The organism is Corynebacterium sp. AOP36-E1-14, from assembly GCF_052377495.1.
GTDB lineage: Bacteria > Actinomycetota > Actinomycetes > Mycobacteriales > Mycobacteriaceae > Corynebacterium.
In genome coordinates, this window is the sequence record NZ_JBQSWV010000001.1 from 170,920 (window position 1) to 268,663 (window position 97,744).

The following is a 97,744-nucleotide window of genomic DNA, read 5'->3' on the forward strand; positions in this document are numbered from 1 at the left end:
GCCCCGGGGCGTTCATCCGGTCCGCCGGCGCCCCGACCAGCGCCGGGAGCGGGGCGGGGAGTTCCCCGTCCCACCGTCCGGTCGTCGTCGCGGTGACCTCCTCGGGGTCCTGCTCCCCGTACGGGACCGTCAGCACCCGCCCGCCGACGGCGCGTCCTCCACGGTGCACCGGACGCAGCACCCCGCGGGTGCCGATCAGCGCCTGGGCGCGCGCGGCGGCGGCGCGGGCCGCGCGGATGCCCACGTCCGGGCCACCCCACAACGCCTCGGCGACGTCGCCGGCGGGCAGGCACTCCACCGGCACCAGGTCGATCGCGGCGATGCCGCCGACCCCGTCCGGGGAGTCCGGCATCTGCGCACGCACACGGGTGAGCCACCCGTCGAGCTGCCAGCGCACCCGCTGGGCCGTGTCGTCCTCCGCCAGGGGCTCCCGGCAACGCCACACGCGCTCCACCGTCACCGGGCCGTCGTAACCGGCGGGCGGATCCAGGTGCGCTCGCACCGCCAGACGCAGACACACCTGCCCCGACTCCGCCAGACGGGCGTGCAGACGCACCGCCGCCTGCCGGGCGAGGAAAGCCGCCGTACCCGTGTCCGACACCGGCTCGTCCGGCTCGACCCGCACCTCCAGCGGGACCACGGTGCGCTCCGGGGACACCGGACGCTCCGGCTCGCCCGAGGCGATACGGTGCCAGCGCACCCCCTCGTCGCCGAACCGTCCGGCCACGTCCGACACGGGCAACGCCGTGAAGTCCGCGAGCGTGCGCACACCCAGCTGGGACAGCACCGCGACCATCGCCTGCGGCGTGCCCAACGACGCCTCCGCCACCAGCACCCGCAACGGCAGGCCCGCCAGGTAGGACGCCGACCCGCCGGACGCCACGCTGCGCCCCTCCCTCGCCGCCCACACCGCAGTGACCACGTCGTCGGCGACGCCGGCCAGGCAGTCCGCGCCCGCACGCGCCGCCGCGTCCACCAGCAGCTCCACCGCCGTCGACTCGTCCCCGTAGTACTTCACCAGCGAGGACGCCGAGAACGCCAGCAACCCGGGACGCAGGGTCTCCACACTGGCGGCCACGGACTCCAGCGCCACGAGCACCTCCTCGTGCGCCTCCGCCTCCGCGGCGTCCTCCACCTCACCGACCTGCAACGACGGGCACGTGCCCAGCGCATGACGCTCCTTCATGCCCTGCTGCACCCCCGCCCGACGCGCCGCCGCGTTCGCCGCGTGGATGCGGTGGTTGTCCACCACCGCCGCCGGGGCGAGCAGGTCCCAGCCACGCCGCAGCGCCGCGGTGTACACCGGCCAGTCCGGGAACCACAGGACGACGACCCGACGCGCGCTCACAACGCACGCTCCCGCGGGGCGTCCTGCAGGGCGGGAGCTGCCGTGGCAGCTGTGCCCACCGTGCCGACTGTGCCGCTGAACGTCCGCGGCGGCTGCCCCTGACCCCACGCCTGACCAGCCACCGACACACCGCGCACCCGGCCGGAGCCCACGCCCAGCCCGGTGACGCCCTCCGTACGCCACGACAGGTGCAGACGCGCACCCGGCCAGGAACGCACACCCGAGCACACCAGCAGCGCACAACTGCTGCGGCGCAGCCGGGCCTCCACCGGACGTGCCGCCGACGGCGACACCGCCGCCGGGGCCGCGTAGACCACCAGGTCCAGACCCTCGACCAGGGTCCCGAGCACCGCCGAGGCGTGCGGTACGGGGTCCGGCACCAGCACCAGGCGCTCCAGGTCCCCGCCGGCGGCCTCCACCGCCGCCACCGCCAGCCGCGGGTAGCCGACGACCGCCGCACACCCACCGGACGCGGTCAGCGTGGCCAGCACGTCCACCAGGGCGGCGGGGCAGTCGTCCGCCGCGGTGACCGCACCCTGCGGCAGGCCTCCGGCGCCCAGCGAACCGGCCAACCAGTCCGGGACGGTGACGTGGGGCGAGCCGGCAGGAGCGGCAGGTTCGGCAGGTTCGACGACTACCTTCGTGTCGCCGCCGCTGATGGTCGCGATCCGGCTGCGCAGGTCGGCGACGATGCTCCCCCGGTCCCGTTCCTCCACCGCCCTCACCTCCTCATCCACGACCCTGTTCACGACACCGGAACCCAGACTAGGCGCTGGCCAGGACATGATCGCCCGGGCGCGTTCGGCAATTAGAACATCCGTTCTATCCCGTGCCAGCCTATTCGGCCGGCGGGTGACGGTCAAACCCCCTCGTCCGGCTAGCATGGACAGCCATGGCACGCAGCGAGACACCCTCCGGCACCGACCACGTCGACCCCACACCCGTCACCCCACGCGCACTACGCGCGGGCGTCGCAGCCCTCATCGGCGCCGGGGTGGGCGCACTGGCCACGCCGCTGCCCACCGGGGTCCGGGTCGTCCTGATGCTGGTCTTCCTCGCCGCCGGCCTACTCTGCCTGTTCAGCCACCCCTACCGCCACGACGTGCGCGCCGCCGTCGAGGCCCGCGGCGACCGCTACACCACCCGCATCAAGCAGGTCGTCCCCCTCTTCCCCATCTGGCTGGCCCTGATGCTGGTGCCCGGCTTCCAGTTCAACAACTGGGCCATCGCCGTGATCGCCTGGGCCATCGCCGGGGTGTACACCTGGCAGGTCGTCCCCCGCATCGACGGCACCCGTGAGCTCGAGGACCTCGCTAACGCTACCGACGCTGCCAGAGGAAACAACTGACCCCCTCCCCGTAGAACGGGGAGGGGGTCAGGCCGCGGGGAGTGGACTCACTCCCACTCGATGGTTCCCGGCGGCTTGCTGGTCACGTCCAGCACCACACGGTTGACCTCGGCGACCTCGTTGGTGATCCGCGTCGAGATCCGCTCCAGGGTCTCGTAGGGCACCCGGGTCCAGTCCGCCGTCATGGCGTCCTCACTGGTCACCGGGCGCAGGACGACCGGGTGGCCGTAGGTACGGCCGTCGCCCTGCACACCCACCGAACGCACGTCGGCGAGCAGCACGACCGGGCACTGCCAGATCGTGTTGTCCAACCCGGCGGCGGTCAGCTCGGCACGCGCGATGGCGTCCGCGGCACGCAGGGTCTCCAGACGGTCCTCGGTGACCTCACCGATGATGCGGATACCCAGGCCCGGCCCGGGGAACGGCTGGCGTCCCACGATGACCTCCGGCAGGCCGAGCTCGCGGCCCACCGCACGGACCTCGTCCTTGAACAGCAGACGCAGCGGCTCGACGAGGGTGAACTCCACGTCGTCCGGCAGACCGCCGACGTTGTGGTGGCTCTTGATGTTCGCCGTGCCCGAACCACCGCCGGACTCCACGACGTCCGGGTACAGGGTGCCCTGGACCAGGAAGTCCACCGAGGAGCCCTCCGGGGCGTCCTCGAGCACACCGGTGACCGCACGCTCGAAGGAACGGATGAACTCCGCGCCGATCGCCTTGCGCTTGGCCTCCGGGTCGGTGAGCCCGGACAGCTTGTCCAGGAACGCCGCCCGCTCGTCGAGGGTGACCAGCTTCGCGCCGGTCGCCGCGACGAAGTCGTGCTCGACCTGCTCACGCTCGCCGGCACGCAGCAGCCCGTGGTCGACGAAGACACAGGTCAACCGGTCGCCGATGGCCTCCTGCACGATCGCGGCGGCCACGGCGGAGTCCACGCCGCCGGACAGCCCGCAGATCGCACGACCTTCGGGGCCGACCTGCTCGCGCACGGCGGCGACGAGCTGCTCGGCGATGTTGCCCGCCGTCCAGGTGGGTTCCAGACCGGCGACGTCGTACAGGAAGCGGGTCAGCACCTCCTGGCCGTGCGGGGAGTGCTGGACCTCCGGGTGGTACTGGACGCCCGCCATGCGCTTGTCCAGGCACTCGAACGCGGCGACCGGTGCGCCGTCGGAGTGCGCGGTGACGGTGAAGCCCGCCGGGGCCTCGCTCACCGCGTCGCCGTGGCTCATCCACGCCTGGTGGCTGGACTCGAAACCGTTGTGCAAGGAACCGCCGTCGACCGAGATCTCGGTACGGCCGTACTCACGGTCACCGGTGTGCGCGACCGTGCCGCCGAGGGCGTGGGTCATCGCCTGGAAGCCGTAGCAGATGCCGAGGACCGGAACACCCAGCTCCAGCAGTCCCTTCTGCAGGGCGGGGGCGCCGTCGGCGTAGACGGAGGACGGGCCGCCGGAGAGGATCAGCGCCGCCGGGTTCTTCGCGGCGACCTCCTCGGCGGACATGGAGTGCGGGACGACCTCGGAGTACAGCCGCGCCTCACGCACGCGGCGTGCGATGAGTTGCGCGTACTGCGCGCCGAAGTCGACGACGAGGACGGGACGGGGACTGTCGGCAGATGCGCCGGACTGCTGCTGATGTGTCACGACGCCAACTCTACCGAACGTCCCACCAGCCGATACCGCCGGTCACCCTGCAGGCCGTGCCGGGAGAGTTCATTCGCCGTTCACCTCCCGAATTCGCCAACCAGGGTGAACCCCATACACTCGACGGCAGTACCCCACGACACGTAGTCGACCAGGAAACGGAGCCCCACGTGCCGGCAGAGGTCACCGACCACCCGTCCGTCGTCCGCGACACCACGGACGACACCACGAACGACACCACAGTTGCAGGTGTGAACCCCGCACCCGCACCGGTGCGCAGTCCCTTCACCCGCCTCGGACTCCACGGGAAACCCCTGGCCTGGGCCAACTGGATCGGGGTGGCGCTGGGCATCTACCTGCTGATCACCGCGGTCTCCGTGGTCGGCGACGGGTTCAAGGCAGCGACCGGCGGCCAGGCGGAGGAGCTCTTCGCCTTCGCGTCCAACCCGCTGGTCGCCCTGATGATCGGGCTGCTGGCCACCGCGCTGATCCAGTCGTCCACCACGGTCACCGCCATCATCGTCGGACTCTGCGCCGGTGGACTGCCCATGGCCACCGCCATCCCCATGCTCATCGGGGCGAACGTGGGGACCACGATCACCAGCACCCTGGTCAGCCTGGGCATGGTCCGCGACCGCGAGTCCTTCCGCCGCGCCTTCGCCGCCGCGTCCATCCACGACTGCTACAACCTGCTCGCCGTGGTGATCTTCCTCCCCCTCGAACTCGCCTTCGGCATCCTCGAGAAGTCCTCCGGCTGGCTCTCCCACCAGATGGCCGGCAGTGACGGTGGCATCCTGGCCACCGTCTTCGGCGGTCTCGGCGACGCCGTGACCGGCGTGACCGAGCCCCTGGGCGACGCGATCGTCGCGGCGTCCGGCGTCCTGCCCGGCCCGTGGGACGGCATTCTGCTCATCCTGGTCGGCATCGCGCTGATCCTCGGGGTGATCAGCGTGATCGGGACGCTGCTCAAGGTCGTCATGGTCGGACGCGCCGAGAAGGTGCTGCACACCGCCATCGGACGCGGTCCGGTCTCCGGCATCGCCTCCGGCACACTGATCACCGTGATGGTCCAGTCCTCCTCGACCACGACCTCCCTGATCGTCCCCCTCGCCGGGTCCGGCACCTTCTCCCTGCGGCAGGTCTACCCGTTCACCCTCGGTGCCAACGTGGGCACCACGCTGACCGCCCTCATCGCCGCCTTCGCCTTCAGCGGCCCCGAGGCCGAACTCGCCCTGCAGGCCGCGCTCGTGCACGTGCTCTACAACGTCTTCGCCCTGCTGGTGATCTACGGACTGCCCTTCCTGCGGTGGATCCCGCTGGCCGGGGCTACCACGCTGGCGCGCCTCGGTGCGCGCAACAAGCTCTACGTGGCCGGCTGGGTCATCGGCATGTTCCTGGTGCTGCCGGCCACGCTGATCCTGCTCACCGTGCTGCTCTAGAACACCAAAAACCCCGCGCGGTCGTCGGTCCGAGAAATCCGGACCACCAACCGCGCGGGGTTTTGAGGGAGGGCGTGCGTCAGCGCACGGCCAGCGGCACCTTCTGGAAGCTCTTCAGGTCGGTGTAGCCGCACTTGGCCATGGAACGGCGCAGCCCGCCGACCAGGTTCTCCTCACCGTAGGGGTTGTCCGTGGGACCGAACAGCAGCTTCTCCAGCGGCAGGGTCTCGCGGGCGCCGAAGGCACCGAACACGCCCTCGGCCTCGCCACGCGGCAGGCTCGGGTGCGCGGCGACGGACGGCCAGAAGTGGCCGCGTCCGCCGGAGTTGTCCGCCATCGCCAGGGGCGCACCCAGGGAGACGGCGTCCGCACCGCAGGCGATGGCCTTGGCGATGTCGCCGGAGTACTCCATGTGGGAGTCGGCGATGACGTGCACGTAGCGTCCACCGGTCTCGTCCAGGTAGTCCAGACGGGCGGCCGCGGCGTCCGCCACGGCGGAGGCCATGGGCACGTCGATGCCCAGGGCCTGGCTGTTCGTGGTGGTGCCGGAGCCCACGATCACGCCGGCGGCACCGGTACGCATCAGGTGCATGGCGGTGGTGTAGTCCACCACGCCACCGGCGATGACGGGCACGTCGATCGAACCGATGAACTCCTTGAGGTTCAGCGGCTCACCGTTGGAGTACACGTGCTCGGCGGAGACCAGGGTGCCCTGGATGACCAGCAGGTCGATACCGGCCTTGATCAGGTCCGGGGCGAAGTCGCGGGCGTTCTGCGGGGAGACGCGCACACCGAAGGTCACACCGGACTCGCGCACCTCGGCCAGTCGCTCGGCCAGCAGCCCGCGGTCCAGCGGCGCGGCGTGCAGTTCCTGCAGCACGCGCTGGGCGGCGTTGTCCGAGGCCGGCAGGCCCAGCGGGTCGGAGTCGCCGGCGGCGGCACGGACCTTCTCCAGGGCACCGTCGAGGTCGCGATGGCGTCCCCACAGGCCCTCGGCGTTGATGACGGGCAGACCGCCGAGGCGGCCGAACTCCACGGCGAACTCCGGGGTCACCACGGCGTCCGAGGGGTGCGCCATGAACGGGATGTCGAAACGGTAGGCGTCGATGCGCCACGTGGTGTCCACGTCGTGCGAGGAGCGCGTGCGGCGCGAGGGCACGATGTTGATCTGGTCGAATCCCACGACCCGGCGGGCCGTGCGGCCCATCCCGATGTTCACCTGTTCCTGCATGGCTGAGACCGTTTCCTAACGCTGGTAGTAGTTCGGGGCTTCGACGGTCATCTGGATGTCGTGCGGGTGCGACTCGCGCAGGCCCGCGCCGGTGATCCGGACGAAGTGGGCGTCGTTGAGCTCGGCGACGTTGCGCGAGCCGGTGTAGCCCATCGCGGCGCGCAGGCCACCGACCATCTGGTAGATGATGGAGTCCACGTTGCCGCGGAAGGGGATGCGCCCCTCGATGCCCTCCGGCACCAGCTTCTCCTCGCTGGTGACGTCCGCCTGGAAGTAGCGATCCTTGGAGTAGGAGCGCTGCTCGCCGTGCAGGCCACGGCCCTTCATCGCCCCGAGGGAGCCCATGCCGCGGTACATCTTGTACTGCTTTCCGTTGATCACGGTGATCTCACCGGGGGCCTCGCTGGTGCCCGCGAGCAGGGAGCCCAGCATCACGGAGGACGCACCGGCGGCCAGCGCCTTGGCGATGTCGCCGGAGTACTGCATGCCGCCGTCGGCGATGATCGGCACGCCGGCCTTGCGGGCGGGCACGGCCGCCTCGAGGATGGCGGTGATCTGCGGGGCGCCCACGCCGGCGACGACGCGGGTGGTGCAGATCGAGCCCGGGCCGATGCCGACCTTGAGGGCGTCCGCCCCCGCCTCGATCATGGCCTCGGCCGCGCTGCGGGTGGCGAGGTTGCCGCCGATGACGTCGACGCGGTCGCCGAACTCCTTCTTCACCCGCGAGACCATCTCCAGCACGCCGGTGTTGTGGGCGTGGGCGGTGTCGACGACCAGGGCGTCCACCCCGGCGTCGACCAGGGCGCCGGCCCGACGCCAGGAGTCCTCACCGGTGCCGATCGACGCGCCGGCGAGGAGACGGCCCGACGCGTCCTTCGCGGCGTTGGGGAACTTCTCGCGCTTGGCGAAGTCCTTCACCGTGATCAGCCCGGTGAGCACACCCTCGCCGTCGACGATGGGCAGCTTCTCCACCTTGTTCTCGCGCAGCAGGCGCAGGGCGGCGTCCGCCGAGACACCCTTCTCCGCGACGACGAGCGGCATGGGGGTCATGACGTCGGCGACCTTGGCGGAGAAGTCCTCCTCGAAACGCATGTCACGGTTGGTGCAGATGCCGACCAGGTGTCCGGTGGCGTCCACCACGGGCAGCCCGGAGATCCGGTAGCGGGCGCACATGTCGTCGACCTCGCCGATGGTCATCTCCGGCGAGCAGGTCACCGGGTCGGTGACCATGCCGGCCTCGCTGCGCTTCACGATCTCGACCTGCTCGGCCTGGTCCTCGATGGACAGGTTGCGGTGCAGCACACCCATACCGCCCTGGCGGGCCATGCCGATGGCCATGCGGGCCTCGGTGACGGTGTCCATCGCCGCGGAAATCACCGGGACGTTGAGGGTGATGTTGCGGGTCAGCTGCGTGGTCGTCGCCACGTCGGAGGGGATGATGTCGGACGCCGCGGGGAGAAGCAGGACGTCGTCGAAGGTCAGACCGACCAGCTCCACCTTCCTCGGGTCGTCGCCACCAGTGGTCACAAGCTGGGCATCGGTCATGCCGGTCAGGCCTCCTGCATCCTTCATTCCACGTCACTGTCGTCGGGTTGTACCAGACAGGATAGCCTGTCTGCCCCCATGGTCCGCCATCCGCACCCGGTGTGCGACCGGTCCCCTGGCATGGTTCCCCTCACCGCCGGCAACAGGTACGATCATGTGCGTGGACTTCGACGATTCCCTGATGCCCCCGGACCCGTTCGCCGGCGACCCGGAGGACCCGGCCGCCCTGTTCGACGAGGAGCTGGACGAACCCCTCTCCGACGAGGAGCGTGGGGCGCTGCGTGAGGATCTGGCGAATGTCCGTCGTTTCCGTGAGCTGCTGGAACCCCGCGGCATCCTGGGTGTGACCATGACCTGTGACGACTGCCAGGAGTTGCACTACTACGACTGGCCGATCCTGGTGTCGAACCTGTCGACGATGCTGAACGACGGCCCCGTGCCCGTGCACGAGCCCGGTGCGGACCCCGACCCCGACTTCTACGTCCCCTGGGACTACTGCGCCGGTTACGCCGACGCCGCCGACTGGCTGAGCCGCGGCCCGCGCACCTTCCGCCGCTGGGGCCGCTGAGTCCGAGCCGCCCGACCTATTCGGTCGGTTCGGTCTCCGCGTCGTCACGCTGCGCCTTGGGCGCGGTCGTCGGCGTCGTCGAACTGCTCGACGTGCTCGACCTGGTGGTGCCGGACGGTTTCACCGGGGACGCGGCACGTCCCTGCGGTTCGGCGAGGAGCATTGCCCCGCCGTCGGCGGGTGCCTCCGTCTGGACGTCGGACGCCTCGGCGTCGCCGCCGTCACCGTCCTGAGCGCCGTCACCGGTGGTGTCGGTCTGGTCGCCGGACTGCGCCTCGTCACTGCTGCCCGGATCGGCGAGGACCATGCCGCCGGAGTCCGCGTCACCGCCGTTGCCGGCCTCGCCGCCCTCGCTCTCGGCCGGGGCGGAACTCCCGGCACCCTCGGAGTCGTCCGTGGCGCCCTGCCCGTCACGAGGGGAACCGTCACGGTCGGGGGCCTCGGAGGCCGCACCCTGACCGCCGGTGGAACCGTCACCGGAACCGGCGGACTCGGCGACGACGGAATCCGAGCCACCGGAGTTGCCGGTGGTCAACGCGCCCACGGTGAACCCGCCGACGACGAGGGCCGCGGCGACACCGCTGCCCACCACCAGCGAGGTCAGGGAGATCCCGCCCAGGGCGGCCACTCCCCCGGCACGACGCATCGCGCGGCGACGGCGACGACCCGCCAGGGAGGTCACCGGCGCGGAGTCGACGTCGGCGACGACCGGGGCGGCGGGGATGTCACGGTCGGTCTCGGCACGGGCGTCGGCGAGCAGACGCAGGAGCGGGTCGGCACCGGTACCACCCTCCGGTTCCCGGCCCGCCGCCAGGGCGTCCAGCATCCGGTCGGTGGCGCGCACGGCGTCGGCGTCGGCACCCTCGGTACCGTCGCCGTCGAAACCCCGTGGGTCCCACCTGTGCTCGTCCATCATTCCGTCCTCGAATTCTCACGGGACTCCAGGGTCTCCCGCATCTTGGCCAGCGCCCGGAACTGGGCGACCCGGACAGCACCGGCGGTGGAGCCGACGATCTCTGCGGTCTCCTCGGCGGAGTACCCGCCGAAGACCCTGAGAGTCACGATATGCCGTGCCTTCTCACTGAGCGTATCGAGCAGTTGTGCGACTTCGTTACAGGAACTCACATCCAACGCCACGGTTTCCGGCGTACTCGTCACGACCTCCTGGTCCGGCACCTCATCGGTGGGAACCGCGAGGTCACGGGACTGTGAACGCCGTGCATCGACGATCTTGTTCGCCGCGATCCGGTAGACGAAGGCCATGAACGGCTTGCCCTGGTCCTCGTAACCGGGTATGGCACGCGCCACGGCCAGACAGATCTCCTGCGCCAGGTCCTCCGGGGTGGGGTACTTCGTGGACGGCACACGGGCACGGCAGTAGCGCACGACCGGCGGGTGGATGAGGTCGATGATGCGCTGGAGCGCCCGCCCGTCCCCCTCCACTGCGGAGGGGACGAGCCGGGGCAGGGCCTCGTCGATGTCGTCAGTCGCTGTCATAGTCCTCGGGAAAACACGGTCGCGGCAGGGTGCTGGTCGTCACGGGAACTGTCCCTGCCTGTGGGCTGAAATTACCACAGCAAACCATCCACCCGGGACTCACCCGGGAGGATACCTCTGCAGAGGGCGCCGCAGAGGGTGTCACAGCGGGGGCCGAAAATGTCACATGCCGAACAGCTCGCGGACACCTGTTGTTCACATCGACGGGACAGGGTGGGAGTCACTGGAGAACACCCCAGACGATCCACCCTCACGATGTACAGGAGAAGAACCCATGCCGCAGACGAGCGACCTCCCGGGCCCCGCGACCACCTTCTGGGACTGGCAACTGCACGGTTCCTGCCGTGGGGCCGAGTCCGCCGTCTTCTTCCACCCCGACGGGGAGCGCGGACGTGCGCGCTCGCTGCGTGAGCACCGCGCCAAGGCGATCTGCAACGAGTGCCCGGTACTGGCCCAGTGCAAGGAGCACGCCCTGAACGTGGGCGAGGTCTACGGGATCTGGGGCGGCATGGGCGAGTCGGAACGGGCAGCCGCGCAGAACGGGCGTCCCCGCCGCGTGAAACGCACGCCGCGCCGCCTGGCGTCCTGACGCACGGGAAGACCCCCGCCTCCCCACGGTCCTCGGGACCGTCGGGGTGGCGGGGGTCCTGCGTGCCCCCGAGGGGCACACACCGACCTTAGTGGTGATGGTGTCCGTGGCCGGCGGCGGCAGCGGCCGCCACGGCGGGCTTGTCGACGACGGCGGTCTCGGTGGTCAGCACCATGCGTGCCACCGAGGTCGCGTTGACGACGGCGGAGTGGGTGACCTTGACCGGGTCGATGATCCCCTGCTCCAGCAGGTTGCCGTAGACACCGGTGGCGGCGTTGTAGCCCTCACCGTTGGCACGCTCGGCGATCTTGGAGACCACGACGGCCCCGTCGAGGCCGGCGTTGTCGGCGATCCAGTACGCCGGACGGCGCAGTGCGCGGGCCAGGGCCTTCACGCCCACGGCCTTGTCGCCCTCGAACTCGGCGGCGAACTCGTCGAGCTCGGCGGCGATCTGCACCAGGACGGAACCGCCACCGGCGATCACGCCCTCCTGCGCGGCGGCACGGGCGGCGTTGATGGCGTCCTCGACGCGCAGCTTGCGCTCGTTGACCTCGGTCTCGGTGGCGCCACCGGCACGGATGACGGCGACACCCCCGGACAGCTTCGCCAGACGCTCCTCGAGCTTCTCCCGGTCCCAGGTGGAGTCGGTGCGCTCGATGTCGGAACGGATCTGGTTGCGGCGGGTGTCGAGGTCCTCGGCGGTGCCGGCACCGTCGACGATGACCGTCTCGTCCTTGGTGACCGTGATGCGGCGGGCGGTGCCCAGCTGCTCCAGGGTCGTCTCGGAGAGGTTCTGGCCGACCTCCTTGTCCACCACGGTGGCGCCGGTGACGACGGCGAGGTCGTCCATGAACGCCTTGCGGCGGTCACCGAAGTACGGGGACTTCACGGCCACGGCCTTGATGGACTTGCGGATGGAGTTGACGACGAGCATCTGCAGCGGCTCGCCGTCGACGTCCTCGGCCACGATGAACAGTTCCTTGCCGGCCTTCGCGATCTGCTCCAGCAGGGGCAGGAAGTCGGGCAGGGAGCTGATCTTGTCGCGCACCAGCAGGATCGCCGGGTTCTCCAGGACGGCCTGGGCCGACTCCTCCTCGGTGACGAAGTACGGCGAGAGGTAGCCCTTGTCGAAGGAGACGCCCTCGGTGACCACGAGCTCGTCGACCAGGGACTGGGACTCCTCGACGGTCAGGACGCCGTCCTTGCCGACCTTCTCCATGGCCTCGGCGACCTTGGCGCCGATGCCCTCGTCACGCGAGGAGACGGTGGCCACGTTGGCGATGGCGGCGGAGTCGGCGACCGGCTCCGCGCGCTGCTGCAGCGCCTCGATGACCTTCTCCGCGGCGACGGCGATGCCCTCGTTGACGGCGATGGGGTTGCCACCGGCGGCGACGATGCGCATGCCTTCGTTGATCAGCGCCTGGGCGAGCAGGGTGGCGGTGGTGGTGCCGTCACCGGCGATGTCGTTGGTCTTCACGGCCACCGACTTCACCAGCTGCGCACCGAGGTTCTCGAAGGGGTCCTCGAGGTCGATGTCGCGGGCGATGGTGACACCGTCGTTGGTCACGGTCGGACCGCCGAAGGCCTTGTCCAGGACCACGTTACGGCCCTTGGGGCCGAGGGTGACGCGAACCGAGTCCGCCAGCGTGTCCACACCGCGCTGGAGGCCCTTGCGGGCCTCCTCGTCGAATGCGATGAGTTTAGCCATGCGTCACCGACCTACTTCGCGGAGTCGACGACGGCGAGGATGTCGCGCTGGTTGAGCAGCAGGAACTCTTCCCCGTCGTACTTGAGCTCGGTGCCGCCGTAGCGGGAAAACACGACCGTGTCGCCCTCGGCGACGTCCATCGGGACGCGGGCGTCGTCGTTCCAACGGCCCGGGCCGACGGCCACGACGGTGGCCTCCTGCGGCTTCTCCTTGGCGGAGTCCGGGATGACCAGACCGGATGCGGTCGTGGTCTCGGCCTCGACGATCTGGACGAGGACGCGGTCCTCGAGCGGCTTGATGTTGACGTTAGCCACGTTGAATACCTCCGTGTTTGCGTACATGCAGTGATCCGAATTGTCTTGTCTTCCGGTTGGTATATCCTGCACAGCCGTCGTCGCGGGTGAACAACTGTGTGTCACACAACCACTTGGCACTCTACCCTGCCAAGTGCTAGCCCTCAACAAGGGAGGGTGCCAGAACGGGAACCTCCACGTCCATCGACGGGTCGGTCGCCGCGTCCAGCGAACTGGCCGGGGCACCCGCCTCGATCAGGCGGGCGGCGAGCGCGGCGATCATCACGCCGTTGTCCGTGCACAGCGAGATCTCCGGCACGACCATGCGCACCCCGGCCGCCGCACACCGCTCTTCCGCCAGCGCACGCAGCCGACGGTTCGCCGACACTCCGCCGCCGAGCAGCATCACGTCCGCCCCGGTGTCCACGCACGCGCGCACCGCCTTGGCGGTCAGCACGTCCACCACCGCCTCCTGGAAGGACGCGCACACGTCCTCCACCGGCACACTGCGTCCCTCCTTGTCCGCCTTCTCCACGAAGCGGGCGACGGACGTCTTGAGCCCGGAGAAGGAGAAGTCGTAGGCGGCGTCGCCCGGGCGGCTCATACCGCGCGGGAAGGCGATCGCCGTGGGGTCGCCCTGGGCGGCCAGCCGGTCGATCACCGGGCCGCCCGGGTAACCGAGACCGAGCAGGCGGGCGACCTTGTCGTAGGCCTCGCCGGCGGCGTCGTCCAGGGTGGAGCCGAGCTCCTTCATCGGACGTCCCACGCCGTTGACCTGCAGGATCTGCGTGTGCCCGCCGCTGACCAGCAGCGCGACGGCGGTACTGAGGTCGCCGGCGACGGTGCCGTCGGTGCCTTCAGTGTCGTCGCCGGTGTCGAGCGTGCCCACGGCCACGTGCCCGCCGAGGTGGTTGACCCCGTAGAAGGGCACGCCCCAGGCCGCCGCGTAGGCCTTCGCCGCCGCCGCGCCCACCAGCAGCGCACCGGCGAGCCCCGGGCCCACCGTCGCCGCCACGGCGTCCGGACGCCGCCGACGTCCCGCCGTCGCGGCGCGCAGGTCGTCCAGCGCCGCGGCCATCGTCGGGCCCATGGCCTCCAGGTGCGCGCGCGAGGCGATCTCCGGCACCACCCCGCCGAAACGGGCGTGCTGGTCCATCGATGACGCCACGCGGTTCGCCACCTGCCGCACCCGGCCGTCGGCGTGCAGCTCCACCACGCCGACACCGGTCTCGTCGCAGGAACTCTCCACACCCATGACCAGCATCGGGGCGTCCTGCTTCCCCCGGGAACGTTCCGAGAGCGCCGGACGGCACATCGTGTAGGCGTCCGCGCCGGAGGGCCGGTAGTAGTTGCGGCGCGTGCCGGTGACCTCGAAACCGTAGCTGCGGTACAGCCCGATCGCCGAGGTGTTGTCCGTCCTGACCTCCAGGTACACCGGGCCGTCGTCGCGGTCGGCCAGCTCCATCAGCGGGTCCATGAGCAGACGCGACCAGCCGCGGCCCTGCACCGACGCCTCCAGGCCGATGGTGTGGATCTCGAACTCCGGGTCGTCCGCCGGACCGTTCTTCGCCAGGCCGGCGTAGCCCACCAGCCGCTCGTCCGCGCCACCCTGGCCGGTGACGACGCCGAGGTAGACGGTGTTCGGCGCGCCGATCTCCGAGGCGAAGCCGGCCTCCGGCCACGGCGAGTCACCGACGAAGAGCTCCGCCTCGATCTCCGCGCACCGCCCCGCCGCGCCGACGACCAACGGCCCCACGGTCGGTTCGGGGACGTCCTCCTCCCCCACCGCACTGAAGTCCAGCGCCGCGGAGACCCGGACCGGCTTCGGCTCCGCGGCGTCCGGACGTCGCAGGTAGAGCGCACGCAACGGCGTGCCGGGGTGCAGCAGCCCCTGGGGCCCGCCCAGCACCCGCACCGCGGCGGTGACCAGGCCGACCGGCGTCGGCCGGGCGTCCGCGTCGGTCACCGTCCACCCCGGGACCTCGCCGGCACGCTGCGCGACCTCGCGGGACGCCAGGACCTCCGCCTGCGGGCAGGACGCCACGACGTCGTCCGGCGCGGCGACGACCGGGCCGTCCAGCACCTGCCCGGACGCGCGGTCCACGAGCGTCCGGTACCACTCGCGACGACGGGCGTCGCTGAGCACGAGCAGCAGTGACGAGCCGGCTGCGTCGGTGGTGGCGGCAGTGGCGAGGTGCCCGGACACACCGTGCACGGGGACGCCCAGCGCGTCGCCGAAGGCGGCGCCGGCGGCCATGCCCACGCGCAGACCGGTGAACGGACCCGGCCCCACGCCGACGACGACGGCGGCCAGGTCGTCCGGCGTGAGGTCGGCGTCCCCCAGCGCGGTGAGGATGTTCGGGGTCAGCACCTCCATGTGGCCCCGCGGGTTGAGCTCGGTGTGCTCCGCGAGCAGTCGGGGCGGGGCCGACGCGTCATCCGGACAGTCCACCACCCCGGCGACGACGAAGGACGTGGAGGTGTCGACCGCGAGAACATACATGCTCAGGAATCTTAGCCCCCCGGCCCCAGGCATAGGCGAAGCCCCGTCACACTCTCCAATTGCGACGGGGCCTCTGGATACACCCCTCACGGTGATCCGTCACCCATTCTGGCACCAGATGCTGCTTCGTGCCAATCAATCTGGCTAATGGGGGATCTTATCGGGGGGATTCAGAATTGCTACCTCTGTGACCAGCGCCAACGTAGGATCCTCGGAGGTTCGGTCGTATCGCCGGCAATGTCGCCGATGTCGTCGACCTCCCCCCGGTCGATCTCCACGTCGATCCACCGCGTCGGAGCCAGGGACTCCACGACCCCGCGGCCCCACTCGGCCACCAGGACCCGGTCCTCCAGGTCCGCGTCGATGTCGAGGGACTCCAGGGCGTCGAGGACCACGTCCGGCGAGGGCGTGGTGCCGTCGTGCGCCTGCTCGCCGAGCAGCCGGTAGGCGTCCATGTGCAGCAGGCCCGGGCGCGCGGAGTCCGGACCCGGCCGGTGCTCGCGGATGATCGTGAACGTCGGCGACTGCACCCGGCCCCTGACCTCCAGCCCGGCGGCGATGCCCTGCGTCACGGTCGTCTTTCCGGCACCCAGGGCACCGGTCAGCACCACCACGTCGCCGGCGCGCAGGGTGCGCCCCAGCTGACGACCCAGGTCACGCATCTGCTCGGCGGAGGTTACCTCCACCGAGCCCTCCTCGGCGTCTGCGGGGTCGAAGACGCCGCGCACCGGCAGCGTGCGACGCGACAGGCGTCCACGCGGCATCGTGAGCACCTCGTAGGCGATGGTGTCGGCGGCCCCGGCGATCTCCTCGACGGAGCGTCCGCCCTGACCGAAGACCACCGCCCAGTCGCCGGGACGTACCGCGGCGCCGGGGCCGTCCTCGTGCGCAGGACCGAGGTCGACCACGACCTGGTCCATGCACACCCGCCCGATCTGCGGGTACCAGGTGCCGTCGACGGTCACGCCGAATCGTCCCGACAGGCTACGCGGCAGCCCGTCGGCGTAACCCATCGCCACTACGGCGGTGCGGGTGTCGCGCGGGGCACGCCACAGGTGCCCGTAACTCACGCCCTCCCCTTCCGGGACGACGCGGGTGGTGACCACCCGGGCGCGCACCGTCATCGCCTCGCGCAGCTCCACCGGGCCAGACTCCCCCACCGGGATCACCGTCGGGTCGACCGCGTAGACGCCGTAGACGCTCACGCCCGGGCGCACCATCTCGTGGCGCAGGTCGGGACGCGTCAACGTCGCCGGGGTGTTGGCGAGGTGGTTCACCGGAACGTCCAGCCCCGCCGCCCGGCAGGCCTGCACGGCGTCGGTGAACCGTGCCGCCTGCAGGTCGGTGACCGGGGAGGACGGGTCGTCGGCGACGGCCAGGTGCGACAGCACGCCGCTGACGGTGAGCACGCCCTCGTCGACCGCGTCCACCGCGATCCGCACGGCCTCGTCCCACCGGGCGGCCTCGATACCCGAACGCGAGAGGCCGGTGTCCGCCATCAGGCCGACCGACAGGGGGGACGCCCCGCCGGCGACGGCCGTACGCGAGGCGTCCACCGCGGCGAGGAGGTGCTCCACGGAGGGAACGCCCAGGGTGACGTCGGCCGCGCAGGCCGCGGCCACGTGCCCGAGCGCGACGTCCGGCAGCCACATCCACGCCGTGACCGGGGCGTGGATCCCGGCGTCGCGCAGCGCCACCGCCTCGCCGAGCGTGGCGACGCCCAGCGCCGCCGCCCCGGCGTCCACCGCGGTGCGGGCGACGTCCACCATGCCGTGGTTGTAGCCGTCGGCCTTGACGATCGCCATCACCCCGGCGGGCGCGGCGACCCGCACCAGGGTGCGCACGTTGTGGTCGACGGCGTCCAGGTCGACGACGAGCTCGGCCAGCGGATACGGGTCGGTGCCGGGTAGTTCGCTCATCAGCGCAGGTACCGGTCCTACTCCACCGTCACGGACTTGGCGAGGTTACGCGGCTTGTCGATGTCGGTGTTGCCGCACTGGCGGGCGATCTCCGCAGACAGGAACTGCAGGGGAATTGTCGACAGCAGCGGCTGCAGCAGCGTGGGGCACTGCGGGATCTCGAGCAGGTCGTTGGCGAACGGGCGCACGGCCTCGTCGCCCTCCTCGGCGATCACGATGGTCCGGGCACCGCGGGCGCGGATCTCCTGGATGTTCGTCACGATCTTGGAGTGCAGGATCTCCCGGCCCTGCGGCGACGGCACGACCACGACCACCGGCAGGTCGTCCTCGATCAGGGCGATCGGGCCGTGCTTGAGCTCGCCGGCGGGGAACCCCTCGGCGTGGATGTACGCCAGCTCCTTGAGCTTGAGGGCACCCTCCAGCGCCACCGGGTAACCCACGTGGCGGCCCAGGAAGAGCATCGTGGGGATCGGGCCGAGCTCCGCGGCCAGGTCCAGGACCTTGTCCTTGAGTTCCAGGACCTGCTCGATCTTGCCCGGGATCTCCTCGAGCTGCTGGTAGATCGCCTCGATCTCGTCGGAGAACTTCGTGCCGCGGGCCTGGGCCAGTGCGAGGCCCACGATGTAGTTCGCCGCGACCTGCGCCAGGAAGGCCTTCGTGGACGCCACGCCGATCTCCGGGCCGGCGTGGGTGTAGAGCACCGCGTCCGCCTCGCGCGGGATCTGCGAACCGTTGGTGTTGCACACCGCCAGGACGCGTGCGCCCTGCTTCTTGGCGTGCCGGACGGCCTCCAGGGTGTCCGCGGTCTCGCCGGACTGGGAGACGGCCACGACCAGCGTCTGCCGGTCGAGCACCGGGTCGCGGTAGCGGAACTCGCTGGCGACCTCGATCTCCACGGGCAGGCGCACCCAGTGCTCGATGGCGTACTTCGCCAGCAGGCCGGAGTGGTACGCCGAACCGCAGGCCACCACGAAGACCTTCTCGATCTGACGGAGGTCGTCGTCCGACAGGCGCTGCTCGTCGAGCACCACCCGGCCGTCGTCGAAGTGGCCGGCGAGGGTGTCGCGCACGGCGGCGGGCTGGTCGAAGATCTCCTTCATCATGAAGGAGTCGAAACCACCCTTCTCCGCGGCGGCGAGGTCCCAGTCGATGGTGAACGGGCGGCCCTCGGTGGGCGTGCCGTCGAAGTCCATGACGCGGTAGTCGTGGTCGGTGATGACCACGGCGCTGTCGTCGTCGAGCTCCACTGCCTCACGGGTGTGGGCGATGAAACCGGCGACGTCGGAGCCCAGGAACATGCCGTCCTCCCCCACGCCCACGATCAGCGGGGTGGAGTGGCGGCCGGCGACGATCTTGCCCGGCTCCTCGGCGTGGGCGAACAGGACGGTGAACGCGCCCTCCAGGCGGCGCAGCACCGCCAGCGCGGACGCCTCCAGGTCACCGGCCGTCGGGCCGGCGGCGTAGGCCAGGGCGAGCAGGTGGGCGGCGACCTCGGAGTCGGTCTCACTGGTCATCTCGATGCCCGCGGCCTCGACCTCGGCACGCAGCGGTGCGAAGTTCTCGATGATGCCGTTGTGGACGATCACGGCCTTGCCGTCGAAGGAGACGTGCGGGTGGGCGTTGACGTCGTTCGGACGCCCGTGCGTGGCCCAACGGGTGTGGCCGATGCAGGCCTTGCCGGTGAACCGCTCGCGGCCGGTCTCGGCGATGCGCTGCTGCAGGTTCGCCAACTTGCCGGCCTTCTTCTCGACCTCGATGTCGCCGTCCGAGACGACGGCGATTCCGGCGGAGTCGTACCCGCGGTACTCCATCCTGGCCAGCGCCTCGAGACCGATGTCGAGCGCCTTTGCGGAGCTACGGGCGCTTCCGATGTATCCAACGATGCCACACATACTGGACAACAATACTGGTCGCCCCGGACACCCGTGAAGCGCATCCCCGTTGTCCACCCCTCCGGGTCGGTTGAGCGCGGTTGTTCCCGACCCTCGCCCCGCGTCGTGGAGCTATCAACTAGGCTGAGTGACGTGGCAGACAACGCGAAGAACCTGGTCCCCCGGTTGGAGAAGCGGGGCCCGCACAGGGTCCTGGTCGGCGAACTCGACTTCGCCGGCATTCCCGGCCGTATCTACACGCCTGCCGAGGGCAAGGCGATCGCCGGTGTGGCCTTCGGCCACGACTGGCGCGTCGGCGTGGACGCCTATCACGGCACCCTGCGCCACCTGGCCAGCTGGGGCATTGCCGTGGCCGCCCCGGACACCGAGCGCGGCCTGTTGCCGAACCACCGGGGCTTCGCCTCGGACCTGGAGTCCTGCCTGCAGATCCTCTCGGGTGTGCGCCTGGGTGTCGGCAACATCACCGTGGACCCGAGCAAGCTCTTCTTCGCCGGGCACGGCATGGGCGCCGGCGCGGCGATCCTCGCGGCCACCGGCCGGGCGGCCGCGGAGCCGGCGAAGAAGCGCTACCGCGACCGTCCGACGGTCGCCGGTGTCATCGCCGTGCACCCGTCGGACACCGCGCCGAGCTGCTACCAGGCGGCCCGGCACGTCCAGGCCCCCGGTCTGGTGCTGGCACCGGGACGCACCCTGGGCATCGAGGCCGGCGAGCCGGAGCGCGTCGCCGCCCTCTGGGGTGGCGAGGCGGTGTTCCGTCGCATCGACAAGGCGTCGTCCACCGGCTTCCACGAGAAGGTCATCCGCAAGTTCCTCACCACGAACAGTGGGCTGGAGCTGGCGGCGCAGGACTTCATCCGCGCCCTGATGACCGGCTTCGTGCTCGCCGAGGACGACAAGCACTACGCCGCCTTCCGCGACCCCGAGGCCGAGATCAAGAAGTCGCAGGTGATGAGCCGCGGTGAGCTCTTCGAGAGCCTCCCGGAGTTCGCCGACCCGATCGACGCGGTGAACAAGGCCCTGCACGCCTGAGCGCCGCCACCCCGGGTCAGTCGAAGATCCCCGGGCTCCGCCGCGGGGGACGCCCGGCGGCGTCCTGCCGCCGCACCACATCGTTGTTGTCGGTGGTCGCGGTGGCGGTGTCCTCGAGTAGTTCACTGAGGTCGCCGAGCTCGCCGAGCAGCTCCGTGGCCTCGTCCATCTGACGTTGGAACCGCCCGGTGGCCTCACCGACCTCCCTGACGTAGCCCTCCAACGCCGCCTCTATCGGGTTCTTGTTCACCACTGCTCACTCCTCTGCACCGATGGTGCGTCCTGACCGACCTCGCCGGGCTGTTCGGCGGACTTCTCACCGGTGGTCCACAGGTCAGGCACCCAGCCGTCGTCCCCGGACGACGGCTCCGGGGTCTCCACCGCCGCGGTACCGACCGGCGGAGTCTCCACCGGCGCCGCATCCGTGGCGGGTGCCTCCGCCGGGGTGGCCGCGGTCTCCGTCCCGGGGAGGTAGGAGCTCTTGTCGAACCCCTTCTCCGGGTCCACGGTGGACGGCTCCGGCTCGTCACACGGCTCGGGTTCCGGTTCCGGCTCGCACGGCTCGGGTTCCGGTTCGCACGGCTCCGGCACAGGTTCAGGTTCCGGCTCCGGTTCGCACGGCTCCGGCGGACAGAGGTTCACGTCGATGTCGATCAACGACCCGGAGTTCTCCACCGAGAGATTCGCCGCGCCCTCGACGACCGTCTCCACAATCCCCTCGACCGCACCCTTGATCCACCCGCTGACCTGGCCACCGACCTGGCCGGAGATGTCCGGCAGCATCGGCGCGGCGACCGAGGACCCCACGAGCCCCGACAACGACGCCGTCGAAGTTGCGGCCGAGGCGGCGGCGACGGCCGGGGACGCCGGCGGACACGGCTCCGGGGTCGGCAGCGCCCCGCCGCCTGCCCCGGCACCGACGGTGGCGACCTCGGTCGGGACCGGTGCGACATCGCAGTCCGGCGCCGCGGTCACCGGGGCAGGCTCCGTGGCCAAGGGAACCCGGCAGTTGCCCTCCTCGGCGGCCGGGGCGCACTCGGCGATGGTGAGGTCCATGCACTCGCCCATACGGGAGTTCCTGCCCTCCAACATCGCCCCCACCCCGTCGCGGGCACCACACAGCAGCTGCGCCGCCATCTGGAGCAGCGCCCGCGACGCCACCTGGTCAGTGGCACGCAACGCCAGCCCGGCGGCACAGAGCTCCTCGGCCGTCGCGACCGCCCCGTCCACACAGGTCTCCACCTCGTCGGCGCACAGGGACTGGATGGACTCCAGCACACGGTCGCAGGTGGCCACCGCGTCGTCTGCCTGGTCCACGTTCCCGTCGTGTTCGTCGGCCTCGTCGCCGCCCCAGCCCAACTTGTCCGCCAGGACCCCGCCGGCGATTCCCGTGATCAGGTCCTTGCCGGTCTCCAGGACTTCGGCGAAGAAACCGCCCTTCCCCTTCTTGCCGCTGCCGCCGTCCTTACCGTCCTTACCGTCGCCGCCGCCGCCGTCACCGTCGCCGCCGACCATGCCGATGACGAAGTCCGCCGCCGTCATGATGCCGGTGATGATCCACGGGAGAGCCGCCGGTGCCAGCCTGGTCGCCTGCTGACCGGAGGCGTCGAGCTTCGCCACCGACGCGGCGATGCGGGCCTGGTCCGCCTGCACCGCGCTCACCGCAGCTCCCCCGCACTGAACCCGCGCCGCGAGTCCCCCTCGGTGGTCGACACCGCCGAGACCGTCCCCGCGGCGGTCTCCAGTCCACGCCGCAGCCGGTCGATGTGCGCCAGACGTACCCGGTGGGCCTTCTCCCGCAGTTCCACCAGGTGCGCCGCCCGGTCCGCCAGCCCCTGACCGTAGCTGGCCGCCGTCCTGCGCGGTGCGGCGGCGGCGACCTCCGCCTTCCTGGAACCCACGGCGACCAGCGCCTCCGCCAACTCCGACTGCGCCGCGCCGTCGTCCACCCCGAGCCTGCCGATATCCGGTGCCACAGAAACCCCCTTCGTCCTCCCGCCACCGTCGGCGCACCGACGGCACGGGTCATCGATCATCCACTTGTCTACAACGTGACAAGAGAGACTCCCCGCCGGCCGGAAAGGTTCCCCGCCCCCTGAGGCACCGAACTACCGGGCCACCGAACTACCGGGACGCCGCGACGCCGCGCAGCAGCATCGACAACCCGAAGGAGAACTCCTCACGCAGGTCGGCGTCGAGGTGGGCGGCGACCCGGGCGGTGGCCGGGAAGCGTGCGTCGGGCGCCGCGCCGGACACAGAGCCGGACTCAGGGCCGGACTCTGAGCCGGACTCCCCCTGTGCCTCCGGCGGGGCGAAGGAGAGCTGGAGGGCGAAACCCACCGTGTAGTGCGCGACGGTGGTGTACGTCCTCGCCGCCACGGACGGGTCGAACCCCGCCTCCAGCAGCCGGGCCACGAACCGTTCCCGCAGCAGTGCGGAGTTCGGCCCGTGGGGAACGTCCGCGGCCAGCAGCGGGACGACACCGGGGTGGCCGGCGAGCGCGGTGAAGATCGCGTCCGCGCCCGCCGCCGAGGCTGCCTGCCAGTCGGCATCCTCAGGAGCGTCCCGCACCTGCGCCACGGCCTCCCCCAGGACGTGGTCGACGATCAGCGCGTCCAGCCCGGGGCGGCCGCCGAGGCGCCGGTAGAGCGTCGCCGTACTCGAACCGAGCCGGGAGGCGACGGTGCGGATGCTGTACTCCGGGCCGTCGGCGTCGTCGAGCAGTTCCAGGCCCGCGGCGACGATGCGGCCCGTCGGCACGGGCGGTCGTCCACGTCCGCCGGCGGGGGCCTCCACCTTCGCCCACCACCTGGGACTTCCCGGCGTCGGCGATGCGTCGGCGTCCATGTGCCCAACCTCCTCTTGACAGGATGCCGCAATACCGACAACACTGTGTTCATTATGACCGATCTCATCCTCATCGTAGGGGCCGGCCCCGTCGGCTCCGCACTCGCGCTCGACCTGACCCGCCGCGGCGTCCCCGTCCACATCGTCGACCGCGCCGACGGCCCCTTCCACGGCTCCCGCGCCAAAGGCGTCCAGCCACGCACCCTGGAGGTCCTCGAGGACCTCGGCGTGCTGGACGCCCTGCTCGCCGGCGCCTCCGCCTACCCCCGGCTCGGCATCCACCTCGGACCACTGACCATCCCGCGCACCATGATCGCCCACCAGCCCGTGACCGAGGACGTCCCGTACCCGGACACCGTGCTCTCACCCCAGTTCCACACCGACCGCGTCCTGCACGACGCCCTGCGCGCCGCGGGGGTCACCGTCGACTACGGCCGCCGCGTGGTCGGCGTCGAGCAGCACGACGACGGCGTGACCACCACCTTCGCCGACGGCGGCACCGTGCACAGCGCCTACGTGGTCGGCGCCGACGGCGGGTCCAGCACGGTGCGCAGGCAGGCCGGCATCGGCTTCACCGGCGACACCGACGAGGACGACCGCATGATCATCGCCGACGTCACGATCCCCGGCCTGCGGCGCAACCGCTGGCACGTGTGGCCCGGCCGCTCCGGACGCTTCCTCGGCGCCTGCCCGCTACCGGACGGCGAGCTCTTCCAGGTCATGCTCCGCCTGCCCGCCGCAACCCCCGTTTCGAACGACCCCGACGCCTTGCAGGCGACGGTGCGCGAGGCACTGGCGGCGAAGAAGCTCACCGTCGGCGAGTTCTCCTGGGTCTCGCTGTTCCGCCCGAACATCCGTCTCGCCGAGCACTACCGCGCCGGACGCATCCTGCTCGCCGGCGACGCCGCCCACTGCCACACCCCCGCCGGCGGCCAGGGCCTCAACACCGGCGTGCAGGACGCCTACAACCTCGCCTGGAAACTCGACGAGGTCCTCCACGGTGCCCCGGCATCCCTGCTCGACACCTACGAGGAGGAGCGCCGGCCGGTCGCCGCCCGCGTGCTCAAGATCTCCACGGACCGCTACGACAGCTTCGAGAAGGACGCCCGGGCCGCGACGACCCGTGGCGACGAGGAACGCCAGCTCAAGCTCACCTACCGTGGCTCATCGCTGTGCCCCGAGGGCCCTGACGCCGCCACGGCCGGCGTCCTGCGCGCCGGCGACCGCCTCCCCGACGCTCGTGACGCCCACGGCAGACGGGTCTTCGACCTCACCGCCGGCCCCGGGTTCAGCGTCCTCGCCGTCGGGGTGGACGCGGAGACGCTGGAGCGCCACCGACAGGACGGCTGGCCCGCCGTCCACGAGGTGCCGGCCGGCACCTACGGTGCCCAGTCTCCGACCCTGCTGCTGGTGCGCCCGGACGGCTACATCGGTTACATCGGCACCGCCGACTCCCCCGCCGGCATCGACGACGCGCTACGCCGCATGCGGCGTCCCACCCCCTGACGGCGACGCCCGCGCCTACCCCTCGGCGACGACGACGCCGGCGAGGCGTCCTGCGACGCGTTTGGCCTCGGCGGACGTCGGGGCCTCGACCATCACGCGGTACACCTGCTCGGTGCCGCTGGGGCGCAGCAGCACCCGGCCGGTGTCGCCCAGCTCCGCCTCGGCCTCGGCGATCGCCTCACGCACGACCTCGGAGGTGTGGATGCGCTCCTTCTCCTCCACCGGGACGTTGACCAGGGTCTGGGGCAGCACCGTCATCACGTCCGCCAGCTCGCGCAGCGACTGGCCGGTGTCCGCCATGCGCGCCATGATGCGCAGGCCGGTGAGCGTCCCGTCGCCGGTGGTCGCGTGCGAGGGGATCACGATGTGGCCGGACTGCTCACCACCCAGCGAGAAGTCGTTGGCGTTGAGGTCGGCCAGCACGTAGCGGTCGCCGACCTTGGTACGCCGCAAGGTGATGCCGTGCTCCTTCATCGCCAGGGTCAGGCCCAGGTTCGACATCACCGTGGCCACCAGCGTGTTCCTGCGCAGCTCACCGGACTCCTTCATCGCCACCGCCAGGATCGCCATGATCTGGTCGCCGTCGATGACGTTGCCCTGCGAGTCCACCGCCAGGCAGCGGTCGGCGTCCCCGTCGTGCGAGAGGCCCAGGTCCGCCTGGTGCTCCAGCACAGCCTTCTGGATGACCTCGATGTGGGTCGAACCGCAGTTGTCGTTGATGTTGAAGGAGTTCGGCGAGTTGTGGATCGCCACGACCTCGGCACCGGCGGCCTCGTAGGCCATCGGCGCGGCGAGACTCGCGGCACCGTTGGCGCAGTCCACGACCACGCGGATGCCGTCCAGTGCGCGCGGGGCGGCGTCCTGCAGGTGGAAGAGGTAGCGCTCCAGCGCGTCACCGGACTCCTCGATGACCCGGCCGATCGCCGCGCCGGTGGGGCCGGACTCCTCGAGCTCCAGCGTGGCGCCCTCGATCTCGTCCTCCACCGCGTCGTCGAGCTTGCGCCCGCCGCCGGCGAAGAACTTGATGCCGTTGTCGGGCATCGGGTTGTGCGACGCCGAGATCACCACACCCATGTCCGCGCCGTAGTCGTCGGTGAGGAACGCCACCGCCGGCGTGGGCAGCACGCCCACGTCCAGCACGTCCACCCCCTGCGACGCCATGCCCGCCGACAACGCCGCCGACAGCATCTCGCCGGAGACCCGCGGATCCCGTCCGATCACCGCGGTGGGACGCCGCTGCGACGTCTGCCCGGTCGTCGTCAGCACCCGCGCCGCGGCCGCGCCCAACCGCAGTGCCAGTGGTGCCGTCAGAGACCTGTTGGCGAGGCCCCGAACCCCGTCCGTACCGAAAAGTCTGCTCATGGGGTGCCAGTCTAGACGCTGGCACCGCCACATCCCCTACCGACAGGCGACGCCGCCCCACCCCACACGGTGTGTGGGACGGGGCGGCGTCGGATCATGCAGCGGGACGCTGCACGAGGATCGAGCGAAGACTCCGGGGAATCAGCGCTTCGAGTACTGCGGTGCGCGACGGGCCTTGTGCAGACCGGCCTTCTTGCGCTCCACGGCACGGGCGTCACGGGTGAGGAAGCCGGCCTTCTTGAGCTCGGCCCGCTCCTCCGGGTTGTACTTGTTCAGCGCGCGGGAGATGGCGAGACGCATCGCACCGGCCTGACCGGACGGGCCACCGCCCTTGAGGTTGACCTGGAAGTCGAACTGGTTCTCGCGCTCGAGCAGGACGAGCGGAGCCTTGATCAGCTGCTGGTGCAGCTTGTTCGGGAAGTAGTCCTCCAGGGTGCGACCGTTGCAGGTGAACTGGCCGGAGCCCTGCACCATGCGGATACGGACGACGGCCTCCTTGCGGCGACCGACGGTCTGGATCGGGCCGTCGAAGACGGTGGGGGCGACGACGTCGTCGCCCTCGTCCTCGGAGACCTCGGAGATGGAGTCACCGATGCTGGCGACGAACTCCTCGTTGACGGCGTCAGTGGCGGCGAAGACCTCTTCGTCCACGGACTCGGCCTCGTAGTTCTCGTTGTCGGTCACTGTTCCACCTTCTTGATCTCGTAGGACTCGGGCTGCTGAGCCGCGAAGGGGTGCTCGGCGCCGGCGAAGACGCGGAGCTTCTTGGCGGACTCGCGGTTGAGCCGGTTGTGCGGCATCATGCCGACGATGGCGTCAGCGATGACGCGCTCCGGGTGCAGCTCCATGGAGCGACCCAGGGACATGGTCTTGAGGCCGCCCGGGTAACCGGAGTGACGGTAACGGAACTCGCGGTCCCGCTTGTTGGACGAGATGTGAACCTTGTCCGCGTTGATGATGATGACGTTGTCACCACAGTCGACGTTGGGTGCGTAGATTGCCTTGCCCTTGCCGCGCAGCAGGGAAGCTGCGTGGGTGGCGAGACGACCCAGGACCACGTCTTCGGCGTCGATGACGTACCACTTACGGGTCAGGTCACCGCTCTTCGGGTGGAAAGTAGTCATTTACGACTCCTTGGTCTTCATGGAACTGCCAGCCGGGAGACCCCTCGCCCCGGGCCTTACCCGGGAAGGGTGGTGCCCGCAGCGGCCGGTGGGGACCTGCGGGCCGACCACCGGTGTGCCGTGAAAACGCAGCACGGGTGGTCGCAACCCGACTGAGGTTACCGGACGGGCGCGGCACATCCAAAAGGGACCGCAAACATGAGGCCACCACCGTCACGGGTGTGACGGTGGCGGCCGGGTACCGGGGTTGTGCCGGAAGCCTACGGGGTCAGGCCCAGCTGTTGGCGGCGCTGTTGTTGATCTGGCTCATCCTGGAACCGGCGTTGTCCACCGCGCGGGCGATGGTCTGCAGCACCTGGTTGAGCTCCTCCGCCGCGGCGTCCCACCGCTTCTGCGCAGCCTGATATGCCGTGGCGGACTCTCCCTCCCACTCGGCGACCATGGGGACGATGTCGCCCTTGAGCTGGTCGAGCATGCCGTTGATGTTGCGGTTGGTGGCGTGGATGTCGGCGGACGTCTGGGCGATGCTTGCGAAGTCGTACTGGATCACGGTCCTGCTCCTTGGCGTGTGTGGTGCGTGGTGGATGGTGGCTGGGACGTCAGCGGAAGGCGACGATGTTGTCGTCCTCGACCTGCTGGAAGGCCCGCGCATTGCCGCGGATGTTCTCCGAGATGCCGTCCAGCGACAGCCGCAGCTCCCGGGCGGAGTCGTTCCACCGGGCCATGAGCTGCATGAAGGCGGCCTGCGCCTCGCCCTTCCACACCCCCGCGACACCGTCGACCGTGCCCTGCAGGCGCGTGAGCTCCGCCTGCACCTGACCGTTGACGGTGTCGACCTTGCCTGCCGTGGACTGCATGACCTCGGTGGTCGTTCTGAAACTCATTGGGTCCCTCCCCTTTGTGTCGAGTGCTCTGATCGGTGCCCTCCTGCAGCCCTTGCACGGGCCGCACGGAAGGGACGTCACCGTAGAGAGACTCACCTGGCGCCCGAAAGGTTCCCCTGTCCCCGACCCCCGTCGCGACGCCGCGCGGGACCTACTCCAGCAGCGTGCGGTAGGCCGTCGAGATGTGCTCGGCCACCAGCTCCCCGGCCCCGTCCACGTCTCCGGCCTCGACCGCGGCGAGGATGCCCTTGTGCTGGGTCCGCAGCGTGCCCGCCACGGTCTCCCAGTCGCCCTGCCCGCGGAAGCCACGCAGGATCGGTGCGCGCAGCGACTCGCGGATCGCCTGGGTCATGTCGGCGAAGAGCCGGTTGCCCGCCCCGTGGGCGAGGGCGACGTGGAAGCGGGTGTCGGCGTCGTTGAACTCCTCGCGGCTCACCCCGGGCCGGTCCATCTCCGCCACGGCGGCGCGCATGCCCGCCAGGGCGTCCTCGTCCTGCTCGGCGGCGGAGAGCCGCGCGCTCTCGACCTCCAGGATCGTGCGGGTCTGGACCACCTCCTCGAGACCGAAGTTGGACAGCGCCACGTGCAGGCGCAGGAAGCGTGACAGCGCCTCGGACGGCATCGCGGCGATGAACGTCCCGGCCTTGTGCCCGGAGCCCACGTTCGACTCCAGCACCCCCTGCCCCTCCAGGACCCGGATGGCCTCGCGCACGGCGGCCCTGCTGACCTGCAGTTGTTCGGACAGGGTGCGTTCAGCAGGAAGCAGGTCGCCGACGTGCAGGGTGCCGGAGAGAATCTCGTTCTCGATGGCGTCGACGACCATCTGGTGGGTCCTGATGCGAGGGACCGGTGCCCAGGCGGGTTCGTCAGTCATGACCATTTTTTACCACGCCACACCAACCCGGGGGGCGTGAAGGAAGAAGTCTTGACTCCAAAACTGGATGTGCCCTAGGCTGTGGTCGGACCACTGATGTGGTCTGAGTCACCGGACCGTAGGGTGGCGCCACCGTCACACCCCAGACACACTTCGAGGACCCCATGAGCTCCACGTACCTACCCGACCTCGCGCCGGTCGCGGACAACCTCTTCCTCTCGTCACTCGTGGCCCTACTGCCACTGGCGACCGTCTTCGTCACCCTCGGCGTGCTGCGCTGGCGTGCCCACTGGGCCGGGCTCAGCGCCCTGGCCGTGTCCCTGGTCATCGCCGTCGCCGTGTACGGCATGCCCGTGCACCTGGCCGGGCTCTCGGCCACCCAGGGTGCGGTCTTCGGCCTGTTCCCAATCATGTGGATCGTGGTCGCGGCGATCTGGTTCTACGAACTCACCGTGCGTTCCGGACGCTTCCTCGACCTGCGCGCGGTGATCGACCGCATCTCCGACGACCCGCGTGTGCAGGCCATCCTCATCGCGTTCTGCTTCGGCGGCATGCTCGAGGCCCTCGCCGGTTTCGGCGCCCCGCTGGCGATCACCGGCGTGATGCTGCTCGCCGTCGGCTTCGCACGCATGCGTGCGGCCGTCGCCGTGCTCATCGCCAACACCGCCCCGGTGGCCTTCGGCGCGATCGCCACCCCGATCATCACCGCCGGCGCGCTGACCGGCATCGACTACGAGCACATCGGTGCCATCGTCGGACGCCAGACCCCGTTCATCGCCGTGTTCGTCCCCCTGTTCCTCTGCCTGCTGGTGGACGGGAAGAAGGGACTGAAGCAGTGCTGGCCGATCGCCCTGGTCATCGGCGCGGTCTTCGCGGTGGTCCAGTTCATCTCCTCCAACTACATCTCCGTGGAGCTCACCGACATCATCTCCGCGCTCGCCGGCCTCGCCGTCGCCGTGGTCATGCTGCAGTTCTGGCGCCCGGCGGGCACCGCCGAGGCGCGGGAGCGGCTGCTCACCGAACGTCGTGAGGAGGAGGAGAACGGCGAGGTGCAGGACGTCACGAGCACCGACAACGCCCACGCCGCGGCCGCCGGCGGCGCCGAGGTGGTCACCCGCGAACTGACGACCTCGCGCATCCTGATGGCACTGTTCCCCTACCTGCTGGTCATCGTGATCTTCTCGGTGGCCAAGCTGTGGGACCCGGTCGTCGACTTCCTGGCCTCCACCGACGTGTCGATCCCGTGGCCGGGCCTGGACGGCAACGTGCTCACCGCCGACGGCTCGGTCTCCTCCTCCACCGTCTACGGCTTCCCGTGGCTGTCCTCACCGGGCACCCTGCTGATGATCACCGGCGTGATCGTGGCCGCGGTGTACCGGGTCTCCCCGAAGGTCGCCGTGCAGGCGTACTGGGAGAACCTGGTGAAGATGCGGTTCTCGATCCTCACCGTCGCCGCCGTCCTGTCACTGGCGTACGTGATGAACCAGTCCGGCCAGACGATCACCATCGGCCACTGGATCGCCGGTGCCGGCGCCGCCTTCGCCTTCTTCGCGCCCGTCCTGGGCTGGCTGGGCACCGCAGTCACCGGATCGGACACCAGCGCCAACGCCCTGTTCGCCACCCTGCAGCAGACCGCGGCGAACCAGGCCGGCCTGGACCCGGCACTGATGGTGGCGTCCAACACCTCCGGCGGTGTCGTGGCCAAGCTCGTCAGCCCGCAGAACCTGACGATCGTCGCCACCGCGGTGGGCCTGGCCGGCCGCGAGTCGGAGATCCTGCGCAAGGTCATGTGGTGGAGCATCGGCATGCTCGCGGCCATCTGCCTGATCAACGGACTGCAGGCCACCGTCCTGGATTGGATGATCCCGTAGCGAGTACGCTCGAAAACGGACCCTGTGGTCCGACCTCATAGGACCCATAACAAACCACACACACCCATCACGAAGGAGAACACCATGGTCAAGCGCCAACTCCCCCACCCCGCCGAGATCCTCGAACTCATGCAGTTCAAGAAGCCCGAGCTCAACGCGAAGAAGCGTCGCCTGGACTCCGCCCTCACCATCTACGACCTGCGCAAGATCGCCAAGCGGCGCACCCCGGCCTCCGCCTTCGACTACACCGACGGTGCCGCCGAGGAGGAGATCTCCATCGCACGCGCCCGCCAGGCCTTCGAGGACGTCGAGTTCCACCCGTCCATCCTCAAGGACGCCTCGCAGATCGACACCACCGCCAGCATCCACGGCGGCACCTCCGCCCTGCCCTTCGGTATCGCACCCACCGGCTTCACCCGCCTGATGCAGACCGAGGGCGAGGTCGCCGGCGCCGGCGCCGCGGCCGCCGCCGGCATCCCCTTCAGCCTCTCCACCCTGGGCACCACCTCCATCGAGGACGTCAAGGCCACCAACCCGCACGGCCGCAACTGGTTCCAGCTCTACGTGATGAAGGACCGCGACATCTCCTACGGGCTCGTCGAGCGCGCCGCCAAGGCCGGCTTCGACACCCTGTTCTTCACCGTCGACACCCCGGTCGCCGGCAACCGCATGCGCGACACCCGCCACGGCTTCTCCATCCCGCCGCAGCTCACCGCCAAGACGGTGCTCGACGCCATCCCGCGCCCCTGGTGGTGGATCGACTTCCTGACCACCCCGCCGCTGGAGTTCGCCTCCCTGACCTCCACCGGCGGCACCGTCGGCGAGATGCTCGACTCCGCGATGGACCCCACCATCAACTACAAGGACCTCGAGATCATCCGCGAGATGTGGCCCGGCAAGATCTCCGTCAAGGGCGTGCAGAACGTGGAGGACGCCAAGACCCTCGCCGACCTCGGCGTCGACTCCGTGGTGCTGTCCAACCACGGCGGACGCCAGCTCGACCGCGCACCCGTACCCTTCCAGCTGCTGCCCGAGGTCGTCCGCGAGGTCGGCGGCGACATGGAGATCCTCGTCGACACCGGCATCATGAACGGTGCCGACATCGTGGCCGCCATGGCCCTCGGCGCCGACTTCACCCTCGTCGGCCGCGCCTACCTCTACGGCCTGATGGCCGGCGGACGCGAGGGCGTGGACCGCACGATCAGCATCCTGCGCTCCCAGATCGAGCGCACCATGAAGCTGCTGCAGGTCACCAGCCTCGAGGAGCTCGGCCCGCAGCACGTCACCCAGCTGTCGCGCTTCAACCGGATCGACCCGTCGCTCAGCTCACTCGGCAAGTAGCACCCGGGCGGTCGCGCCGAACCGGTCGCACACCGCCTGCCGGTCCTCGGTGAGGTCACGGTACTGGCAGCCGACGGACACCTGGTGACCGTCGACCAGCCGGACGCGCCACGACGTCGTCGAGTCCGGGAAGTGCTCCTCGTAGGACACCGGCGACCGGTTCGTCACCACCACGTCGTCGGCGCCGTCGAGGGCGCGCAGCATCGCGGTGTCCAGCTCCCCCTGCGTCCCGATGGGCGTCGGCGTCGCGGCGAGGAGCACCCGCATCCCGGCGTCCCCCGAGGTCCAGATGTCGCGCTCGGCGGTGCTCTCGGTGACCTCCCAGCCGGGGACGTCCACCGTCACCTGCGGTGCGTCCGGGTGGTCGGCGTACTCCATCTCACCACCGGAGCTCATCTCCCGCCACGCCTCCGCCTCCGGCTCCTCCACTGTGCCGGACGCATCGGACGCCCCGGACGCCTCAGGCGGTGCGGCGTCCGGCGTCTGTGTTGCGGCCTGGGCCGTCTCCGCCGGGTCCGCGACGTCGGCCGCGCCGCCGCCCACGACACCGGTAGATACCAGCGCGATTGTGGTCACGGCGGCCACTGCGGTCGCCCCCACCGCCGACAACACGAGCCCCCGACGCCGCGGGACGTCCTGCACCGGTTCCGGCTCCGGCGGGGCGGGGTCCTCGAGTTCGGCGCGCGCCGCCGCCAGGTCACCGGCCAGGCGCAGGGCCGGGCCCACGTCCACCGTGCGGGCACGCAGCCCGCTGATCCGCAGGTACGCCGCCGTGGCCTCCTTGTCCGGCCCGACGACCAGCACGTCCGACACCTGCGCACCGATCCCCCAGGGGAAGACCGTGCGCGGCACCACCGGGTTGGCGCTGGTGAGTTCCGGGTCCACCGCCCGGGCCTCCAGCACCTCCTCCACCAGCTCACGGACAGACTCCAACCGCCGCAGTGGTACACCCGAGCCACGGAACACCGGGCTCGCGTCCCCTGTGTCCGCTGTGTCCTCTATATCTTCGCCACGGACCTCCAGCCCGCTGAGGAGGTCCGTCACGCACAGACCGTTGACCAGCACCCCGGACTCCGTGAGCGCCACCGCGTCGGCCACCATCGTCGTGCTCATACCCGCACCCCCGCCTTCTCCGTGTCTGCGTTCTCCGTGTCCACCGTCGCGACCTGCACGTCCTCCGCGACGTCCTGCACCAGCACGCCGCGTCCCGGCGACCGGGACGTGAGCACCTGCCCGGCGACCGGGCCGTCCTCCCGCGGTGCCGAGAGCACCAGCCAACCGGTCAGGTCACGGATCCCCTGCATCAACGGGGTGTAGGCGCTGCGGCCCATCATCGCGCTGCGTCGGGCCGTGACCAGGTGCAGGCCGATGTCCGCGGCGTGCGGCAGCAACGGCACCAGCAGGTCCACCGCCGCGGCCAGGTCGGCCGACTGGTCGAGGTCGTCGACCACGATCACCCGCCGCGTCCCGCTCCACCAGCTACGGTCACGCAACTGTGCGGCGGTGAGCTCGGCGTCCTCCCCCGGCACCCGTGCTTTCAGCTCCTCGACCCAGCCGGTCAGCGCACGCAGGAACCCCGCGGCCGGACGGTACCCCGGCACGCCGAGCAGCCCACGGCGCACGTCCGTGGCCAGCACCTCCACACCCTCCCGGCGCGAGGACGCCCAGGCGACGGTGCGCAGCGCGGTCGTGGCCCCGGCGCGCGCCTGCCCCACCACCGTGAGGTGCGGGAACGCCTCCGGATCCCAGTGGACCGTGGACAGGGTCCGCCCGCCCATGCCGAGGGCCACCAGGTCACCGGAGACCTCCTCCAGCTCATCGACGCAGACCTGCGAGGGCAGGACGCGCAGGGTGCGGTCCTGTTCCCCACGCGCCACGCTGACCTTGCGCGCGTGCTCCACGTCCTGGGCGTCGGAGTAGGCGACCTGCAGGTGCTTGCCACCCGGGGAGACCCCGCGTCCCGGGTGGTCGGGCAGGGTGCGTTGGGCGTCGCGGAACTGCGACTCGGCGGGTGTCAGGCGCAGCTCCACCGCACCGGTGAGCAGGTCACGCAGGGCGGGACGGAACGTCCAGCGCAGGGAGGTGACCACCACGTGCACCCCGCGCTGCATCCCGCCGGCGACCAGCGACGCCAGGCGCCGGTCGTCGTCGCCGGAGGGGTCGAGGGCTTCGAGACCGTCGACGACCAGCACGCGGTGCGTTGCACCACCCGTAGCGTCCTGCCCGAGCTCGTCGAGGACCCGGCCCAGCAGGTCCACCCCCACCACCGCGGCGACCTGCGGTAGGCGCGCCAGGTCGCGCAGCCCGCCACCGGGGTCCACCACGTACACCGCCACGCCCGGGGAGCTCAACGCCAGGCCCAGCACCAGCGACCGCACCAGCGTCGTCTTGCCGGTGCCGGGCTGGCCGACCACCGCCCAGTGGCGTCGGCGCAGGTCCAGCACGCACGGACGCTGCACCCCGTCGAAGGGCAGGTCCTCCAGGCCCAGGTGAACGGTGAGCGCGTCGGCACGGGTGTCCCCTGCACCCATCACGGCACTGGCCGGCAGCAGCTCCGGCAGGGGCTCCAACCAGATCGGGTTACGGTTCGGCCCCGCCAACCGGTCGACGACCAGCTCCATCGTGGTTCCCGCCGCCTCCGGCTCCACGCCCAGCTCGCGCACCAGCCGGGAGTCCAGCGGCACCTCGGGGCCGGAGACGTACGCCGACTGGAAACGCACCTGGCCGGTGGACCCCAGGCCCGCCGAACTCAGGATCGCCGCACCAGGGGCCGAGGGCAGTTCATAGGCCGCCGTGGACCCGATGAGCTGGCGTGACTCCGAGGCGGAGAACGTACGTAGGGCGATACGGTACGACAGGTGCGACTCCAGGCCGCGCAGCCGGCCCTCCTCCAGCCGCTGGCTGGCGAGCAGCAGGTGGATCTGCAGGCTGCGGCCGAGACGTCCGATCGCGGCGAAGACCTCGGCGAACTCCGGGCGGGCGTGCAGCAGCTCGGAGAACTCGTCGACGATGATGAACAACGCCGGCATCTCCCCGGGATGGACCTGGTTGTACTGCGCGGCCGTCGCCATGCCCGCGGCGTGCCGTTTCTCCTGCCGACGGTGCAGCTCGCCGAGTAGAGAGTCCTGCATCCGGTCGACCAGCACCGCCTCGTCGGAGAGGTTCGTGATCACCGCCGAGGTATGCGGCAGCCGCTCCATGCCGGCGAAGGCAGCACCACCCTTGAAGTCCACCAGCACGAAGTTCAGTTCCTCCGGGGAGTGCCGGTGGGCGAAGCTGGTGACCACGGAACGCAGGAACTCGGATTTTCCGCTGCCGGTGGCCCCGATGCACAGCCCGTGCGGACCGATGCCGCCCTTCGCCGCCTCCCGGATGTCCAGGTGCACCGGAGCCGGGGAGAACCCGACCGCCGCGCGCAGTCCGCCGCCCGGCACGTCCAGCACCGAGCGGGACGCCCGGGAGGAGGTCCGCGACCGGCACAGGGCGGCGAGTTCCACGTCGCTGAGCTCGTCGGCGGTGGCGAAGGGACGCCACCCGTCGACCGTCCACGCCGCCAGGACGCCGTCCTGCGCGTGGAGCAGCAGCCCGCCGTCCGCGGCGGCGTCCTGCCACCCGGCCGCCACCGACGCCGGGTCGGCGAGCACCGTGACCGAGCCCGCCCCCGACGTCACCGCAGGTGGCGCAGCATCCCGACCCACGTGGCGGAAGCGCACGTGCAAGGTGCCGTCCTCCGCGGACAGCCACCTGTCGTGCGGTCCGGAGACCCGCACCGCCGGGTCGTCCTGCATCACCGCCTGCCCCTGCATCGCGTTGACCAGCCCGCCCGCGCCGTCGCCGGTGACCACCACGCAGTCGAACTCGCGCAGGTCCACCGCCACCGGCGCCTCGATGGTGGCGTAGGTGCGCGCCAGGTCGCGCAACGTGGTCGCGCACACCGGTTCCAGGTCCTCCGGCGGGGCGTCGACCGGGATCTCCAGCGGGTCGTCCGGCGCCTGCACCGCCGTGCCGATACGCACCACCCCGGGCTCGGCACGCTGGGCCGTGCCCTCGGATTCTGCCGTGCCGGGAGTACCGTCCTCCGTCACGCGCGTCCACAGCGCGCGCGGGTCCGGGTGCGTGACCGCCATGCGCGCCCACTGCTCCCGGCGCGCCCGGTGCAACGAGTCCGACAGGGCGTCCAGGTGCCGGTGGAAACCCCGGCGGACCTCGTCGACGTCCTGCCCGCCCGGGCTGATCATCATCGCCAGGCTGCTGAGCATCATTAAGGGAAAAATGAAGGACATGGGCGAGCGGCCCATCCCCGAGAGCACCATCGCGGCGACCATGCCCACCACCGCGACGACCATCACCACGGGCATGAGGATCCGGACGAACGGCTGCTTGCTCTTCGGCAACGTCGGTGGTGCCTGCGACTTCATCTGCGAAAATCCCCTCGCGTCCCCCTGCCACGCCCCCTGCGCGACAGCTGTCGGAACATCACTGTACACTCTCGAAGCATCCGACCGTGGCCGTCGGGGACACGTCAGGGGGACGTGACCGGCCGCGGGACTCAGGAAAGTACAGAACCGGGGAACCACACCACCCATGATCGCCGTGAGCATCACCGTCGCACGCGAGCGCACCGTGGAGGCCACCGTGGCCGACACCGTGCCCGTCGCCGAACTCGTCCCACACCTGGTCGACGCCTCCCCCGGGGAGGTCTGGCGCTTGTCCGGCCCGCTCGGCGTGCTGCGCCCGGAGGACTCCCTGGCGCAGTCCGGGGTCCGCCCCGGCGAACGCCTCACCCTCGACAAGGACGCGCTGCCCGCCCCGCCGGTCGACGACGTCGGACGCCTCAGCGCGCCCGTGGCGTCCTCCCCGGCGGTGTGGGTCGCCGCGCTGCTCACCGCCACGGTGTGCTCCCTCGTGTGGGCGCCGCTGTGGGCCCCCGAGGAGCACGTGCGCTGGCACCCCGCCGACGTCAGCGACCTCGCCGTGGCACTGCTCGCCGGGGACGTCGCCGGACGCGGCGGCGCGCTGGCGGTGTGCGCGGTGCTGCTGCTCGCCACGCTCGCCACGCTCGCCGCGGCCGCCGGTTCCCTGGTGGACCGGCGTTTCGTACCGGTGGCGGCGGTCCTCGGCTTCGGGCTCGGACTGCAGGTCAACATTCTGACGGCCTGCGTTTTCGCCGCGATGTCGGTGTGGCGCCCCGGGGTTGTGCGCACCGTGACCGTGGGCCTGGCGCTGGCCGCCGCGGTCAACGTGAGCCCGGGGCTGACCACGCTGGTGGCCGTGGTGGCGTTGACCTTCTCCGGGCAGCTCGCCGTGGGCCTGGCCGGCATCACCCTGCCGCGGGTGCCGGCGACCGGGCTCTTCGCCGCCGCCGCGCAGGAGGGCGGAGCCAGCGGGGTCGCCGGGGCCACCGACAGCCCTGCCGACCGTTCCGACCGGGCCGCCCGGGCGCTGCGCCTGCACCCCGCCATCGTGGTGACCTGCTGTGTGGTCATCCTCGCCGGTGCCGTCCAGCTCCTGCCCCTTCACGGCGAGGCGAGCTTGTGGACGCTGGCCGCGCTGCTCGCCGTCGCCGTGACCGGCCTGTCCGCGCGCGCCACCCGCCCGGTGCACACGGTGACCGTCACCGTCACCGCCGTGCTCCTGCTTCTCTGGGTGGTGCTGCAGCTGCCCGCACCGTGGTCGCTGCTGGCCCTGGCGCCGGTGGCCCTGCCGGCGGTGCGGATCACCTCCCCGCTGGCCGGACGCGTCCTCGACGTGCTGGAGACCGTGGCCTTCACCGTCTCCGTCCCACTGCTGATCAGCACCACCGGTGTCTTCGAGGTGCTGCGGGGTATCGGATGAGCCCGATACGGCAGCGTGTACGGGCGGCGGTGCTGGTGCCGCTGGCCCTGCTCGTGGCGTCCGGCGCGGTGGTGCTGCCACCGGCCCAGGCGCAGCAACGCTGCGATGAGCCGCTCGTCGGCGACGTCCTGCCCGTCGACGTCGCCCTGCCGCACGACCTGTCCACCGGGCACGACGTGGGGGTCGCCGTGGTGGACACCGGGGCCTCCGCCCCCGGCGTGGTCACCGAGCGCCCCGGCGACCGGGACCACTGCCTGCTGCACGGCACCGCGGTGACCGGGGTGCTGCGCACCGTCGCCCCGGGGGCACGCGTGGTCTCCGTACGCCAGGGCGACGGGTCGAACACCACCGTCGCCGACCTCGTCGACGCACTCGACCGTGCCCGCACCACCGCCTCCGAACACGGGGTGCGGATCCTCAACGTCTCCGTGGTGGCCTGCGAGGACACCGCCGAACTACGCCGTGCCGTCGACGCCGTGGAACGCGAGGGGCTGCTGCTCGTCGCCGCCGCCGGCAACGCCGGACAGTGCCGGGACGACCAGGTCCCCTACCCCGCCGCGCTGCCCGGTGTACTCACCGTGGGCGGGGTCGACGCGCGGGAACCGGATACCGATCCCGGCACCGACCCCGACGCCGGACGACGCCCCGCCGACTACTCCGTGCCCGGCGAGTGGGTGGACCTGCACGCACCGGGCGGTCCGGTGTCGGCGACGCTGCAGACCGACGGCACCGACAGGACGATCGTCGGCGACCCCGCCCCGTTCTCCGGCACCAGTTTCGCCTCACCCGTGGTCGCGGGTACGGCCGCCCTGGTGTGGCAGCTGCGCCCGGAACTCTCCGCCGCCGAGGTGCGCGCCCTGCTCGTCGACACCGCCGAGCAGGGTGTGGTGCCGGTGGTCTCCCCGGTGGCGGCGGTGGGCGCGGTACTGGACCGGGCGGGTTCCGCAGAAATCGCAGGGCACGCTGAAGCCGCCGCGCACTACGAGATGCCCGCCGAGGTCTCCGTGGTGCGTGCCGTCGACGTCCCGGCGGACCTGCGGGTTCCCCTGGCGTTGGCGGGGGTCGTGGCGGTGGCGATATTGACCGCGTTAATCCTTCGGGTCCGCCGCTAGCGACCGGTGAGGGTGCGGCTCGCCCGCTCCTCGGAGAGCACCCCGCCGTCCGGCAGTCCCTCCAGCACCCGGAACGGCACCTGCGCCAGGTCCCCGACACCGGAACCATCCTCACCCTCCACCAGCCCCAGCACCCGCAGGTCCTCGGCGGCCGTCACCTGGTAGCGCACCCCGGATTCGGCGACGAGCACGTAGCCACGCTCGGTAAGCAGGGCGGAGGTGCCCCGCGGGCCCACGAAGTGCGAGCCCGGCTGCGGGGCGTCGCGCTCGAGATCATCGGTCGCCACAACGTGGTCACCGATGCACACCTCCCCCACCGTCACCCCATCCACCAGGTCCAGCTCCACCGGCACATGCGACAGGGCCGACAGCCCGGTGACCTCCGGTCGCGACAGCACCACCGACAACGGTTCGCTGGCCTGGTGCGGCACCAGGGCCTCCACGATCGCCCGGCGCGCACCGGTGACCTCGGCGACACCGTCCTGCCCGGTGAGGAAGACCCGGTCGCCGGCGGCGACGGCGTGCCGCAACGAGCCCAACGCCACGTCCGGCCCCCGGTCCAGGACCTCCAGCACGTCCTGGCTCACCGGAACCGGGGCCACCCCCAGGGCCCGGGCCAGCACCGGGCCGTCCGGCAGCAGCAACCGTCGTCCGTCCACCGCCAGCCACGTGCCGGACGGTGCGGCAAGCACCGCCGCCCCGGCGTCCGGCAACGCGGGTGCGGCGACCACCCCGTCGGCGCAACGCGCCCAGGACACCACGGGGGCGGGCACCAGGCCCGGGGCGTCCGGCACGCCGAGCGTGGGCCCGGTACCGAAGGACGCCAACTGCCCCGACGTCGAGGAGGTCACCTCCTCGGGTGCACCGAGCAGCAGGCGGGCGGAGGCGACGTTGGTCACCGGGTGGAAGTCGGTGCCGATGCGCACGTGCAGGGTGCCGGCCTCGTCGGCGACGATGCCGGCGTCGTCGATGGACGGCTGGGGCCGCAGCATCGCCACCAGCAGGATCCCGCCGGTGACCAGCAGGGTGAGCAGCATCCCCACCCCCACCGCCCGACGCTGCGTGCGCAACGGGTCCTGCGCCATACGCGCATCCCCGGTGACCAGTGCCAATTCGGCGCGTCGCAGCAGGAACGAGTAACCGGACACCTGCAGACCTGTGGTCCTCATGAAAGACTTCCCCCTGTTGTTTCCCCCGGCACACTGTGCCTATGCTTGCGGATGGTACATCATCGGGTGCGCCGGGGCAGGGGAAACCGAGGGGGAGTTCATGGGCAGGTTTATGGCTGCGGTGCGGTGGTACCACCGGCAGGTGCACGGCGGAGCCGCGGCCGGTGAGGGCGAGCGGGTGTGGTTCCGCGTGCACGTGCCGCACACACGGACCTGGGGCGGGGCACACGTCGACCCCGTGGCGCTGGACGCCCCGCTGCTCGAGAGCCTCGCCGCGGGCCTGCGGGTGGACGCCGGGCTGCTGGCGACCGCGGTGGCCCCGTCGCCGCGGGCGTCCTCCCCGCTGGAGCGTTCCTACGTGGGCCTGGCGTCGCTGCTGCGTATCCCTGGGCATTGCCTTGTCGGCGTGCCTGCCGAGGCGGCCGAGCGGATGCCGTGGGCGGCGGCGGGCTGTGGGCTGCTGGCCTCCCGGTTGCCCGATCTACCTGCGGCGGCGACGATGCGCAGCGGGCTGCAGGCCGGCCCGCTGCCCGGCTGGATGGTGGGCACGGACGTGTACGGGGCGCCGGTGGTGCTGCACCTGCCGCCGGGGACCACGGTACTGCTGCGCGGGCGGGACGCCGCGACGGTCGCGCGCACCGTCGCGCCGTCCGGCCGCGTCCCGGGGCAGGACGCGGCGCTGGTCGAGTCGGCCGAGGCGTGGCGCGCCGCGTGGCATCCGCAGCGCTGCCGCGTGGTGGTGCAGGACGGGGAGTTGGACGAGCTTCTCGCGGATGTGGTGGCGGACGTGGTGGTCGACCTCGACGCCGGGACGCTGACGTCGGCCGACGTCACTGTCGAGGTGACCGCTCTGCCGCTCCGGGCGCCCCGCTAACCTGGGGGCCGTGAAGAGACTCGTCGCGGGCATGGAGCGCCACCAGATCGCCCTGTACCTGCTCGCCATCCTTGTCGGCGGTGTCGTCGGCATGGTGGCAGGGTCCGGTACCGCCGGGGCGGCCGGGCACCTGGTGAACCCGGTGCTGGGTCTGCTGCTCTACGTGACGTTCCTGGGCATCCCGCTGCGCCGGGCATTGTCCACCCTGCGCGACCTGCGCTTCCTGGCCACGGTGGCCATGGTGAACTTCGTGGCCGTGCCGTTGGTGGTGTGGCTGCTGACCCGGCCCATCGCCGGGGACGAGGTGCTGCTCGTCGGGGTGCTGTTCGTGCTGCTGGCCCCGTGCATCGACTACGTGATCGTGTTCACCGGGCTGGCCGGTGGCGCGGCAGACCGGCTGCTCGCCGCCGCTCCGCTGCTCATGGCCGCCCAGATGCTGCTGCTGCCGGTGTACCTGTGGGCCTTCCTCGGCTCCGAGGTCCTGGGAGGGTTCGACGCCGGCCCCTTCGTCGAGGCGTTCGTGGTGCTCATCGTGCTGCCGCTGTGCGCCGCCGCCGCGACCCAGGCGATCCCCGGGCGGGCGGGGGACGCCGTGCGCGAGGTGATGGCCGGGCTCATGGTCCCGCTGATGATGCTGACCCTGGCGCTGGTGGTGGCATCACAGATCGCCGGGGTGGACCGGCAACTCTCGTGGCTGGTGCAGGTCGTGCCGGTGTACGTGGCGTTCGTGGTGGTGATGACGGCGCTGGGCTGGCTCGCCGGACGCCCCTGCGCCGGGACGCCGGGCGCGCTGGACGTGCCGGCGCGTCGGGCGGTGGTGTTCACCGGGGTGACCCGCAACTCGCTGGTCGTGCTGCCGCTGGTGCTGGCCCTGCCCGCCGGCTACGAACTCGCCCCGCTGGTGGTGGTCACCCAGACGCTCGTCGAACTGGTGGCGATGGTGGTGCTGGTCAGGACGGTTCCGCTGATGATCCCGTCGCGTCCGACGGCGCGTCCACCGGTGCCCGCCGGTCACGGGTGACGGCCACGCGGGCCGCCATCTCGTCCTGCGGCGGGTACTGGACCTCCACGAGGTTCAGCCCGCACGCTGGGGCCACGGCCACCGCCGAACTGCGGGAACGCTCGTCGAGCAGCCCGCGGGTGAATGCCTCGTCGCGGCGCCCCTCCCCCACGCTCAACACCGCGCCCACCAGGGAGCGCACCATCGACCAGCAGAAGGCGTCCGCCACGACCGTCGCCTCGTAGGTCTGCGGTTCGGCGACGGTGGACACGTCACGCCAGGTGAACTCCTGGAGTTCGCGCACCGTGGTGGCGTTGGGCCGGTACTTGCAGAAGGCGGCGAAGTCGTGCAGGCCGACTAGGACGTCCGACGCGGTCTGCACCGCGGCGAGGTCGACGTCGCGCCGCCAGGTGGCGGTGTCGCGGGCGCGCACCGGCAGCACCCCGGCGTCCGCGGTGGTCACCCGGTAACGGTAGCGCCGCGACAGCGCGGAGAACCGCGCGTCGAAACCCTCCGGTGCGGCCGTGGCACCGTGCAGGCGGATGTCCGTCGGGAGCATCCGCGACAGCCGACGCACCAGCGCCTCCGGTCGGTCCAGCGAGCGTTGCTCGAACGCGGAGGACGGCAGGTCGACGTGCGCGACCTGCCCGTCGGCGTGAACGCCGGCGTCGGTGCGTCCGGCGACGACGAGCTCCACCGGTTCCCGCACGACCAGCGACAGGGCGTCCTCCAGCACACCGGCGACGGTCCGCAGACCCTCCTGCGGACCCTTCTGGCGCGCCCAGCCGTGGAAGTCCGTGCCGTCGTAGGCGACGTCGAGCCGGACGCGGACCTGCCCGGTCATGAATCCTCCTGGGTGGTGTTGCCGTCGCGGTCGTCATGTCGGCGCCGGCCCCAGCCGCTCGCCCGGGAACCGGACAGTCCGGCGAAGCCCGGGTAACGGCGCTGGTTGTGGCCGGGGGCGGAGTCCGGGAACTCGAGGGCCTCGAACTCGGCCGTCTCAGCCATCTCGGCCACGCGACGGCTCTCCTGGTCGCCCGCCCCGCCGAGGGAGTACATGCACACCCCGATGATCATCAACCAGACCGTCAACGTGTCGAAGGCCAGCCGCTCGTAGGCGCCCGGCATACCGCGCGGCCCGAGCAGCAGCAACGCCAGCAGGCCCACCACCGAGGCGGTGAGCATCAGGCGGGTGATCGGCAGGTAGCCGCCGTAGATCAACGGGTGCGGGCCGCGTCCCCCCGCGGTGCGGGCCGTCCCGACACCGGTGAGGAAGGCCATGAACGCCCACATCAGGATCGCGTAGAACAACATGGACAGGTCGTGGATCGCCGCGGACACGTCGTAGGGGAACAAGCCCGCCAGCATGTACATCGCGCCGGCGCCGCCGATGAGCACCGCTGACATGCGCACCGAGCGGTGCCTCTCCGACCCGGCGGCGATCCACATCACCCCGGCGGCGACGACGATGAGGAACCCCGCGGCCACGTAGGACACGTTGGTGACCAGGTAGGCGGGGTTGCAGACGTACCGGGTGCCCAGGTTGTCGCGCAGCACCTGGCATTCGGTGACGGTGTAGTCGCCGAGCCGGTTGTCCGTGAAGGAGTACAGGCCACGCCAGCTCAGCAGGGCGGCGATGTGGCCGAACCCGGTGGCGAGACCGCTGAGGATCAGCAGCACGCCGGAAAGTCGGTAGGTCAACACAGGGCATGACTCTACCAAGGAGAACGCCGGGAACCACGTTCACGACTGCACATGCAACAACGCCCGCCCTCACCGTTTCACGGTGGGGACGGGCGTGGTCGGTTTCCGCGGGTGCGGAGAGTACCGGGGACTTACTTCTCCTCGGTGGACTCCTCAGCCTCTGCAGCCTCGTCGGCGGCAGCGGCGTCGGTGGCCTCGTCGGCCTCGACGACCGGTGCGTCCTCGGAGACCGGGGTCTCCTCGGCGGCCTTGGAGGCGGCCGCGCGGGTGGCGCGGGTCGCCTCGGAGGAGGCGAGCTCCTCGAGGACCAGGGAGATCTGGCTCATCGGAGCGTTGTCACCCTTACGGTTCTCGAGCTTGATGATGCGGGTGTAACCACCGTTACGGCCCTCGAACTTCGGCGCGAGCTCGTTGAACAGGTAGGCGACGACCTCCTTGTCCGTGATGAGCTTCAGCACGTTACGACGGTCGGCGACGGTACCCTTCTTCGCCTTCGTGATGATCTTCTCGACGTACGGGCGCAGCAGCTTGGCCTTCGCGTCCGTGGTCTTGATGGCGCCGTGCTCGATGAGCTGAGCTGCCAGGTTGGCGAGGATCTTCTTCTGGTGGGAAGCAGATCCGCCGAGGCGGGCACCCTTCTTCGGGGTAGGCATAACTTCTCCTCGTGTGTTTCTCTAGTCAGACTGTGTCAAGCGCGGTGTCGGCGAACCACCGGTGTCCCACACAGCACAGCCGACGGCGGTTCCCGAAACGAGTTGCTACTCTGCGATGTCTTCGCCCTCGGTGTCGACGAATTCGCCGGACTCCGGGTCGTAGCCCTCAATGTCGTTGATGTCGAAGCCCTCGGGCGCGTCCTTGAGACCCAGGCCCAGCTCAGCGAGCTTGACCTTGACCTCGTTGATGGACTTCTGACCGAAGTTGCGGATGTCCAGCAGGTCGGACTCGGTCCGGCCGGCGAGCTCGCCGACGGTGTGGATGTCCTCACGCTTCAGGCAGTTGTACGACCGCACGGAGAAGTCGAGGTCCTCGATCGGGGTGCTGTAGGCGGCGATGTGCTCGGTCTCCATCGGGGACGGGCCGATCTCGATACCTTCAGCAGCCAGGTTGAGTTCCTGGGCCAGACCGAACAGCTCCACCAGGGTCTTGCCTGCGGACGCCATGGCGTCGCGGGCGGTGATGGAGTTCTTCGTCTCGACGTCGATGACCAGCTTGTCGAAGTCCGTGCGCTGTTCCACACGGGTTGCCTCGACCTTGTAGCTGACCTTCAGCACCGGGGAGTAGATCTGGTCGACCGGGATACGGCCGATCTCACCGGTGGTGGGTGCGGCCGGGACGTATCCGCGGCCACGCTCGACGACGAGCTCGATGTCGATCTTGCCCTGCTCATTCAGGGTCGCGATGTGCAGGTCCGGGTTGTGGACCTCCACACCGGTCGGGGTGACGACGTCAGCCCCGGTGACCTCACCGGCGCCCTCCTTGCGGATGTACATCGTGACCGGCTCATCGGAGTCCGAGGACAGAACCAGGGCCTTGATGTTCAGGATGATGTCGGAGACATCCTCCTTCACGCCGGGGATGGTGGTGAACTCGTGGAGCACACCCTCGATCCGGATGGAGGTGACCGCTGCGCCCGGGATGGACGACAGCAGGGTACGGCGCAGCGAGTTTCCGAGGGTGTAGCCGAAACCCGGCTCCAGCGGCTCGATGACGAACCGGGAGCGGGCGGGGCTGACGAACTCTTCGCTCAACGCCGGGCGCTGTGAAATGAGCATCTTGCTTCTCCTAGGTGGCGACCGTTATTTGACGCCGTAGGGATGAACAACTGAATACTTCTCGGGAACCGCCACCGGCCCATGCAGGCGGTGACGGGGTGAAACGGTGGTGCGACGAACGTCCTACTTGGAGTAGAACTCGACGATGAGCTGCTCCTGCAGCGGGACGTCGATCTGGGCGCGCTCGGGCAGCTGGTGCACGAGGATGCGCAGGGAGGACGGCACGACCTGGAGCCAGGCCGGGACGACGGCGTCGACCAGGAGCTCCTGGGCCTCCTCGAACCACAGCATCGAGCGGGAACGGTCCCGGACGTCGATGATGTCGTACTGGGAGACCTGGAAGGACGGCACGTTGATGTTCTTGCCGTTCACGGTGAAGTGACCGTGGGAGACGAGCTGACGTGCCTGTCGACGGGTGCGGGCCAGGCCTGCACGGTAGACGACGTTGTCGAGACGCGACTCCAGGAGGATCACCAGGTTGTCACCGGTCTTGCCGGGACGACGGTTCGCCTCGGCGTAGTAACGGCGGAACTGCTTCTCCATGACGCCGTAGGTGAAGCGGGCCTTCTGCTTCTCCTGCAGCTGGGTCAGGTACTCCGACTCCTTGATGCGCGTACGACCGGCCTGTCCCGGGGGGTACGGGCGACGCTCGAACGAGCGGTCCCCGCCGACGAGGTCGACGCGGAGACGACGGGACTTACGGGTGGCGGATCCGGTATAGCGAGCCATGTGGTATCCCTATCCTTTCTTCTAGACGCGACGACGCTTCGGCGGACGGCAGCCGTTGTGCGGCTGCGGGGTCACGTCGGAGATCGTTCCGACCTCAAGGCCGGCGGTGGACAGGGAACGGATGGCGGTCTCGCGGCCGGAGCCCGGGCCCTTGACGAAAACGTCGACCTTCTTCATGCCGTGCTCCATCGCCTTGCGGGCGGCGGACTCGGCGGCCATCTGGGCAGCGAACGGCGTGGACTTACGGGAGCCCTTGAAGCCGACGTGTCCCGAGGAGGCCCAGGAGATGACAGCACCCTTCGGGTCCGTGATGGACACGATGGTGTTGTTGAAGGTGGACTTGATGTATGCGGCGCCGTGGGCCACATTCTTCTTTACGACGCGACGGCCGGTACGGCGTGCGCCGGAGCGTGCTTTGGGAGGCATAGACTACTTCTTCTTTCCTGCGATCGTCTTCTTCGGGCCCTTGCGCGTACGAGCATTGGTCTTCGTGCGCTGACCGCGCACGGGCAGGCCACGACGGTGGCGGATGCCCTGGTAGCAACCGATCTCGATCTTGCGACGGATGTCAGCCTGGACCTCGCGGCGAAGATCGCCCTCGACCTTCCAGGTGCTCTCGATCGCGTCCCTCAGAATGGAGATGTGCTCGTCCGTGAGGTCCTTGGACCGCAGGTCGGGAGAGATGCCGGTCTTCTCCAGCAGCTCGGCGGCACGGGCGGGGCCGATGCCGTAGATGTAGGTGAGTGCAACCTCCATGCGCTTGTCGCGCGGGAGGTCAACACCAGCAAGGCGTGCCATATGGCAGTTCCTTCCGGATTACAGCGGCGGTTTTCTCCACACACGTCCCGTGGTTCCGTCCCTGCCCCGCCCGGTGAAGGGTGGGGAGAGGGACGGCGGGCTCCAGCCGCCGCGGCCGAAGGTGGTTGCCCGGGTTACGGTCCCCGTGAAGGGGACGGCTACCGTGCGGGCGGATGAGTGGAGGCTTGAATGACTTGTGCGACCAGCGCTACCGGTCGGAGTCGTCTACTTGTAGCGGTAGACGATCCGGCCGCGAGTCAGGTCGTAGGGAGACAGCTCCACGACGACCCGGTCCTCGGGGAGGATACGGATGTAGTGCTGACGCATCTTGCCGGAGATGTGTGCGAGCACCTTGTGCCCGTTGTCCAGCTCAACGCGGAACATCGCGTTCGGCAAGGGCTCGACGATCTTGCCCTCAACCTCGATGGCGCCTTCTTTAGCCATATCCTCCACTTTTCCCGGCCCACCCCGTGAGGGACGGACCTTTAGGTCTGGTCTCGTTGATGTGTCGGGCATACTGCTATTTCACAGTGCCCCAGTGTTCACACCAACGGTTTACCATACGGCATCGGCCCTGGACATGACAAATGCGGGTGCATTCGTCACGTCCAGGGCCGTGAGGTCCGGTGTGCTCCGGTGTAATCCGGGAACCCCGGGAAAACTCAGTACCGCGGGGTGAGGATCCGCGGGCCGTCCTTCGTGGCGGCGACCGTGTGCTCCCAGTGGGAGGCCGGCGTACCGTCGAGCGTCTTGACACCCCAGTCGTCCTCGAGGACGTAGGAGTCCACGGTGCCGAGGGCGAGCATCGGCTCGATGGCCAGCGTGCTGCCCTCCTCGATGCGCGGTCCCTTGCCGGGGGCGCCCTCGTTGGCGAGATAGGGGTCCTCGTGCATCTCGTGACCGATGCCGTGCCCGCCGTACCCGTCGACGATGTAGAGCTGCACACCGAACTTCTCGACGGCCTGCTCGGTGGCCTCCTCCAGCGCCCAGGAGATGTCGGTGAGGCGGTTGCCCGGGAGCATCGCCTCGATCCCCTGGTACAGCACCCACTCGGTGGCCTGGTTCAGCTTGAGGGTCTCGGGGGCGAGCGCGTCGTCCCCGCCGACGGCGAAGGTCCAGGCGGAGTCGCCGACCCAGCCGTCGAGGGTGGCGCCACAGTCGATGGAGACCAGGTCGCCGTCCTTCAGCACGGTGGCCGAGTCCGGGATGCCGTGGACGATCATGTCGTTCACGGAGGAGCAGATGCTCCCCGGGAATCCGCCGTACCCCTTGAAGGTGGGCACGGCGCCGGCGGAGCGGATCGTCTCCTCGGCGACGGCGTCGAGGTCGAGGGTGCTCACACCGGCCTTCGCGGCGGCGCGCACGGCCTGCAGGGCACGTCCGACGATCTCGCCGGACGCCTGCATCGCGTCGAGCTCCCCAGGGGTCTTGCCCTGGATGACCTTGTTCTTCCTACGGAAACCCATCATCAACCAATCAGCGCGTTCAGCGGTCCAGTGCGTCCAGCGTGGAGGACGAGATGTCCTCGACGGTACCCTCAGCGTCCACGTTGACGATGATGTCAGAGTAGTAGTCGATCAGCGGGGCCGTCTCGTCGCGGTAGACCTGCAGGCGGGTGCGGATCGTGTCCTCGGTGTCGTCGCTGCGGCCGCGGGCCAGCATGCGCTCCACCACGACGTCCTCGGTCACCTGGTAGTTGAGGACGTTGTTCAGGGACGTGCCCTTGCCCTCGAGGATCTCCGAGAGGATCTCGGCCTGCTCGACCGTGCGGGGGAACCCGTCGAGGAGGAAGCCGTCGGCGGCGTCCTGCTGGTCGAGGCGCTTGCTCACCATGTCGGCGGTGACGGAGGTGGGGACGAGCTTGCCGGCGTCCATGTACTCCTGCGCCTGGCGACCGAGGTCGGTCTCCTTGGAGATGTTCTCCCGGAAGAGATCACCCGTGGAGATGTGCGGCACGCCCAGCGAATCGGCGAGGATGGCGGCCTGTGTGCCCTTACCTGCACCGGGAGGGCCGAGGAGAACGAGTCTCATTTGAGGAATCCTTCGTAGTTGGCTTGCATGAGCTGGGACTCGATCTGCTTGACGGTGGTCAGTGCGACCGAGACCATAATCAGGATAGCGGTACCACCGAATGCGCCGAGACTTGAGGCGGCGCCGTCAGAGGCAAGTCCCATCGTAATCGCTACGTTCGGCAGAACGGCGATGACGGCGAGATAGATCGAACCGACGAGCAGCAGACGGGTCATGACGTACCAGAGGTACTCGGCGGTGGGACGCCCCGGACGGATGCCCGGGATGAATCCACCGTACTTCTTCATGTTGTCGGCCTGGTCGTTCGGGTCGTACTGGATCGACACGTAGAAGTACGAGAAGAAGATGATCAGCAGGGCGAAGATCAGAATGTAGGGCCAGCTGGACGGGTCCGACAGCATGGTCATCACGTTGCGGTTCCACCAGTTGTCCTCCTGCCCGGCATTGCCGGACTGGATGATCTGCGTGATCAGGATCGGCACGGTGAGGATCGAGGAGGCGAAGATCACCGGGATCACGCCCGCCTGGTTCACCTTCAGCGGCAGGTACGTGGAGGTCTCCCCGTACTGGCGACGACCGACCATGCGCTTGGCGTACTGCACCGGGATACGGCGCTGCCCCTGCTCGATGAAGATGACGGCGATGACCAGGATCAGCACCGCCACCACGACACCGGCGAAGACGAAGCCGCCGGAGCTGCGCAGGATCTGCATGCCCTGCGCCGGCAGCTGCGTGGCGATACCGGCGAAGATCAGCAGCGACATACCGTTGCCGACGCCGCGGTCGGTGATCAGCTCACCGAACCACATCACCAGCACGGCACCGGCGGTCATGATGAGCACCATCATCACCAGGCCGAAGATCCCGACGTCCTCGTGGAGCACGCGGACGTCGCTGCCCAGCAGCTGCTGGCGGTCGGCCAGCGCCACGATGCCCGCCGACTGCAGCAGGGCCAGCGCAACGGTGAGGTAGCGGGTGTACTCGGTCATCTTGGCCTGACCGGACTGCCCCTCCTTCTTGAGCTGTTCGAAGCGCGGGATGACCACGGTCAGCAGCTGCACGATGATCGACGCGGTGATGTACGGCATGATGCCGATCGCGAAGACCGACAACTGGAGCAGGGCGCCACCGGAGAACAGGTTGATCAGCGTGTACATGCTGTTCGATCCGTCCTCGGTCAGTGAACGGACCTGCGAGGTGACTTCCGCGTAGTCGACACCGGGGGTCGGGATCTGTGCTCCGATCCGGTAGAGGATGATCATCGCAAGGGTGAAGAAGATCTTCTTGCGGAGATCAGCATCCCGGAACGCCGAGAGCAAGGCGGTCACGTTTGCCTCCTGGCTCGGCAGTCTCGGTCGGGAGTACCACTCCCGGGTCGGGCCGCCGAAGGTTTCTGCTTGGGGTAGGTGTTCGGTCACTGGGTCCCCTGCCGGACACCCCCGAGAACTTTCGGGCGCACCACATGGGGACAGACAACTGCACAAGGATAGCAGGGGTCGCATGGAAGGTTACACTTCCGTGACCAACTCCGCGGTGCCGGACGCCGAACCCTGTGCGCACACCGCCGTGCGGTGTCCCCGTCACGCGTCAGCGGGCGCTGCGGGATCCCCGTGCGAGCACCGTGTACGCGATGTCTGCCCCCTCCCCCACTGCCCCCTAACCCGCACACACGAAAACCCCGCCCCCGCCGAATAATCGGCGGGGGCGGGGTTCATTCACCGGCGGTGTCCGTCAGGCACGAGGCCCGACGGCTACCACACAGGTGATACTAGGATGCGTCGGCGGCGTTCTTCACGCTACCGCCGGCAGCCTCGATCTTCTCCTTGGCGGAGCGGGAGAACTTGTCCGCGGTCACGTTCAGCGATGCGGAGATCTCGCCGTCGCCCAGGACCTTGACGGGCTGGTTGACGCGGACCAGACCGGCGGACACGATGTCCGCCACGGTCACGTCGCCGCCCTTGGGGAATGCCTTCTCCAGGTCAGAGACGTTGACGACCTGGAAGACGACCTTCGCCGGGTTCTTGAAGCCCTTGAGCTTCGGCAGACGCATGTGCAGCGGCATCTGGCCACCCTCGAAGGCGGCAGAGACCTGCTTGCGGGCGCGGGTGCCCTTGGTACCACGGCCGGCGGTCTTACCCTTGGACGCCTCGCCACGACCCACGCGGGTCTTGGCGGTGTTGGCGCCCTTGGAGGGCCGCAGGTCGTGCAGCTTGATGGGTTCGCTCATGATTACTCCCCTGCTACTTCCTCGACCTGGACCAGGTGGCGCACGGTGTTGATCTGACCGCGGACGATGGGACCGTCCTCACGGGTGACCGACTGACCGATACGCTTCAGGCCCAGCGAGCGCAGCGAGTTGCGCTGCTTCGAAATGGTTCCGACAGTGCCCTTGAGCTGGGTGATCTTCAGTGCCATCTCAATCACGCTCCCTGTCCTGCGGCGCGGGCGCGCAGCATCTGAGCCGGGGCGACCTCTTCGAGGGACTTACCGCGACGTGCGGCGACCTCTTCGGGGCGGACCAGCTGCTTGAGTGCGTCCACGGTGGCGTGGACGACGTTGATCGCGTTGTCGGAGCCCAGGGACTTCGACAGGACGTCCTGGACGCCGGCGCACTCGAGCACGGGGCGGGCGGCGCCACCGGCGATGACACCGGTACCCGGCGCAGCGGGCTTCATCCACACGACACCAGCGGCGGCTTCGCCCTGGACCTCGTGGGTGATGGTGCCGGCGATCATCGGGACGCGGAAGAAGTTCTTGCGAGCTTCCTCGGCACCCTTCTGGATGGCGGCGGGGACTTCCTTGGCCTTGCCGTAGCCGACGCCGACCATGCCCTGGCCGTCACCGACGATCACGAGGGCGGTGAAGCTGAAGCGACGACCACCCTTGACGACCTTGGAGACGCGGTTGATGGTCACGACGCGCTCGAGGTACTGCGAGCGCTCGTCCTGCTGGTCGCGACGGCCACCACGACGGTCGTCACGACCACCGTTGTTGCCGCGGCCGCGGTTGTCCTTGTTGTCCTTGTTGTTACTGTCGGCGGTGCGTCCGCCGTTACGATCCGACATCACGCAGTCCTTCCGTCGGTGAAAATATTGTCGTTGCGCATTAGAACTTCAGACCACCTTCACGGGCGGCGTCGGCCAGGGCGGCGACACGGCCGTGGTACTGGTAACCACCACGGTCGAAGACGACGGCCTCGACACCGGCGGCCTTGGCGCGCTCGGCGATCAGCTGACCGATACGGGCGCCACGGTCCTTCTTGTCACCTTCCAGCGCACGGACGTCCGGCTCGATCGTCGACGCAGCGGCCAGGGTGTAGCCCTTGGTGTCGTCGATGACCTGGACGTGCATGTGACGGGAGGTGCGGTGCACCACGAGACGCGGGGTCTCGGGGGTACCGGTGATGTTCTTGCGCAGACGGTAGTGACGACGTGCGCGTGCGACGCGGCGGCGGGTGGAGATGTCCTTGCCCACCGGGAGGCGCTTGTTGCTTGCAGTGCTCTGTGCCATCTCTACTTACCCGTCTTTCCGACCTTGCGACGGATCTGCTCGCCCGCGTAGCGGATACCCTTGCCCTTGTAGGGGTCGTCCTTACGGAGACGACGGATATTTGCGGCGATCTGTCCGACCTGCTGCTTATCGATACCGGTGATGGAGAACTTGGTGTTTCCGTCGACCGCGAAGGTGATTCCCTCGGGGGCCTCGATGAGGACCGGGTGGGAGTAGCCGAGGGCGAACTCGAGGTTGCTGCCCTTGGCCTGGACGCGGTAGCCGACACCGAAGATTTCCATCTTGGTGGTGTAGCCCTCGGTCACGCCGACAACCATGTTGTTGACGAGGGACCGGGACAGGCCGTGCAGGGAGCGGTTCTTGCGGTGGTCGTCGGGACGGCTCACCACGAGCTCGTTGTCCTCCTGGACAACGGAGATGGGATCCGGGATGACCTGCGAGAGAGTTCCCTTGGGGCCCTTGACCTCGACGTTCTGACCGTCGATGGTGACGGTGACGCCGGAGGGAACGGCCACGGGGTTCTTACCGATTCGTGACATTGCTTCGTCCTCCTTCTACCAGACGTAGGCGAGGACTTCCCCACCCACGCCCTTCTCGGTCGCCTGACGGTCGGTCAGCAGGCCATGGGAGGTGGAGATGATCGCCACGCCCAGGCCGCCGAGGACCTTCGGGAGGTTGGTGGACTTGGCGTACACGCGCAGGCCCGGCTTGGACACGCGGCGCAGACCGGCGATCGAACGCTCGCGGGTCGTGCTGTACTTCAGTTCCAGGGTGAGCTTCTTGCCCGTCGAGGCGTCCTCGACGGCGTAGTCGGCGATGTAGCCCTCGGACTTGAGGATCTCGGCGATGTTGGCCTTGATCTTCGAGGACGGCATCGAGACACTGTCGTGGTACGCGTTGGACGCGTTCCGCACGCGGGACAGCATGTCCGCGATGGGGTCAGTCATGGTCATGAAAGTGACCTCTTGCCTTTCTCGTCACGGTTCCCCGTCCACCCGGGCGTCACCGCGCATTTGTGTCCGGCAACTCGACGCTCCCCGGACTCAGTAGTCCGGATTGCTCGCTGCCTTGTGTTCCGCGCGGCCGCAATAGGCGGTGGGCCTGCGACAAAGTGGTTCATGTTCAGAGAGTCTCGACATGCTGCGGTGTCGCGGCGCAATCCTCATCGGACGCACTCGGCCCACAGCGAGACCTGTTCACGCTACCAACCTGGGCAAACAAAGGCAAAACCGACGTCCTCCGCCCACCGCCAGCCTTCCGCCCACCCCGCCCGATCGTTGTTCCGGACAACTATGGGCGTAGGCTCTACACCTGCATCCATCTTCCGGGACACAGTGAGGACACTCCAGCGCAATGTGCGGCATCGTCGGCATGGTGGGTAACCAGCCGGTCAACCAGGACATTTACGACGCTCTTCTGCTCCTGCAGCACCGCGGGCAGGACTCGACGGGCATGGCCACCGCCGAGGACGGCGGTCACATGCACCTCTTCCACGCCCGTGGCATGGTGCGGGAGTCCTTCCGCACCCGCGACATGCGGGCGCTGCTCGGCACCGCCGGGCTGGGACACGTCCGGTACGTGACCCGTGGTGCGGCCTCCAACGAGCAGGAGTCGCAGCCCTTCTACGTCAACTCCCCCTACGGCATCACCCTGGTGCACAACGGGAACCTGACGAACACCCGCGAGCTGACCACGGAGATGCGTCACCGCGACCGTCGTCACCTCAACACCTCCAGCGACACCGAGCTGCTGCTCAACGTCCTGGCCAATGAGCTGCAGTCCACCACCGGGCCGGACGACCTCAACGCCGACGGCATCTTCGACGCCGTCACCGCCACGATGGGACGGATCGAGGGCGCGTACGGCGTGATCTCGCTGATCGCCCACCACGGGCTGCTCGCCTTCCGCGACCCCAACGGCATCCGCCCGCTGGTGCTGGGCCGTCGGCGTCCGACCGCCACGGGCGGTTCGCACGCCGTGGGCGGGCACGACGAGTGGGTCGTCGCCAGCGAGTCTTTGGTGCTGGAGAACGCCGACTACGAGATCGTGCGTGAGGTCGCCCCGGGTGAGGCCGTGTTCATCACCGCCGACGGCGTGCTGCACTCGCGCCAGTGCGTCGCGGACGCCACCCTGGAGCCCTGCTCCTTCGAGTACGTGTACCTCGCCCGTCCGGACTCGGTGATGAACGGGATCAGCGTCTACGACTCCCGCCTGCGCATGGGCGCACGGCTCGCGAAGACCATCGCCGAGCACGTGCCCACCGAGGACGTGGACGTTGTCATGCCGATCCCGGACTCCGCGCGTCCGGCGGCGATGGAGGTCGCCCGCGTCCTGGACCTGCCCTACCGCGAGGGGTTCTTCAAGAACCGCTACGTGGGACGCACGTTCATCATGCCGGGCCAGGCGGTGCGCAAGAAGAGCGTGCGCCAGAAGCTCAACGCGATGTCCACGGAGTTCGCCGGCAAGCACGTCCTGCTCATCGATGACTCGATCGTGCGTGGCACCACCAGCTACGAGATCATCGCCATGGCGCGCGCCGCCGGTGCCCGCAAGGTGAGTTTCGCCTCCGCGGCCCCGCCGATCCGCTACCCGCACGTCTACGGCATCAACATCCCCGACCGCGCCGAACTGGTGGCCGCGGGACGGTCCGTGCCGGAGGTGGCCCAGGTGCTCGGCGCCGACCATCTGGTGTACCAGAAGGTCGAGGATCTGGAGGGGGCGATCCTCGACGGGCAGACGGACACCCAGCTCGACGGGCTGGACATGAGCTGCTTCGACGGCAAGTACGTGACCGGCTCGGTCACCCAGGAGTACCTGGACTGGGTCCGCGACAACCAGGACTCCTGAGCGCTACGCTCGGGGGCATGCTCGAACTCTTCCGCGGCCGGGTCGCACCCGGCCAGCCGCTGATCGTCGTCGCCGTCGCCTCCGAGGCCGCCGAGATGGACGAGGACGCCCCCGTCCTCATCACCGGTATCGGACGGCTCAACGCCACATTGGCGCTGACCGACTGCCTGCACCGCTACCTGCGTGCCGGTGGCCTGCCCAGCGCGATCGTCAACATCGGCACCGCCGGGGCGCTGCGCCCCGGGCTCACCGGGGTGCGCCGGATCTCCCGCGTGCTGCTGCACGACTTCTCCCACGACGGCGTGGCGCGCCTGACCGGACGCGACGAGTACCCGCCGATCGACCTCGGTGCGCAGGGCACCGACGGCCTCACCCTGGCCACGGGCGACGTCTTCGTCGAGGACGGCGCCACGCGCGACCGACTCGCGCAGGACGCCGACCTGGTCGACATGGAGGGCTACGCCGTCGCCGCCGTCGCCCAGTGGTTCGGGGTGCCGGTCGAGTTGGCCAAGGTGGTCAGCGACTCGGCGGACGACACCGCCGGCGACTCCTGGCAGCTGGAGATGCCCGCCCTCGCCCGCGCGCTGGCCGCGCACTCCCGCCAGGCGATCGGCGGCCCGGAGACACCGCGCCCGTGACTGCGGTAAGCATGTGCTAATTTCATGCCATGTTCCCGCGCCGCCTGCCGTCCCTGTTCCTCGCCGTATCTGCCGCGTCCGTCCTGGTTGCCGGCTCGCTGACCGCCTGCGGCGTCGGCGCCGACAACGGTTCCGGCACCACCGCCGAGGCGCAGGAGACGTCCTTCGACACCGCCCTGGACGACTTCACGGAGATGGCGGACGCCGGGATCACGGACCCGTACGGGCAGCGCGGGGTGTCGCACGCCGAGACCGTCGGCGACGTCACCCCGATCGACGGTGACGGCAGCGACAGCAGCGCCGCGGAGGACGCCGAGCTGCCGGTGGAGCTCACCGACGCCGACGGCCGCGACGTCACCGTCGACGACGTCTCCCGGATCATCCCGCTCGACATCTACGGCACCATCTCGCGCACGCTGGCCGGGCTGGGACTGCGCGACAACATCGTGGGACGCACCGTCTCGTCGACCGAACCCAGCCTGCAGGACCTGCCGGTGGTCACCCAGGGCGGGCACTCGATCAACGCCGAGGCGGTGCTGAACCTCAACCCCTCCCTGGTCGTCGTGGACGGCACGATCGGCCCGGACGACGCCCTCAACCAGCTGCGCGACGCCGGTGTGTCCGTGGTGAAGATCAACCCGAAGCACACCATCGACACCGTCAGCGAGGACATCGACACCATCGCCGGCATCGTCGGACTGCCCGGCAACGGCGAACGTCTCGGCGAGCGTGCGGACACGGAGATCTCCCGCGCCGTCGAGGCCATCGACGACGCGCTCGGCGACGTCCCCGGCGATCCGCTGCGCATGGCCTTCCTCTACGCCCGCGGCGACGGCGGCGTGTTCTACATCCTCGGCCCCGACGACGGCACCGACGACCTCATCGAGTCCCTCGGCGGCGTGGACGCGGCGAAGGAGGAGGGCATCGGCCAGGCCTCCCCCGCCAACGCCGAGTCGCTGGCGGACCTCAACCCGGACGTCATGGTGATGATGTCGGCCGGACTGGACTCCACCGGAGGGCTGGACGGCCTGCTCGCCAAGCCGGGCATCGCCCAGACCACCGCCGGGCAGAACGAGCGCATCCTGGCGATCCCGGACAGCCAGTCGCTGAGCTTCGGCCCGCAGTCCGGAGAGATGCTGCTCACCGCGGCGACCGCCCTCTACGGGGATGCAACCGACAGCGAGTAACTTGGGGGGCCGACAACCTCGCCCCCAACCCCCGTGAAGGTCGGTGCCACCCGTGGGTACACAGAAGGACTCCCCCGAACAGATGCTCAGCGCGCACGCGTGGCTGGAGCAGGTGGCCGAGGAGCTCGGCCTGCCGCAGGACGTCGTCCGCGCCAGCGTGAAGGACGTGCTGGACCTGACGTCCGCGGTGGCGCACCACCGTTCGCGCCCCGCCGCTCCCGTCACCGCCTTCCTCATCGGCCTGGCCGCCGGCCGGGCGGCGGGCCAGGATCAGGACCTCTACGCCGAGGCCCACCCCCGTGTCGAGCGGATCACCACCCTGGCGCTGGACGGAATCTCCGAACAGCCCTGAGGCCCTGCCGGACGCACCGCGCCGCCACCAGCACCTTCGCCGCGCGGCGCCCCGGCCGGGGCGTCCTGCGCGGGTTTGAGGCACCCCACCCGCGACTAGGATCGCTGCCATGACTAGCCTGCAAGAACCCTCCGCCCAGGTGAATGCGGTCGCCAACCGGTACGACCACCCGGACGTCAGCGAGGCGGAGAAGATCGCCACCGGCATCCCGGCCGTGATCCACGCCATGGAGCACGCGGTGCCGAACAACGCCGCCCCCTCCCTGCTGACCATCAACAAGCACAAGGGCTTCGACTGCCCCGGCTGCGCCTGGCCGGAGCCCGACCAGGCCGACCTGAACATCGTGGAGTTCTGCGAGAACGGTGCGAAGGCCGTCGCCGAGGAGACCATCCCGAAGAAGGCCGGCCCGGACTTCTGGGCCGCCCACACCGTGGAGGACCTGCGGGAGAAGACCGACCACTGGCTCGGCAAGGTCGGACGCATCACCGAGCCGATGCTCTACGACCGCGCCTCCGGCGACGGGCACTACCGTCCGGTGAGCTGGGAGACCGCCTTCGGCGTGATCGCCGAGCAGCTGCGCGACACCGCGCCGGAGGACGCGGTGTTCTACACCTCCGGCAAGGCGTCCAACGAGGCCGCCTACGTGTTCCAGCTGCTGGCCAGGCGCATGGGCACCAACAACCTGCCGGACTGCTCGAACATGTGCCACGAGTCCACCGGCTCCGCCCTGTCCTCCACCCTGGGGCTGGGCAAGGGGTCGGTGACGATGAACGACATCCACTCCACCGACCTGCTGATCTCCGTCGGCCAGAACCCGGGCACCAACCACCCGCGCGCCCTGACGGCGTTCTCGCGCTGCAAGGAGAACGGCGGACGCATCCTCGCGGTCAACCCCATCCCCGAGACCGGGCTGATGAACTTCCGCGAGCCGCAGGCCCTGGGCACCTACGTGGGTATGAAGCAGAAGCTCGCCGACGACTACCTGCAGGTCCGCCTCGACGGCGACCGGGCCCTGTTCCTGGCCATCAACAAGGAGCTGGTCATCCGCGATGCGGTGGACCACGCCTTCATCGACCAGTTCACCACCGGCTTCGACGAGGTCCGCGAGCACCTGCTGTCGCTCGACGACGACGAGCTCGCCGCCGCGCACGGCATCCCGCGCGCCCAGGTGCTGTCCACCGTGGACGAGATCGTGGCCGCCAGCACCATGATCATCACCTGGACCCTGGGGGTGACCCAGCACAAGAACGCCGTGGCCACCATCCGCGAGATGACCAACACCCTGCTGCTCACCGGCAACATCGGCAAGCCCGGCGCCGGCACCTGCCCGCTGCGCGGCCACTCCAACGTGCAGGGCAACCGGACGATGGGCGTCTGGGAGCGGTCCCCGGAGAGCTTCCTGTCCTCCATCGAGGACCACTTCGGATTCCCCGTCCCCCGCGAGCACGGCCACGACACGGTGGACGCGCTGCGCGCCATGCGCGAAGGCACCAACCGCTTCTTCATGTCGCTGGGTGGCAACCTGGTGCGCGTGGTCTCCGACACCTCCGTCGCCGAGCAGGGCATGGCGTCCAACGACCTGACCGTGCACCTGTCGACGAAGCCGAACGGCTCGCACGCCTGGCCCGGTGCGAGGTCGCTGATCCTGCCGGTGCGTTCCCGGACCGACCTGGACCTGCAGAAGTCCGGGCGCCAGTCGGTCACCGTGGAGGACTCCGTGGGCAAGGTCCACGCCTCCACCGGTAAGCGCAGGGCGAACCGGAAGGAGAACCTGAAGAGCGAGATGGACATCATCTGCTCGGTCGGGCGCGAGACCTTCGGCGACGACTTCTGGCAGCCGATGATCGACGACTACGACGTGATCCGCGACCACATCGCCGCCACGATCCCCGGCTTCGAGAACTACAACGAACGCCTGGAGCACCCGGGCGGGTTCTACCTGCCCAACGGCCCCCGCGAGCGCCGCTTCACCACCTCCGACGGCAAGGCGCACCTCACGGTGAACGAACCGGACACCGTGCAGCTGCGCGAGGGTGAGCTGATGATGAACACCGTGCGCACCCACGACCAGTACAACTCCACGGTCTACGGCATGCACGACCGCTACCGCGGGATCCGCAACGGCCGCCGCGTGGTCTTCGTGCACAAGGACGACCTGCGCGAGCGTGGCCTCACCGACGGCGACATGGTCGACATCGTCTCCGACTGGGCCGACGGGCAGCGCCGCGCCCCGGACTTCCGCGTGGTGGAGTACTCCCACTCGCGCGGCGGCTGCACGACCTACTTCCCGGAGGCGAACGTGGTGATCCCGCTGGACCACACGGCCGAGGAGTCCAACACCCCTGTGTCGAAGTCCACGCCGGTGCGCCTGGAGCCCACGGGGCGCAGGGCGTCCGACATGCCTCCGATGCCGGCGTCCGAGAAGTAGAGGGGTACGCTGCGGCCCCATGGGACGGTTGATCGACAATGCGCGGGTGACGAAGGTGCGGGTCACGGAGGATTCGGTGACCACCGACACCCGGGCCGACCGGCTCGCCGTGGAGGAACCGCTGCAGGTGCGGGTGGACGGCACGGACCTGACCACCACGATGCGCACGCCCGGCCACGACATCGAGCTCGTCCACGGCCTGCTGCACGCAGAGGGCGTGATCACCACAGCGCAGGACGTGGTCACCGCCCGCTACTGTGCCGGCGCGGTGGGCCCGGACAACGCCAACACCTACAACACGCTCGACGTGGCGCTGGTCCCCCAGCCGACCCCCTACATCCCGATCAGGAACGTGACCACCAACTCCGCGTGCGGGGTGTGCGGCACCACCAGCATCGACGACCTGATGAAGACCAGCCGCTACACGTTGCGGCCCGTGCACCCCACGGCACAGCAGGTCGTCGCGATGCCGCAACGTCTCGGTGAGGGCCAGCAGGCGTTCCGCAAGACCGGCGGCATCCACGCCGCCGGCGCCTTCACCGCCGACGGGCGTCCGCTGGTGATCAGGGAGGACGTCGGACGCCACAACGCCGCCGACAAGGTCATCGGCGCGCTGCTGCTCGCCGACCGGCTCCCCGGCGAGACGCAGGGAGAGGACGCTCCGGTCTACCTGGTGATGAGCAGCCGGGCGTCCTTCGAGTTAGTGCAGAAGGCCGTGCTCGCCGGGTTCTCCGGGTTGATCGCGGTGTCCGCGGCCACTTCCTTGGCGGCACAGATGGCGAGGGAGGCCGGCCTGCTGCTCACCGGCTTCACCAGAGACGACCGGTTCAACCTGTACTCCGGTGAGCTGGGGTAGCTTGCCCCGTGTGGGGACGCGAGCCGATTCGGTCGGCCCCGTTGTCGCGCGGTGACAGAATCGGATCGCGTTCTCACACCGCCGGATGCCACAGCCGCATCGGCTGGTCCGTGGCGATCGCCTCGTCCTCCCTCCGGCAGCGGCGCAGTCGCCGCAGCACGAAACGCCCCGTGTCCGCCACCTCGTCGGCCACGTACCCCGGGGCCTTGTTGATGCTGAAGCAGGCGAAGCGCAGCAGCAGCCAGTCCCACCGCGCCGCCTGGTTGCCCTTGCAACGGTCGTTGGTGAAACTCGAGCGTCTCGCATTGCCTTCCCCGTGGTAGGCGTAACTGTCGATCTCGATGAGCTCGCGCGCCTCCTTGATCATGATGTCGAAGCAGTAGCCCCTGACCATCGCATTGGCGACGATGGTGATCTCCCCAGTCTCCACTTCATCACGCAACGCCTTGGTGATGATCCTGAGCGCCTTCTTCTCCAGCCCGCTGGCGGTGCCGAGCACCGTCCGGTGACGAATACCCTCCAGCGACTTACGCTCGGCGCGTGACAGATCCTCCATGTCCTCGGCCAGCCTGGTGTTGCCCTTGATGTTGTTGTAGCCGAAGTCGAGGACCCGCACCGCGGCGTCCTCGTCGTCCTTCATGAGGTCGACGGCAGTCTGCGCCGGCGTGGTCACCGGCATCCCCTCGAACATGGCCGCCTTGCGCGCCACGCGCCGGCGGATGGTGATCACCCTGTCCGTGAACTGGGTGGTGGGGTGCGCCGCCTGGGCGGGGTACGCCATCGGCATGACCCCGTACAGGAAGGCGGCGGTCGCTCCGGTGTAGGTCAGTCCCGGCCGCAGCAGTGCTTCCAGCACGACCTTGTCGTCGGCGACCGTGACGTAGAGTCCCTTAGCTACCTTGCGCAATGTGCCGGCCTCAACGGCGGCGCTGATCCTCCGACTGTTCCATCCGGCAGCCGTCAGCTCCGCGGTCGTCCACACCTGCTTCGCAGGCCTGTCCCTCTTGTTCTGGTGCGCCATGTCGACGTCCCCTCCCCCGGGCCCTCCCCGGCCGCGGCCCCCTGCCGCTCGCCGTAAGCATAGCCGGATGCGGGCCGAATCTGTCGGTCCCGGTGTCCCCGTCCTGCAGAATCGGCTCGCGTTGCTGCTGGGTTGCTACTGGGAAGCCCGAAGCGCCGCGATCTCGTCCTTCAGCGCCGCGATGTCCGCGCGGTAGAGGTCCAGGCGTTCCTCGACCTCCTCGCGTGTCCAGCGCGGGGTGATCTGCTTGGTGCAGTTGGCGTCCGAGGCCTCCACGTCCACGATCACCACCCGCTCGATCACCGAGGTGATCCGCCGCTCCCCCAGGTCACGGACCTGTTCGACGAGGTCCGGGGCGTCGGACGCCTCGACGGTGCGCGCGTGCCCGAACACCTTCACCCGCGAGCGCGTCGCGAAGTCGACGAAGAAGAGGCAGACCCGTCCGTCTCTGTCGAGGTTCCCGGCGGTGACGAACTGCCGGTTGCCCGCGAAGTCGGGAAACATCAGTTGTGTGCCGTCCTTCAACACCGTCACGAAGCCGGAAGGTCCGCCCTTGTGCTGCACATACGGCCAGCCGGTACCGGTGACGGTGGACATCATGAACATGCGCGCCTGGCGGATCAGCTTGATGTCACGCGGATCGAGTTCACTGCCACCACTGCCGGTGGTGTCCACCCTGTTGCTCACCCCGCGGGCCTGCTGGCGGGCGCGGACGTGCTCGTCGAAGGCGATGTCGTCGTAGTTCACTGGGTCTCCAACCAGGCGTTGATGCCGCCGGGGTAGTCGGTGGCGGTGATGCCTGCGGCTTCGAGCAGCTCCACGGCCTGCGCCGAGCGCACGCCGGAGGCGCAGTACACGACTAGATCCCCGGCGTCCCCGAGCGAGCGCACCTGCGCCGGGACGTGGTCGCGTAGGACGCTGAGGGGTACGTTCACCGCGCCGGGGATGCGTACGGTGGCGAATTCGTCGGGCTCCCGGACGTCCAGCAGCGCCGCACCGTCCAGAGACGGCACAGACGGCGCGACGGACGCGGCGCCCGGGGCGTCCTGCGTGGGAGTGGGTGTCGCGCATACGCGCGCGGCGACCGCCGGGTCGGCGGCGACGGGGATGTACTCCCACATCCCGGTGAGCCCGGAGTAGTAGCCGATGCGTCCGGCCAGCGGGGCGCCGACGCCGGTGAGCACCTTCACCGCCTCCATCGCCATCGCCGCGCCGACGACGCCGACCAGCGGGCCGAGGACGCCCGCCTGCGCGCAGGACGGCACGCTGCCCGCCGGCGGCGGCGTGGGGAACACGTCCTCGTAGACCGGCGCGCCCGGCATGCCGAAGACGGAGAGCTGGGCGTCGAAGCCGAGGATCGACGCCCACACGTGCGGCACCCCCAGCACCGCGCAGCCGTGGGAGGCGGCGTAGCGGGCGGCGAAGTTGTCCGTGCCGTCCAGCACGACGTCCGCGCCGTCCAGCACGGACACCGCGCAGGACGCCTCGAGGCGGTCGCGCACCACCGTCACGGTCATCTCCGGGTTGCGCGCGAGCATCTCCCGGCGCGCCGACTCTGCCTTGGGCTGCCCGAGCGCGGCGTCGGTGTGAATGACCTGGCGGTGCAGGTTGGACAGCTCGACGACGTCGTCGTCGATGACGGTGACGTGCCCGACGCCGACGGCGGCGAGGTAGAGCAACGCCGGGGAGCCGAGGCCGCCGGCGCCGGCGACCACGACGTGGGCGTCCGCCAGGGCCTGCTGGGCCTGCGCACCGAAGCCCTCGAGGGTGATCTGGCGGCGGTAGCGGGCGTAGCGACGCGGGTCCATACTCGTCACAGCCCCACCCAGTCGGTGGAGCCGTCGGGGCGGTCCTGTTCCTTCCAGATCGGCACGCCGTCCTTCACGGCGGTGGCGAACTCGGCGATCGCCGTGAAGGCGGGCCCGCGGTGGGCCGCGGAGACGACGACGAGGAAGGCGAGCTCGCCGATGGCCAGCGGCCCGGTGCGGTGCTCGGCCCACAGGCGGACCTGCGGGTGGGCGCGCACCGTGGCGTCGGCGATCTCGGCGAGCGTGGCGGCGGCGGTCGGGTGGTTGGTGTAGGTCAGGGCGCTGACCTCGTGGCCGCCGTCGTGGTCGCGGACCACGCCCTCGAAGGTGACGACCGCGCCCATCGCGTCCGTCGCGGTGGTGGCACGGGCGTGCGCGAGGTGGTCCTCCAGGGGTTCGTGGGTGACGGCGGTGTGCACGACCACACCGGTCTCGGCGTCGACGCGTGCGGGGTCTGGGTTCTCAGCCATGGTGGTCTCCTGCGTGGTCGGCGGTCGGGCGGTCGAGCAGCTGGTCGAGCAGGTGGTCCAGCAGCGGGTCGAGGACGGCGATGCCGTCGGCCACTCCCCCGCGTGAGCCGGGCAGGGTCATCACGAAGGTGCGTCCGGCGACACCGGCGACACCGCCGGAGAGCACCGCGGTCGGCACCCCGGCGTCCACCCCGCGCTGCTGCAGGGCGGTGACCAGGCCGGGCAGTTCGTGGGTGAGGTGCGGGCGGACGGCGGCCACGGTCTGGTCGGTGGGGCTCACCCCGGTGCCCCCGGTGGTGAGCAGCACCGTCGGCTGCTCGTCGACGAGTGTGCGGTCGACCTGCGCGGCGATGTCGGCGTCGGCGACGACGGTGGCGTCCCGCACGTCCAGGCCGCGCCCGCGCAGCCACTCGACGAGGACGGGGCCGGTGCAGTCGGTGTAGGTGCCGGCGGCGGCGCGGGTGGACGCCACGATCACGGTCGCTTTCACACGTCCTCCCGCACGTCCCAGTCCCCGGACTTGCCGCCGGACTTGGCGAGCACGCGCACGTCCTCGATCACGGCGTGCTTGTCCACGGCCTTGACCATGTCCACCACGGTCAGGGCGGCGCTGGTCACCGCGGTGAGCGCCTCCATCTCCACGCCGGTGACCCCGCGGGTCTTCACCGAGGCCTCGATGCGCACGGCCCCTGACTCGCGCGTGAAGTCCACGGTGATCTTCCCCAGCGGCAGCGGGTGGCACAGCGGGATGATCTCGGGGGTCTTCTTCGCCCCCATGATCCCGGCGACGCGCGCGACCGGCAGGGCGTCGCCCTTCGGCAGGCCGTCCGAGGTGCTGTCGAAGATCATGTCGAGCACGTCGCTGCGGGTGCGCACGCGCCCGGTGGCGACCGCGGTGCGGCTGGTCTCGTGTTTGGCGGTGACGTCGACCATGTGCGCCGACCCGTCTTCCCGGACGTGTGTGAGGTGATCGGGGTGACTCTCCATACCGTCACACGCTACCCCGACCTACACTTGTCACCATGCTGGAGATCCACTATTTCGCCGCGGCGCGGGCGGCCCGCGGTGTCGCACGGGAGACGCTTGCGCCCGAGCGCGACCTGGCCTCGCTGCTGGAGGTGCTGGGCACCCGTCACACCGGGCTCACGGCCGGAGGGATGAGCCTGTCGCAGGTTTTCGAGCGCTGCAGTTTCCTCGTCGACGGACGCTCGGTGGTCCGTGCCGACGCGGCGACCACGTCGCTGGACGCGGTGTCGCGGGTGGACGTACTGCCGCCGTTCGCGGGGGGATAGATGGACGTGCATGCGGTCGTCGTCGCCGGTGGTGCGGGCTCCCGCCTGGCCGCTTCGGCGCCGGACGGGACGCCGGCGAAACCCCTGCTCGTCGGACGCGACGGCGTCCGCCTTATCGACGTGGTGCTGGACGCCGCGGCGCAGGTCGGGTGTATGCGCAGGGTGGTCGTCGCCCAGGAGATGGACCTGCCGTCGGACGTGACGCTGGTGCGTGAGGACCCGCCCCTGTCCGGGCCGGCGCCGGCGGTGGCCACCGGGGTGGACGCGCTCGGGGACGGTGCCGGGGATGCCGTGTTCCTGCTCGCCGGTGACCTCGTCGCACCGGCTGCCGCAATGACCAGACTGCTCGAGACCTACCGGAGGACCGGTGGCGACGGGTGCATCGCCGTGGCCGACGGGCGGCGCCAACCGCTGCTCGCCCTGGTGCGCCTCGACCGGCTGCGCGCAACCACCACCGGCGACCTGCGCGACGCCCCGGTCCGGGCCGTCCTACGCGGCCTGAACCTCACGGAGGTCGACGAGGCCGACGGGATCGACGCCGCCACGGCGGCGGACGTGGACACGTGGGAGGATGCGGTGGAACACGGATACGGCGGTGAGAGGTCATGAGCGGACACACGACGGACCCGGTGGGCTGGGCGGAGACCCGGCGGCGCATCGTCGCCGCACTCGCGCCGAGGGGCCAGGCAGCACGGTCGCGCGCGGCGGTGACGAAGCGTCCTGCCCCGGGCGACGTCCTGCACGCCGCGGTCACCGCGCCGATGGACGTGCCGCACTACGCGTCCTCGGCGATGGACGGTTTCGCCGTGCGCGGCGACGGCCCCTGGCGGCTGCTGGACGCCCCGGCCGTCGGCGCGCAGGGACGCAACGTGCACATCACCGGCGGCACCCTCGCCGACGGTGAGGCGCTTCCGGCACTCACCGGCTCCCTGGTGCCCGACGGGGCGACCGCGGTGGTGCGCGCCGAGGACGCGCACGTCACCGGCGACACGCTGACGGCCACCACCCCGCCGGCGGGCCGCGACATCCGCCCCGCCGGCCAGGAGTGGTCGACCGGCGACACCCTGGTGGACGCCGGGGAGCGACTCACCGCCCGCCACGTGGCGATGCTCGGCGCGTGCGGCGTCGACACCGTGGAGGTCACGCCACGCCCGCGGGTGGCGTGCGCGTTCACCGGCAACGAGGTCATCACCCACGGTCTGCCGCGCCCCGGGGAGGTGCGCGACGCCTTCGGCGTCTCCTTCCCCGCCCTGCTGGACGCCTGGGGTGCGGAGGTCGTGGGCACCCAGCGTCTGCCGGACGACCCGGTGGCCGTGGAGGACTGGCTGCGGCGTCCCGAGGTGCTCGGCGCCGACATCGTTGTGCTCACCGGCGGGTCGGGACGCTCCGGGCAGGACTTCGCCCGCCGCTTCATCACCCGCGCGGCCGACGAGGTGCTCGCCGAGGAGATCGCCTGTCGGCCCGGGCACCCCACCCTGGTCACGACCAGGTCGCCGGTGCAGATTGCTGGACCACACACCCAATTGGTCATCGGTGTGCCGGGCAATCCTTTCGCCGCGCACGTGGCGCTGCACAGTTTCGTCGCCCCCGCGGTGACCGCGCTGCTGGGTGCCGGTGACCCGGTGGGGACCCGCACCGGGACCATGACCGTGGCCATCGAGTCGATGCCCCGCCAACGGGTACGCCTGCTGCCCGCCACCCGTGACCCCCGCGAGTCTGATTCGCCCCGCTTCACCCCGGCACCCGGCGCGCACTCGCACATGCTGCGCGGGTACGCCGCGGCGGACGTCCTGCTCGTCGTCCCGCCGCAGGGTGTGGCCGCCGGCGACGAGGTGGAGTACGTGGAGCTGTAACTCCGGTACTGGTCAGTCCCGGTAGAGTTCGCCGCCGCGGCTGCGTCCCCGGTTCAGCCACGCGTACACCACCCCGATGAGCAGGCCGCCGCCGATCATATTGCCGACGAGTGCCATCGCCCAGTTCACCGCCACATTGCCGAAGCTCAGCGACTCCAGCACGCCCGCACCGGCAGCGAAGCCGTCGCCCAGGCCGAAGAAGGCCAGGGTGAACAGGGCGAAGTTCGCGATGAGGTGCTCCAGGCCCAGCACCACGAACACGGCGATGACCATCTGGGTCAGCAGGAACTTGCCCGCGTAGTCCTTGATCATCAGCCCGCCGACGATGGCGATGTTCACCACGAAGTTCGCCAGCACCGCCTCGACGAGCACGCCGGACGGACTCTTCGTGAGCTTGCCGTCGGCCAGCGCGGCGATGAGGTGGTCCACGCCGATGCCGCCGAGTTTCGCCGACTGCCCGAGCATCACCGCAATGACCACCGCGCCGACGAGGTTGGCCAGCACCGTCCACAGCACGATCGCGGTGGCCCGTCCCCAACCGATGTGGTGCCGGGCGGCGCCGTAGGCCATGAACATCATGGAGCCGGTGGCCAGTTCCGCGCCGAGCTGCAGGGTCATGGCCAGTCCGATGAAGAACAGGAAGCCGAAGACCACCGGCCCCAGCCCCGGGGCGAGCTGCTCCACGGCGTTGCCGGACACCGCGGCGAAGGCCGTGCCGAGGGTGAGGTAGGCCCCGGCCAGCACGCCGCGCACGGTGTAGCGGGGCAGGTCGTCGCCGAACAGGGCGGTCTTCTTGGCCACCGCGGCATCGGCGGCGGTGTTGAATGCCCCGGCCAGCGGTTCCCTGTCGGTTCTCGTCTCGGTAGTCGTCGCCATAGGGAGTTTGTACTCCAGCACCGGGGACCGGGTTGACCGGCACACCTGCGTTCACCTGCAAAAGCAGGACGTTGACCTGCAGCCCGCGTCGTGGCGATCGGTGACGCCGAACGACCGTTCGTAGCTACCGGCCCGCAGCCGCCCCCGTGGTGTCCCCGCGCTCCCCCAGCGCTCCCCCAGCGCTCCCCCTGAGCGCCCCATGTCAGCTGAGTCATGCCCCAGGTCAAGAATCGGGCATTTTTGTGCCTGGGGCATGACTCAGCTGACGGTGGCCTCCGCCGCGGCGTCGAAGGCGGCAGAGAGCACCGGGGCGGGACGCGAGTCGCGGCGCACCAGCGCGAGATCCAGGCGGACCTCCGGTTCCACGATCGGCAGCGTGGTCAGCCGCGTGGTGCCCACCGCCGGGGCCGGGACCACCACCGCCCACGTGCCGGTGCGTGCCAGGGCCAGCAGCGACTCCACCGAGGTGGCGTCCACCCCCGGGGTGACCTGCACACCCGCCTCGCCCATCACCCGGTCGAACTCCTCGCGGGCGACCATGCCGCGCGACAGCAGCGCGGTGGGCAACGACGCCAGCTCGGCGCCGGTGACCTGCCCGCCGAAGCCGTCGAGCAGGCCGGGGCGTCCGACGGCCACGAAGCGGGTGGTGCCCAGGGAGGTGAAGGTGAGGGCGGGGTCGTGGCGTCCGGCGCGGGCGGCGCTACCGTGCGGGTGCACGATGCCGGCGTCGAAGTCGTGGTCGAGCACCCGGGTCACGATCTCCTCGCTGGTCAGCCCGGCGACCAGGTCCACGCGCAGGGCGGGGTGCTCGCCGACGAGGTTGGACACGATGCCGGCGGCCCGGTCCGTGCCGGAGGGGATGGTGCCGAACCGCACCGTGCCCTCGAGGTTGCCGCGCCGGTGGGCCAGGTCGAGGCTCAGGGAGCGTTGCTCGGACAGGATGCGCCGGGCGTAGGCCAGCACGATCTCACCCTCCTGCGTGATCCCCTGGAACGCGGACTTGCCGCGGTTGACCAGTGGGAAGCCGACCTCGGCCTCGAGTTTTCTGATCGCCTCGGACAGGGTGGACGTCGACACGTAGCAGGACGCGGCGGCGTGACCGAAGTGCTGCTCGCGGGCGAGCGCCTCGAAGTAGGTCAGCTGGGTCAGGAGCATGTCGTCGACGCTACCCCTTCCTCCTCCTGACCAGTGCGATCCCCCCGACCACCACCACGTACAGCCCGATCAGGGTCAGGCACGCCCCCAGCGCCCGGTCCATGTCGTTGGCGCTGAGGCCGAGCTCGACGAGCAGCGGGATCGTGCGGGTCTCACCGGCGACGTTGCCGGCGAAGGTGAGGGTGGCGCCGTACTCCGACAGGGCGCGGGCGAAGGAGAGCACCACGCCGACGGCCATGCCGGGCCACGCCAGGGGCACGAGCACGCGGGTGACCGTCTGCCAGCGGCTCGCACCGTCCAACGCGGCGGCCTCGGTGACCACCGTGGGGATCGCGCGCAGGGCGGTGGCCGTGGTCGCGACGAAGAACGGCAGGGCGACGAAGACCTGCACCACCACCACGGCCAGCGAGGTGTAGGCCACGTGTAGGCCGAGGCCCTCGAGCCACTGGCCGACCAGGCCGCGGCGTCCCCAGAAGAACACCAGCGCCAGGCCGGAGACCACCGGGGAGAGCACCAGCGGGGCGAAGATCACGACCTGGACCACGTCGCCGCGGCGTGGGAACTGGCGCAGCAGCTCCACCAGCCACAACGACAACGGCAGGCCGAGGACCACGCACAACACGGTGGCCACCAGCGCGGTGGACAGCGACAGCGTGAGCGACTGGACGGTGGCCGGGTCGGTGACCAGCTCGACGGCCCGGGCCCAGGGGATGTTCAGCAGCAGCGCGACCAGGGGCCCGAGCAGCAGCAGGACGGCGAGCAGGGCGACACCGGCCACCGCCACCGGCACGGCCGTGACCGCTCGCGAACCGGGACGGGTACCGGTCTTAGGGGGTATCGAAGCCATAGGTCTCGAGGATCCCACGGGCGGTGTCGGAGGACAGCCACTCGAGGAACTCGCCGGCGACCTCGTTGTCCTGGCCCTCGACGGTCAGCGCCGCCGGGTAGGCGTTGGGCTCGAGGTCGTCGTCCAGCTCGACGACGGTGATCTCCTCGGAAGTGTTCTTCTGCAGTGCCATGGCGTCGGTGGCGTACATGAAGCCGGCGTCGACCTCACCGGTGGAGACCTTCGTGGCGACGTCGCTGACGTTGGCTTCCTCGGACACCGTCCAGTTGGCCAGGTCGTAGCCCTTCTCGTCGAGGAGCTCGTGGGCCAGGGTGCCGCAGGGGACGCCGTCGGCGCAGACCGCCAGGCGCGCATCGGCGGTGGTGGCCAGATCGTCCAGCGCGGTGATGTTCGCCGGGTTGCCGGGGGCGGTGGCCAGGACGAGTTGGTTGGTGGCGATGACCTCGGGCTCGGCACCGTCGAAGGCGTCGAGGGCGAGGGCGTCGTCCATGTTCTTCTCGTCGGCGCTGATGAACAGGTCGGCGTCCGCCCCCTGGTCGATCTGCTGGACGAGGGCGGAGGAGCCGGCGAAGTTGTACTCGACCTCGGGGTCCTCCCCCTGCTCCTCGGCGAAGGCCTCGGCGAGCTCGTCACCGGCGTTGTTCAGCGAGGCCGCGGCGAAGACCTGCACCGGCGAGGTCTCGGAGCCGTCAGCGTCCTCGGACCCGGAGGTGGAACAGGCCGCGGCGAAGACCAGGGCCCCGGATGCGGCCAGGATGGCCGTGGTGCGAAGGATTCGGGTCGTGAATGCTGCCATTATTCTTCCGTTCTGCCGTGTGGTTCTCCTCTGCCGACGCCGACGGCGCGCATCCTCGTCATGCTAGCCGCGTGCGCTCCACGACGCGTGGCCGGGAACCACGGGTACCGGCCTGCGCCTCCGGATCCGCGTTCGGAGCTGCCACACGCCGGTCATTCACGCACGCACCCCGGTTCACGGTAGACAGGGTGGAGAGACAGGTCCGAACGACGGGTCTACCATGGCAGAACAGCACGATGACAGCCCGACCACCCGAAGGAGGAGGCCCCCATCACCGCAACGCTCGCGTCCACCCGTCCCGAGGCCGGCCTCCGCCTGACCGACCGCTGGGGACGCACCGCCGACGACCTGCGCATCTCGCTGATCGACAAGTGCAACCTGCGCTGCAGCTACTGCATGCCCGCCGAAGGGCTGCCGTGGCTCAAGAAGGACGCGCTGCTCACCGCGGACGAGGCCGTGCGCCTGGCCGACATCGGTGTGCGGGTGCTCGGCGTCAAGGACATCCGGTTCACCGGTGGTGAGCCGCTGGTGCGCAGGGACCTGGAGGAGATCGTCGCCGGGGTGCGCGCCCGCCACCCGCACGTGCCGATCTCGATCACGACGAACGCGATCGGTCTGGACAAGCGGGTTGATGCGCTGGTGGACGCCGGGCTGACCAGGGTGAACGTGTCCCTGGACACCGTGGACCGGCAGACCTTCGCCGAGGTCACCCGCCGCGACCGTCTGCCGCAGGTCATCGCCGGTCTGGAGGCCGCCAAGGCCGCCGGCCTGGAGCCGGTGAAGATCAACGCCGTGGCGATGCGCGGGGTCAACGACCACGGCGTGGCCGACCTGGCGCAGTGGTGCCTGGAGCGTGGCTACCAGCTGCGCTTCATCGAGCAGATGCCCCTGGACGCCGACCACACGTGGGCGCGCGACAACCTGGTCTCCGCCGAGGAGATCCGCGCACGCCTGTCGCAACGCTTCGACCTGGCGTCCGACCCCACCCCGCGCGGTTCCGCGCCGGCGGAGCTGTGGGAGGTCCGCGACCGCGGCGCCGCGGCGTCCTCCCCCGCGTTGGGGAAGGTGGGCATCATCGCCTCGGTGACGGAATCGTTCTGCGCGGCGTGCACGCGCACCCGCATCACCGCCGACGGGCGGATCCGGACCTGCCTGTTCTCCCAGCAGGAGACCGACCTGATGCACCTGCTGCGCGGCGACGCCGACGACGTGGAGGTCGCTCAGACCTGGGCCACGGCCATGTGGGGCAAGCCGCGGGCCTACGGCTCGGACGCGGTCACCCTCAACGACCCGGAGTACGTGCAGCCCGAGCGCACGATGAGCGCGATCGGCGGCTGAGCGGGTCTCGCTTCTAGAACCAGCGGATGCGTCCGCGCAGGATACCGCGGTAGGCCACGGCGGCGAGGGTGACGATCAGGGCACCGAGCATCACCGGGGTGAGCACGAACTCCCAGTGCTCGTGGGAGGTCATCATCACGATCGGCAGCACCGCCGCCGGCGGGTGCAGGATCCGCAACGCGCACATCAGCATCACCGAGACACCGGTGACCAGGCCGATCGCCCACCAGGACGTGGGCAGCACGTAGTCGGCCAGCACCGCCACGACCGCCACCACGAGGTGTCCGCCGAGTACGCTCATCGGCTGTGACACCGGGGCGGCGGGCAGGACGAAGACCAGCACGCAGGACGCGGCGAAACCAGCCATGAGCAGAGGATGGCCGATGGCCTCGGTGAGCAGGCCGAGCACGCAGATCACCACGGTCACGGCCGCCCCGGAGACCAGCAGGGCCGCCGGGGTGAACGTCGGCTGGGTCCTGGTGAAGAACCCGATGAAGGGGTTGTACGGGTCCGGCGGCGTCGACATGCGTACAGGGTACTGCGCGGCCCGGTTCTACCGGTCGAGTGGATAGACCTCCACGAGGGTGCCGGCGGCCAGTGTGGCCCCGGCGGGGACGCGGATCAGGGCGTCGGCGGTGACGGACTGCGCCAGCAGGTGCGAGCCGGCCCCGCCGACGGGGCGCACGGTCAGTTCGCCGTCGCGCACCTGCGTGCGCCCGCGCAGGTAGCGGTCCTTGTCCGCCAGGCCGTCCTCGGCGGCGGTGATCCTCGCGGTGACCGCGCAGGACGACTCGCCGAGGGCGGGCGCGACGAAGAGCCGGAAGCTCACCGCCGTGGACACCGGGTTGCCGGGCAGGCAGATCACCGGCACACCCTCGAAGCGCGCCAGGCCCTGCGGGCCGCCGGGCTGTTGGGCGACGTGGCCGAACCAGGCGCCGGGGGCGTGCTCCAGGGTCTGCCGGACGACCTCGAACGCGCCGTGGCTGATGCCGCCGCTGGTGACCACGGCGTCCGGCCGCGCCTTGTCGATGGCGGCCGAGAGCGCCGCGCGGAAGGCGGTGGGGTTGTCGGTGGTCTGCACGGTGCCGGCGACGTCGATGTGGTGGACGTGGCACAGGGCGCGCAGCATCGGCCCGTTGGCGTCGCGGATGGTGGCCGCCCCGGGCAGCTGCGCCGGTGCGTCCTGCCCTGCGGTGACCTCGTCGCCACCGGTGCAGATCAGGACGCGCGCCGTGCGCGTGACCGGCACGGTGGTGAGTCCTTGGGCGGCGGCGACGCCGACGGTGCGGGGGTTGACGGTCTCCCCGGCCGGGATGAGCAGGTCGCCGGTGCGGATGTCGGTGCCGCGCAGCCGGACGAACTGGGCGTCCGGCGTCTGCGGGACGGTGACGTGGGTGGCACCGAAGTGCGCGGGGGTACACCTCTCCACGGGCACGACGGCGGCGGTGCGTGCGGGCAGGCGCGCGCCGGTCATCACCGGCACCACGGCGTCCCCCACCGCCCCGCTCGGCAGGACGTCGCGGGGGTCGGCCCCGGCGGCGACGGTGGCGTCCACGGCGAAGGTACCGCCGGCCAGGTGGGCGGACCCCAGGGCGTAACCGTCCATCTGGGAGTTGTCGAAGCGCGGTGAGTCCTCGACGGCGGTGACGTCCACGGCGAGGCGACGTCCGAGCGCCAGGGCCGGGTCGACGTGTTCCACGGGCAGTCCGCCGACGAGCGCGCGGACGGCGGCGAGGTGCTCCTCGGGGGTTCGTACGCTGTGGTTGGTCACAGCGGCGACACTACCGGTAGGAGGCGCTCAGCACTCGTCGTGACTACACGTTCGCCTCGGCGAACCGGGTCCCCGGGCGGTGGTAGACGCCCCAGGCCACCAGCGCCATCAAGACGTACGCGGCGGCGAACAACCAGAAAGCCACGCTGAAGTCACCAGTGACGGAATCCGAGAGGTTCAGCACCTGCGGAATGGCGAAACCGCCGAAACCACCGATCGCCCCAATGAAACCCAGTGCCGCGGCACTCTTACGCTCGTGACCGACCGGGTCGTCCGACGCGACGGAGAGCTCGAAGACCGTGGGAATCATCCGGTAGACCGAACCATTCGCCAGACCGGTCAAGGTGAACAGCACGAGGAAGAGCACCAGATAGCCGGCGAAACCCACCGTCCCCAACGACAGCACCATGACCACCGTGACCAGTGCCATGCACACGAATACCGCCGTACTCACCCGGGCACCGCCGAGCCGGTCGGCGAGACGTCCCCCGTAGGGGCGGGCGAGCGAGCCGACCAGTGGCCCGAGGAATGCGAGACCCAGGGCGGCACCGAGAACCGTGAACGACGAGAACTCCGGGAACTGTGCGTTGATCAGCGTGGGGAATACCGAACCGAAGCCCATGAATGAGCCGAAGGCACCCACGTAGAGGAAGGATATGATCCACAGGTGCTTCTCCTTGAGCGCCGACAGTGACCCCTTGATGTCGTTCGTCGCGTGGGAGAGGTTGTGCATGTAACGGTGCGCACCCCACGCCGCCACCAGGATCAATGGGATCCACATCAGGCCCGCCATCGGCAGGTTGGGGCTGAAGGTCCCGAAGGCAAACAGGCTGACTGCCACCGGGATGACGAGCTGTGCGACCGCCACACCGAGGTTGCCGCCGGCCGCGTTGACGCCGAGTGCCTGACCTTTCTCCGCCTTCGGGTAGAAGAAGGTGATGTTCGACATCGAGCTCGCGAAGTTCCCACCGCCAAGCCCGGCCGTCGCCGCGATCACGAACAGCGACCAGACCGGCGGGTTGTCCATGGACAACACCAGGGCGGTGGCACCAGTGGGGATGAGCAACAGCAGGACGGAAATCACCGTCCAGTTTCGTCCGCCGAAGATCGGCACGGTGAAGCTATAGGGAATGCGGGCCGTCGCACCGACGAGCGGAGGCAGGGAGACCAGCCAGAACTGTTGCGAGGAGGTCAGCTCGATACCGGCCTGCGGCAGCAGGATCACCGTCACCGACCACATCTGCCAGACCGCAAAGCCGAGGAACTCGCAGAACACCGACCAGAAGAGGTTGCGCCGGGCCGTCGGCCGCCCAGGGCCTTCCCAAAAGGTGGGGTTCTCCGGTTGCCAGTTGGTAATCCACCTACCCTCCTCGACGACGAGTTCGGTCTCCGGGGGACAGCCTGTTTCCGGCGGACGGGGTCTCTGGGGGCTCTGGGTTCTCTGGGTTGCGGGAGCAATGGTCATGGGGCGGGTCTCCGATCGGTGCGGGGTTGCGGGCTTCCTGTCCCATCACTTATAACTGCTTCCGAAGCACCCGCCCAGCGGGGAAACAATACTCTTACCGCAGGTAGATGGTAGTTTCCTGGCCTTGTCCGGCACATGATCCACAGGTGTCGACCTCCTCTCAACACCTCGCGGCCACGCGTGAGAGCTTGTTGCTCGGCCTGTAACCCGGACAAGACTGCGGGGTAATCTCGGCCCCCTAGTCTCTCGCCCATGAACTCAACTCCAGAAGTCAGTAGCGATGAGAAATCAGTAGACACGGTGGACACGGTGTGCGGCTACTGCGGCGTGGGCTGCGGGATCACCCTCACCGCCGAGGGGACGGCCGATTCCCGGCGCGTCCTCACGTCCACGGGGACCGGCACGCACCCCGCCAATCGGGGCAGGTTGTGCACCAAAGGAAGCACCACCGCCGACCTGCTCAACGCTGGCGGTCGTCAGTCGACGGCCCTCATTGACGGCAAGCCGGTGGGCCTCGACGAGGCCGTCTCGGAGGCGGCCCGCAGGTTCACCGCCATCCGTGAGGAGCACGGCGACGACGCCGTCGCGTTCTACGTGTCGGGTCAGATGTCCTTGGAGTCGCAGTACCTGTCGAACAAACTGGCCAAGGGCTACTTCCGCACGAACCTCATCGAGTCGAACTCCAGGCTGTGCATGGCCAGTGCCGCTACGGGCTACAAGCAGTCCCTCGGCGCCGACGGCCCTCCGGGTAGCTACGACGACCTCGATCACGCCGACGTCTTCCTGGTCATCGGCGCAAACATGGCCGACTGCCACCCCATCCTCTTCCTGCGGATGATGGACCGGGTCAAAGCCGGCGCGAAACTGATCGTGGTCGACCCACGGTTTACTGCGACGGCGAAGAAGGCTGACCTGTACCTGCCCGTCCGCCCCGGCACCGACATGGCACTGCTCAACGGCCTGCTCCGACTGATCACTGATGCTGGGGACGTCGACGAAGAGTTCATCGCGGAGTTCACCGAGGGGTGGGACGCCATGCCCAGCCACCTCGCCGACTACCCCGTCGACACGGTCTCGGAGATTACGGGCATCGCCGTGGACGATCTGAAAACCGCCGCGGCGTGGATCGGGTCCACGCGGAACCTCATGAGCCTGTGGACGATGGGACTCAACCAGTCGGTACACGGAACGTGGCACACCACCGCGCTGTGCAATCTACACCTGGCGACCGGCGCGATCTGCCACGAGGGGGCCGGCCCGTTCTCGCTGACGGGGCAGCCTAATGCCATGGGCGGACGCGAAATGGGATACATGGGTCCGGGGCTACCGGGCCAACGAACGGTCCTGAATCCCGACCACCGACTGCAGGTCGAGGAAATATGGCAGATCCCCCAGGGCACCCTGCACGACAACCTCGGCGGCGGCACGGTGGACATGTTCGACGCTCTCGCGGACGGTCGGATCAAGGCGGTGTGGGTGATCTGCACGAACCCGGTGGCCTCGGTGGCCAACCGGTCGAGGGTCATCGCCGCGCTGGAGAATGCGGAGTGCGTGGTCGTCCAGGATGCCTTCGCCGGTTCCGCCACCGCGGAGTACGCCGACGTGCTGCTACCTGCGGCGCTATGGACAGAATCGGAGGGGGTGATGGTCAACTCGGAACGCACGCTCACGCTTACTGCCCCGCTGATGGACTCCCCGGGGCAGGCGCGTCCGGACTGGGAGTTGATCTGCCGGGTCGCCCAGGAGATGGGTTTCGCCGGCTTCGACTTCCCGGACGCCTCATCGGTATTCGACGAAATTCGGCGCTTCCACAACCCGGAAACCGGGTGGGACATCCGTGGCGTGGACTACCCCAGGCTGCGTCGCGGGCCGGTGCAGTGGCCCGCGCCGGCGAGTTCCCCCGACTCCCGGCACCCGGTGCGTTACCTCAACGACGGCATCAGCCAGTCCGTGCACACGGACGGCGACGGAAACCGTCCCCGGCTGGCCTTTCCCACACCCTCGCGGCGCGCGCAGTTCCTCGCCCGTCCGTACCTCCCGCCGGCTGAGTGCCCTGATGCGAACTATCCCCTGGTCCTGACCACCGGCCGACTGCCGCACCAGTGGCACACGATGACGAAGACCGGGCGCGTGGCCAAACTGATGAAGCTCAATCCGTCGGGGTTCGTTCATCTGCACCCCACCGATGCCGAGGCCCGTGACATCGCAGAGGGAGACCTCGTCGAGATCGCCTCACGCCGAGGCTCTGTTCAGGCCCCCGCCGTCGTCAACGACGGAATTGTCCAGGGAACCTGTTTCATGCCGATGCACTTCCCCGACCAGGTGGTCAACGAAGCGACCAACGACGCCGTGGACCCGGAGTCGCTGCAACCGGAGTTCAAGGCGTGCGCTGTGGACGCGGCGAAGGTCGCGGTCAGCGCGTCCGCTGCGGTCAGCGCGTCCGGCGACATGCTCGACCGGATCTTCGACGGGGACGGGCACTCCCCTGCCCCAGTGCTGACCGACCTCGAGAAGGTGTACCTCGACGGTATGCTGCGCGGGCTTCGGGCGAATCCGCCGCAGGACGCTGTGCCGGCGGTGCCGGTGGTGCCTGCCCAGGCCCCGTTGTCGCCGCAGGCACGGGCCTGGGTGGACGGCACGTTGGCGGGAATGTTCTCCCGTCTGGCTCCCCTCACCGACGACGGTGGCCCAGACGACGATGCCACCGACCTCTCCTCCGACTCTCCCGCAGTCACCGTGGTGTGGGCGTCGCAGACTGGCTCGGTGGAAGACTACGTACCCTCGCTCGTCGCAGCGATTTCGGAGAGAGGTTACAGCGCGCGCGCCGTGCCAGCAGACGACGTAGGTGCCGAGGGCCTGACCGGTACCGTCCTGTTCGTGGTGTCCTCCACCGGTGACGGTGAGGCCCCCGATAACGGGGAGTCACTGTGGGACACCGTGATGGCGATGGACCCCCATGCGTCACCGTCCTGTCTGCAGGACCTGTCCTACTCGGTGCTGGGTTTCGGGGATTCCTCCTACTCTGACTTCTGCGGCTTCGCCCGCTCGCTCGACGAGCGCCTGGCGGAACTGGGGGCCACCCGGATCGCCGCGTGGCAAGCCTGCGAACCGAACTACGAATCCACGGCGAGAACCTGGCAGAACCGGGTGCTGGACGCCCTGCCGGACGCTGGCGCGCCGGCGCCTGCGCCCGTCGCTGCACAGACCCCTGTGCCAACCCCTGCACCCACCTACAGTCGCCGGCACCCTCTGATCACCGAGATCCTGGAGTCCTCCCGGTTGACCGGCGACGACTCCGCCAAGGACGTCCGGCGGGTGGCGTTCGCCCTCCCCAAGGACACGCTGAGCTACACCACCGGGGACGCCCTCGGAGTCTGGCCAACGAACCGCCCGGAAGTCGTCGACGAGTGGCTCTCCCTCACCGGTCTCGACCCGGACACGGACATTCGGGTGGACGAGACAACCCTTCCCCTGCGCGAGGCACTGACAACCACCTTCGACATCACCACCATCACTCCGGACGTCCTGCGACTGGTGCACACCCACCATCCCCACGCGGGACTCGCCGGCACAGACGGCATCGCCGACGACCCGGCGCGCGCTCGGGAGTTCGCCTGGGGCCGCCACACCGCAGACCTGCTGACGACGCACGCCGTCGACGCGTCCGCCGAAGAGTGGGCGCAGGCGCTGCCCCGGATGAAGCCCCGCATGTACTCAATCTGCTCGAGCCCTCACACCGATGCCACCCAGGTGGAGATCACCGTCTCGGCCGTGGAATTCCGGACTGATGGCGGACGACGCCGCGGTGTGTGCTCCGGCTTCCTCGCGCAAGCCAACGCCGGCGACCGGGTGCGCATCTTCGTCTCACCCAATAAAAACTTCGGGCCACCGGAGGAGCCTTCCGCGCCGGTCATCATGGTCGGGCCCGGCACAGGGGTCGCACCATTTCGTGGCTTCCTGCACGACCGTAGGCACCGCGGGGCGACCGGGGACAGCTGGCTTTTCTTCGGTGAGCAGCACGCTGCCACGGACTTTCTCTACCAGGACGAATTCACCGGCTTGCGCAAGGACGGCGTGCTCACCCGCCTCGATACTGCGTTCTCCCGGGATCAGAAGGACAAGGTCTACGTCCAGGACCTCATGCTGCGCAATGCCGGCGAACTGTGGTCGTGGATCGACCGGGGTGCCTACCTCTATGTCTGCGGAGACGCCAGGAAGATGGCCCCGGACGTCGACGCCACGCTGCACCGCATCGTCGCCGAACAGGGCCGGATGGATCCCGAGGCGACGCGGCGTTTCATGTCCGTGCTGTCGTCGGAACGCCGCTACGTCAAGGACGTCTACTGACCGCCATGCCGTTGTTACCGCCACGTGTCGCCGCCGTCACGGACGTCCGACGGCCGTGAACCGCTCGTAAAACACTTCTCTCAACAGTGTCTTCGCCGGTGAATGGACCATAGCGTGAGGCACATGGACACAGCACACAACCCTCAACCAACAAACCGCATCGTCGTCGTCGGCTTCGGTATGGTCGGCCACCGGACGGTCACCGACATCCTCGACCGCGACCCCGACGCGGACATCACGGTGATCTCGGGTGAACGGTGCCACGCCTACGACCGTGTCGCCCTGTCGAGCTATGTCTCCACGTGGGACCGCGGCAATCTGGAGCTTTCCGAACTCCCGGGGACGGTCAGGGTTCACCATGCCCGGGTGACCGGAATCGACCGGGACAAACACACCGTCTCGTGCGAGAGTGATGCCCCCGGTGAACCGGAGGTCATCGGCTACGACCACCTGGTGCTGGCCACGGGCTCCTACCCCTTCGTCCCACCGGTCCCGGGCAACGACCTTGACAGGTGCATGGTCTACCGGACGATCAACGACCTGGACCGCATCCGCGACATCGTTGAGCATGCCCGACGTGCCGGACGCCAGCCACGCGGCGCGGTCATCGGCGGCGGGTTGCTGGGGTTGGAGGCAGCCAACGCACTCCTCTTGCTCGGCGCGCAGGCCCACATCATCGAACGATCCCCTCGACTTATGCCGCTGCAGGTCGACCCTGCCGGCGGTGTTCTCCTCGCAGACAAGGTCCGCGACCTGGGTGTCACGGTGCACTTGAACACCTCCACACAAAGCATCCGGGAGACCACCTCGTCGGACGGAACCCCAGACTCTCTCGAGATGTCGCTCAGCAGCAACGAAGACCATGCCCCGGCGAACGAGGAGCTGCTTCCCGTCGACATCGTCATCTTCTCCACCGGGGTGCGCCCGCACGACTCCCTCGCCACGGCTGCCACAGGCACGCCCTTGGACACCGCGCCGCGGGGTGGGATCCTCGTCGACGCCTTGTGCCGCACCAGCGACCCCGATATCAGCGCCGTCGGCGAGTGCGCCGCCGTCGACGGGGTCTGTTACGGCCTCGTGGCACCCGGCTACTCGACCGCCGAGATCGTCGCCGACCGTCTCACTGGACGCGAAGCCACCCCTTTCGAGGTCCCAGACATGTCCACCAAACTTAAACTGATGGGGGTCGATGTCGCCAGCTTCGGCGACGCCCACGGCACCACCGAGGGGGCGCGCCCCCTCACCGTCAACGACCCGGTGTCCGGCACTTACGGCAAGCTCGTCATGGACGGCAACGGCCGGACACTGCTCGGCGGCGTCCTCGTCGGCGACTGCACGTCCTACGCGTTGCTGCGGCCCATGGTCGGCGGCGAGCTGGACGCACCGATGTCCTTCCTCGCCCCCGCCGCTAGTGGTGCTGACGGTACTGACGGGGCGGGTGTGGGAGTCGGTGCCCTGCCCGATGCCGCACAGATCTGCTCCTGCAACGCCGTATCCAAGGGCGATGTCCGCGAAGCTATCGGCGACGGTGCCTGCTCGGTGACGGACCTGAAAACCTGCACACGGGCAGGGACGAGCTGCGGTTCCTGCTTGGGCCTGCTCAACCAGTTGCTCGATGCCGAGGGAGTGGAACTGTCCAAGGCCCTGTGCGAGCACTTCCCTCAGTCCAGGGCCGAACTCTTCGAGTGCGCCGCGGCTTCGGGCCTGCGCGACTTCCCCGGGTTCATCGCACGGTTCGGCACCGGACGAGGTTGCGAGATCTGCAAGCCGACCATGGCATCTATCTTCGCCACGCTCAACACCGGCCACCACGTCCTGGACGATGGTCACGCGGCCCTCCAAGACTCCAATGACCGCTTCCTGGCGAACATCCAAAGGAATGGCTCCTACTCCGTGGTGCCCCGCATGCCCGGTGGCCAGGTCACCGCCGAGCAGCTGATCGTGTGCGGTGAGATCGCCCGCGACTTCGACCTGTACACCAAGGTCACCGGCGCCCAACGTATCGACATGTTCGGCGCCCGGGTCGACCAACTCCCCGCCATCTGGCGCAGACTGGTGGACGCCGGCATGGAGTCCGGCCAGGCCTATGGCAAGGCGCTCCGGGCGGTGAAAAGCTGCGTGGGAACCGACTGGTGCCGGTATGGCCAGCAGGACTCGGTGAAGATGGCCGTGGACCTGGAGATGCGCTACCGGGGTCTGCGCAGTCCCCACAAGTTGAAAATGGGAGTTTCCGGTTGCGCCCGCGAGTGCGCAGAGGCTCGGGGCAAGGACGTCGGCGTCATTGCCACGGAACACGGCTGGAACCTGTACGTCGGCGGCAACGGTGGAGCGACCCCACGGCACGCTGAACTGCTGGCCGGGGATCTCGACGAACGCACGCTGATCAGCTACATCGACCGCTACATCGGCTTCTACGTCCGCACCGCCGACCGGCTGCAACGCACCGCCGCCTGGCAGGCGGAGATGGACGGCGGCCTCGACCACATTCGAGACGTGGTCTGCGACGACTCCCTCGGCATCGCTGCCGACCTGGAGGCCTTCATCGACCGCCACGTCGAGGACTACACCGACGAATGGCGGGATGTCCTCGACGATCCGGAGAAGCTCGGCCGCTTCGTCTCCTTCGTCAACGCACCCGAGTCACCGGACCCCACCGTCCAGTTCCAGAAGCAGGACGGTCGCAAGGTCCCGCTGCCGCTACCCGCGCTGCACACCGCAGTCTGATAATCGCAGTCTGACGACCACCCAGAGAGGAAATGATCCACCATGACTTACACCACCATCTGCCTCCTCGACGACCTCGAGGAGAACCTCGGTGCCGCCGCCCTGCTCGACGATGGCACCCAGATAGCCCTGTTCCGCGCCGGCTCCACCGTGTACGCCGTGTCGAACATCGACCCGTACATGGGTGCGGCTGTGATCAGCAGGGGAATCGTCGGCGAGGCGGACGGCGAGGCCACGGTGGCCTCGCCACTACTGAAGCAACGCTTCCGCCTGTCCGACGGCCAGTCGTTGGAAGACGACGGGAACTGTTTGGCGACCTATGCGGTCAGGCTCGACGACGATGAGGCCGGTGCCCTGGCCGGCGGTCGTCGCGTGCAGGTGTGCCACTGACCTGGGAACCCCGCCCTTTTCTCTCACGACCGTCCGGTGGCGTGTAAGAAAACCGACCCACACCTGTTGCCCTGGTGACCGGTCGGTGAAACACCTGATTCCTACCATCAAGAGTGACAGAACCTGACGAACTTCTGCTCTCACTTGGAGGAACTCCCATGACCATTGTCATGACCGGACTCGACGTACGTGACCGATTGGTTGTCCTTGTCGGCGGTGGGACCGTCACTGCCAGGCGCGCAGACCGACTGATCGACGAAGGTGCGGTCCTGCGCATCGTCGCGCCACGGCTCTCCGCTGACACCGCCGCAGTGATCCACAAGCATGCGACTCTTGACCCGGGCCGCGTGGCGTGGGTAGCCCGCACCTTCCACCCGGCCGATCTCGACGACGCATGGCTCGTCCACACCGCCACGGGCAATCCGTCGGCGGATTCGGCGGTGGTGGCCGCCTGCGATGAACGCAGGATCTGGTGCATCGACGCCGGTGACGCCCTTGGGGGAAGCGCGCGTCTCTGCGCGGTGGCCCGTCACGGCGACGTGGCGATCGGCACCGTCTCCACCGATGGCCCAGACCCACGTCGCAGCACCGAGATCCGATCCGCGGTACAGCGCCAGTTGGACCGTGGTCTGTTGCCGACCCGGCGGATCCGCGGCCGGGCCGGCGAGGAGGGCTACGAGCGCGGGTCGGTAGTCCTCATCGGCGGCGGCCCCGGCCCAGGGGACCTATTGACGCTGCGTGGCTACCGGGCATTGCTGCAAGCCGACGTGATCATCCACGACAGGCTCGGCCCCACCGATGTCCTGGAGGACGTCGGACCGGACGTGGAGATTATCGATGTTGGCAAAGCCCCGGGCCGCCACCGCGTGCCCCAGGAGCAGATCAACGGCCTGATCATCGACCGAGCCCGCCGTGGGCTGAAGGTGGCCCGTCTCAAGGGTGGCGACCCCTTCGTGTTCGGGCGCGGCGGCGAGGAGGCGCAGGCCTGCACCGCGGCTGGCATACCGGTTGACGTCCTCCCGGGTGTCAGCAGCGCGGTCTCGGCACCGGCGGTGGCGGGTGTTCCTGTGACACACCGTGGTGTAGCAGATAGCCTCTACGTGGTGAATGGCCATCGACGTCCCCGACCTGCAACCCTCGCCGCCCTTCAGGACGACGACACCACCGTCGTCGTCCTCATGGGCGTCGCCACATTGCAGGAGTTCTCCTCCGACGCCCTGGCGTCCGGCGTCCCGCGCGACCGGCCGGTGGCCATCGTCGAGAACGCCCACCGCACTAATCAACGGGTGTTCCGCACGACCCTCGCAAACGTCACGAACACTGCCCGGACCAACTCCGTGGCTAATCCTGCGGTAATCATCGTCGGGGAGACCGCGCGTGCCGGCCTCCTCACCGACGACACCACCGCCGTGAAGGCGTCTGCATGAGGGAGGCGAAACAGATCTCGGAGGCGTTGGAGGGGTGCACGATTCTGCTGCCCGTCGACAGGCGGTCGGCGGAGTTCGCGACGGCCCTGCAACGTCACGGGGCATCGACGATCATCGCGCCCCCACTGACGATCACGCCGCACTTCGACGACGCAGAACTCCTTCACGAGACCCGCTTGCTGCTCGAGACTCCCCCGGACATCGTCGTGGTCACCACCGGTGTCGGCTTCCGCGGGTGGATGGACGCCGCCGAACAGGACGGGATCCAGGTCGACTTAATCAGCTCTCTGCGACGCCCTCAGATCCTGGTCCGCGGGCCCAAGGCCCGTGGTGCTGTCCAGCAAGCTGGCCTCGAGATCGACTGGGTCGCAGAGACCGAGACCTCGGCCGAGATTACCGAGTACCTCCTGGCCGAAGGGGTTCGGGGCAAGCGCATCGTAATCCAGCATCATGGCGAAGGCGACCCCGAGATGGAGAGCACACTCGTGGCTGCCGGGGCCGAGGTACAGGGGCTCACGATCTACCGGTGGGGTGCTCCGCCGGACCCGGACCTGGTGGGACGGACCACGGGGATGGTGGCGGCAGGCAACGTGGACGCAGTGCTGTTCACCTCGGCACCCGGTGCGAGGGCCTGGCTGCGTTTCGCCGAGCAACTCGGAACCTTACCTGCCATCCAGCAGCTCTCCGGCGAGCGCACGATCTTCGGGGCGGTGGGGCCAATCACCGCCGTGCCCCTTGAGGCTGCCGGACTGTCGCCGGCTATCCCGGAACGTTTCCGCCTGGGGGCGCTCGTACGTGAGACGGTGCTCCTGATGGCGGGGCCGCATACCGCGACCGCCACGCCATACGGCCCGCTCCATGTGCGTACCGGGGGCATCCTGCTGGACGGTCGCTTTCATCCTTTGGGACGCACCGGTTCAAATCTTTTGCGGATCCTGGCAGCCCGTCCTGGTCGCGTGCTGTCGCGGGAGGAAATCTCCAAGGAGTTGTCGAGCGGTATCACGGGTGGTCACGCCGACGGGTGGTCCGATGAGCAGACCACGGAGCGCGCCGTGGAGGTCACGGTCGCGCGGATCCGCAGCGCGCTCGCTGAGCCGGATCTGATTCAGACGGTGTACAAGCGCGGTTACCGGCTTGCCGTCGCCGACGTTCCAGAATAGCAAAACACCGCCCCGGCCCGCTTGTGCAGCGGGTCGGGGCGGTGTCGACGAGCGTCGGGAAGTGTTTACTTCTCGGCGTTCTGGCCGGCCTCGAACGGGAAGCCCAGCTCGCGCAGCAGCGCGCGGCCTTCCTCGTTGTTGGTGGCGGTGGTCACCACGGTGATGTTCATACCGCGGGGACGGTCGATGGAGTCGACGTCGATCTCGTAGAACATGGACTGCTCGTTGAGACCGAAGGTGTAGTTGCCGTTGCCGTCGAACTGCTGGTCCGAGAGACCGCGGAAGTCGCGGATTCGGGGCAGGGCCACGGTCAGCAGGCGGTCGAGGAACTCCCACATGCGGTCGCCACGCAGGGTGACGCGGGCGCCGATGGGCATGCCCTCACGCAGCTTGAAGTTCGAGATCGCCTTCTTGGCCTGGCGGATCTGCGGCTTCTGACCGGTGATCAGGGTGAGGTCCTTGATGGCACCGTTGATCAGCTTGGAGTCGCGGGCAGCCTCGCCGACACCCATGTTCACGACGACCTTGGTCACGCCGGGGATCTGCATGACGTTGTCGAAGTTGAACTCGGTGTTCAGGTTCTCCCGGATCTCGCCGCGGTAGCGGCTCTTGAGACGGGGGGTGTAGTTGTCGCTCATCAGATGTCCTTCCCGGTGCGGCGGGAGATGCGGATCTTCTTGCCGTCCTCATCGAAGCGGAAGCCGACGCGGGTGGGCTCGCCGTCAGCGTCGAGGACCATCACGTTGGACACGTGGATGGGGGCCTCCTGGGTGACGATGCCCTCGGACTCGGCGCCACGCTCGGGCGCGGAGTTCACGACGTGCTTCTTGATGCGGTTGACGCCCTCGACCAGGACCTTGTCGCGCTGCGGGAAGGCCTCGATGACCCGACCCTTCGCGCCCTTGTCCGGACCCGAGATGACCAGGACGGTATCGCCCTTGTGGATCTTCATGGGTTAGATCACCTCCGGTGCGAGAGAAACGATGCGCATGAAGCGCTTGTCACGCAGCTCGCGGGCGACCGGCCCGAAGATGCGGGTACCGCGGGGGTCGGTGTTGTCCGCACCCTTGATGAGAACGGCAGCGTTCTCGTCGAACTTGATGTAGGAGCCGTCCGGACGACGGGTCTCCTTCTTGGTGCGCACGATGACAGCCTTGACGATGTCACCGGACTTCACGTTTCCGCCGGGGGTTGCTTCCTTGACGGTGGCGACGACGATGTCGCCGATACCGCCGGAGCGTCGGGTGGAGCCGCCGAGCACGCGGATGACCAGGATTTCCCGGGCTCCGGTGTTATCGGCGACCTTCAGACGCGATTCCTGCTGAATCACTTCTAGTCTCCTTGTAGACCTAGTAGTTCTGTGCACGTGGGATTACCGACCCTCACGTGCGCGGTCCGTGCCTCTTCGCGGTCCAGCCGGTCGGCGGTCCGGTCCGCGCGAAGCGCACCGGAGCGACCTATGGACCACAGGCAACCGCTCAAGTATGCCACCAGCGACGCCACGGGCCAAACCTGCCTATTTACATGACGGACAAGGCCCGCCCGGTACCACCGGGGGCACCCCCGAAAATTACCCTATGGGGTACGTCACAGTAACGCCTCAATCTGTATTCTGCTCACTTTTCACACAGTGACGAATTACGTCACATTCACCCGACCGCGCCTCCCTGAAGATTCCCCCGCGCCAAGCCAGAACGCGAGCGCCGGCAGACATCCTTTTCCTCTCCTACCAGTACAATCGCCATCTGGACAAGGGTGACAAAAGTTGGACACGGCCCCCTATTTCGGCGCTTTAGAACTCGCCGAACCCATACCGAGGGGCGTAGTACCCGCCACTCAGGTAAGCCTCCAATTACATTTCATAACAGAACGTAGTACCACTGAAACTGTTTTACCCCGCGACAGGCCGGTGCTGCGCTGGTAACTTCTCCCCCGAACGGCGGAACCACCCGCCTCCGACCGGAGACTTGACCCCTTCGGACGGCCACACCAGTTCAGTGAGGAAACACACTTTCATGACCATCAAGAAGAGCCTGCTCGCCGCAGCCACCGCCACCACCCTCGCCGTCGCCGGTACCGGCATCGCCTCCGCCCAGGACGGCACCGAAGACACCGAGACCCAGGGCTCCTTGTCCTCGCTCTCGTCCTCCTCCTCCGAGGGCGAAGACGGTGATTTCGAAGGCCTCCTCGGCAGCATGGCCGACGCCAGCGAGATCCTCGCCGTCATCAACACCTTCGGCGGTGCCGTTGCCGGTTCCATCGACATCATCCCGGACATCTACACCGCCATCCAGGGCTTCCAGGACATGGTGGACGACTTCGAGTTCCCCGCCCGGCCCTTCTTATCTGACACCGCGCCCGCGGTAGACAGACTCCTCAGCAGGACAGAAGAAGTGAAACGGCCCCGACCTCCCGGTCGGGGCCGTTTCGTATGCCTACACCCCCGAACGAGGGTCCGCAATCTCACCGCACGCCGATCCCCTGGCTCTCTTCTCCGGACCAACCGATCAGGCCATACCCTCCCGCCGTACGATCGCGATTGCGCCCGTCATCCCCGACATTCTCTTACCCTGCCCCGTACCTCCAGTCCGATACCGACGTCTCCTGGCCACCTCAAACTGATATACCCGCCCCCGTATTTCGCTTTGACCAGTGCGAATATATCCCTGCCCGGAGAAAACCGTTCATGCTACGTTCTGCTTTGTCCCCCTCACCACTGATCCTCAAGAGGAGCGAAACAAGCATGAAGACTCGTAAGACTCTCCTGACCGCAGCCACCGCCGCCACCCTGGCAATCGCCAGCACCGGTATCGCCTCCGCCCAGGAGGACCTGCCCGACGAGACCGGCAGCACGGGTAGCTCCGCCTCCAACGACGAGACCGGCAGCGCCCCCACCGCCCCGTCCGCTGAGCTGTCGAACCAGCGCGACGTCCTCGGTTCCATCACCGGTGCGGACGCCCTCGGATCCTGGACCGACGGGCAGTTCGACTACGGGAAGGCCTCTGAGGCTCTCGTCAGCCTGGCCGCCGGCGGAGCAGCCGTCGCCACCCTCGCCGGCGCATACGTCGCCGTCGTCGACGCCTCCGACGCCTTCCAGGGCGTTCTCGAGAACAGCCGCGGCTTCATCGAGAGCCAGATCGGCTAAGAGCCCGAGCGCCGACTACTTAACACCCCGCCCCCTCCGGCGGGGTGTTTTCCCATGTCAGCGTCTACCCACTACACCCAAAAGGGGCACACTAAGATCTTCCTGTGGACCTTTGTTCGTAGATACAACATGATAGGGGACGGAACGAACACGTCAGCTACCCCACTCGGAATAGCTGGACACTGACACAAGAGGAATCCCCATGAAGCTCAAGAAGTCTCTGCTCGCCGGCGCCACCGCCGTCACCCTCGCCATCACCGGCACCGGCATGGCCGCAGCCCAGGATGGCAGCCTGCCCACCGGCTCCCTGACTACCTCCAGCGAGACCGAGTCGAGCGATCTCAGCTCGATCACCTCCTCCCTCAGCGAGGGTTCCTCCGAAGGCTCTTCGGAGGGTTCCTCGAACATCGACATCGAGGCATACCTCGAGGACATCTTCGGCGACGATGGTGTCCTCGGCTCCTTCGTAACCGAGGAAGATGGTGGCTGGTCCAACGGTATCGGCAACATCACCAAGGTCATCGGCCTCATCTCCGCAGCGATCGGCCTCGGCGGCCTCTTCAGCTAGACCTGACCAAACGGGCACTCCCCACTGGTCTCCCCCGACCCCTGCTATTCATTGCGCGAGTCTCACCCAAGATCTAAGGTGAACCTATCCTCGAGCGTGGATGCGGGGGTCGAGCCATGCCTCCACGCTCGTTCCGACGAGTGAAAGGGGCCCGATGACGACGGGAACCACCGATGTTGCCGCGCCACCCGGCCCATCCGCCACCTCCCGACTGCGCAGACGCCGGCTCCTCGGCCTCCTCTGCCTCACCGTCCTGCTCGTCATCGGATTCCTACTCAGCCTCGCCTACGGCTCCCGCGTCATCCCCACCGACGTGATGCTGGACTCCCTGCGCCAACTGCCCTCCGCACTCCGTGCCGACCGGATCGACGACCCCGACCTCCAGGTCATCACGGAGCTCCGCTTTCCCCGGACCCTCATCGGTCTCATCGTCGGGGCCGGACTCGGCGTGGCCGGCGCACTGATCCAGGGGCACACCAGAAACCCCCTGGCCGACCCCGGCATCCTCGGCATCTCCTCGGGTGCCGCCCTCGCCGTCGTCGTCAGCTTCGCCGTCTTCAACGTCTCCGGCACCGCCGCCACCGCCGCCTGGGCCTTCGGCGGCGCGCTGATCGCCACCTGCGCCGTCTTCGGACTCGCCTCCGTCGGCGGCGGCAACGTCCACCCCCTGACCCTCATCCTCGGCGGCGCTGCGATGAACGCCGTCCTGCAGGCGATTATCAGCGCCTTCGTCCTCACCGACGAGAACAACCTCGACCGGATGCGTTTCTGGACCGTCGGCTCCGTCGCCGGACGCGACATGACGATCTTCTGGGGTGTGCTGCCGATCATCATCATCGGTCTGATCCTCGCCTTCGCCACCGGCCCCCATCTCAACCTCCTCAACCTCGGCGACGACGTGGCCACCGCTCTCGGCGTGAACACCAAGGTGGCCCGCCTGATGGGCATGGTGATCATCGCCCTGCTCGCCGCGGCCGCCACCGCCGCCGCCGGCCCCATCGCCTTCCTCGGCCTCGTCGTCCCCCACCTGGTGCGCTCCATCACCGGGCCGGACTACCGGTGGATCCTGCCGTACTCCGCGCTCGGCGGAGCAACCCTGCTGCTCTACGCCGACGTCCTCGGACGCCTCGTCGCCCGCCCCGGTGAACTCCAGGTCGGCATCGTCCTGGCCTTCGTCGGTGCACCACTGTTCATCTACATGCTCGTGCGCAGGAAGGTCGTGCAGCTATGACCCAGAACGCCGGCACCCGCTCACGCACGAAACTCACCTACGTCCACGAGGGCACGGTCCCCGAGCGTCCCGCCTTCCGCCTCGGGGCACTGTCGATGGTCTGGCGTCCCCGGCAGTTCGCGGTCTCGGCAGCCCTCGCCGTCGGCGTCGTCCTGTTGCTGCTGCTGTCCATCTGCCTCGGCGACTACCCGCTGACCCCGATCCGCGTGGCCGAGGTCATCGGTGCCCGCCTCTTCGACGCCCTGCACCTCACCGCGCTGCGCGACATGATCGTGGAGCCCTCGCGCATCGAGGAGCTCGTGGTCTTCGACTGGCGCATGCCCCGCTCGGTGACCGGCATCGTCGTGGGCACCGCCCTGGGCCTCTCCGGCGCACTCACCCAGTCCGTGACCCGCAATGCCCTGGCCAGCCCGGACATCCTCGGTATCACCACCGGTGCCTCCGCCATGGCCGTGACCATCATCGTTCTCGGCGGCGGGGCGTCCGGCGGACTGGTCGGCTGGCTCTCCGGCGTCGGTATCCCCGTCGCCGCCCTCATCGGCGGCCTGCTCACCGGCCTGGCCATCTGGCTGCTGGCCTACCAGCGGGGCATGGACCCCTTCCGCCTGGTGCTCTCCGGCATCATCATCTCCGCCCTGCTGATGGCCTACATCTCCTTCCTCATGACGCGGGCGGACCTGCGCGACGCCACCACCGCACAGATGTGGCTTTCCGGCTCGCTGAACGCCTCCAACTGGACGCGTGCCATGCCGGTGATCCTCCTGGTGCTCATCGGTGTTCCGGTTTTCGCCTGGATCTCCTTCCAGCTCATGGCCAGCATCCTGGGCCCGGACGTCGCCCGCTCCCTCGGCCAGAACGTCACCGGCGTGCAGGTCGCGCTGCTGGTGTTCTCCGTCGCCCTGGCCGCCGTCGCGGTCTCCGCCGCCGGCCCCATCGGCTTCGTCGCCTTCGTCTCCCCGCAGATCGCCCAACGGCTGTGCGGACGCTCCACCCCGCCGCTGCTGGCGTCCGGCCTGTTCGGCTCCTGCCTGCTGATCCTCGCCGACATGGCCACCCAGTCGATCCTCCCCGTCGAACTGCCCGTCGGCCTGCTGACCTCCGCCGTCGGCGGCCTGTTCCTGATCTACCTGCTCATCCAGAACAACCGGAGGGCCTCCACCGAATGAGTACCCAGAAGAGTCTCCAGACCAACACCATCAGCGCCTCCGGCCTCACCGTCGGCTACGGCAAGGCCGACCCGATCATCAGCGACCTCTCGCTGAACATCCCCGGCGGCAAGGTGACCACCATCATCGGGCCCAACGGCTGCGGCAAGTCCACGCTGCTGCGCTCCCTGTCCCGCCTGCTGCCCTCGCGCACCGGCGACGTCCTGCTCGACGAGACCGACATCGGCACGATGAAGCGCAAGGACCTGGCGAAGATCATCAGCGTGCTGCCGCAGTCCCCGCTGTCGCCTCCCGGGCTCATCGTCTCCGACCTCGTCGCCCGAGGGCGCCACCCGCACCAGAGCTGGATCCGCCAGTGGTCCTCCACCGACGAGGAGGAGGTCATGGCCGCCCTCGAGATGACCTCGGTGGCCAACCTCGCCGACCGTCCCGTGGACTCCCTGTCCGGCGGACAGCGCCAGCGCGTGTGGATCTCCATGGTCCTGGCCCAGCAGACCGAGGTGCTCTTCCTCGACGAGCCGACCACCTACCTCGACCTCTCCCACTCCATCGAGGTCCTCGACCTGGTCCGCGAACTCAGGCGACGCCTGGACCGTACGGTGGTCATGGTCCTGCACGACCTCAACCTCGCCGTGCGCTACTCCGACCACCTCGTGGTGATGCGCAACGGTGCCGTGGAGGCGGCCGGCAGCCCCGGCGAGATCATCACCTCCGAACTGCTGGCAGACGTCTTCAACCTGGACGCCGTCGTCATCGAGGACCCCGTCGTCGGCGGGCCGCTCATCGTCCCCTCCGCCCCGCCGGAGACCGGCGACCACCTAACTTCACCGTAAGAGAACAAGGAACACCACACCATGGCCACCACACCCTCTACCGCCGTCCGTGACATCGAGCTGCGTGAGCACCCGCGCCGCGACGCCACCGAGGACACCGAGCCCGCCGACGACTTCGGCGGCCGGCTAATCCAGGTCACCGTGACCGCCAACGAGCTCATCGCCCCGAACCTGCGTCGGCTCACCCTGGCCTCCCCGGACTTCCGCGAGCTCGAGCTCACCGGGCCCGACGAGTTCTTCGGCCTGCTCATGCCGCAGGACGGACGCGACTTCGAGTCCTTCGACACCGCCGGACGCAACATCCGCGCCGCCGTCGCCGACATCGAGGAGGACGTCCGGCCCGGTCTGCGCTGGTACACGGTGCGTCACCTGCGCCAGGACGCCGGCGAGATCGACGTGGACGTGGTCATGCACGACGACCACCCCGGCCCCGGCGCCACCTGGGTCAGCGAGGTCTCCCCGGGTGCGACCGCCGGGGTGTGGCTGTGCAACGCGATCTGGATCCGGCACGCCGAGCGCCCGCTCTTCGTCGCCGACCCCTCGGCCGTGCCGGCGTTGCTGACGATCCTGGAGTTCACCGCCGACCACCACCCGGACGACCTGCACCGCTACCACCTGGTTATCGTCGCCCACTCCCCCGAGGACCTGGAGGGCGGGATCGCCGAGGACTGGTCCGAGAAGGTCGCCTCGCTGCAGATCATCTACACCTCCCCCGGCATGGAGGCCGAGGCCGTGACCCGGCACCTGCACGAGGCCGCCTCGATCTCACACCCCTGCACCGCCGCCCAGTACGTGTGGGCCAGCGGGGAGGTCGGCATGACCAAGGCCGTGCGCGGTGTGGCCGTGGACGACTGGGGCGTGGACACCGCCTTCGTCGACTGGGTCGCCTACTGGATCGAGGGCAAGCCCCGGCCGTGACCACCCGGGTTTAGCGTGCGCCCCACACCTGATCGACCTCGTCGAACAGGGCCGAACCCTGCGGGCCGTGCAGGGCGAGCTGGGTGAACACCACCAGCAGCTCGCCGGTGGCCGGGTCCACCCGCCCCCACGTGCCGGCCGAGCCGGCCCACCCGTAGGAGCCGTCCGGGCGCACGCTGCCGCCGTAGCCCCAGCCCTGACCCTCCACATCGGTGAGGAAGAAGCCACCCATCGCCCGCTGGGCATCGTCGAGATGATCCGTCATCATCGCGCTGACCAGTTCCTTCGGCAGCACCCGCACCCCGTCGAGTTCCCCACCTCCGGCCAGCATCCGGGCGAAACGCACCCAGTCACCCACCGGGCCGATCAACGCGCCCGCCCCGTCCGGGAAGGACGGCGGTGCGGCGTGCACGCCGTCCGCAGCGTCCACCAGACGCACACCGTCCGCCGAGTCCACGTAGCGGGAGGCGAAACGTGGACGCCGCGCGGCGTCCACCCACCACGTCGTGTCGTCCATGCCCAGCGGCGTGAGTACGCGGGTGGCCGTCAATTCATCGAGTGAGGCCCCGCCGACGCGCTCGACAAACAGGCCCAGCAGCGTGGCCCCGGTGTTGTACGTCCACCCCTGCCCCGGCTGGTGCGCCAGGGGCATCGCCGCGGCGGCGGCGAGGTACTGCTCGCGCGACACCTCCCCGTGGTGGCCCTCCTGCAGGTCGGCGAACAGCCGGACGCTGTAGTCCGCCTCGAAGTCCGGAATGTAGCCCAGCCCACCGCGCAGGGTGAGCAGGTCCTCCACCGTGGCTTCACGGTCACTGGCGACCGTCTCGTTCAGATCACCGGTGGCCTCGACGAGCACGCGCGGCCCGGCGAGCTCCGGCAGCCAACGGGTCACCGGAGTGTCCAGGGCGAGCAGCCCCTCGGCGACGAAGGTCAGCACCACCGCCGCGATGACGGGTTTGCCCAGGGAGTCCCAGAAGAACAGGGTGTCCGGCGCCACCGGTGTGCCGGACGCCAGGTCCTGCACGCCCACGGCCAGCACGTTGTCCCCGGCCTCCCCGCCTACCCCGCCAGCAACGACACCGCCGGGCAGCCGGCCGTCCGCCACCCTCGCGCGCATCAGCGCGGCCACCGACTGTGCCGACTGTGCCGCCTGTCCAGAAGTGCTCATGTCAGGAGTGTGCCACAACCCCCAACTCCTCCAGCAGGCGCTCGCGCAGATCCCCGTCTGCACCTGCACCGTCCGTACTGTCCGTGCGCAGGTCAAGGCTGAGCTGCCCGTCGGTCAGCACCACCACCCGGTCGGCCAGGGCGATCGCCTCGTCCACGTCGTGGGTGATCATCAGCACCGACGGCCGGTGCCGGGCGACCAGGTCGCGCAGCAGACCGTGCATCCGGATCTTCGTCAACGCGTCCAACGCACCGAAGGGTTCGTCGGCCAGCAGCAGCTCCGGCTGGCGGACCAGGGCTCGGGCCAGTGCGGCGCGCTGCTGCTCGCCGCCGGAGAGCTCCACCGGCCAGGCGCGTTCCCGCCCTGCCAGGCCGACCTCCTCCAGGGCGTCGGCCACCGCCTTCTCGGTCGCCCGCCCGGCGGTACCGGTGGACGGCAACCCGAGGGACACGTTGTCGGCGATGCGCAGCCACGGCACCAGGCGTGAGTCCTGGAAGACCACCGACACCCGCTCCGGCACCGCGACGACCCCGTGACCGGCGACGTCGGCGTCCAGCCCGGCCAGGGCACGCAGCAACGTGGACTTGCCGGACCCGCTGCGTCCCAGCAAGGCCACGAACTCGCCCGGCGCGATTTCCAGGTCCACCCCGGCGAGCACGTCGCGGGCGCCGTCGAAACTGCGGTGCAGGTCACGGACACTCAGCTGATGGTTCGTCGCCATGTCAGCGCCCTCCCTCCGACAGTGCGGATGAGCGCGTCGGCGGCCACGCCGAGCACCGCGTAGACCACCAGGCCGACCACGATGATCTCGGTCTGCCCGTAGTTGGACGCCAACGTGATCATGTACCCCAGCCCGGAGGTGGTGTTCACCTGCTCCACCACGACCAGGGCCAGCAGCCCCGCGGTCACCCCGAAGCGCAGCCCCAGGATCACCCCGGGCAGCGCGCCAGGCAGGATCACCCGACGCAGGAACTCCACCCGGCCCAACTTCAGGGTACTGGCCAGTTCCACGAACCGCCGGTCGATGGAGCGCAGCCCGTCGAAGGTGTTCATGTACACCGGGATCAGGGTGGCCAGGGCGATGGTGGTGATCTTCATCTCCTCACCGATGCCGAACCACAGGATCAGCAGCGGCATGAGCGCCAGTGTGGGAATCGAGCGTTTGACCTGCACCGGACCGTCGATCAGCGACTCGCCCCAGCGGGACAGGCCCGCCAGCAGGGCCAGCGCCACACCGGCGGCCACGCCCGCGGCGATGCCGATGCCGGCGCGTGTCAGCGAGGCCACGAGCGACTCCTGCAGACGGCCGGACGCCACCAGCTCGCCGAACGCGCTCGCGACCTGCCAGGGTGCGGCGAGGATGCGCGGGTCGATCAGGCCCGTCGCCGAGCCGACGACCCACGCCGCCAGCAGGACGAGGACGCCGACGGAGCCGCGCGCCCGGCGCGTGGCCCGCCCGGGGCCGTAGCTGCGCCGCACCGGGCGCACGTCGGTGCCGGGTGACACGCGCGTCGGTGCGTCCTGCGCGGGTGTTGTCCCCGCCGGTGGCGCGGTGGTGGGTTCCAGTGTGGTCGTCATGACGACAACTCCTCGGGTTCGAACCGACGGTCGTAGAGGTCCTCGACGTCGATCTCGGGGTGGTCCTGCTCCTTGGACAGCAGGTCGGCGGTCTCCTGGTGTTCGGCGATGAGGTCGTCCCAGGTGTCCGGCACGGCGAACTCGCCCTGACGCTGCACCACGTAGTCGGCGTCCTGCTCCGACAGTCCCTCGTGGTCGACGAGGTAGGCCTGCGCGTACTCCTCGCGGTGGTCGTTGATCCACAGGTTGAGCTTGTTCCACACCTGCGCGTACTGCTTCAGCGCCGCGGTCTTCTTCTCGTCCTGCAGCGTCGACGTCGGCACGTAGAGGTGCCAGGGGTCGTCCGGCACGCCCGGGGCGATGGTGGACGCCCCGTCCTGCGCGTACTTCGCCAGGTAGGACCGCGCCTGCTCGATGCCCAGCGGGGCGACGTCCACCTCGCCCTTGGCGATCACGTTGACGAAGGTGTCGTCGGTGCTCTGCAGCTCCACGAGGTCCACGTCGTCCTTGCTCAGCCCGGCCTCCTGCAGCACGCGCAGCACCAGCGCGCCCTGCGCCTGACCCGGGCTGTAGGCGATACGTTTACCCTTCAGGTCCTTGATGTCGGCGACGTCCGCGCCGGGTGCCACCCCCAGCTCGTAGGTGGGGTGCTCCAGCGGGTCCACGGTGCGGCGCGCCGAGACGATGCGCACCGGTTCGTTGGTCCACGTGGCGAACAGCGGCGGGATGTCGGCGACCGCGCCCACGTCCAGCGCGTCGGCGCGGAAGGCCTCGAGCGTCTTCGGCCCGCCGTCGATGTTCGCCCACTCCGGGGTGAAGTCCAGCTCGTCGATCAGGCCGGACGCCTCCAGCGCCGTCTGCGTGCGCGGGTCGCCGATGCGCAGGACGGTGTCCTCGTCGACCTCGTCGGAGATCGCGGCGGTCTCGTCGTAGTCGGCGTCCCCGGTACTGTCCGACACCGCGTTGCAGCCGCTGACCGCCAGAGCGCCCGACGCGACCACCGCGGTGAGGGTGGTCAGCGTGGTGCGGCTGGTGCTCCGCCTCATGCGCTTTTCACCTCTGCGTCCTGTTTCTCCTGCGCCTTCTCTGCGAGCGCCGGCCCGTGGTTCGTCACGGCGAAACCACGCCGACGCACCGCCGGGATCACACCCTCGCCCACGTGGTAGGTCTCCTCCAGGTGCGGGTAACCCGACAACA

Annotated in this window: 96 protein-coding genes (1 of these 96 cut by a window edge); 34 read left to right on the forward strand and 62 right to left on the reverse strand. The window is 69.4% G+C overall.

Annotated elements, in window-relative coordinates:
• Together ACT3TD_RS00760 and ACT3TD_RS00765 are read right to left on the reverse strand one after the other, a co-directional pair.
• Window positions 1–1,348, reverse strand: the 5' portion of a protein-coding gene (locus ACT3TD_RS00760) for a Y-family DNA polymerase (RefSeq protein ID WP_301442919.1). The gene continues 281 nt to the left of window position 1, outside the view; the window shows 1,348 of its 1,629 coding nt (coding positions 1–1,348); it begins with the start codon at window positions 1,346–1,348; the stop codon falls past the left edge of the window.
• Window positions 1,345–2,097 carry a hypothetical protein gene (locus ACT3TD_RS00765; protein ID WP_441582310.1) on the reverse strand — a complete coding sequence of 251 codons (753 nt, stop codon included), beginning with the start codon at window positions 2,095–2,097 and terminating at the stop codon, window positions 1,345–1,347. The genes ACT3TD_RS00760 and ACT3TD_RS00765 overlap by 4 nt, the downstream gene beginning before the upstream one ends.
• 143 nt (window positions 2,098–2,240) lie before the next feature.
• On the opposite strand from ACT3TD_RS00765, the gene ACT3TD_RS00770 reads away from it, so the two are divergent.
• Window positions 2,241–2,696, forward strand: a complete 456-nt coding sequence (locus ACT3TD_RS00770) for a hypothetical protein (protein WP_301442921.1) — start codon at window positions 2,241–2,243, stop codon at window positions 2,694–2,696.
• A 47-nt stretch (window positions 2,697–2,743) separates the two neighbouring features.
• On the opposite strand, the gene guaA is transcribed toward ACT3TD_RS00770, so the two are convergent.
• The gene (gene guaA, locus ACT3TD_RS00775; protein ID WP_441579098.1) at window positions 2,744–4,336 is read right to left on the reverse strand and encodes a glutamine-hydrolyzing GMP synthase; all 1,593 of its coding nucleotides are present in this window, start codon (window positions 4,334–4,336) and stop codon (window positions 2,744–2,746) included.
• 170 nt (window positions 4,337–4,506) lie between these two features.
• On the opposite strand from guaA, the gene ACT3TD_RS00780 reads away from it, so the two are divergent.
• The gene (locus ACT3TD_RS00780; protein WP_301442923.1) at window positions 4,507–5,775 is read left to right on the forward strand and encodes a Na/Pi symporter; all 1,269 of its coding nucleotides are present in this window, start codon (window positions 4,507–4,509) and stop codon (window positions 5,773–5,775) included.
• A gap of 79 nt (window positions 5,776–5,854) precedes the next feature.
• Here the strand turns inward: ACT3TD_RS00780 and ACT3TD_RS00785 are convergent, their stop codons facing one another.
• Together ACT3TD_RS00785 and guaB are read right to left on the reverse strand one after the other, a co-directional pair.
• The gene (locus ACT3TD_RS00785) at window positions 5,855–7,006 is read right to left on the reverse strand and encodes a GuaB3 family IMP dehydrogenase-related protein (RefSeq protein ID WP_301442924.1); all 1,152 of its coding nucleotides are present in this window, start codon (window positions 7,004–7,006) and stop codon (window positions 5,855–5,857) included.
• Window positions 7,007–7,021: 15 nt separating this feature from the next.
• Window positions 7,022–8,551: an IMP dehydrogenase gene (gene guaB / locus ACT3TD_RS00790; RefSeq protein WP_301442927.1), complete on the reverse strand. Its 1,530-nt coding sequence runs from the start codon at window positions 8,549–8,551 to the stop codon at window positions 7,022–7,024.
• A gap of 154 nt (window positions 8,552–8,705) precedes the next feature.
• Between guaB and ACT3TD_RS00795 the strand changes: the two genes are divergently transcribed.
• Window positions 8,706–9,119 (forward strand): DUF5319 domain-containing protein, encoded by a 414-nt coding sequence (locus tag ACT3TD_RS00795; protein WP_301442925.1) that lies wholly within the window; start codon window positions 8,706–8,708, stop codon window positions 9,117–9,119.
• A gap of 16 nt (window positions 9,120–9,135) precedes the next feature.
• Here the strand turns inward: ACT3TD_RS00795 and ACT3TD_RS00800 are convergent, their stop codons facing one another.
• Entirely contained in the window at window positions 9,136–10,032 is an 897-nt protein-coding gene (locus ACT3TD_RS00800; protein ID WP_441579097.1) for a hypothetical protein, read from the reverse strand.
• Window positions 10,032–10,616, reverse strand: coding sequence for a sigma-70 family RNA polymerase sigma factor (locus ACT3TD_RS00805; RefSeq protein ID WP_301444128.1), 585 nt, complete (start codon window positions 10,614–10,616; stop codon window positions 10,032–10,034). Before ACT3TD_RS00805 ends, ACT3TD_RS00800 begins: the two co-directional genes overlap by 1 nt.
• A 274-nt stretch (window positions 10,617–10,890) precedes the next feature.
• On the opposite strand from ACT3TD_RS00805, the gene ACT3TD_RS00810 reads away from it, so the two are divergent.
• Window positions 10,891–11,205 carry a WhiB family transcriptional regulator gene (locus ACT3TD_RS00810; protein WP_301444129.1) on the forward strand — a complete coding sequence of 105 codons (315 nt, stop codon included), beginning with the start codon at window positions 10,891–10,893 and terminating at the stop codon, window positions 11,203–11,205.
• 88 nt (window positions 11,206–11,293) lie between these two features.
• Here ACT3TD_RS00810 and groL read toward each other — a convergent pair whose 3' ends face one another.
• The 5 genes from groL to glmS all read right to left on the reverse strand — a co-directional run bounded on the left by groL (window position 11,294) and on the right by glmS (window position 19,520).
• On the reverse strand, window positions 11,294–12,913 hold the full coding sequence (groL, locus tag ACT3TD_RS00815) for a chaperonin GroEL (protein ID WP_441582313.1): 1,620 nt from the start codon (window positions 12,911–12,913) through the stop codon (window positions 11,294–11,296).
• 11 nt (window positions 12,914–12,924) lie between these two features.
• A complete protein-coding gene (gene groES, locus ACT3TD_RS00820) occupies window positions 12,925–13,227 on the reverse strand; it encodes a co-chaperone GroES (RefSeq protein WP_301442640.1) in 303 nt (100 codons plus the stop codon).
• A gap of 136 nt (window positions 13,228–13,363) precedes the next feature.
• Window positions 13,364–15,709 carry a tRNA (adenosine(37)-N6)-threonylcarbamoyltransferase complex transferase subunit TsaD gene (gene tsaD, locus ACT3TD_RS00825; RefSeq protein WP_444614971.1) on the reverse strand — a complete coding sequence of 782 codons (2,346 nt, stop codon included), beginning with the start codon at window positions 15,707–15,709 and terminating at the stop codon, window positions 13,364–13,366.
• Between the two features lie 179 nt (window positions 15,710–15,888).
• Window positions 15,889–17,628: an alanine racemase gene (gene alr / locus ACT3TD_RS00830; protein WP_301442642.1), complete on the reverse strand. Its 1,740-nt coding sequence runs from the start codon at window positions 17,626–17,628 to the stop codon at window positions 15,889–15,891.
• 17 nt (window positions 17,629–17,645) lie between these two features.
• Entirely contained in the window at window positions 17,646–19,520 is a 1,875-nt protein-coding gene (glmS, locus tag ACT3TD_RS00835; protein WP_301442643.1) for a glutamine--fructose-6-phosphate transaminase (isomerizing), read from the reverse strand.
• Between the two features lie 132 nt (window positions 19,521–19,652).
• Between glmS and ACT3TD_RS00840 the strand changes: the two genes are divergently transcribed.
• Entirely contained in the window at window positions 19,653–20,549 is an 897-nt protein-coding gene (locus ACT3TD_RS00840) for an alpha/beta hydrolase (RefSeq protein ID WP_301442644.1), read from the forward strand.
• A gap of 16 nt (window positions 20,550–20,565) precedes the next feature.
• On the opposite strand, the gene ACT3TD_RS00845 is transcribed toward ACT3TD_RS00840, so the two are convergent.
• From ACT3TD_RS00845 to ACT3TD_RS00860, 4 genes are all read right to left on the reverse strand, one after another.
• A complete protein-coding gene (locus ACT3TD_RS00845) occupies window positions 20,566–20,802 on the reverse strand; it encodes a hypothetical protein (RefSeq protein ID WP_301442645.1) in 237 nt (78 codons plus the stop codon).
• Window positions 20,796–22,211 carry a hypothetical protein gene (locus ACT3TD_RS00850; protein ID WP_444614972.1) on the reverse strand — a complete coding sequence of 472 codons (1,416 nt, stop codon included), beginning with the start codon at window positions 22,209–22,211 and terminating at the stop codon, window positions 20,796–20,798. Before ACT3TD_RS00850 ends, ACT3TD_RS00845 begins: the two co-directional genes overlap by 7 nt.
• Complete coding sequence (locus ACT3TD_RS00855; protein ID WP_444637935.1) at window positions 22,208–22,525, reverse strand: hypothetical protein; 318 nt, start codon at window positions 22,523–22,525, stop codon at window positions 22,208–22,210. Before ACT3TD_RS00855 ends, ACT3TD_RS00850 begins: the two co-directional genes overlap by 4 nt.
• A gap of 148 nt (window positions 22,526–22,673) precedes the next feature.
• Entirely contained in the window at window positions 22,674–23,396 is a 723-nt protein-coding gene (locus ACT3TD_RS00860; RefSeq protein WP_301442648.1) for a TetR/AcrR family transcriptional regulator C-terminal domain-containing protein, read from the reverse strand.
• Window positions 23,397–23,450: 54 nt separating this feature from the next.
• Between ACT3TD_RS00860 and ACT3TD_RS00865 the strand changes: the two genes are divergently transcribed.
• Window positions 23,451–24,902 (forward strand): FAD-dependent monooxygenase, encoded by a 1,452-nt coding sequence (locus tag ACT3TD_RS00865; protein WP_441579156.1) that lies wholly within the window; start codon window positions 23,451–23,453, stop codon window positions 24,900–24,902.
• Between the two features lie 15 nt (window positions 24,903–24,917).
• On the opposite strand, the gene glmM is transcribed toward ACT3TD_RS00865, so the two are convergent.
• From glmM to ACT3TD_RS00895, 6 genes are all read right to left on the reverse strand, one after another.
• Window positions 24,918–26,264 carry a phosphoglucosamine mutase gene (gene glmM / locus ACT3TD_RS00870; RefSeq protein ID WP_444614973.1) on the reverse strand — a complete coding sequence of 449 codons (1,347 nt, stop codon included), beginning with the start codon at window positions 26,262–26,264 and terminating at the stop codon, window positions 24,918–24,920.
• Window positions 26,265–26,405: 141 nt separating this feature from the next.
• The gene (gene rpsI / locus ACT3TD_RS00875) at window positions 26,406–26,948 is read right to left on the reverse strand and encodes a 30S ribosomal protein S9 (protein ID WP_441579155.1); all 543 of its coding nucleotides are present in this window, start codon (window positions 26,946–26,948) and stop codon (window positions 26,406–26,408) included.
• Window positions 26,945–27,388 carry a 50S ribosomal protein L13 gene (gene rplM, locus ACT3TD_RS00880; protein WP_301443776.1) on the reverse strand — a complete coding sequence of 148 codons (444 nt, stop codon included), beginning with the start codon at window positions 27,386–27,388 and terminating at the stop codon, window positions 26,945–26,947. Before rplM ends, rpsI begins: the two co-directional genes overlap by 4 nt.
• 268 nt (window positions 27,389–27,656) lie before the next feature.
• Window positions 27,657–27,938: a WXG100 family type VII secretion target gene (locus ACT3TD_RS00885; protein ID WP_301443777.1), complete on the reverse strand. Its 282-nt coding sequence runs from the start codon at window positions 27,936–27,938 to the stop codon at window positions 27,657–27,659.
• Window positions 27,939–27,987: 49 nt separating this feature from the next.
• A complete protein-coding gene (locus ACT3TD_RS00890) occupies window positions 27,988–28,272 on the reverse strand; it encodes a WXG100 family type VII secretion target (RefSeq protein WP_301443778.1) in 285 nt (94 codons plus the stop codon).
• Between the two features lie 151 nt (window positions 28,273–28,423).
• Window positions 28,424–29,146: a FadR/GntR family transcriptional regulator gene (locus ACT3TD_RS00895; RefSeq protein ID WP_301443779.1), complete on the reverse strand. Its 723-nt coding sequence runs from the start codon at window positions 29,144–29,146 to the stop codon at window positions 28,424–28,426.
• Window positions 29,147–29,310: 164 nt separating this feature from the next.
• Between ACT3TD_RS00895 and ACT3TD_RS00900 the strand changes: the two genes are divergently transcribed.
• Complete coding sequence (locus ACT3TD_RS00900) at window positions 29,311–31,017, forward strand: L-lactate permease (RefSeq protein WP_444614974.1); 1,707 nt, start codon at window positions 29,311–29,313, stop codon at window positions 31,015–31,017.
• Window positions 31,018–31,101: 84 nt separating this feature from the next.
• Entirely contained in the window at window positions 31,102–32,358 is a 1,257-nt protein-coding gene (locus tag ACT3TD_RS00905) for an alpha-hydroxy acid oxidase (RefSeq protein ID WP_441579154.1), read from the forward strand.
• On the opposite strand, the gene ACT3TD_RS00910 is transcribed toward ACT3TD_RS00905, so the two are convergent.
• Both ACT3TD_RS00910 and ACT3TD_RS00915 read right to left on the reverse strand, forming a co-directional pair.
• On the reverse strand, window positions 32,344–33,471 hold the full coding sequence (locus ACT3TD_RS00910; RefSeq protein ID WP_441579153.1) for a type VII secretion-associated protein: 1,128 nt from the start codon (window positions 33,469–33,471) through the stop codon (window positions 32,344–32,346). The two genes, ACT3TD_RS00905 and ACT3TD_RS00910, sit on opposite strands and share 15 nt — an antisense overlap.
• Window positions 33,468–36,776 (reverse strand): FtsK/SpoIIIE domain-containing protein, encoded by a 3,309-nt coding sequence (locus tag ACT3TD_RS00915; protein ID WP_301443095.1) that lies wholly within the window; start codon window positions 36,774–36,776, stop codon window positions 33,468–33,470. Before ACT3TD_RS00915 ends, ACT3TD_RS00910 begins: the two co-directional genes overlap by 4 nt.
• A 166-nt stretch (window positions 36,777–36,942) precedes the next feature.
• Here ACT3TD_RS00915 and ACT3TD_RS00920 point away from each other — a divergent pair, with 166 nt between their 5' ends.
• Together ACT3TD_RS00920 and ACT3TD_RS00925 are read left to right on the forward strand one after the other, a co-directional pair.
• The gene (locus ACT3TD_RS00920; RefSeq protein WP_441579152.1) at window positions 36,943–38,193 is read left to right on the forward strand and encodes an EsaB/YukD family protein; all 1,251 of its coding nucleotides are present in this window, start codon (window positions 36,943–36,945) and stop codon (window positions 38,191–38,193) included.
• Complete coding sequence (locus tag ACT3TD_RS00925; RefSeq protein WP_301443097.1) at window positions 38,190–39,305, forward strand: S8 family serine peptidase; 1,116 nt, start codon at window positions 38,190–38,192, stop codon at window positions 39,303–39,305. The genes ACT3TD_RS00920 and ACT3TD_RS00925 overlap by 4 nt, the downstream gene beginning before the upstream one ends.
• Here the strand turns inward: ACT3TD_RS00925 and eccB are convergent.
• Entirely contained in the window at window positions 39,302–40,474 is a 1,173-nt protein-coding gene (gene eccB / locus ACT3TD_RS00930) for a type VII secretion protein EccB (protein WP_301443098.1), read from the reverse strand. The genes ACT3TD_RS00925 and eccB overlap by 4 nt on opposite strands.
• 112 nt (window positions 40,475–40,586) lie before the next feature.
• On the opposite strand from eccB, the gene ACT3TD_RS00935 reads away from it, so the two are divergent.
• Both ACT3TD_RS00935 and ACT3TD_RS00940 read left to right on the forward strand, forming a co-directional pair.
• Window positions 40,587–41,348, forward strand: coding sequence for a hypothetical protein (locus tag ACT3TD_RS00935; protein ID WP_441588121.1), 762 nt, complete (start codon window positions 40,587–40,589; stop codon window positions 41,346–41,348).
• Window positions 41,349–41,358: 10 nt separating this feature from the next.
• Window positions 41,359–42,369 (forward strand): arsenic resistance protein, encoded by a 1,011-nt coding sequence (locus ACT3TD_RS00940; protein ID WP_441579150.1) that lies wholly within the window; start codon window positions 41,359–41,361, stop codon window positions 42,367–42,369.
• On the opposite strand, the gene truA is transcribed toward ACT3TD_RS00940, so the two are convergent.
• The 17 genes from truA to rpsH all read right to left on the reverse strand — a co-directional run bounded on the left by truA (window position 42,299) and on the right by rpsH (window position 53,845).
• Window positions 42,299–43,192: a tRNA pseudouridine(38-40) synthase TruA gene (gene truA / locus ACT3TD_RS00945; protein WP_301443748.1), complete on the reverse strand. Its 894-nt coding sequence runs from the start codon at window positions 43,190–43,192 to the stop codon at window positions 42,299–42,301. The genes ACT3TD_RS00940 and truA overlap by 71 nt on opposite strands.
• Complete coding sequence (locus tag ACT3TD_RS00950; protein WP_441579149.1) at window positions 43,189–44,052, reverse strand: DUF998 domain-containing protein; 864 nt, start codon at window positions 44,050–44,052, stop codon at window positions 43,189–43,191. The genes truA and ACT3TD_RS00950 overlap by 4 nt, the downstream gene beginning before the upstream one ends.
• Window positions 44,053–44,183: 131 nt before the next feature.
• Window positions 44,184–44,705: a 50S ribosomal protein L17 gene (rplQ, locus tag ACT3TD_RS00955; protein ID WP_301443746.1), complete on the reverse strand. Its 522-nt coding sequence runs from the start codon at window positions 44,703–44,705 to the stop codon at window positions 44,184–44,186.
• A gap of 105 nt (window positions 44,706–44,810) precedes the next feature.
• Window positions 44,811–45,824 carry a DNA-directed RNA polymerase subunit alpha gene (locus tag ACT3TD_RS00960; protein ID WP_301443745.1) on the reverse strand — a complete coding sequence of 338 codons (1,014 nt, stop codon included), beginning with the start codon at window positions 45,822–45,824 and terminating at the stop codon, window positions 44,811–44,813.
• Window positions 45,825–45,947: 123 nt separating this feature from the next.
• Window positions 45,948–46,553, reverse strand: coding sequence for a 30S ribosomal protein S4 (rpsD, locus tag ACT3TD_RS00965; protein ID WP_038546451.1), 606 nt, complete (start codon window positions 46,551–46,553; stop codon window positions 45,948–45,950).
• Window positions 46,554–46,574: 21 nt separating this feature from the next.
• Window positions 46,575–46,979: a 30S ribosomal protein S11 gene (gene rpsK / locus ACT3TD_RS00970; protein WP_038546448.1), complete on the reverse strand. Its 405-nt coding sequence runs from the start codon at window positions 46,977–46,979 to the stop codon at window positions 46,575–46,577.
• Between the two features lie 3 nt (window positions 46,980–46,982).
• Complete coding sequence (rpsM, locus tag ACT3TD_RS00975; protein WP_301443816.1) at window positions 46,983–47,351, reverse strand: 30S ribosomal protein S13; 369 nt, start codon at window positions 47,349–47,351, stop codon at window positions 46,983–46,985.
• Window positions 47,352–47,576: 225 nt separating this feature from the next.
• Window positions 47,577–47,795, reverse strand: a complete 219-nt coding sequence (gene infA, locus ACT3TD_RS00980) for a translation initiation factor IF-1 (RefSeq protein ID WP_291477496.1) — start codon at window positions 47,793–47,795, stop codon at window positions 47,577–47,579.
• A 218-nt stretch (window positions 47,796–48,013) separates the two neighbouring features.
• Window positions 48,014–48,817: a type I methionyl aminopeptidase gene (gene map, locus ACT3TD_RS00985; RefSeq protein WP_301443815.1), complete on the reverse strand. Its 804-nt coding sequence runs from the start codon at window positions 48,815–48,817 to the stop codon at window positions 48,014–48,016.
• Window positions 48,818–48,836: 19 nt separating this feature from the next.
• A complete protein-coding gene (locus ACT3TD_RS00990) occupies window positions 48,837–49,382 on the reverse strand; it encodes an adenylate kinase (protein ID WP_301443814.1) in 546 nt (181 codons plus the stop codon).
• Complete coding sequence (gene secY / locus ACT3TD_RS00995; protein ID WP_301443813.1) at window positions 49,379–50,710, reverse strand: preprotein translocase subunit SecY; 1,332 nt, start codon at window positions 50,708–50,710, stop codon at window positions 49,379–49,381. Before secY ends, ACT3TD_RS00990 begins: the two co-directional genes overlap by 4 nt.
• Before the next feature lie 440 nt (window positions 50,711–51,150).
• The gene (gene rplO, locus ACT3TD_RS01000; RefSeq protein WP_441578942.1) at window positions 51,151–51,609 is read right to left on the reverse strand and encodes a 50S ribosomal protein L15; all 459 of its coding nucleotides are present in this window, start codon (window positions 51,607–51,609) and stop codon (window positions 51,151–51,153) included.
• Between the two features lie 2 nt (window positions 51,610–51,611).
• The gene (gene rpmD / locus ACT3TD_RS01005) at window positions 51,612–51,797 is read right to left on the reverse strand and encodes a 50S ribosomal protein L30 (RefSeq protein WP_441578941.1); all 186 of its coding nucleotides are present in this window, start codon (window positions 51,795–51,797) and stop codon (window positions 51,612–51,614) included.
• A gap of 5 nt (window positions 51,798–51,802) precedes the next feature.
• Window positions 51,803–52,447, reverse strand: coding sequence for a 30S ribosomal protein S5 (gene rpsE / locus ACT3TD_RS01010; RefSeq protein ID WP_441588117.1), 645 nt, complete (start codon window positions 52,445–52,447; stop codon window positions 51,803–51,805).
• Between the two features lie 40 nt (window positions 52,448–52,487).
• Entirely contained in the window at window positions 52,488–52,892 is a 405-nt protein-coding gene (gene rplR, locus ACT3TD_RS01015; RefSeq protein ID WP_441588116.1) for a 50S ribosomal protein L18, read from the reverse strand.
• 2 nt (window positions 52,893–52,894) lie between these two features.
• The gene (gene rplF / locus ACT3TD_RS01020) at window positions 52,895–53,431 is read right to left on the reverse strand and encodes a 50S ribosomal protein L6 (RefSeq protein ID WP_444614975.1); all 537 of its coding nucleotides are present in this window, start codon (window positions 53,429–53,431) and stop codon (window positions 52,895–52,897) included.
• 15 nt (window positions 53,432–53,446) lie between these two features.
• A complete protein-coding gene (rpsH, locus tag ACT3TD_RS01025; protein ID WP_441588114.1) occupies window positions 53,447–53,845 on the reverse strand; it encodes a 30S ribosomal protein S8 in 399 nt (132 codons plus the stop codon).
• 400 nt (window positions 53,846–54,245) lie between these two features.
• Between rpsH and purF the strand changes: the two genes are divergently transcribed.
• The 6 genes from purF (at window position 54,246) to fdhD (ending at window position 61,200) form a co-directional block, all read left to right on the forward strand.
• Window positions 54,246–55,739 carry an amidophosphoribosyltransferase gene (purF, locus tag ACT3TD_RS01030; protein ID WP_301443234.1) on the forward strand — a complete coding sequence of 498 codons (1,494 nt, stop codon included), beginning with the start codon at window positions 54,246–54,248 and terminating at the stop codon, window positions 55,737–55,739.
• Between the two features lie 17 nt (window positions 55,740–55,756).
• Entirely contained in the window at window positions 55,757–56,377 is a 621-nt protein-coding gene (locus ACT3TD_RS01035; protein ID WP_441578939.1) for a nucleosidase, read from the forward strand.
• A gap of 29 nt (window positions 56,378–56,406) precedes the next feature.
• Window positions 56,407–57,564: a heme/hemin ABC transporter substrate-binding protein gene (locus ACT3TD_RS01040; RefSeq protein WP_301443232.1), complete on the forward strand. Its 1,158-nt coding sequence runs from the start codon at window positions 56,407–56,409 to the stop codon at window positions 57,562–57,564.
• A 52-nt stretch (window positions 57,565–57,616) separates the two neighbouring features.
• A complete protein-coding gene (locus ACT3TD_RS01045) occupies window positions 57,617–57,916 on the forward strand; it encodes a DUF6457 domain-containing protein (protein ID WP_301443231.1) in 300 nt (99 codons plus the stop codon).
• A 109-nt stretch (window positions 57,917–58,025) separates the two neighbouring features.
• Window positions 58,026–60,344 carry an FdhF/YdeP family oxidoreductase gene (locus ACT3TD_RS01050; protein ID WP_301443230.1) on the forward strand — a complete coding sequence of 773 codons (2,319 nt, stop codon included), beginning with the start codon at window positions 58,026–58,028 and terminating at the stop codon, window positions 60,342–60,344.
• A 19-nt stretch (window positions 60,345–60,363) separates the two neighbouring features.
• Window positions 60,364–61,200 carry a formate dehydrogenase accessory sulfurtransferase FdhD gene (gene fdhD / locus ACT3TD_RS01055; RefSeq protein ID WP_301443229.1) on the forward strand — a complete coding sequence of 279 codons (837 nt, stop codon included), beginning with the start codon at window positions 60,364–60,366 and terminating at the stop codon, window positions 61,198–61,200.
• A 73-nt stretch (window positions 61,201–61,273) separates the two neighbouring features.
• Here fdhD and ACT3TD_RS01060 read toward each other — a convergent pair whose 3' ends face one another.
• From ACT3TD_RS01060 to moaC, 6 genes are all read right to left on the reverse strand, one after another.
• Window positions 61,274–62,221, reverse strand: a complete 948-nt coding sequence (locus tag ACT3TD_RS01060; RefSeq protein ID WP_301443235.1) for a type IV toxin-antitoxin system AbiEi family antitoxin domain-containing protein — start codon at window positions 62,219–62,221, stop codon at window positions 61,274–61,276.
• Window positions 62,222–62,356: 135 nt separating this feature from the next.
• Window positions 62,357–62,968 (reverse strand): pyridoxamine 5'-phosphate oxidase family protein, encoded by a 612-nt coding sequence (locus ACT3TD_RS01065; RefSeq protein ID WP_301443591.1) that lies wholly within the window; start codon window positions 62,966–62,968, stop codon window positions 62,357–62,359.
• Window positions 62,965–64,029 (reverse strand): ThiF family adenylyltransferase, encoded by a 1,065-nt coding sequence (locus ACT3TD_RS01070; RefSeq protein WP_301443593.1) that lies wholly within the window; start codon window positions 64,027–64,029, stop codon window positions 62,965–62,967. Before ACT3TD_RS01070 ends, ACT3TD_RS01065 begins: the two co-directional genes overlap by 4 nt.
• 5 nt (window positions 64,030–64,034) lie before the next feature.
• Window positions 64,035–64,499, reverse strand: coding sequence for a molybdenum cofactor biosynthesis protein MoaE (locus ACT3TD_RS01075; RefSeq protein WP_301443590.1), 465 nt, complete (start codon window positions 64,497–64,499; stop codon window positions 64,035–64,037).
• Window positions 64,492–64,989 carry a MogA/MoaB family molybdenum cofactor biosynthesis protein gene (locus ACT3TD_RS01080; protein ID WP_301443589.1) on the reverse strand — a complete coding sequence of 166 codons (498 nt, stop codon included), beginning with the start codon at window positions 64,987–64,989 and terminating at the stop codon, window positions 64,492–64,494. Before ACT3TD_RS01080 ends, ACT3TD_RS01075 begins: the two co-directional genes overlap by 8 nt.
• A complete protein-coding gene (gene moaC, locus ACT3TD_RS01085) occupies window positions 64,986–65,486 on the reverse strand; it encodes a cyclic pyranopterin monophosphate synthase MoaC (RefSeq protein WP_301443588.1) in 501 nt (166 codons plus the stop codon). The genes ACT3TD_RS01080 and moaC overlap by 4 nt, the downstream gene beginning before the upstream one ends.
• Window positions 65,487–65,524: 38 nt before the next feature.
• Between moaC and ACT3TD_RS01090 the strand changes: the two genes are divergently transcribed.
• The 3 genes from ACT3TD_RS01090 to ACT3TD_RS01100 are packed head-to-tail and all read left to right on the forward strand — an operon-like array spanning window position 65,525 to window position 67,644.
• Window positions 65,525–65,791 carry a MoaD/ThiS family protein gene (locus ACT3TD_RS01090; RefSeq protein WP_301443592.1) on the forward strand — a complete coding sequence of 89 codons (267 nt, stop codon included), beginning with the start codon at window positions 65,525–65,527 and terminating at the stop codon, window positions 65,789–65,791.
• Window positions 65,792–66,400 (forward strand): molybdenum cofactor guanylyltransferase, encoded by a 609-nt coding sequence (mobA, locus tag ACT3TD_RS01095; RefSeq protein WP_301443587.1) that lies wholly within the window; start codon window positions 65,792–65,794, stop codon window positions 66,398–66,400.
• On the forward strand, window positions 66,397–67,644 hold the full coding sequence (locus tag ACT3TD_RS01100; protein ID WP_301443586.1) for a molybdopterin molybdotransferase MoeA: 1,248 nt from the start codon (window positions 66,397–66,399) through the stop codon (window positions 67,642–67,644). The genes mobA and ACT3TD_RS01100 overlap by 4 nt, the downstream gene beginning before the upstream one ends.
• 12 nt (window positions 67,645–67,656) lie before the next feature.
• Here ACT3TD_RS01100 and ACT3TD_RS01105 read toward each other — a convergent pair whose 3' ends face one another.
• From ACT3TD_RS01105 to modA, 4 genes are all read right to left on the reverse strand, one after another.
• The gene (locus ACT3TD_RS01105; protein ID WP_301443585.1) at window positions 67,657–68,520 is read right to left on the reverse strand and encodes a formate/nitrite transporter family protein; all 864 of its coding nucleotides are present in this window, start codon (window positions 68,518–68,520) and stop codon (window positions 67,657–67,659) included.
• A 258-nt stretch (window positions 68,521–68,778) separates the two neighbouring features.
• Window positions 68,779–69,675, reverse strand: coding sequence for a LysR family transcriptional regulator (locus ACT3TD_RS01110; RefSeq protein WP_301443357.1), 897 nt, complete (start codon window positions 69,673–69,675; stop codon window positions 68,779–68,781).
• A 10-nt stretch (window positions 69,676–69,685) separates the two neighbouring features.
• Window positions 69,686–70,522 (reverse strand): molybdate ABC transporter permease subunit, encoded by an 837-nt coding sequence (locus ACT3TD_RS01115; protein WP_301443358.1) that lies wholly within the window; start codon window positions 70,520–70,522, stop codon window positions 69,686–69,688.
• Complete coding sequence (gene modA, locus ACT3TD_RS01120; protein WP_301443359.1) at window positions 70,503–71,318, reverse strand: molybdate ABC transporter substrate-binding protein; 816 nt, start codon at window positions 71,316–71,318, stop codon at window positions 70,503–70,505. Before modA ends, ACT3TD_RS01115 begins: the two co-directional genes overlap by 20 nt.
• A 315-nt stretch (window positions 71,319–71,633) precedes the next feature.
• Between modA and moaA the strand changes: the two genes are divergently transcribed.
• Entirely contained in the window at window positions 71,634–72,656 is a 1,023-nt protein-coding gene (moaA, locus tag ACT3TD_RS01125; RefSeq protein WP_301443364.1) for a GTP 3',8-cyclase MoaA, read from the forward strand.
• Between the two features lie 13 nt (window positions 72,657–72,669).
• Here the strand turns inward: moaA and ACT3TD_RS01130 are convergent, their stop codons facing one another.
• The 3 genes from ACT3TD_RS01130 to ACT3TD_RS01140 are packed head-to-tail and all read right to left on the reverse strand — an operon-like array spanning window position 72,670 to window position 75,703.
• Window positions 72,670–73,182 (reverse strand): HPP family protein, encoded by a 513-nt coding sequence (locus tag ACT3TD_RS01130; protein ID WP_301443360.1) that lies wholly within the window; start codon window positions 73,180–73,182, stop codon window positions 72,670–72,672.
• A gap of 27 nt (window positions 73,183–73,209) precedes the next feature.
• Window positions 73,210–74,427: a molybdopterin molybdotransferase MoeA gene (locus tag ACT3TD_RS01135; protein ID WP_301443361.1), complete on the reverse strand. Its 1,218-nt coding sequence runs from the start codon at window positions 74,425–74,427 to the stop codon at window positions 73,210–73,212.
• Window positions 74,428–74,470: 43 nt separating this feature from the next.
• The gene (locus tag ACT3TD_RS01140; RefSeq protein WP_301443362.1) at window positions 74,471–75,703 is read right to left on the reverse strand and encodes an MFS transporter; all 1,233 of its coding nucleotides are present in this window, start codon (window positions 75,701–75,703) and stop codon (window positions 74,471–74,473) included.
• A 441-nt stretch (window positions 75,704–76,144) separates the two neighbouring features.
• Between ACT3TD_RS01140 and ACT3TD_RS01145 the strand changes: the two genes are divergently transcribed.
• The 5 genes from ACT3TD_RS01145 (at window position 76,145) to ACT3TD_RS01165 (ending at window position 85,940) form a co-directional block, all read left to right on the forward strand.
• The gene (locus ACT3TD_RS01145) at window positions 76,145–80,239 is read left to right on the forward strand and encodes a molybdopterin-dependent oxidoreductase (protein ID WP_441578938.1); all 4,095 of its coding nucleotides are present in this window, start codon (window positions 76,145–76,147) and stop codon (window positions 80,237–80,239) included.
• Window positions 80,240–80,362: 123 nt separating this feature from the next.
• Window positions 80,363–82,963 (forward strand): nitrite reductase large subunit NirB, encoded by a 2,601-nt coding sequence (nirB, locus tag ACT3TD_RS01150; protein ID WP_301442348.1) that lies wholly within the window; start codon window positions 80,363–80,365, stop codon window positions 82,961–82,963.
• Between the two features lie 42 nt (window positions 82,964–83,005).
• The gene (gene nirD, locus ACT3TD_RS01155) at window positions 83,006–83,353 is read left to right on the forward strand and encodes a nitrite reductase small subunit NirD (protein WP_301442349.1); all 348 of its coding nucleotides are present in this window, start codon (window positions 83,006–83,008) and stop codon (window positions 83,351–83,353) included.
• A 158-nt stretch (window positions 83,354–83,511) separates the two neighbouring features.
• Entirely contained in the window at window positions 83,512–84,780 is a 1,269-nt protein-coding gene (gene cobA, locus ACT3TD_RS01160) for a uroporphyrinogen-III C-methyltransferase (RefSeq protein ID WP_441578937.1), read from the forward strand.
• Complete coding sequence (locus ACT3TD_RS01165) at window positions 84,777–85,940, forward strand: uroporphyrinogen-III synthase (protein ID WP_301442351.1); 1,164 nt, start codon at window positions 84,777–84,779, stop codon at window positions 85,938–85,940. The genes cobA and ACT3TD_RS01165 overlap by 4 nt, the downstream gene beginning before the upstream one ends.
• A 65-nt stretch (window positions 85,941–86,005) precedes the next feature.
• Here ACT3TD_RS01165 and rplE read toward each other — a convergent pair whose 3' ends face one another.
• From rplE to rplN, 3 genes are read right to left on the reverse strand one after another with little or no spacing between them, the layout of a single operon-like run.
• Window positions 86,006–86,578 (reverse strand): 50S ribosomal protein L5, encoded by a 573-nt coding sequence (gene rplE / locus ACT3TD_RS01170; RefSeq protein WP_301442352.1) that lies wholly within the window; start codon window positions 86,576–86,578, stop codon window positions 86,006–86,008.
• Window positions 86,578–86,892 carry a 50S ribosomal protein L24 gene (gene rplX / locus ACT3TD_RS01175; protein ID WP_301442353.1) on the reverse strand — a complete coding sequence of 105 codons (315 nt, stop codon included), beginning with the start codon at window positions 86,890–86,892 and terminating at the stop codon, window positions 86,578–86,580. The genes rplE and rplX overlap by 1 nt, the downstream gene beginning before the upstream one ends.
• 3 nt (window positions 86,893–86,895) lie before the next feature.
• Complete coding sequence (gene rplN / locus ACT3TD_RS01180) at window positions 86,896–87,270, reverse strand: 50S ribosomal protein L14 (RefSeq protein WP_301442354.1); 375 nt, start codon at window positions 87,268–87,270, stop codon at window positions 86,896–86,898.
• 685 nt (window positions 87,271–87,955) lie between these two features.
• On the opposite strand from rplN, the gene ACT3TD_RS01185 reads away from it, so the two are divergent.
• From ACT3TD_RS01185 to ACT3TD_RS01215, 7 genes are all read left to right on the forward strand, one after another.
• Window positions 87,956–88,660 (forward strand): hypothetical protein, encoded by a 705-nt coding sequence (locus ACT3TD_RS01185; RefSeq protein ID WP_444637936.1) that lies wholly within the window; start codon window positions 87,956–87,958, stop codon window positions 88,658–88,660.
• Window positions 88,661–88,683: 23 nt separating this feature from the next.
• A complete protein-coding gene (locus ACT3TD_RS01190; RefSeq protein WP_301442356.1) occupies window positions 88,684–89,085 on the forward strand; it encodes a hypothetical protein in 402 nt (133 codons plus the stop codon).
• A gap of 202 nt (window positions 89,086–89,287) precedes the next feature.
• Window positions 89,288–89,653 (forward strand): hypothetical protein, encoded by a 366-nt coding sequence (locus ACT3TD_RS01195; protein ID WP_301442357.1) that lies wholly within the window; start codon window positions 89,288–89,290, stop codon window positions 89,651–89,653.
• 154 nt (window positions 89,654–89,807) lie between these two features.
• The gene (locus ACT3TD_RS01200) at window positions 89,808–90,884 is read left to right on the forward strand and encodes a FecCD family ABC transporter permease (RefSeq protein WP_301442358.1); all 1,077 of its coding nucleotides are present in this window, start codon (window positions 89,808–89,810) and stop codon (window positions 90,882–90,884) included.
• The gene (locus tag ACT3TD_RS01205) at window positions 90,881–92,050 is read left to right on the forward strand and encodes a FecCD family ABC transporter permease (RefSeq protein ID WP_444614976.1); all 1,170 of its coding nucleotides are present in this window, start codon (window positions 90,881–90,883) and stop codon (window positions 92,048–92,050) included. Before ACT3TD_RS01200 ends, ACT3TD_RS01205 begins: the two co-directional genes overlap by 4 nt.
• A complete protein-coding gene (locus tag ACT3TD_RS01210) occupies window positions 92,047–92,883 on the forward strand; it encodes an ABC transporter ATP-binding protein (protein WP_301442360.1) in 837 nt (278 codons plus the stop codon). Before ACT3TD_RS01205 ends, ACT3TD_RS01210 begins: the two co-directional genes overlap by 4 nt.
• A gap of 21 nt (window positions 92,884–92,904) precedes the next feature.
• The gene (locus ACT3TD_RS01215; RefSeq protein ID WP_441579891.1) at window positions 92,905–93,801 is read left to right on the forward strand and encodes a siderophore-interacting protein; all 897 of its coding nucleotides are present in this window, start codon (window positions 92,905–92,907) and stop codon (window positions 93,799–93,801) included.
• 10 nt (window positions 93,802–93,811) lie between these two features.
• Here the strand turns inward: ACT3TD_RS01215 and ACT3TD_RS01220 are convergent, their stop codons facing one another.
• The 4 genes from ACT3TD_RS01220 to ACT3TD_RS01235 are packed head-to-tail and all read right to left on the reverse strand — an operon-like array spanning window position 93,812 to window position 97,593.
• Window positions 93,812–94,969 (reverse strand): serine hydrolase domain-containing protein, encoded by a 1,158-nt coding sequence (locus tag ACT3TD_RS01220; RefSeq protein ID WP_441579890.1) that lies wholly within the window; start codon window positions 94,967–94,969, stop codon window positions 93,812–93,814.
• A gap of 1 nt (window position 94,970) precedes the next feature.
• Window positions 94,971–95,690 (reverse strand): ABC transporter ATP-binding protein, encoded by a 720-nt coding sequence (locus ACT3TD_RS01225; protein ID WP_301443837.1) that lies wholly within the window; start codon window positions 95,688–95,690, stop codon window positions 94,971–94,973.
• The gene (locus ACT3TD_RS01230; protein WP_441579889.1) at window positions 95,669–96,547 is read right to left on the reverse strand and encodes an ABC transporter permease; all 879 of its coding nucleotides are present in this window, start codon (window positions 96,545–96,547) and stop codon (window positions 95,669–95,671) included. Before ACT3TD_RS01230 ends, ACT3TD_RS01225 begins: the two co-directional genes overlap by 22 nt.
• Entirely contained in the window at window positions 96,544–97,593 is a 1,050-nt protein-coding gene (locus tag ACT3TD_RS01235; protein WP_444614978.1) for an ABC transporter substrate-binding protein, read from the reverse strand. Before ACT3TD_RS01235 ends, ACT3TD_RS01230 begins: the two co-directional genes overlap by 4 nt.
• Between the last annotated feature and the right edge of the window lie 151 nt (window positions 97,594–97,744).

Bases quoted from the DNA above. Each gene is read 5' to 3' on its own strand.
- ACT3TD_RS00910 (WP_441579153.1), bottom strand. From the start codon at position 33,471: ATGAGCACGACGATGGTGGCCGACGCGGTGGCGCTCACGGAGTCCGGG.
- ACT3TD_RS01165 (WP_301442351.1), top strand. From the start codon at position 84,777: ATGAGGGAGGCGAAACAGATCTCGGAGGCGTTGGAGGGGTGCACGATT.
- rplQ (WP_301443746.1), bottom strand. From the start codon at position 44,705: ATGCCTACCCCGAAGAAGGGTGCCCGCCTCGGCGGATCTGCTTCCCAC.
- rpsE (WP_441588117.1), bottom strand. From the start codon at position 52,447: ATGTCGGATCGTAACGGCGGACGCACCGCCGACAGTAACAACAAGGAC.
- ACT3TD_RS01225 (WP_301443837.1), bottom strand. From the start codon at position 95,690: ATGGCGACGAACCATCAGCTGAGTGTCCGTGACCTGCACCGCAGTTTC.
- nirD (WP_301442349.1), top strand. From the start codon at position 83,006: ATGACTTACACCACCATCTGCCTCCTCGACGACCTCGAGGAGAACCTC.
- ACT3TD_RS01195 (WP_301442357.1), top strand. From the start codon at position 89,288: ATGAAGCTCAAGAAGTCTCTGCTCGCCGGCGCCACCGCCGTCACCCTC.
- ACT3TD_RS01075 (WP_301443590.1), bottom strand. From the start codon at position 64,499: ATGGCTGAGAACCCAGACCCCGCACGCGTCGACGCCGAGACCGGTGTG.
- rpsM (WP_301443816.1), bottom strand. From the start codon at position 47,351: ATGGCACGCCTTGCTGGTGTTGACCTCCCGCGCGACAAGCGCATGGAG.
- ACT3TD_RS01060 (WP_301443235.1), bottom strand. From the start codon at position 62,221: ATGGCGCACCAGAACAAGAGGGACAGGCCTGCGAAGCAGGTGTGGACG.
- ACT3TD_RS00865 (WP_441579156.1), top strand. From the start codon at position 23,451: ATGACCGATCTCATCCTCATCGTAGGGGCCGGCCCCGTCGGCTCCGCA.
- modA (WP_301443359.1), bottom strand. From the start codon at position 71,318: ATGGCAGCATTCACGACCCGAATCCTTCGCACCACGGCCATCCTGGCC.
- infA (WP_291477496.1), bottom strand. From the start codon at position 47,795: ATGGCTAAAGAAGGCGCCATCGAGGTTGAGGGCAAGATCGTCGAGCCC.
- ACT3TD_RS00920 (WP_441579152.1), top strand. From the start codon at position 36,943: ATGATCGCCGTGAGCATCACCGTCGCACGCGAGCGCACCGTGGAGGCC.
- mobA (WP_301443587.1), top strand. From the start codon at position 65,792: ATGGACGTGCATGCGGTCGTCGTCGCCGGTGGTGCGGGCTCCCGCCTG.
- ACT3TD_RS01200 (WP_301442358.1), top strand. From the start codon at position 89,808: ATGACGACGGGAACCACCGATGTTGCCGCGCCACCCGGCCCATCCGCC.
- rplM (WP_301443776.1), bottom strand. From the start codon at position 27,388: ATGACTACTTTCCACCCGAAGAGCGGTGACCTGACCCGTAAGTGGTAC.
- rpmD (WP_441578941.1), bottom strand. From the start codon at position 51,797: ATGGCACTGAAGATCACCCAGCTCAAGGGCACTGTCGGAACCATTTCG.
- rpsH (WP_441588114.1), bottom strand. From the start codon at position 53,845: ATGACCATGACTGACCCCATCGCGGACATGCTGTCCCGCGTGCGGAAC.
- ACT3TD_RS01205 (WP_444614976.1), top strand. From the start codon at position 90,881: ATGACCCAGAACGCCGGCACCCGCTCACGCACGAAACTCACCTACGTC.
- ACT3TD_RS01145 (WP_441578938.1), top strand. From the start codon at position 76,145: ATGAACTCAACTCCAGAAGTCAGTAGCGATGAGAAATCAGTAGACACG.
- ACT3TD_RS01185 (WP_444637936.1), top strand. From the start codon at position 87,956: ATGACCATCAAGAAGAGCCTGCTCGCCGCAGCCACCGCCACCACCCTC.
- eccB (WP_301443098.1), bottom strand. From the start codon at position 40,474: ATGAGGACCACAGGTCTGCAGGTGTCCGGTTACTCGTTCCTGCTGCGA.
- groL (WP_441582313.1), bottom strand. From the start codon at position 12,913: ATGGCTAAACTCATCGCATTCGACGAGGAGGCCCGCAAGGGCCTCCAG.
- rplF (WP_444614975.1), bottom strand. From the start codon at position 53,431: ATGTCACGAATCGGTAAGAACCCCGTGGCCGTTCCCTCCGGCGTCACC.
- ACT3TD_RS00805 (WP_301444128.1), bottom strand. From the start codon at position 10,616: ATGACAGCGACTGACGACATCGACGAGGCCCTGCCCCGGCTCGTCCCC.
- rplX (WP_301442353.1), bottom strand. From the start codon at position 86,892: ATGAAGATCCACAAGGGCGATACCGTCCTGGTCATCTCGGGTCCGGAC.
- ACT3TD_RS00990 (WP_301443814.1), bottom strand. From the start codon at position 49,382: ATGAGACTCGTTCTCCTCGGCCCTCCCGGTGCAGGTAAGGGCACACAG.
- ACT3TD_RS01105 (WP_301443585.1), bottom strand. From the start codon at position 68,520: ATGGCGACGACTACCGAGACGAGAACCGACAGGGAACCGCTGGCCGGG.
- purF (WP_301443234.1), top strand. From the start codon at position 54,246: ATGTGCGGCATCGTCGGCATGGTGGGTAACCAGCCGGTCAACCAGGAC.
- guaB (WP_301442927.1), bottom strand. From the start codon at position 8,551: ATGACCGATGCCCAGCTTGTGACCACTGGTGGCGACGACCCGAGGAAG.
- ACT3TD_RS00925 (WP_301443097.1), top strand. From the start codon at position 38,190: ATGAGCCCGATACGGCAGCGTGTACGGGCGGCGGTGCTGGTGCCGCTG.
- fdhD (WP_301443229.1), top strand. From the start codon at position 60,364: ATGGGACGGTTGATCGACAATGCGCGGGTGACGAAGGTGCGGGTCACG.
- ACT3TD_RS01100 (WP_301443586.1), top strand. From the start codon at position 66,397: ATGAGCGGACACACGACGGACCCGGTGGGCTGGGCGGAGACCCGGCGG.
- tsaD (WP_444614971.1), bottom strand. From the start codon at position 15,709: ATGTATGTTCTCGCGGTCGACACCTCCACGTCCTTCGTCGTCGCCGGG.
- ACT3TD_RS00905 (WP_441579154.1), top strand. From the start codon at position 31,102: ATGGTCAAGCGCCAACTCCCCCACCCCGCCGAGATCCTCGAACTCATG.
- ACT3TD_RS01215 (WP_441579891.1), top strand. From the start codon at position 92,905: ATGGCCACCACACCCTCTACCGCCGTCCGTGACATCGAGCTGCGTGAG.
- ACT3TD_RS01115 (WP_301443358.1), bottom strand. From the start codon at position 70,522: ATGGCTTCGATACCCCCTAAGACCGGTACCCGTCCCGGTTCGCGAGCG.
- nirB (WP_301442348.1), top strand. From the start codon at position 80,363: ATGGACACAGCACACAACCCTCAACCAACAAACCGCATCGTCGTCGTC.
- rplO (WP_441578942.1), bottom strand. From the start codon at position 51,609: ATGAGCGAACCCATCAAGCTGCACGACCTGCGGCCCTCCAAGGGCGCC.
- ACT3TD_RS01230 (WP_441579889.1), bottom strand. From the start codon at position 96,547: ATGACGACCACACTGGAACCCACCACCGCGCCACCGGCGGGGACAACA.
- ACT3TD_RS00860 (WP_301442648.1), bottom strand. From the start codon at position 23,396: ATGGACGCCGACGCATCGCCGACGCCGGGAAGTCCCAGGTGGTGGGCG.
- ACT3TD_RS00895 (WP_301443779.1), bottom strand. From the start codon at position 29,146: ATGACTGACGAACCCGCCTGGGCACCGGTCCCTCGCATCAGGACCCAC.
- ACT3TD_RS00770 (WP_301442921.1), top strand. From the start codon at position 2,241: ATGGCACGCAGCGAGACACCCTCCGGCACCGACCACGTCGACCCCACA.
- glmM (WP_444614973.1), bottom strand. From the start codon at position 26,264: ATGAGCAGACTTTTCGGTACGGACGGGGTTCGGGGCCTCGCCAACAGG.
- cobA (WP_441578937.1), top strand. From the start codon at position 83,512: ATGACCATTGTCATGACCGGACTCGACGTACGTGACCGATTGGTTGTC.
- ACT3TD_RS00800 (WP_441579097.1), bottom strand. From the start codon at position 10,032: ATGGACGAGCACAGGTGGGACCCACGGGGTTTCGACGGCGACGGTACC.
- map (WP_301443815.1), bottom strand. From the start codon at position 48,817: ATGGGTTTCCGTAGGAAGAACAAGGTCATCCAGGGCAAGACCCCTGGG.
- ACT3TD_RS01130 (WP_301443360.1), bottom strand. From the start codon at position 73,182: ATGTCGACGCCGCCGGACCCGTACAACCCCTTCATCGGGTTCTTCACC.
- ACT3TD_RS01210 (WP_301442360.1), top strand. From the start codon at position 92,047: ATGAGTACCCAGAAGAGTCTCCAGACCAACACCATCAGCGCCTCCGGC.
- rpsK (WP_038546448.1), bottom strand. From the start codon at position 46,979: ATGCCTCCCAAAGCACGCTCCGGCGCACGCCGTACCGGCCGTCGCGTC.
- ACT3TD_RS01110 (WP_301443357.1), bottom strand. From the start codon at position 69,675: ATGCTCCTGACCCAGCTGACCTACTTCGAGGCGCTCGCCCGCGAGCAG.
- rplR (WP_441588116.1), bottom strand. From the start codon at position 52,892: ATGGCACAGAGCACTGCAAGCAACAAGCGCCTCCCGGTGGGCAAGGAC.
- moaC (WP_301443588.1), bottom strand. From the start codon at position 65,486: ATGGAGAGTCACCCCGATCACCTCACACACGTCCGGGAAGACGGGTCG.
- ACT3TD_RS01040 (WP_301443232.1), top strand. From the start codon at position 56,407: ATGTTCCCGCGCCGCCTGCCGTCCCTGTTCCTCGCCGTATCTGCCGCG.
- ACT3TD_RS00795 (WP_301442925.1), top strand. From the start codon at position 8,706: ATGTGCGTGGACTTCGACGATTCCCTGATGCCCCCGGACCCGTTCGCC.
- ACT3TD_RS00915 (WP_301443095.1), bottom strand. From the start codon at position 36,776: ATGAAGTCGCAGGCACCACCGACGTTGCCGAAGAGCAAGCAGCCGTTC.
- ACT3TD_RS00935 (WP_441588121.1), top strand. From the start codon at position 40,587: ATGGCTGCGGTGCGGTGGTACCACCGGCAGGTGCACGGCGGAGCCGCG.
- rpsD (WP_038546451.1), bottom strand. From the start codon at position 46,553: ATGGCTCGCTATACCGGATCCGCCACCCGTAAGTCCCGTCGTCTCCGC.
- ACT3TD_RS01220 (WP_441579890.1), bottom strand. From the start codon at position 94,969: ATGAGCACTTCTGGACAGGCGGCACAGTCGGCACAGTCGGTGGCCGCG.
- ACT3TD_RS00960 (WP_301443745.1), bottom strand. From the start codon at position 45,824: ATGCTCATTTCACAGCGCCCGGCGTTGAGCGAAGAGTTCGTCAGCCCC.
- ACT3TD_RS00900 (WP_444614974.1), top strand. From the start codon at position 29,311: ATGAGCTCCACGTACCTACCCGACCTCGCGCCGGTCGCGGACAACCTC.
- ACT3TD_RS01050 (WP_301443230.1), top strand. From the start codon at position 58,026: ATGACTAGCCTGCAAGAACCCTCCGCCCAGGTGAATGCGGTCGCCAAC.
- ACT3TD_RS01035 (WP_441578939.1), top strand. From the start codon at position 55,757: ATGCTCGAACTCTTCCGCGGCCGGGTCGCACCCGGCCAGCCGCTGATC.
- truA (WP_301443748.1), bottom strand. From the start codon at position 43,192: ATGACCGGGCAGGTCCGCGTCCGGCTCGACGTCGCCTACGACGGCACG.
- rplE (WP_301442352.1), bottom strand. From the start codon at position 86,578: ATGAGCGACAACTACACCCCCCGTCTCAAGAGCCGCTACCGCGGCGAG.
- alr (WP_301442642.1), bottom strand. From the start codon at position 17,628: ATGAGCGAACTACCCGGCACCGACCCGTATCCGCTGGCCGAGCTCGTC.
- ACT3TD_RS01235 (WP_444614978.1), bottom strand. From the start codon at position 97,593: ATGAGGCGGAGCACCAGCCGCACCACGCTGACCACCCTCACCGCGGTG.
- ACT3TD_RS00810 (WP_301444129.1), top strand. From the start codon at position 10,891: ATGCCGCAGACGAGCGACCTCCCGGGCCCCGCGACCACCTTCTGGGAC.
- ACT3TD_RS01070 (WP_301443593.1), bottom strand. From the start codon at position 64,029: ATGGACCCGCGTCGCTACGCCCGCTACCGCCGCCAGATCACCCTCGAG.
- ACT3TD_RS01190 (WP_301442356.1), top strand. From the start codon at position 88,684: ATGAAGACTCGTAAGACTCTCCTGACCGCAGCCACCGCCGCCACCCTG.
- ACT3TD_RS00890 (WP_301443778.1), bottom strand. From the start codon at position 28,272: ATGAGTTTCAGAACGACCACCGAGGTCATGCAGTCCACGGCAGGCAAG.
- ACT3TD_RS00785 (WP_301442924.1), bottom strand. From the start codon at position 7,006: ATGCAGGAACAGGTGAACATCGGGATGGGCCGCACGGCCCGCCGGGTC.
- glmS (WP_301442643.1), bottom strand. From the start codon at position 19,520: ATGTGTGGCATCGTTGGATACATCGGAAGCGCCCGTAGCTCCGCAAAG.